The 112,579-nt window shown below is 66.4% G+C and carries 114 protein-coding genes, 2 tRNA genes and 1 pseudogene (2 of these 117 only partly in view); 36 read left to right on the top strand and 81 right to left on the bottom strand.

Features of this window, described 5'->3' with window-relative positions:
* The 4 genes from lpdA to typA form a co-directional block, all read right to left on the bottom strand.
* A protein-coding gene (gene lpdA, locus BM43_RS32115; RefSeq protein WP_036051756.1) for a dihydrolipoyl dehydrogenase crosses the window boundary here: on the bottom strand, positions 1-538 show its 5' end (the start). The gene continues 893 nt to the left of window position 1, outside the view; the window shows 538 of its 1,431 coding nt (coding positions 1-538); the start codon lies at positions 536-538; its stop codon lies off the left edge, out of view.
* Positions 539-625: 87 nt separating this feature from the next.
* Positions 626-1,906, bottom strand: coding sequence for a 2-oxoglutarate dehydrogenase complex dihydrolipoyllysine-residue succinyltransferase (gene odhB / locus BM43_RS32110; RefSeq protein ID WP_036051757.1), 1,281 nt, complete (start codon positions 1,904-1,906; stop codon positions 626-628).
* A gap of 127 nt (positions 1,907-2,033) precedes the next feature.
* A complete protein-coding gene (locus BM43_RS32105; protein ID WP_036051758.1) occupies positions 2,034-4,904 on the bottom strand; it encodes a 2-oxoglutarate dehydrogenase E1 component in 2,871 nt (956 codons plus the stop codon).
* Between the two features lie 332 nt (positions 4,905-5,236).
* A complete protein-coding gene (gene typA, locus BM43_RS32100) occupies positions 5,237-7,057 on the bottom strand; it encodes a translational GTPase TypA (RefSeq protein ID WP_013697785.1) in 1,821 nt (606 codons plus the stop codon).
* Positions 7,058-7,383: 326 nt separating this feature from the next.
* Here typA and BM43_RS32095 point away from each other — a divergent pair, with 326 nt between their 5' ends.
* The 4 genes from BM43_RS32095 (at position 7,384) to BM43_RS32080 (ending at position 12,396) form a co-directional block, all read left to right on the top strand.
* Positions 7,384-7,893 (top strand): MarR family winged helix-turn-helix transcriptional regulator, encoded by a 510-nt coding sequence (locus tag BM43_RS32095; RefSeq protein ID WP_013697784.1) that lies wholly within the window; start codon positions 7,384-7,386, stop codon positions 7,891-7,893.
* A 51-nt stretch (positions 7,894-7,944) separates the two neighbouring features.
* Entirely contained in the window at positions 7,945-9,507 is a 1,563-nt protein-coding gene (locus BM43_RS32090; RefSeq protein WP_036051759.1) for an efflux transporter outer membrane subunit, read from the top strand.
* Between the two features lie 71 nt (positions 9,508-9,578).
* A complete protein-coding gene (locus BM43_RS32085; RefSeq protein ID WP_036051761.1) occupies positions 9,579-10,811 on the top strand; it encodes an HlyD/EmrA/EmrK family protein in 1,233 nt (410 codons plus the stop codon).
* A gap of 13 nt (positions 10,812-10,824) precedes the next feature.
* The gene (locus tag BM43_RS32080) at positions 10,825-12,396 is read left to right on the top strand and encodes a DHA2 family efflux MFS transporter permease subunit (RefSeq protein ID WP_017919159.1); all 1,572 of its coding nucleotides are present in this window, start codon (positions 10,825-10,827) and stop codon (positions 12,394-12,396) included.
* A 97-nt stretch (positions 12,397-12,493) separates the two neighbouring features.
* On the opposite strand, the gene truB is transcribed toward BM43_RS32080, so the two are convergent.
* The 9 genes from truB to BM43_RS32035 form a co-directional block, all read right to left on the bottom strand.
* Positions 12,494-13,432: a tRNA pseudouridine(55) synthase TruB gene (truB, locus tag BM43_RS32075; RefSeq protein WP_036051763.1), complete on the bottom strand. Its 939-nt coding sequence runs from the start codon at positions 13,430-13,432 to the stop codon at positions 12,494-12,496.
* A 26-nt stretch (positions 13,433-13,458) separates the two neighbouring features.
* Positions 13,459-13,827: a 30S ribosome-binding factor RbfA gene (gene rbfA / locus BM43_RS32070; RefSeq protein ID WP_013697779.1), complete on the bottom strand. Its 369-nt coding sequence runs from the start codon at positions 13,825-13,827 to the stop codon at positions 13,459-13,461.
* Between the two features lie 111 nt (positions 13,828-13,938).
* Positions 13,939-16,905: a translation initiation factor IF-2 gene (infB, locus tag BM43_RS32065; protein WP_036041284.1), complete on the bottom strand. Its 2,967-nt coding sequence runs from the start codon at positions 16,903-16,905 to the stop codon at positions 13,939-13,941.
* A 93-nt stretch (positions 16,906-16,998) separates the two neighbouring features.
* On the bottom strand, positions 16,999-18,474 hold the full coding sequence (gene nusA / locus BM43_RS32060) for a transcription termination factor NusA (protein WP_013697777.1): 1,476 nt from the start codon (positions 18,472-18,474) through the stop codon (positions 16,999-17,001).
* Positions 18,471-18,932, bottom strand: a complete 462-nt coding sequence (gene rimP / locus BM43_RS32055) for a ribosome maturation factor RimP (RefSeq protein WP_013697776.1) — start codon at positions 18,930-18,932, stop codon at positions 18,471-18,473. Before rimP ends, nusA begins: the two co-directional genes overlap by 4 nt.
* A 291-nt stretch (positions 18,933-19,223) precedes the next feature.
* Positions 19,224-20,933 (bottom strand): 23S rRNA pseudouridine(2605) synthase RluB, encoded by a 1,710-nt coding sequence (gene rluB / locus BM43_RS32050; protein ID WP_036051764.1) that lies wholly within the window; start codon positions 20,931-20,933, stop codon positions 19,224-19,226.
* A 63-nt stretch (positions 20,934-20,996) separates the two neighbouring features.
* Entirely contained in the window at positions 20,997-22,097 is a 1,101-nt protein-coding gene (scpB, locus tag BM43_RS32045) for an SMC-Scp complex subunit ScpB (protein WP_036051765.1), read from the bottom strand.
* 304 nt (positions 22,098-22,401) lie between these two features.
* Positions 22,402-23,607 carry a pyridoxal phosphate-dependent aminotransferase gene (locus BM43_RS32040; RefSeq protein WP_036051766.1) on the bottom strand — a complete coding sequence of 402 codons (1,206 nt, stop codon included), beginning with the start codon at positions 23,605-23,607 and terminating at the stop codon, positions 22,402-22,404.
* A gap of 64 nt (positions 23,608-23,671) precedes the next feature.
* A complete protein-coding gene (locus BM43_RS32035) occupies positions 23,672-24,574 on the bottom strand; it encodes a LysR family transcriptional regulator (RefSeq protein ID WP_025098688.1) in 903 nt (300 codons plus the stop codon).
* 418 nt (positions 24,575-24,992) lie between these two features.
* On the opposite strand from BM43_RS32035, the pseudogene BM43_RS32030 reads away from it, so the two are divergent.
* Positions 24,993-25,388 (top strand): annotated as a pseudogene (locus BM43_RS32030) (transposase); the annotation flags it as partial.
* A 590-nt stretch (positions 25,389-25,978) separates the two neighbouring features.
* Here BM43_RS32030 and BM43_RS32025 read toward each other — a convergent pair.
* Positions 25,979-26,296 (bottom strand): hypothetical protein, encoded by a 318-nt coding sequence (locus BM43_RS32025; protein WP_013697770.1) that lies wholly within the window; start codon positions 26,294-26,296, stop codon positions 25,979-25,981.
* Positions 26,297-26,496: 200 nt separating this feature from the next.
* Between BM43_RS32025 and BM43_RS32020 the strand changes: the two genes are divergently transcribed.
* The 3 genes from BM43_RS32020 (at position 26,497) to BM43_RS32010 (ending at position 28,116) form a co-directional block, all read left to right on the top strand.
* A complete protein-coding gene (locus BM43_RS32020) occupies positions 26,497-27,213 on the top strand; it encodes a YdcF family protein (RefSeq protein ID WP_036051768.1) in 717 nt (238 codons plus the stop codon).
* Between the two features lie 228 nt (positions 27,214-27,441).
* Complete coding sequence (locus tag BM43_RS32015; RefSeq protein ID WP_013697768.1) at positions 27,442-27,702, top strand: hypothetical protein; 261 nt, start codon at positions 27,442-27,444, stop codon at positions 27,700-27,702.
* Positions 27,703-27,861: 159 nt separating this feature from the next.
* Complete coding sequence (locus tag BM43_RS32010; protein ID WP_013697767.1) at positions 27,862-28,116, top strand: hypothetical protein; 255 nt, start codon at positions 27,862-27,864, stop codon at positions 28,114-28,116.
* A gap of 51 nt (positions 28,117-28,167) precedes the next feature.
* Here the strand turns inward: BM43_RS32010 and BM43_RS32005 are convergent, their stop codons facing one another.
* The 10 genes from BM43_RS32005 to BM43_RS31955 form a co-directional block, all read right to left on the bottom strand.
* The gene (locus BM43_RS32005; RefSeq protein ID WP_013697766.1) at positions 28,168-28,458 is read right to left on the bottom strand and encodes a putative quinol monooxygenase; all 291 of its coding nucleotides are present in this window, start codon (positions 28,456-28,458) and stop codon (positions 28,168-28,170) included.
* A gap of 493 nt (positions 28,459-28,951) precedes the next feature.
* The gene (gene bamC / locus BM43_RS32000; RefSeq protein WP_036051770.1) at positions 28,952-30,175 is read right to left on the bottom strand and encodes an outer membrane protein assembly factor BamC; all 1,224 of its coding nucleotides are present in this window, start codon (positions 30,173-30,175) and stop codon (positions 28,952-28,954) included.
* Between the two features lie 389 nt (positions 30,176-30,564).
* The gene (locus BM43_RS31990; protein WP_036051771.1) at positions 30,565-30,969 is read right to left on the bottom strand and encodes a hypothetical protein; all 405 of its coding nucleotides are present in this window, start codon (positions 30,967-30,969) and stop codon (positions 30,565-30,567) included.
* A gap of 12 nt (positions 30,970-30,981) precedes the next feature.
* Positions 30,982-31,221 carry a hypothetical protein gene (locus tag BM43_RS31985; RefSeq protein ID WP_036051772.1) on the bottom strand — a complete coding sequence of 80 codons (240 nt, stop codon included), beginning with the start codon at positions 31,219-31,221 and terminating at the stop codon, positions 30,982-30,984.
* Positions 31,193-31,498 carry a hypothetical protein gene (locus BM43_RS31980; RefSeq protein WP_042283636.1) on the bottom strand — a complete coding sequence of 102 codons (306 nt, stop codon included), beginning with the start codon at positions 31,496-31,498 and terminating at the stop codon, positions 31,193-31,195. Before BM43_RS31980 ends, BM43_RS31985 begins: the two co-directional genes overlap by 29 nt.
* Positions 31,495-31,719 carry a hypothetical protein gene (locus BM43_RS31975; protein WP_036051773.1) on the bottom strand — a complete coding sequence of 75 codons (225 nt, stop codon included), beginning with the start codon at positions 31,717-31,719 and terminating at the stop codon, positions 31,495-31,497. Before BM43_RS31975 ends, BM43_RS31980 begins: the two co-directional genes overlap by 4 nt.
* A gap of 1 nt (position 31,720) precedes the next feature.
* Entirely contained in the window at positions 31,721-32,548 is an 828-nt protein-coding gene (locus BM43_RS31970; protein WP_036051775.1) for a lysozyme, read from the bottom strand.
* Complete coding sequence (locus BM43_RS31965; protein WP_230676282.1) at positions 32,538-32,795, bottom strand: DUF7940 domain-containing protein; 258 nt, start codon at positions 32,793-32,795, stop codon at positions 32,538-32,540. The genes BM43_RS31970 and BM43_RS31965 overlap by 11 nt, the downstream gene beginning before the upstream one ends.
* Complete coding sequence (locus BM43_RS31960; protein ID WP_124083820.1) at positions 32,783-33,100, bottom strand: hypothetical protein; 318 nt, start codon at positions 33,098-33,100, stop codon at positions 32,783-32,785. Before BM43_RS31960 ends, BM43_RS31965 begins: the two co-directional genes overlap by 13 nt.
* A 9-nt stretch (positions 33,101-33,109) precedes the next feature.
* Positions 33,110-35,041, bottom strand: a complete 1,932-nt coding sequence (locus tag BM43_RS31955; protein ID WP_144417711.1) for a transporter — start codon at positions 35,039-35,041, stop codon at positions 33,110-33,112.
* A gap of 80 nt (positions 35,042-35,121) precedes the next feature.
* Here BM43_RS31955 and BM43_RS40955 point away from each other — a divergent pair, with 80 nt between their 5' ends.
* Positions 35,122-35,301: a hypothetical protein gene (locus tag BM43_RS40955; RefSeq protein ID WP_124083818.1), complete on the top strand. Its 180-nt coding sequence runs from the start codon at positions 35,122-35,124 to the stop codon at positions 35,299-35,301.
* Here BM43_RS40955 and BM43_RS37690 read toward each other — a convergent pair.
* The 29 genes from BM43_RS37690 to BM43_RS31810 all read right to left on the bottom strand — a co-directional run bounded on the left by BM43_RS37690 (position 35,270) and on the right by BM43_RS31810 (position 57,138).
* On the bottom strand, positions 35,270-38,314 hold the full coding sequence (locus tag BM43_RS37690) for a glucosaminidase domain-containing protein (protein ID WP_052409081.1): 3,045 nt from the start codon (positions 38,312-38,314) through the stop codon (positions 35,270-35,272). The two genes, BM43_RS40955 and BM43_RS37690, sit on opposite strands and share 32 nt — an antisense overlap.
* Positions 38,314-39,759: a hypothetical protein gene (locus BM43_RS37685; protein ID WP_036051778.1), complete on the bottom strand. Its 1,446-nt coding sequence runs from the start codon at positions 39,757-39,759 to the stop codon at positions 38,314-38,316. Before BM43_RS37685 ends, BM43_RS37690 begins: the two co-directional genes overlap by 1 nt.
* Before the next feature lie 11 nt (positions 39,760-39,770).
* Complete coding sequence (locus BM43_RS31935; RefSeq protein ID WP_144417710.1) at positions 39,771-40,619, bottom strand: hypothetical protein; 849 nt, start codon at positions 40,617-40,619, stop codon at positions 39,771-39,773.
* A 10-nt stretch (positions 40,620-40,629) separates the two neighbouring features.
* Positions 40,630-41,082, bottom strand: a complete 453-nt coding sequence (locus tag BM43_RS31930) for a GNAT family N-acetyltransferase (protein WP_036051780.1) — start codon at positions 41,080-41,082, stop codon at positions 40,630-40,632.
* Positions 41,079-41,657: an aspartyl/asparaginyl beta-hydroxylase domain-containing protein gene (locus tag BM43_RS31925; RefSeq protein ID WP_036051781.1), complete on the bottom strand. Its 579-nt coding sequence runs from the start codon at positions 41,655-41,657 to the stop codon at positions 41,079-41,081. The genes BM43_RS31930 and BM43_RS31925 overlap by 4 nt, the downstream gene beginning before the upstream one ends.
* Before the next feature lies 1 nt (position 41,658).
* On the bottom strand, positions 41,659-42,000 hold the full coding sequence (locus BM43_RS31920) for a hypothetical protein (RefSeq protein ID WP_036051782.1): 342 nt from the start codon (positions 41,998-42,000) through the stop codon (positions 41,659-41,661).
* Positions 42,001-42,002: 2 nt separating this feature from the next.
* Complete coding sequence (locus tag BM43_RS31915; protein WP_036051783.1) at positions 42,003-42,296, bottom strand: hypothetical protein; 294 nt, start codon at positions 42,294-42,296, stop codon at positions 42,003-42,005.
* A complete protein-coding gene (locus BM43_RS31910; protein ID WP_036051784.1) occupies positions 42,296-42,697 on the bottom strand; it encodes a hypothetical protein in 402 nt (133 codons plus the stop codon). The genes BM43_RS31915 and BM43_RS31910 overlap by 1 nt, the downstream gene beginning before the upstream one ends.
* A complete protein-coding gene (locus BM43_RS31905; RefSeq protein ID WP_036051785.1) occupies positions 42,694-44,118 on the bottom strand; it encodes a hypothetical protein in 1,425 nt (474 codons plus the stop codon). Before BM43_RS31905 ends, BM43_RS31910 begins: the two co-directional genes overlap by 4 nt.
* A complete protein-coding gene (locus tag BM43_RS31900) occupies positions 44,118-44,831 on the bottom strand; it encodes a packaged DNA stabilization gp4 family protein (protein WP_036051786.1) in 714 nt (237 codons plus the stop codon). Before BM43_RS31900 ends, BM43_RS31905 begins: the two co-directional genes overlap by 1 nt.
* On the bottom strand, positions 44,828-45,277 hold the full coding sequence (locus BM43_RS31895; protein WP_144417709.1) for a hypothetical protein: 450 nt from the start codon (positions 45,275-45,277) through the stop codon (positions 44,828-44,830). The genes BM43_RS31900 and BM43_RS31895 overlap by 4 nt, the downstream gene beginning before the upstream one ends.
* On the bottom strand, positions 45,277-46,485 hold the full coding sequence (locus BM43_RS31890; RefSeq protein ID WP_036051788.1) for a P22 phage major capsid protein family protein: 1,209 nt from the start codon (positions 46,483-46,485) through the stop codon (positions 45,277-45,279). The genes BM43_RS31895 and BM43_RS31890 overlap by 1 nt, the downstream gene beginning before the upstream one ends.
* 8 nt (positions 46,486-46,493) lie before the next feature.
* Positions 46,494-47,243 (bottom strand): hypothetical protein, encoded by a 750-nt coding sequence (locus tag BM43_RS31885; RefSeq protein WP_036051789.1) that lies wholly within the window; start codon positions 47,241-47,243, stop codon positions 46,494-46,496.
* Between the two features lie 103 nt (positions 47,244-47,346).
* Complete coding sequence (locus BM43_RS31880; RefSeq protein WP_036051790.1) at positions 47,347-47,652, bottom strand: hypothetical protein; 306 nt, start codon at positions 47,650-47,652, stop codon at positions 47,347-47,349.
* Between the two features lies 1 nt (position 47,653).
* Complete coding sequence (locus tag BM43_RS31875) at positions 47,654-49,792, bottom strand: portal protein (RefSeq protein WP_080741957.1); 2,139 nt, start codon at positions 49,790-49,792, stop codon at positions 47,654-47,656.
* Positions 49,773-51,035, bottom strand: coding sequence for a PBSX family phage terminase large subunit (locus BM43_RS31870; RefSeq protein WP_052409082.1), 1,263 nt, complete (start codon positions 51,033-51,035; stop codon positions 49,773-49,775). Before BM43_RS31870 ends, BM43_RS31875 begins: the two co-directional genes overlap by 20 nt.
* The gene (locus BM43_RS31865; protein WP_042283651.1) at positions 51,032-51,802 is read right to left on the bottom strand and encodes a terminase small subunit; all 771 of its coding nucleotides are present in this window, start codon (positions 51,800-51,802) and stop codon (positions 51,032-51,034) included. Before BM43_RS31865 ends, BM43_RS31870 begins: the two co-directional genes overlap by 4 nt.
* A 7-nt stretch (positions 51,803-51,809) precedes the next feature.
* A complete protein-coding gene (locus tag BM43_RS31860) occupies positions 51,810-52,589 on the bottom strand; it encodes a hypothetical protein (protein ID WP_036051792.1) in 780 nt (259 codons plus the stop codon).
* A gap of 105 nt (positions 52,590-52,694) precedes the next feature.
* Positions 52,695-53,111: a hypothetical protein gene (locus BM43_RS31855; protein WP_124083800.1), complete on the bottom strand. Its 417-nt coding sequence runs from the start codon at positions 53,109-53,111 to the stop codon at positions 52,695-52,697.
* Between the two features lie 115 nt (positions 53,112-53,226).
* On the bottom strand, positions 53,227-53,583 hold the full coding sequence (locus BM43_RS31850) for a Gp49 family protein (RefSeq protein WP_036051794.1): 357 nt from the start codon (positions 53,581-53,583) through the stop codon (positions 53,227-53,229).
* Positions 53,584-53,814: 231 nt separating this feature from the next.
* Positions 53,815-54,048 carry a hypothetical protein gene (locus tag BM43_RS40950; RefSeq protein WP_036051795.1) on the bottom strand — a complete coding sequence of 78 codons (234 nt, stop codon included), beginning with the start codon at positions 54,046-54,048 and terminating at the stop codon, positions 53,815-53,817.
* Entirely contained in the window at positions 54,045-54,353 is a 309-nt protein-coding gene (locus tag BM43_RS31845; RefSeq protein ID WP_036051796.1) for a hypothetical protein, read from the bottom strand. Before BM43_RS31845 ends, BM43_RS40950 begins: the two co-directional genes overlap by 4 nt.
* A complete protein-coding gene (locus BM43_RS31840) occupies positions 54,350-54,643 on the bottom strand; it encodes a hypothetical protein (RefSeq protein ID WP_052409084.1) in 294 nt (97 codons plus the stop codon). The genes BM43_RS31845 and BM43_RS31840 overlap by 4 nt, the downstream gene beginning before the upstream one ends.
* The gene (locus BM43_RS31835) at positions 54,640-54,852 is read right to left on the bottom strand and encodes a hypothetical protein (RefSeq protein ID WP_036051797.1); all 213 of its coding nucleotides are present in this window, start codon (positions 54,850-54,852) and stop codon (positions 54,640-54,642) included. The genes BM43_RS31840 and BM43_RS31835 overlap by 4 nt, the downstream gene beginning before the upstream one ends.
* A complete protein-coding gene (locus BM43_RS31830) occupies positions 54,849-55,199 on the bottom strand; it encodes a hypothetical protein (RefSeq protein ID WP_111946463.1) in 351 nt (116 codons plus the stop codon). Before BM43_RS31830 ends, BM43_RS31835 begins: the two co-directional genes overlap by 4 nt.
* Before the next feature lie 7 nt (positions 55,200-55,206).
* Complete coding sequence (locus tag BM43_RS40945) at positions 55,207-56,289, bottom strand: helix-turn-helix domain-containing protein (RefSeq protein WP_144417708.1); 1,083 nt, start codon at positions 56,287-56,289, stop codon at positions 55,207-55,209.
* Positions 56,290-56,373: 84 nt separating this feature from the next.
* Positions 56,374-56,676 carry a hypothetical protein gene (locus tag BM43_RS31820; RefSeq protein WP_042283656.1) on the bottom strand — a complete coding sequence of 101 codons (303 nt, stop codon included), beginning with the start codon at positions 56,674-56,676 and terminating at the stop codon, positions 56,374-56,376.
* Between the two features lie 64 nt (positions 56,677-56,740).
* On the bottom strand, positions 56,741-56,923 hold the full coding sequence (locus BM43_RS31815) for a hypothetical protein (protein ID WP_036051801.1): 183 nt from the start codon (positions 56,921-56,923) through the stop codon (positions 56,741-56,743).
* A complete protein-coding gene (locus BM43_RS31810) occupies positions 56,920-57,138 on the bottom strand; it encodes a Cro/CI family transcriptional regulator (RefSeq protein ID WP_036053514.1) in 219 nt (72 codons plus the stop codon). Before BM43_RS31810 ends, BM43_RS31815 begins: the two co-directional genes overlap by 4 nt.
* 92 nt (positions 57,139-57,230) lie before the next feature.
* On the opposite strand from BM43_RS31810, the gene BM43_RS31805 reads away from it, so the two are divergent.
* From BM43_RS31805 to BM43_RS31755, 13 genes are all read left to right on the top strand, one after another.
* Entirely contained in the window at positions 57,231-57,893 is a 663-nt protein-coding gene (locus BM43_RS31805) for a LexA family protein (RefSeq protein ID WP_036051802.1), read from the top strand.
* Positions 57,894-58,452: 559 nt separating this feature from the next.
* On the top strand, positions 58,453-58,719 hold the full coding sequence (locus BM43_RS31800) for a hypothetical protein (RefSeq protein WP_036051803.1): 267 nt from the start codon (positions 58,453-58,455) through the stop codon (positions 58,717-58,719).
* 2 nt (positions 58,720-58,721) lie between these two features.
* On the top strand, positions 58,722-58,895 hold the full coding sequence (locus BM43_RS41440) for a hypothetical protein (RefSeq protein WP_155296501.1): 174 nt from the start codon (positions 58,722-58,724) through the stop codon (positions 58,893-58,895).
* Between the two features lie 100 nt (positions 58,896-58,995).
* Positions 58,996-59,127: a hypothetical protein gene (locus BM43_RS42520; protein WP_255222465.1), complete on the top strand. Its 132-nt coding sequence runs from the start codon at positions 58,996-58,998 to the stop codon at positions 59,125-59,127.
* Between the two features lies 1 nt (position 59,128).
* Positions 59,129-59,335 carry a hypothetical protein gene (locus BM43_RS31795; RefSeq protein WP_036051812.1) on the top strand — a complete coding sequence of 69 codons (207 nt, stop codon included), beginning with the start codon at positions 59,129-59,131 and terminating at the stop codon, positions 59,333-59,335.
* 84 nt (positions 59,336-59,419) lie between these two features.
* On the top strand, positions 59,420-59,836 hold the full coding sequence (locus BM43_RS31790; RefSeq protein WP_036051804.1) for a MarR family transcriptional regulator: 417 nt from the start codon (positions 59,420-59,422) through the stop codon (positions 59,834-59,836).
* Between the two features lie 32 nt (positions 59,837-59,868).
* Positions 59,869-61,941 (top strand): ParB/RepB/Spo0J family partition protein, encoded by a 2,073-nt coding sequence (locus tag BM43_RS31785; protein WP_080741958.1) that lies wholly within the window; start codon positions 59,869-59,871, stop codon positions 61,939-61,941.
* A gap of 57 nt (positions 61,942-61,998) precedes the next feature.
* On the top strand, positions 61,999-62,250 hold the full coding sequence (locus tag BM43_RS31780; protein WP_036051805.1) for a hypothetical protein: 252 nt from the start codon (positions 61,999-62,001) through the stop codon (positions 62,248-62,250).
* 280 nt (positions 62,251-62,530) lie between these two features.
* Positions 62,531-64,600, top strand: a complete 2,070-nt coding sequence (locus tag BM43_RS42045) for a hypothetical protein (RefSeq protein WP_036051807.1) — start codon at positions 62,531-62,533, stop codon at positions 64,598-64,600.
* Positions 64,597-65,034 carry a hypothetical protein gene (locus BM43_RS31770; protein WP_036051808.1) on the top strand — a complete coding sequence of 146 codons (438 nt, stop codon included), beginning with the start codon at positions 64,597-64,599 and terminating at the stop codon, positions 65,032-65,034. Before BM43_RS42045 ends, BM43_RS31770 begins: the two co-directional genes overlap by 4 nt.
* Entirely contained in the window at positions 65,031-66,083 is a 1,053-nt protein-coding gene (locus tag BM43_RS31765) for a phage Gp37/Gp68 family protein (protein ID WP_036051809.1), read from the top strand. The genes BM43_RS31770 and BM43_RS31765 overlap by 4 nt, the downstream gene beginning before the upstream one ends.
* Positions 66,080-66,322 carry a DUF4224 domain-containing protein gene (locus BM43_RS31760; RefSeq protein ID WP_063769131.1) on the top strand — a complete coding sequence of 81 codons (243 nt, stop codon included), beginning with the start codon at positions 66,080-66,082 and terminating at the stop codon, positions 66,320-66,322. Before BM43_RS31765 ends, BM43_RS31760 begins: the two co-directional genes overlap by 4 nt.
* A 26-nt stretch (positions 66,323-66,348) precedes the next feature.
* Complete coding sequence (locus tag BM43_RS31755; protein WP_230676283.1) at positions 66,349-67,458, top strand: tyrosine-type recombinase/integrase; 1,110 nt, start codon at positions 66,349-66,351, stop codon at positions 67,456-67,458.
* Between the two features lie 89 nt (positions 67,459-67,547).
* Here BM43_RS31755 and BM43_RS31750 read toward each other — a convergent pair.
* Positions 67,548-67,624, bottom strand: a tRNA-Pro gene (locus BM43_RS31750).
* An 85-nt stretch (positions 67,625-67,709) separates the two neighbouring features.
* Positions 67,710-68,954, bottom strand: coding sequence for an MFS transporter (locus tag BM43_RS31745; RefSeq protein ID WP_036051813.1), 1,245 nt, complete (start codon positions 68,952-68,954; stop codon positions 67,710-67,712).
* A gap of 232 nt (positions 68,955-69,186) precedes the next feature.
* Here BM43_RS31745 and BM43_RS31740 point away from each other — a divergent pair, with 232 nt between their 5' ends.
* Positions 69,187-70,635, top strand: coding sequence for an aminotransferase-like domain-containing protein (locus BM43_RS31740; protein WP_036051814.1), 1,449 nt, complete (start codon positions 69,187-69,189; stop codon positions 70,633-70,635).
* 51 nt (positions 70,636-70,686) lie between these two features.
* On the opposite strand, the gene BM43_RS31735 is transcribed toward BM43_RS31740, so the two are convergent.
* Entirely contained in the window at positions 70,687-70,857 is a 171-nt protein-coding gene (locus BM43_RS31735; RefSeq protein WP_013697762.1) for a Flp family type IVb pilin, read from the bottom strand.
* A gap of 361 nt (positions 70,858-71,218) precedes the next feature.
* Between BM43_RS31735 and BM43_RS31730 the strand changes: the two genes are divergently transcribed.
* Positions 71,219-73,393: a lipoprotein gene (locus BM43_RS31730; protein WP_036051815.1), complete on the top strand. Its 2,175-nt coding sequence runs from the start codon at positions 71,219-71,221 to the stop codon at positions 73,391-73,393.
* Positions 73,394-73,496: 103 nt separating this feature from the next.
* On the opposite strand, the gene BM43_RS31725 is transcribed toward BM43_RS31730, so the two are convergent.
* From BM43_RS31725 to BM43_RS31660, 14 genes are all read right to left on the bottom strand, one after another.
* Positions 73,497-73,907 carry a MerR family transcriptional regulator gene (locus BM43_RS31725; protein WP_036051816.1) on the bottom strand — a complete coding sequence of 137 codons (411 nt, stop codon included), beginning with the start codon at positions 73,905-73,907 and terminating at the stop codon, positions 73,497-73,499.
* Between the two features lie 56 nt (positions 73,908-73,963).
* The gene (locus BM43_RS31720; protein ID WP_013697759.1) at positions 73,964-74,365 is read right to left on the bottom strand and encodes an integration host factor subunit alpha; all 402 of its coding nucleotides are present in this window, start codon (positions 74,363-74,365) and stop codon (positions 73,964-73,966) included.
* Between the two features lie 73 nt (positions 74,366-74,438).
* Positions 74,439-76,868, bottom strand: coding sequence for a phenylalanine--tRNA ligase subunit beta (gene pheT / locus BM43_RS31715; RefSeq protein WP_036051817.1), 2,430 nt, complete (start codon positions 76,866-76,868; stop codon positions 74,439-74,441).
* Between the two features lie 79 nt (positions 76,869-76,947).
* The gene (pheS, locus tag BM43_RS31710; protein ID WP_013697757.1) at positions 76,948-77,961 is read right to left on the bottom strand and encodes a phenylalanine--tRNA ligase subunit alpha; all 1,014 of its coding nucleotides are present in this window, start codon (positions 77,959-77,961) and stop codon (positions 76,948-76,950) included.
* 148 nt (positions 77,962-78,109) lie between these two features.
* Positions 78,110-78,469: a 50S ribosomal protein L20 gene (gene rplT / locus BM43_RS31705; RefSeq protein ID WP_004192938.1), complete on the bottom strand. Its 360-nt coding sequence runs from the start codon at positions 78,467-78,469 to the stop codon at positions 78,110-78,112.
* A gap of 29 nt (positions 78,470-78,498) precedes the next feature.
* A complete protein-coding gene (rpmI, locus tag BM43_RS31700; RefSeq protein WP_004191477.1) occupies positions 78,499-78,696 on the bottom strand; it encodes a 50S ribosomal protein L35 in 198 nt (65 codons plus the stop codon).
* Positions 78,697-78,884: 188 nt separating this feature from the next.
* Positions 78,885-79,409 (bottom strand): translation initiation factor IF-3, encoded by a 525-nt coding sequence (gene infC / locus BM43_RS31695; protein ID WP_080562332.1) that lies wholly within the window; start codon positions 79,407-79,409, stop codon positions 78,885-78,887.
* A gap of 49 nt (positions 79,410-79,458) precedes the next feature.
* The gene (gene thrS / locus BM43_RS31690; RefSeq protein ID WP_013697755.1) at positions 79,459-81,366 is read right to left on the bottom strand and encodes a threonine--tRNA ligase; all 1,908 of its coding nucleotides are present in this window, start codon (positions 81,364-81,366) and stop codon (positions 79,459-79,461) included.
* A 250-nt stretch (positions 81,367-81,616) separates the two neighbouring features.
* A tRNA-Val gene (locus BM43_RS31685) sits at positions 81,617-81,693 on the bottom strand.
* A 93-nt stretch (positions 81,694-81,786) separates the two neighbouring features.
* A complete protein-coding gene (locus tag BM43_RS31680; protein WP_036051818.1) occupies positions 81,787-84,021 on the bottom strand; it encodes a RelA/SpoT family protein in 2,235 nt (744 codons plus the stop codon).
* 31 nt (positions 84,022-84,052) lie between these two features.
* Positions 84,053-84,406 carry a RidA family protein gene (locus tag BM43_RS31675; protein ID WP_036051819.1) on the bottom strand — a complete coding sequence of 118 codons (354 nt, stop codon included), beginning with the start codon at positions 84,404-84,406 and terminating at the stop codon, positions 84,053-84,055.
* Between the two features lie 81 nt (positions 84,407-84,487).
* Entirely contained in the window at positions 84,488-85,387 is a 900-nt protein-coding gene (locus BM43_RS31670; protein WP_036051820.1) for an alpha/beta fold hydrolase, read from the bottom strand.
* A gap of 262 nt (positions 85,388-85,649) precedes the next feature.
* A complete protein-coding gene (locus BM43_RS31665; RefSeq protein WP_036041320.1) occupies positions 85,650-86,291 on the bottom strand; it encodes a CoA transferase subunit B in 642 nt (213 codons plus the stop codon).
* 1 nt (position 86,292) lies between these two features.
* Entirely contained in the window at positions 86,293-86,997 is a 705-nt protein-coding gene (locus BM43_RS31660) for a CoA transferase subunit A (protein WP_036051821.1), read from the bottom strand.
* Positions 86,998-87,219: 222 nt separating this feature from the next.
* On the opposite strand from BM43_RS31660, the gene BM43_RS31655 reads away from it, so the two are divergent.
* Positions 87,220-87,765 carry a LuxR C-terminal-related transcriptional regulator gene (locus BM43_RS31655; protein ID WP_036041323.1) on the top strand — a complete coding sequence of 182 codons (546 nt, stop codon included), beginning with the start codon at positions 87,220-87,222 and terminating at the stop codon, positions 87,763-87,765.
* A 60-nt stretch (positions 87,766-87,825) separates the two neighbouring features.
* Here BM43_RS31655 and BM43_RS31650 read toward each other — a convergent pair whose 3' ends face one another.
* Together BM43_RS31650 and BM43_RS31645 are read right to left on the bottom strand one after the other, a co-directional pair.
* A complete protein-coding gene (locus BM43_RS31650) occupies positions 87,826-88,257 on the bottom strand; it encodes an acyl-CoA thioesterase (RefSeq protein ID WP_013697748.1) in 432 nt (143 codons plus the stop codon).
* Between the two features lie 33 nt (positions 88,258-88,290).
* Positions 88,291-89,067 carry an SDR family oxidoreductase gene (locus BM43_RS31645; RefSeq protein ID WP_025098705.1) on the bottom strand — a complete coding sequence of 259 codons (777 nt, stop codon included), beginning with the start codon at positions 89,065-89,067 and terminating at the stop codon, positions 88,291-88,293.
* Positions 89,068-89,236: 169 nt separating this feature from the next.
* On the opposite strand from BM43_RS31645, the gene BM43_RS31640 reads away from it, so the two are divergent.
* Positions 89,237-90,910 carry an electron transfer flavoprotein-ubiquinone oxidoreductase gene (locus tag BM43_RS31640; RefSeq protein WP_013697746.1) on the top strand — a complete coding sequence of 558 codons (1,674 nt, stop codon included), beginning with the start codon at positions 89,237-89,239 and terminating at the stop codon, positions 90,908-90,910.
* Positions 90,911-91,037: 127 nt separating this feature from the next.
* Here BM43_RS31640 and aroC read toward each other — a convergent pair whose 3' ends face one another.
* The 3 genes from aroC to BM43_RS31625 all read right to left on the bottom strand — a co-directional run bounded on the left by aroC (position 91,038) and on the right by BM43_RS31625 (position 94,890).
* Positions 91,038-92,138, bottom strand: a complete 1,101-nt coding sequence (gene aroC, locus BM43_RS31635; RefSeq protein WP_036051822.1) for a chorismate synthase — start codon at positions 92,136-92,138, stop codon at positions 91,038-91,040.
* A 163-nt stretch (positions 92,139-92,301) separates the two neighbouring features.
* Positions 92,302-94,236 (bottom strand): MFS transporter, encoded by a 1,935-nt coding sequence (locus BM43_RS31630; protein ID WP_036051823.1) that lies wholly within the window; start codon positions 94,234-94,236, stop codon positions 92,302-92,304.
* A 183-nt stretch (positions 94,237-94,419) separates the two neighbouring features.
* Positions 94,420-94,890, bottom strand: coding sequence for a CBS domain-containing protein (locus BM43_RS31625; protein WP_013697743.1), 471 nt, complete (start codon positions 94,888-94,890; stop codon positions 94,420-94,422).
* A gap of 229 nt (positions 94,891-95,119) precedes the next feature.
* Between BM43_RS31625 and BM43_RS31620 the strand changes: the two genes are divergently transcribed.
* Positions 95,120-95,440 (top strand): Mpo1-like protein, encoded by a 321-nt coding sequence (locus BM43_RS31620; protein ID WP_025098709.1) that lies wholly within the window; start codon positions 95,120-95,122, stop codon positions 95,438-95,440.
* 119 nt (positions 95,441-95,559) lie between these two features.
* Here BM43_RS31620 and BM43_RS31615 read toward each other — a convergent pair whose 3' ends face one another.
* Positions 95,560-96,873: a YihY family inner membrane protein gene (locus BM43_RS31615; RefSeq protein WP_017918462.1), complete on the bottom strand. Its 1,314-nt coding sequence runs from the start codon at positions 96,871-96,873 to the stop codon at positions 95,560-95,562.
* 84 nt (positions 96,874-96,957) lie between these two features.
* Between BM43_RS31615 and wrbA the strand changes: the two genes are divergently transcribed.
* From wrbA to BM43_RS31595, 4 genes are all read left to right on the top strand, one after another.
* Positions 96,958-97,566 (top strand): NAD(P)H:quinone oxidoreductase, encoded by a 609-nt coding sequence (gene wrbA / locus BM43_RS31610; protein WP_025098711.1) that lies wholly within the window; start codon positions 96,958-96,960, stop codon positions 97,564-97,566.
* Positions 97,563-98,042 carry a DUF2069 domain-containing protein gene (locus BM43_RS31605; RefSeq protein WP_036051824.1) on the top strand — a complete coding sequence of 160 codons (480 nt, stop codon included), beginning with the start codon at positions 97,563-97,565 and terminating at the stop codon, positions 98,040-98,042. The genes wrbA and BM43_RS31605 overlap by 4 nt, the downstream gene beginning before the upstream one ends.
* Before the next feature lie 31 nt (positions 98,043-98,073).
* Complete coding sequence (locus BM43_RS31600; protein ID WP_025098713.1) at positions 98,074-99,495, top strand: FAD-binding oxidoreductase; 1,422 nt, start codon at positions 98,074-98,076, stop codon at positions 99,493-99,495.
* A 97-nt stretch (positions 99,496-99,592) separates the two neighbouring features.
* Entirely contained in the window at positions 99,593-100,438 is an 846-nt protein-coding gene (locus tag BM43_RS31595; RefSeq protein WP_036053525.1) for a metallophosphoesterase, read from the top strand.
* A 165-nt stretch (positions 100,439-100,603) separates the two neighbouring features.
* Here the strand turns inward: BM43_RS31595 and BM43_RS41435 are convergent, their stop codons facing one another.
* Together BM43_RS41435 and BM43_RS31590 are read right to left on the bottom strand one after the other, a co-directional pair.
* Positions 100,604-100,768 carry a hypothetical protein gene (locus BM43_RS41435; RefSeq protein ID WP_155296502.1) on the bottom strand — a complete coding sequence of 55 codons (165 nt, stop codon included), beginning with the start codon at positions 100,766-100,768 and terminating at the stop codon, positions 100,604-100,606.
* A 150-nt stretch (positions 100,769-100,918) separates the two neighbouring features.
* The gene (locus BM43_RS31590) at positions 100,919-101,860 is read right to left on the bottom strand and encodes a LysR family transcriptional regulator (protein ID WP_036051825.1); all 942 of its coding nucleotides are present in this window, start codon (positions 101,858-101,860) and stop codon (positions 100,919-100,921) included.
* 218 nt (positions 101,861-102,078) lie between these two features.
* Here BM43_RS31590 and BM43_RS31585 point away from each other — a divergent pair, with 218 nt between their 5' ends.
* Genes BM43_RS31585 through BM43_RS31570 form a run of 4 tightly spaced genes read left to right on the top strand, consistent with a single transcriptional unit; the run spans position 102,079 to position 107,135 of the window.
* Entirely contained in the window at positions 102,079-103,800 is a 1,722-nt protein-coding gene (locus BM43_RS31585) for an efflux transporter outer membrane subunit (RefSeq protein ID WP_226285209.1), read from the top strand.
* A gap of 11 nt (positions 103,801-103,811) precedes the next feature.
* Positions 103,812-106,022 (top strand): FUSC family protein, encoded by a 2,211-nt coding sequence (locus tag BM43_RS31580; RefSeq protein WP_036051827.1) that lies wholly within the window; start codon positions 103,812-103,814, stop codon positions 106,020-106,022.
* Positions 106,019-106,222: a DUF1656 domain-containing protein gene (locus BM43_RS31575; RefSeq protein ID WP_013697734.1), complete on the top strand. Its 204-nt coding sequence runs from the start codon at positions 106,019-106,021 to the stop codon at positions 106,220-106,222. Before BM43_RS31580 ends, BM43_RS31575 begins: the two co-directional genes overlap by 4 nt.
* Positions 106,223-106,235: 13 nt before the next feature.
* Positions 106,236-107,135, top strand: a complete 900-nt coding sequence (locus tag BM43_RS31570; protein WP_036051828.1) for an efflux RND transporter periplasmic adaptor subunit — start codon at positions 106,236-106,238, stop codon at positions 107,133-107,135.
* Between the two features lie 121 nt (positions 107,136-107,256).
* On the opposite strand, the gene BM43_RS31565 is transcribed toward BM43_RS31570, so the two are convergent.
* Positions 107,257-108,942: a methyl-accepting chemotaxis protein gene (locus BM43_RS31565; RefSeq protein ID WP_036051829.1), complete on the bottom strand. Its 1,686-nt coding sequence runs from the start codon at positions 108,940-108,942 to the stop codon at positions 107,257-107,259.
* Positions 108,943-109,330: 388 nt separating this feature from the next.
* Here BM43_RS31565 and BM43_RS31560 point away from each other — a divergent pair, with 388 nt between their 5' ends.
* Positions 109,331-110,578, top strand: coding sequence for an MFS transporter (locus BM43_RS31560; RefSeq protein ID WP_036051830.1), 1,248 nt, complete (start codon positions 109,331-109,333; stop codon positions 110,576-110,578).
* A gap of 88 nt (positions 110,579-110,666) precedes the next feature.
* On the opposite strand, the gene BM43_RS31555 is transcribed toward BM43_RS31560, so the two are convergent.
* On the bottom strand, positions 110,667-111,497 hold the full coding sequence (locus BM43_RS31555) for a 5'-methylthioadenosine/adenosylhomocysteine nucleosidase (RefSeq protein WP_036051831.1): 831 nt from the start codon (positions 111,495-111,497) through the stop codon (positions 110,667-110,669).
* Positions 111,494-112,579, bottom strand: the 3' end of a protein-coding gene (locus BM43_RS31550) for a UvrD-helicase domain-containing protein (RefSeq protein WP_036051832.1). The gene runs 1,284 nt beyond the window's last position; the window shows 1,086 of its 2,370 coding nt (coding positions 1,285-2,370); the start codon falls outside the window, past its right edge; its stop codon occupies positions 111,494-111,496. The genes BM43_RS31555 and BM43_RS31550 overlap by 4 nt, the downstream gene beginning before the upstream one ends.

Raw genomic sequence — 112,579 nt, 5'->3', positions numbered from 1 at the left:
AGGTCAGCGCGCCCTCGTTGTCGGCGACGATCTTGCCGTCGACCGGCAGGTTCGGCAGGTGGCGTGCCTTCGAACCGGTCGCGATGATCACGTTCCTGGCCGTCACGACTTCGGTCTCGCCTTCGCCGCTGACCTCGATCTGCACGCCGGCGTCGGTCTTGCCGGTGAACTTGCCATGGCCCTTGAGCCAGGTGATCTTGTTCTTCTTGAACAGGTACTCGATGCCGCCCGTCATCTTCTCGACGATGGCGTCCTTGCGGGCCAGCATCTTGGCGGTGTCGATCTTCACGTCGCCCACCGTGATGCCGTGGTCGGCCAGGTGGTGCGAGGTCTTCTCGAACTCTTCCGAGGAGGCCAGCAGCGCCTTCGACGGGATGCAGCCGACGTTCAGGCAGGTACCGCCGAGCTTGAGCGCCCCGGCCGGGTTCTTCCACTTCTCGATACAGGCAACCGTCTTGCCGAGTTGCGCGGCGCGCACCGCGGCGATGTAGCCGCCGGGGCCGGCGCCGATCACGACGACGTCAAATTCCTTGGACATGACTATCCTTCTCTGTTGCCCCGCGCGCGGCGGCACGTCCTGCGTGCGCCGCGCGACCTGGGCGATTCAATGCGGGAAAGGCTGGGCTTACAGGTCGAGCAGCAGGCGCGCCGGATCTTCCAGCGCGTCCTTCATGGCGACCAGCGAAAGCACCGCTTCGCGGCCGTCGATGATCCGGTGGTCATACGACAGCGCGAGGTAGTTGATCGGGCGAATCACGATCTGGCCGTTCTCGACCACCGGGCGCTCCTTGGTGGCGTGCACGCCGAGGATCGCCGACTGCGGCGGGTTGATGATCGGCGTCGACAGCATCGAGCCGAACACGCCGCCGTTCGAGATCGAGAAGGTACCGCCCGTCATTTCCTCGATCGACAGCTTGCCGTCCTTGGCCTTCTGACCGAATTCGGCGATCTTCTTCTCGATGTCGGCCAGGCTCAGCTGATCGGCATTGCGCAGGATCGGCACCACCAGGCCGCGCGGCGAACCGACCGCGATACCGATGTCGAAGTAGCCGTGATAGACGATGTCGTTGCCGTCGATCGACGCGTTCACCAGCGGGAACTTCTTCAGCGCGTGGACCGCCGCCTTGACGAAGAAGGACATGAAGCCGAGCTTCACGCCGTGTTCCTTCTCGAACTTGTCCTTGTACTTCGCGCGCAGGTCCATGACCGGCTGCATGTTGACTTCGTTGAAGGTCGTCAGGATCGCGTTGGTCTGCTGCGACTCGAGCAGACGCTCGGCGATACGCGCGCGCAGGCGCGACATCGGCACGCGTTGTTCCGGACGATCGTTCAGCCAGGTGGTGGCCGAGGCCGGCACCTTGACGTCCGGCAGCGCGGCGGCCTTCTTCGGCGCGGCGGCCGGCGCCGAGGCAGCCTTCACCGGCGTGGCGTTGGCGCCCAGCGCGTCGCCCTTGGTGATGCGGCCGTCGCGGCCGGTGCCCGAGACCTGGCTCGGATCGACGCCCTTCTCGGCCAGCAGCTTGGCTGCGGCCGGCGAAGCCGTGGTGTTGCTCGAGCCCGAGGCGGCAGCCGCTTGCGCGGCCGGCGCGGCTTCCACCGCGACCGGCGCCGGGGCCGGACGCACTTCGGCTTCGCCGGCGGCGGCGGCCACGGCACCGGCCTTCGCCTCGGTGTCGATGGTGGCGATCACCTGGTCGGCGACGACCGTGTCGCCGTCGTTCTGCAGCACTTGCGACAGCACGCCGGCTGCCGGTGCCGGCACTTCCAGCACGACCTTGTCGGTCTCGAGTTCGATCAGGATTTCATCCTGCGCGACCGCCTCGCCGGGCTTCTTCTTCCACTGCAGCATGGTGGCTTCCGAAACCGATTCGGAAAGCTGGGGGACTTTGACTTCTACGATAGCCATGACTTGATTCCTGGATGCTTGATCTGGGTAATGTCGGGATCCTGCGGCCTGGCTCGCGCTCGCGTTGCCGCGCGCGACGAGACAAACCGGGAACGCGCCTGGCGCGCTCCCGGTTCGTGAGGTCCGCTTATTTTGCGATCGACGCGCTCTTCAGGCGGCCGAATGCCCCTTCGATCAGGGCCTTCTGCTGCTCGTAGTGCTTCGCGTAGTAACCGACCGCCGGCGAGGCGGAAGCCGGGCGGCCGCTGTACGCGAGCTTCTGCCCTTCCTTCATGCCTTCCTTCAGGTGGTGTTCGATGTAGAACCACGGGCCCTGATTCTGCGGCTCGTCCTGCACCCAGACCACTTCGGTCGCGTTGTCGTACTTCTTCAGTTCCGCTTCGAACTGCTTGTGCGCGAACGGATAGAGTTGCTCGATCCGGATAATCGCCACGTCGTTCGCCTTCGCTTCGCGGCGATGCGCGACCAGGTCGTAATACACGCGGCCCGAGCAGGCCAGCACGCGCTTGACCTTCTTCGCGTCGATCGACTGGTCGGTTTCGCCGAGTACCGGTTGGAACGAACCCTTGGCCAGTTCCGACAGGTCCGAGACCGCTTCCTTGTGGCGCAGCAGCGACTTCGGCGTGGCGACGATCAGCGGCTTGCGGAACAGGCGGATCATCTGGCGACGCAGCAGGTGGAAGATCTGCGCGGGGGTGGTCGGCTGGACCACCTGCATGTTGTGATCCGCGCACATCTGCAGGAAACGCTCGATACGCGTGGACGAGTGCTCCGGACCCTGGCCTTCGTAGCCGTGCGGCAGCAGCATCGTCAGGCCCGAGACGCGGCCCCACTTCACTTCACCCGAGGAGATGAACTGGTCGATCACCACCTGCGCGCCATTCACGAAGTCGCCGAACTGCGCTTCCCACAGCACCAGCGTGTTCGGTTCGGCGGTCGAGTAGCCGTACTCGAAGCCGAGCACCGCTTCTTCCGACAGCACCGAGTCGATCACCGTGAAGTTCGCCTGGCCTTCCGAGATGTTCTGCAGCGGCACGTAGGTGCCGTCGTTCCAGCGCTCGCGGTTCTGGTCGTGCAGCACCGCGTGGCGGTGCGTGAAGGTGCCCCGGCCCGAATCCTGGCCGGTCAGTCGCACGGCGTAGCCCGATGCGACCAGCGAGGCGAACGCGAGGTGCTCGCCCATGCCCCAGTCGAGCGGTTGATCGCCCTGGGCCATCTTGCGGCGGTCGTTGATCACGCGCTCGACCAGCGGGTGGACCTTGAAGTTCTCCGGCACCGTGGTGATGCGCTCGCCGAGACGCTTCAGCTCGGCCAGCGGCACGGCCGTGTCGGCCGCGTCGGTCCACTTGCGGTTCAGGAACGGCACCCAGTCGACCGCGTACTTGCTCTTGTAGTTCGAGAGCACCGGATCGACCGTGTGGTGGCCGTCGTCCATCGCCTTGCGATAGGCCTTGACGAACTCGTCGCCCTGCTCGGCGGTGATCACGCCCTGCTGCACCAGCTTCTCGGCGTACAGCGCGCGGGTACCCGGGTGCTGCGCGATCTTCTTGTACATCAGCGGCTGCGTGACCGCCGGCGTGTCCTGCTCGTTGTGGCCGAGCTTGCGGAAGCAGACGATGTCGATCACGACATCCTTGTGGAACTGCATGCGATAGTCGATCGCGATCTGCACCGCGAGCACCACCGCTTCCGGATCGTCGCCGTTCACGTGCAGCACCGGCGCCTCGATCATCTTGACCACGTCGGTGCAGTACAGCGTCGAACGCGCGTCGCGCGGGTCCGAGGTGGTGAAGCCGATCTGGTTGTTGATGACGATGTGCAGCGTGCCGTGCGTGCCGTAACCGCGCGTCTGCGCCAGGTTCAGCGTTTCCATCACCACGCCCTGGCCCGCGAAGGCCGCGTCGCCGTGGATCTGCACCGGCAGCACCTGCAGGCCGTCGGCGTCGCCGCGACGGTCCATCCGGGCCTTGGCCGAACCTTCGACCACCGGGTTGACGATTTCCAGGTGCGAGGGGTTGAACGCGAGCGACAGGTGGACCGGGCCGCCTTCGGTGGCGATGTCCGACGAGAAGCCCTTGTGGTACTTCACGTCGCCGGCCGGCAGGTCGTCGACGTGCTTGCCTTCGAATTCGGCGAACAGGTCGGCCGGCATCTTGCCGAGCGTATTGACCAGCACGTTCAGGCGGCCACGGTGGGCCATGCCGATGACGATTTCCTGCACGCCCTTCGAACCCGAATGCTGGACCACTTCGTCCATCGCCGCGATGAAGCTTTCGCCGCCTTCGAGCGAGAAGCGCTTCTGGCCGACGTACTTGGTGTGCAGGTAGCGCTCGAGGCCTTCGGCGGCCGTCAGGCGGTTCAGCACGTGCTTCTTCTTGTCGGCCGTGAAGTTCGGCGTGGCGCGCGTCGACTCGAGACGCTCCTGCCACCAGCGCTTCTGCTCCGGATCGCCGATGTACATGTACTCGGCGCCGATCGTGCCGCAATACGTGTCGCGCAGCGACTTGACGATGTCACGCAGCGAAGCCTGCTCGAAACCGAAATACAGGTTGCTGGCGCTGAACGTCTGGTCGAGGTCGGCCTCGGAGAAGTCGTAGAACGCGGGTTCGAGCTCGGGGATCGCGGGGCGCTCGCGACGCTTCAGGGGATCGAGATTGGCCCATTGCGAGCCGAGGAAGCGATAGGCGCTGATCAGGGTCTGGACGTGCACCTGCTTGCGCGCGGTGGCCAGATTGCCGGCATTGCCGCTGTCGCGCGGGATGAAGGCATTGGCCTTGGCGCGCTGGGCAAAGGATTCGACGATCGGAAAGTGGGCGACGTCGTTCGCGTTCGAACCATCCGTAGCCGGCACGTTCTGCAGCGCGTCGAAATACTCGCGCCAGTTGTCCGGCACCGATGCCGGGTTGTCCAGGTAGGCTTCGTACAGTTCTTCTACATACGAAGCATTGCCGCCGAACAGATAGGAGTTCAGCTGGAACTGCTTCATTACATCTGACATTTTACGCTCACCTTTCTTCGAGCTTCTCGAGAAATAGCGGGTTACTCAACCTTCCGCGACACGGCCTGACCGTTTAGCGGATTGCGCGAATCAAGTCTTGCTTGGAAGGACCTAAAACTTGCGTGCGCGCAGCATATCACAATACGCACCAACGAAGGTCACAATGTCGCACCCTCGAAGCCCGTCGCGGCGGGCTTTCGCGACAAATGGCCCCGATTTTGACAGGACTCGTAATAGTGTTTTACGAGGCGCGGTCGGCAGGACGCAAAAAAGCCGCCCGGAGGCGGCTTTTCTGGATTCTTTCCGAGGCAGGGCCAGGGCTAGAGAAAGGCTTACTCGGCTTCGCGGCTGGCGCGGCGACGCTCGTGCTCCTTCAGGTGGCGCTTGCGCAGGCGGATCGACTGCGGCGTCACTTCGACCAGTTCGTCGTCGTCGATGAATTCGACCGCGTATTCGAGCGACATCTGGATCGGCGGCACCAGGCGCACGGCTTCGTCGGTACCCGAGGCGCGCACGTTGGTCAGTTGCTTGCCCTTGATCGGGTTCACCACCAGGTCGTTGTCGCGGCTGTGGATGCCGATGATCATGCCCTCGTAGAGCGCGTCGCCCGGCTTCACGAACATGCGGCCGCGATCCTGCAGCTTCCAGAGTGCGTAGGCCACGGCCGCGCCGTCGTCCTGCGAGATCAGCACGCCGTTGCGGCGCTCGCCGACCGAGCCTTCCTTGACCGGTGCGTAGGAGTCGAAGATGTGGCTCATCAGGCCCGTGCCGCGCGTGAGCGTCAGGAACTCGCTCTGGAAGCCGATCAGGCCCCGCGCGGAGATCTTGTACTCGAGACGTGTGCGGCCGCGGCCGTCCGAGGCCATGTCGAGCATTTCGCCCTTGCGGCGGCCCAGCTCTTCCATCACGCCGCCCTGGTGCTCGTCCTCGACGTCGATGGTCAGTTGCTCGTACGGCTCCTGCTTGACGCCGTCGACTTCCTGCAGCACCACGCGCGGACGCGACACGGCCAGCTCGTAGCCCTCGCGACGCATGTTCTCGACCAGGATGGTCAGGTGCAGTTCGCCGCGGCCCGAAACCTCGAACACGGTTTCGTCGCCGGTGTCGCGCACGCGCAGCGCCACGTTGTGGTTCAGTTCCTTCATCAGGCGATCGCGGATCTGGCGGCTCGTCACGAACTTGCCTTCACGACCGGCCAGCGGCGAGGAGTTGACCAGGAAGTTCATGGTCAGCGTCGGCTCGTCGACCGTGATCATCGGCAGCGCTTCCGGCGTGTCGACGGCGCAGATCGTCGCGCCGATGCCGACATCCTCGATACCGTTGATCAGCACGATGTCACCGGCCTCGGCCGACTCCACCTGAACGCGCTCCAGGCCCTTGAACGACAGCACCTGGTTGATCTTGCGGCTCAGCACCTCGCCTTCCGGGCCGAAGCGCATCACCACCGGCTGGCCCGGCTTGATGCGGCCGCGCGTGATGCGGCCCACGCCGATCCGGCCGACGTAGGTCGAGTAGTCGAGCGAGGTGATCTGCAGTTGCAGCGGCGCGTCCGGGTCGGCCGGGCGCACCGGCACGTGCTGGAGGATCGCCTCGAACAGCGGACGCATGTCGCCGTCGCGCGCCGACGAATCGAGCGAGGCATAACCATTCAGGCCCGACGCGTAGACGATCGGGAAGTCCAGTTGCTCCTCGGTCGCGCCGAGCTTGTCGAACAGGTCGAAGGTCTGGTTGATCACCCAGTCGATCCGCGCGCCCGGGCGGTCGATCTTGTTGACCACCACGATCGGCTTGAGGCCCAGCGCCAGTGCCTTCTTGGTCACGAAGCGGGTCTGCGGCATCGGGCCTTCGACGGCATCCACCAGCAGCAGCACCGAGTCGACCATCGACAGCACGCGCTCGACTTCGCCGCCGAAGTCGGCGTGGCCCGGGGTGTCGACGATGTTGATGTGGGTGCCTTCGTATTCGACCGCGCAGTTCTTCGCGAGAATCGTGATCCCGCGCTCTTTTTCGATGTCGTTCGAGTCCATCACCCGCTCGACCATCTGCTGGTTCTCGCGGAAGGTGCCGGACTGGCGCAGCAGTTGGTCGACGAGCGTGGTCTTGCCGTGGTCGACGTGGGCGATGATGGCGATATTGCGAAGGGCGCGGGTCATAGAAACCTGAAATCGAAACCTGATGATCGGACACGCAAAAACGCGCGTGGATGGTCGTGCCTCACGCGCGCTGCTGCTTATTGCATCCTGGAAAGCCTGGGATTATAGCACGCCGGGATGTCGCGAACCGAGCTTTCGCTGCGGTGCACACTGACTGTCGCGCCGGCGCCATTCCGGCCCCTCGATCGCCGCCCTTCCCCGATTCGCCGGCCGCCCGTCTACGTATCGGCCCCGATTGCCCGCGTCGTCACGGCGGTTCATTATTTGCCGCGGCAATCAAGCACGCCTATACTGCTGCCTAGTCAACTATTGCAGAATCAGAGACTATGCCGGATTCCACCTCTTCCTCCGCCCGCGGCCTGTCGCTGTCGGCCTATCCGATCAACGACAGCGTCGGCTACCTGCTGTCGCGCGTGCGCTCGCTGATGACCAACCTCGTCACGCAGCGCACCCAGACCGAGCTCGGCATCACCGGCACCCAGGCCAGCATGCTGTTCATGCTGGCGGTTGGAAAATGCTCGACGGCCGCCGAGCTGGCGCGTGAATACGCGATCGATGCCAGCGCCGTCACACGGCTGCTCGACCGTGTCGAGAAGCGCGGGCTGCTGTCGCGCGTGCGCAGCCACGAGGACCGCCGGGTGGTGCGGCTCGAATTGACCGACGAAGGGCGCGAGCTGGCCGAGCGGATGCCGGAGATCTTCATCAGCGTGCTCGACCAGTTGCTGAACGGCTTCACGCCGGAGGAAGTCGGCTTCCTGAAAAGCATGCTGCGGCGGATTCTCAGCAATTACTGCGGCGACGGCGGCACCGGCAACCCGGCCGGCTCCGCCCAATAAACCGTGCCATAACAATAATTTTCAATGGATCGACATAAGGAAATCCTTGCAATGTCCACCATTCATCCAGGGTCGGGGGCCGCTGTCCGGCCGATGCGCGGCACGCTGGCGGCGGCCATCGCCGCCATCGCGCTGGCCGGCTGCGCCAACTACATGGGCATCCACAGCGACAAGCGGATCGCGCCCGAATCGCAATTCGACAGCACCCAGAGCCTGCCCGCCGAAGGCGGCCACTGGCCGGCGCTCGACTGGGCGAGCCAGTTCGGCGATCCGCAATTGCCGAAGCTGATCGACGAGGCGCTCGAGGACAATCCGAGCATCGCCCAGGCCCAGGCGCGCCTGGCCAAGGCCTCGGCCTATATCCAGTCCTCGCGCGCCACCCTGTTCCCGAAGGTCGAGGGCAGCTATTCCTGGACCCGCGAACTCTACTCGGGAAACGGACTGTTTCCGCCCCCCTATGGCGGCAGCTGGTTCAGCGAGAACAACGCACTGCTCAGCGCCTCGTGGGAGCTCGACCTCTGGGGCAAGAACCGTGAAAAGCTGAAATCGGCGGTCTCGCAGCAGAAGGCCGCGCAGGCGGAGTTCCAGCAGGCGCGCATCACGCTCGCCACCTCGATCGCGCGCACCTACAACCAGCTCGCCCAACTCTATGCGCTGCGCGATATCGCCCAGCGCGAGATCGGCAATCGCGAGACGGTCGGCAAGATCACCGAGGGCCGCGTCGGCGCCGGGCTCGATACCAATGTCGAACGGCAGACCGCGCGCGGCAACGTGGCGACCAGCCAGTCCTCGCTGTCCGAACTGGACGGCCAGATCACCACGGTGCGCTACCAGCTCGCCGCCCTGCTCGGCAAGGGGCCCGACCGCGGCCTGCAGATCGCCATGCCGGTGCTGAAGCCGGGCGGCGCCATCGACCTGCCCGGCAACATCCCCGCCGACCTGGTCTCGCGCCGCCCCGACATCGTCGCGGCGCGCTGGCAGGTCGAGGCACGCATCGCCGACGTGAAGGAAACCAAGGCCGAGTTCTTCCCCGACGTGAATCTCGCGGCGGGCTTCGGTTTCGATGCCTTCGGCTGGGGCCAGTTCCTGAAGTTCGCGAGTCGCCAGGCGCAGTTCGGCCCGGCCGTGCACCTGCCGATCTTCTACGGCGGCGCCCTGCGCGCGCAGTTGCGCGGCAGCTACGCCGACTACGACCTGAGCGTGGCGAACTACAACCAGACGCTGATCGGCGCGCTCAACGACGTGGCCACCCAGGTCGCCACGATCCGCGCCGTCGACAAGCAGATGGGCGATGCGCAGCGCGCGCTCGACGCGTCGACGCGCGCCTACGAACTCGCCGTGATCCGCTACAAGGCCGGCCTCTCGCCGCAACTGCAGGTGCTCAGTGCCGACATCAACCGCCTGAGCGCCGAGCAGACCGTCACCAACCTGGTGATGCGCCGCCGCGACATGCAGATCGGCCTGATCAAGTCGCTGGGCGGCGGCTTCGACGCGACCGGCACACCGCTCGCGGCCGCCCCGGAGAAACCGGCGGACGCGGCAGCCCGGGACGCGACGACGGCACATGCGCCGCCACCGGCCGCGACCGCCACGCAGCAACAGGCCGCGAACTGATGCCGGCCGCATCGTCCGCACCTGCCTGACACCACTCGCACCACCGACAAGAATCGACGGAGAACCTCGCCATGAGCGACCCTCAGCAAAACGCCGCCGCCCGGCCGAACAACGCGAAACGCAAACGGATGATGACCCTGCTGGCCGTCATCATCCTGATCGCCGCGATCGCCTACGGGCTCTACTACTTCCTGGTCGCGCGCTTCCGGGAGAGCACCGATGACGCCTACGTGAACGGCAACGTGGTGCAGATCACGCCGCAGGTCACCGGCACCGTGATCGCCGTGAACGCCGACGATACGCAGACCGTCACGGCCGGCGCGCCGCTGGTGGTGCTCGACCCGGCCGACGCGCAGGTCGCGCTGCAGCAGGCCGAGGCCAACCTGGCGCAGACCGTGCGCCAGGTGCGTGGCCTGTTCGTCAACGACGACCAGTATCGCGCCCAGGTCGCGCTGCGCGAATCGGATCTGTCGAAGGCGCAGGACGACCTGCGCCGGCGCCTCGCGGTGGCACAGACCGGCGCGGTCTCGCAGGAAGAGATCTCGCACGCGCGTGACGCCGTGAAGGCCGCGCAGGCCTCGGTCGATGCCGCCCAGCAGCAGCTCGCCTCGAACCGCGCGCTGACCGCGAACACCACCATCGCCGATCACCCGAACGTGCTCGCCGCCGCCGCCAAGGTGCGCGACGCCTACCTGAACAACGCGCGCAACACGCTGCCCGCGCCGGTCACGGGCTACGTCGCCAAGCGCTCGGTGCAGGTCGGCCAGCGCGTCGCGCCGGGCTCGCCGCTGATGTCGGTGGTGCCGCTCAACGCGGTGTGGGTCGATGCCAACTTCAAGGAAGTCCAGCTCACGCACATGCGGATCGGCCAGCCGGTCGAGCTGACGGCCGACATCTACGGCTCCTCGGTCAAGTACCACGGCAAGGTGGTCGGCTTCTCGGCCGGCACCGGCTCGGCCTTCTCGCTGCTGCCGGCGCAGAACGCCACCGGCAACTGGATCAAGGTGGTGCAGCGCCTGCCGGTGCGCATCGTGATCGATCCGAAGGAGCTCGAGCAGCATCCGTTGCGCATCGGCCTTTCGATGCAGGTCGACGTCGACATCAAGGACGATCACGGCGGCCAGCTCGGCAACGTGCCGAACACGGTCTACCAGACCGACGTGTTCGCCAAGTACGGCGACGAGGCCGACGCCGAGATCGCCCGCATCATCGCGCAGAATGCCGCCGGCGCCACGTCCTCGCGCGGTGCCGCCTCGCCCGCTTCGGCCAGGCCGGCCGCGCGCCCGGCGCCGAACCTGATGTAAGCGCGGAGCGCTCATGGCCCAGCCCCAACCACCCGCTCCCCACCCGCCGCTGCAAGGCGGCCAGCTCGTGCTCGGCACGATCGCGGTGTCGCTCGCGGTGTTCATGAACGTGCTCGACACCTCGATCGCGAACGTGGCGATCCCGACCATCTCGGGCGACCTCGGCGTGTCCTCGGACCAGGGCACCTGGGTGATCACCTCGTTCGCGGTGGCCAATGCGATCTCGGTGCCGCTGACCGGCTGGCTGACCGACCGGATCGGCCAGGTGCGCCTGTTCCTGGCCTCGATCATCCTGTTCGTGATCTCGTCCTGGCTCTGCGGCCTGGCGCCGAGCCTGCCCTTCCTGCTGGTATCGCGCGTGATCCAGGGCGCGGTAGCCGGCCCGATGATCCCGCTCTCGCAATCGCTGCTGCTGTCGAGCTATCCACGCGCACGCGCGCCGATGGCGCTCGCGCTGTGGTCGATGACAACGCTGATCGCGCCGGTGGCCGGCCCGATTCTCGGCGGCTGGATCTCGGACAACTACTCCTGGCCGTGGATCTTCTACGTCAACATCCCGGTCGGTATCGCCGCCGCGATCGTCACCTGGATGATCTACCGCAGCCGCGAATCGCAGACGCGCCAAGCGCCGATCGACGGCGTCGGCTTGGCCCTGCTGGTGATCTGGGTGGGCTCGCTGCAGGTCATGCTCGACAAGGGCAAGGACCTCGACTGGTTCGCCTCGACCACCATCGTGGTGCTGGCGCTGACCGCCATCATCGCCTTCGCGTTCTTCGTGATCTGGGAGCTGACGGCCGAGCATCCGGTGGTCGACCTGTCGCTGTTCCGGCAACGCAACTTCACCGGCGGCACGATCTCGCTGGCGATCGGCTACGGGCTCTATTTCGGCAACCTGGTGCTGCTGCCGCTGTGGCTGCAGACCCAGATCGGCTACACGGCGACCGACGCCGGGCTGGTGCTGGCGCCGGTCGGCTTCTTCGCGATCCTGCTCTCGCCCCTGACCGGCAAGTTCCTGCCGCGCACCGATCCGCGCTATATCGCGACGGCCGCGTTCCTGGTGTTCGCGCTGTGCTTCTGGATGCGCTCGCGCTATACCACGGGCGTGGACGAATGGTCGTTGATGGCGCCGACCTTCGTGCAGGGCATCGCGATGGCGGGCTTCTTCATCCCGCTGGTGTCGATCACCCTGTCGGGGTTGCCGGGCCACCGGATCCCGGCCGCCTCGGGCCTGTCGAACTTCGTGCGGATCATGTGCGGCGGGATCGGCACCTCGATCTTCCAGACCGCCTGGGACCATCGCAACAACTTCCATCACGCGCAGATCGTCGAGCAGGCCAACGTCTACAACCCGATCTTCAACCAGACCGTCACGCAGATGGGCAACCTGGGCTTGAGCGAGCAGCAGGCCAACGGCCTGATCAACCAGATGGCAACCCAGCAGGCCGCGCAGCTCGGCGTCAACGACCTGTTCTACCTGTCGGCCGCGATCTTCGTGGTGCTGATCGGCCTGATCTGGATCACCAAGCCGGAAAAGGCCAACAGCGGCGGCGGCGATTCGAGCGCCGCGGCTTCGGCGGCACACTGAGGCAAGCGGCTCGCCTCGCTGGTCGCGCAGAAAGGAAAATGCCCGGTCAAACCGATTGACCGGGCATTTTCGTATCCGCCAGCGCTTCAGGCCGGCGTCATTGCGGCTCGCCGCTCACTACCAGGCGCTCCGGGGCCAGCACACCCTCGCTCAGGCGAGCCACGCCGAGCAGGCATTCGGCCTCGTCATACACACGCAGGCGGTCGCCATCCTGGACGCCCAGCTCGGCCACCGAGGCGAGCCGCAAGCGCTGCCCATGACGGAAACGCTTCGCCTCCTCGGCCGTGAGCTGGACACGCACGAAGGTCGACAGCAGTGCGTCGACGGGCTGCAGCCAGCGATCGCGCTCGGCCGCCTCGGCATCGGACAACGCATCGAGCGTGACGGCATGCTCCAGCGTCAGCGCACCGACGCCGGTACGGCGCAACGCAACCAGGTGCGCGCCGCAGCCGAGCGCCTCGCCGATATCCTCGGCCAGGGTGCGCACGTAGGTGCCCTTGCTGCAGGTCACGCGAAAACTCACGTCCGGCAAGGCGCAGTCGAGCAGTTCGAGCAGATGGATGGTCACCTGGCGCCCTTCGCGCTCGACGGTCTGGCCGGCGCGCGCATATTCGTAGAGCGGCTTGCCGTCACGCTTGAGCGCCGAATACATCGGCGGCACCTGCACGATCTCGCCGAGAAAACGCGGCAGCACGGCCTCGATCGCCGCACGATCGGCACGCACCTCGCGCGTCTCGATCGCCTCGCCCTCGGCGTCGCCCGTGGTGGTGCGAATGCCGAGGCGCATGGTGGCCTCGTAGGTCTTGTCGGCTTCGAGCAGATCCTGGGAGAACTTGGTCGCCTCGCCGAAACAGAGCGGCAGCAGGCCCGAGGCGAGTGGATCGAGCGTGCCGGTGTGGCCGGCCTTCTTGGCGAGGTAGAGGCGTTTCGCGCGGATCAGCGCGTCGTTGCTGGACAGGCCGATCGGCTTGTCCAGCAGCAGCACGCCGTCGAGCAGCCGGCGTGGCACGCGCGGGCGTTGAGGAGCAGTCGTCATGGCAAGATCGGGATCGGCGAGGCGGCTCAGTCGTCCTTGGCCCGCGTCGAATTCGCCTGTTCAATCAGGCGCGACATCTCGACAGCCTTCTCGATCGTCTGGTCGTAATGGAAATGCAGCGTCGGCACGGTATGGATATGCAGGCGCTTGAACAGCAGGTTGTGCAGGTGGCCCGCGGCGTGGTTCAGCGCGTCCTGGGTCTGCAGCGGGTCGCCGGTGAGCGCCGTGAAATAGACCTTCGCATGCGCGTAGTCGGGCGTCAGCTCGACGCTCTGGATCGTCACGATGCCGATCCGCGGGTCCTTCACCTCGCGCATGATCAGCTCGGACAGATCGCGCTGGATCTGGTCGGCAATCTGCACGTTGCGATTGGGAGAGGTACGTTTCTTCGTCATGGTATTTCCGTCATTCCGTTCATCGAACGGGCGACGACACATATCGCCGTCGCCATGAAAATGGGCGGGACAGGCCCACGCCTGCCCCGCCCATCAGCGTTCACGCCGGCCTTACAGCGTCCGAGCGACTTCCGTGACCTCGAACACTTCGAACTGATCGCCTTCGACGATATCGTTGAAGTTCTTGATCGACATACCGCACTCGAAGCCTTGCTTCACTTCCTTCACGTCGTCCTTGAAGCGCTTGAGCGAATCGAGCTCGCCCGTGAAGATGACCACGTTGTTGCGCAGCACGCGCACCGACGAGGAGCGCTTGACCACACCGTCCGTGACCATACAACCCGCCACCAGGCCGACCTTCGGTACCTTGATGACCTGGCGCACCTCGACCATGCCGGTGATGATTTCGCGCTTTTCCGGCGCGAGCATGCCCGACATTGCCGCCTTCACCTCATCCACGGCGTCGTAGATGATGTTGTAGTAGCGGATGTCGATGCCGTTCGACTCGGCCAGCTTGCGGGCCTGGGCATCAGCGCGCGTGTTGAAGCCGATGATGACCGCCTTCGAGGCCGTGGCCAGGTTGACGTCGCTTTCGCTGATGCCACCCACCGCGCTATGCACGATCTGCACGCGCACTTCGTCGGTCGACAGCTTGAGCAGCGACTGCACCAGCGCTTCCTGCGAACCCTGCACGTCGGCCTTGATGATGAGCGGCAGGTTCTGCACTTCGCCTTCGCCCATCTGTTCGAGCATGCTTTCGAGCTTGGCCGCCTGTTGCTTGGCCAGCTTGACATCGCGGAACTTGCCCTGGCGGAACAGCGCGATTTCGCGCGCCTTGCGCTCGTCCGGCAGCACGATCACTTCCTCGCCGGCGCCCGGCACTTCCGACAGGCCCTGGATTTCCACCGGGATCGACGGGCCGGCCGACTTGGTCGGCTTGCCGTTCTCGTCGAGCATCGCCCGCACGCGGCCATAGGCCGTGCCGGCCAGCACCACGTCGCCGCGCGACAGCGTGCCGGATTGCACCAGCACCGTCGCCACCGGGCCCTTGCCCTTGTCGAGCTTCGCTTCGATCACGATGCCCTTGGCCGGCGCCTCGACCGGTGCCTTCAGTTCCAGCACTTCGGCCTGCAGCAGCACGTTCTCGAGCAGGTCGTCGATGCCCGAACCGGTCTTGGCCGACACCGCCACGAACGGCGAATCACCGCCGTACTCTTCCGGCACCACGCCTTCGGCAACCAGTTCCTGCTTGACGCGATCCGGATTCGCATCCGGCTTGTCGATCTTGTTGATCGCGACCACGATCGGCACCCCGCCCGCCTTGGCGTGCGAGATGGCTTCCTTGGTCTGCGGCATCACGCCGTCATCGGCGGCCACCACCAGCACCACGATGTCGGTCGCCTTCGCGCCGCGTGCACGCATGGCCGTGAAGGCCTCGTGACCCGGCGTATCGAGGAAGGTGACGACGCCGCGCGGCGTCTCGACGTGGTAAGCGCCGATATGCTGCGTAATGCCGCCCGCTTCGCCCGCCGCCACCTTGGCGCGACGAATGTAGTCCAGCAGCGAGGTCTTGCCGTGGTCGACGTGACCCATCACCGTAACGACCGGCGGACGCGGCAGTTGCTCCGCATCGACGCCGACCTCGCCCTCGACCAGCAGCGCTTCCGGATCGTCGAGCTTGGCGGCCACGGCGCGATGACCCAGTTCCTCGACGATGATCATCGCCGTTTCCTGGTCCAGCACCTGGTTGATGGTGACCATCTGGCCGAGCTTCATCATGATCTTGATGACTTCGGACGCCTTCACCGACATCTTGTGCGCGAGATCGGCGACGGAAATCGTCTCCGGCACGTGCACTTCGCGCACGATCGGCTCGCTCGGCGCCTGGAACGACGAAGCGCTGTCCTGGTGACGGCCGCGCCCCTTCGGGCCGCCGCGCCAGCCGCGATCGACGCCGCCGCTGGAATCGCCGCGCGTCTTGATGCCACGACGCTTCGATGCGTCGTCCTGCCAACCACCCTTGCCGGCCGGCTTCTTGTTGCGATCGGCCGCGCCCGGTGCGCTGGTATTGGCATTGGCGTTCGCCGGCGCCGCGGTGGCGGGCTTCTTCGCCGCTGCCGCATTGGCCGGACGCGCGCCCGCTTCACCCGCCGGCTTGGCCGGCTTGTGCAGCGTGCCCTTGGCCTCGGCCGCCTTGGGCGGCTCGGCCGGCTTCGGCGGCTCGACAGCCTTGACCTGCGCACGGCGCGGGGTCGCCATCATTTCGCGGATCGCACGCGCCTCGGCCTCGGCCTTCTCGCGACGCTTGCGGATTTCCTCCTGCTCGGCACGCGCCTTGTCGGCCGCCTCGCGGGCAGCGTCCTCGGCCTTCTTGGCCGCTTCGCGCTGGGCGGCACGTTCGGCCGCCGCACGCTCTTCGTCCTGGGCCGACTGCTGCGCGTTCTGGGTTTCCTGCGCACGCGCGGCTTCCTGCTCGGCCGCGGCCTGCTGCGCGGCAGCCTGCTGCTGGGCCTGGGCTTGCGCCTGGGCCGCCGCCGCGCGCTTGCTGGCCGCTTCTTCCTCGGCGCGGCGACGCTCGGCCTCGGCCGCTTCCTCACGAGCCCGACGATCGGCTTCCTCGCGTTCGAGACGCTCCTGGCGCTCGCGCAGCTCCTGCGCCTGCTTCTCGAGCAGCTCGGCCTCGTGGCGCGCTTCTTCCTCGCGACGCTTCAGATCGGCCTCGGCCGCCGCATCGTCCGCCTGGTCCTGGCCCACATCGGCGCCGTTCTCCGCGACATCGTCGCGTTTCACGAACGTCCGCTTCTTGCGCACCTCGACCTGAATGGTGCGAGCCTTACCCGTTGCATCGGATTGCTTGATTTCCGACGTGTGCCGGCGGGTCAGCGTGATCTTGCGCTTGTCGGCGTCGGACGAGCCGTGCGATTTACGCAAATGATCGAGCAGACGCGCCTTGTCGGTTTCCGACAGCGCATCGTCTTCACTCGCTTTCTGGACGCCCGCTGCCTGCAGCTGTTCGAGCAGCACACCAGCAGGCATTTTCAGTTCCGCGGCAAATTGGGCTACGTTGTTACTCGCCATTCATTCCTCTTAGTGCAAGGACCGATTCCTTGCGGTTAGCATCGGGTCATGCGGCCTTCCGGCCGCCAAATATCAGTGCGCCATGGTCATTTCTCACTGGAACCAGTGTTCACGTGCTTTCATGATCAGCGCTTTCGCGGCTTCCTCTTCCACTCCGGTCATCTCGACCAGTTCGTCGACAGCCAGCTCGGCGAGATCGTCGCGCGTCGCCACGCTATGTTCCGCCAGCTTCGCGAGCAACTCCGGCGTGATGCCGTCGAGGCTCTTCAGGTCGAGCGCAGCATTTTCCACCTTTTCCTCGTTGGCGATCGCCATCGTCAACAGGGCATCGCGCGCGCGGTTGCGCAGCTCGTGCACGGTCTCCTCGTCGAACGCCTCGATCTCGAGCATTTCGTTCAGCGGGACATAGGCGATTTCTTCGAGGCTGGTGAAACCTTCGTCGATCAGGATGTCAGCCACTTCCTCGTCGACATCGAGGCGCGCCATGAACAGGCTGCGCAGACGGTCACGCTCTTCACCTTGCTTCAGGGCGGATTCGTCCGGCGTCATGATGTTGATCTGCCAGCCGGTCAGTTCGCTGGCAAGGCGCACGTTCTGGCCGCTCCGGCCGATCGCGACAGCCAGCTCGCTTTCATCGACGACGACGTCCATCGAGTGCTTTTCTTCATCGACGACGATCGATTGCACGGCTGCCGGCGCGAGCGCGCCGATCACGAACTGGGCGGGATCGTCGGACCATAGCACGATGTCGATGTTTTCGCCACCGAGCTCGTTGCGCACGGCCTGCACGCGCGAACCGCGGATGCCGACGCAGGTGCCGATCGGATCGATCCGCTTGTCGTAGGCGACCACGCCGATCTTCGCACGAACGCCGGGATCGCGCGCTGCCGCCTTGATCTCGAGCAGGCCCTGCTCGATTTCCGGCACTTCCATCTCGAACAGCTTCATCAGGAATTCGGGCGCCGTGCGCGACAGCTCGATCTGCGGACCGCGCGCGGTGCGATCGACCTTGGCGATATAGGCGCGCACGCGGTCGCCCACGCGCAGGTTTTCCTTCGGAATCAGCTGATCACGGCGCAGCAGCGCCTCGACACGGCCCGACTCGACGATGAAGTTGCCCTTGTCGAGACGCTTGACCGTGCCGGTCATGATCTTCTCGCCGCGCTCGAGGTAGTCGTTCAGGATCTGCTCGCGCTCCGCGTCGCGAACCTTCTGCAGAATCACCTGCTTGGCGGCCTGCGCGCCGATCCGGCCGAACTCGATCGACGGCACCGATTCCTCGATGTAGTCGCCGACCTCGATCTCGGCCTTCTGTTCGCGCGCCTCGAACAACAGGATCTCGCGATCCGGCTCCTGGAGGCCGGCTTCGTCCGGCACCACCAGCCAGCGCCGGTAGGTTTCGTGCTCGCCGCTTTCACGATCGATATGGACACGGATTTCGGCGCCTTCGTCGAACAGCTTCTTGGAGGCCGAGGCGAGCGCGGCTTCGAGCGCGCCCAGCACGATATCCTTGTCGACGTTTTTCTCGCGTGCCAGCGCATCCACCAGCATCAACACTTCGCGACTCATTGTTTGCGGCTCCTAAAGTCAACTTGCGGAATCAGGCGGGCTTTGTCGATGTCGGCCAGCGTGAAATCCAGCATGGCCGCCTCGCCCTTCTTCCTCTCGAATTCCAAACCGATCGTTTCGCCGTTCGGCGCATGCAGAATGCCGCGGTAGGTCTTGCGGCCTTCCAGCGGCTTTTTCAGGGTGACGGAGATTTCGTTTCCGGCGAACCGTTCAAAGTCGGCCAGCTTCTTCAGCGGACGGTCCAGGCCGGGCGACGAAACCTCGAGCCGTTCGTAATCGATGTTTTCGACCGTCAATACGTGCTGGAGCTGACGCGTGACCTTTTCGCAATCGTCGATCGAGATGCCCGCCGGCTGATCGATGTAGACGCAGAGCATGCCGCGCCCGGTGCGCTCGAGATCGACCAGCTCGTAACCGAGCCCGGTGACCGTGGTTTCTATCAGTTCCGTCAGTTGCACAGTGTCCTCTCAGGTGTTCGCGCCCGCCGTTCGCGATTCACCCGCAGACGCGCGCCTTGCCGGCGCAGGAAGCGCTACCCGAGATGCCCAACCGTTTCAGCAAAAAAAAATGGGCGAAACGCCCATCTTCTTACTCTGGTGGTCGCATCTAGGCCGCACATTAAACCCGTACGCCCAGCGACTTTGCGATTATAGCGTTTTTTAACCCAAACGCAAAGCATCGCCCATGAAACCGGCCTGAAAGGCCGGTTTCCCCATCGTTTTCCGATTGATCGGTGCAGCGACCGAGGTTCAGCGGCCGCGAGCGCGGTTGCGCTGCTGCTGCGGGCGCTGGCCGCCGCGCGCGTTGCCGCCGGCATTGCCGCCGCCGTCCGCGCGATTGCCGCTGGCACCGCGCGGGCCCTGGCTCTTGCCGCCGCCGCGCTTGTTGCCGTTGTTCGCGCCATACGACAAGCGATTACCGTCGACATCGCCACCGCCGCGACGGTTGCCGTTGGCGTTACCGCCAAAGCCGCCGGCCGCCGCGCCGCCACCGCCAAAGCCGGCACCGAAACCGCCGCCCTGAGCGCCGCGACGGCCGCCGCGACGCGGTTGGTCGAGCTGGCCATGGGTGGTCAGCACCGGTTCGCGATTGAGGAAGCCCATCGAGGTCTGCATCGGATCGGGCTGGCGGCGCTCGGCCTGGCCGGCCCCGCCGCGCTTGCCTTTCTCGTCGGCGGCGACCTTCAGGCCGACGGTCGCCATCAGCTTGCGGACCTGCGCCTCGTCGAGTTCTTCCCAGCGGCCGCGCTTGAGGCCGCGCGGCAGCGGGATCGAGCCGTGACGCGTGCGGATCAGCCGGCTCACCATCAGGCCGACCGCCTCGAACATGCGACGCACCTCGCGGTTGCGGCCTTCGGCCAGCGCCACGTGGTACCAGTGATTGGTGCCTTCGCCGCCGCCGTCGCGGATCCGCAGGAAGTTCGCCGGGCCGTCCTCGAGTTCGACGCCGTGCAGCAGCTTCTGGCGCGAGGCCTCGTTGAGCTCGCCGACCACGCGCACCGCGTATTCGCGCTCCACGCTATAGCGCGGGTGCATGAAGCGGTTCGCCAGGTCGCCCGAGGTGGTCAGCATCAGCAGACCTTCGGTATTGAAGTCGAGCCGGCCGACCGCGAGCCATTTCGCCGTCTTCATCGGCGGCAGGCGATCGAACACCGAGGCGCGGCCTTCCGGATCGGCATGACTGACGATTTCGCCGGTCGGCTTGTGATACAGCAGCACGCGCGGCGGCTTGTTCGCCAGCTTGCGCTTGACCGGCTTGCCGTTGATCCGGACCTGGTCGGTCGGCAGGATACGCTGGCCAATGTGAGCCGGCTCGCCGTTCACCGACACGCGGCCGGCGACGATCAGCTCTTCCATCTCGCGACGCGAACCCATGCCGGCTTCGGCCAGCACCTTGTGCAGCTTCGGCGCGTCGTCTTCCGGTGCAAGCACGCGCTTGGGCGCCTGGCGGCCACGGCGCAGCATCGGGGCGCGCACGCCATTGCCGCCGCCGGAGTTGTCGGCATCGAAGGCCGGCGAGGTCACGTAGGAGAAGATGTCGTCCTGCCCGGCGCTGCCGCCGCCTGAGGGAGCCTCCGCGGCCGGCGCAGCGGCTGCCGCGCCGCGCTTGCCCTGCCGCGGTTGCGCTGCCGCGCCTTCGCGCTTGGCGGCCGTCTTGCGCGGCGCCTTCGCGGCGCCGTCCTTGCTGCGCGCAGCGCGCGGCGCGGGGGCCTCGGCCGGCGCACCCTCTTCGGCTGCCTCGGCCGGCGCGGCTTCCGCGCCTTCTGCCGCCGGATCGGCATTCTTCGATTTCGCCGCCGCGCGACGACGCGCGATCAGGCTGCGCGGGCCGCGACGCAGACCGCGGCGCGGACGGTCTTCGCCGCCCGCGTCCTGGCCGGTCTGCTCGGGAGCGTCCTCGGCGCGCGAAGCCTGGGCGTGCGCGGATTCGGACGAATCAGTGTCGTGGGTATCAGTCAAAACAACCTCGAAATGTCAGGTCTCGCGCCCGTCGCGGGCGCGGCAATCTCTATATGGCCGCAATCAAGCGCGGCGTTGCGCGGGCTCGTCCTCGTCGGGCGAGGCATCGCCCGAGCCGGTGTCTTCCGCTGAACCGGTTGCGTCGCCGTGCCGGTAGGCCGGGGCCGCGTCGATATCGTGTGGTACTGCGTCCGCCGGGTTGCGGCTGGCTTGCGCATCGTGGTGGCGGGCCGACTCGTCGTCGATCTCGGCACCAGGCACGGGGCCTTGTCCTGCTTCATGCTCGACCGCGAGCGGCCGGGCGGGTTCCGTCTCCGCCGGCTCGGCGCTCGCCTCGACAGGCTGCGATTCCTGCTGTTCGATGACAGTTTCGGCGGCCGGCTCGACTTGCTCCGAGGCATCCTTTGCTTCGACCGGCTCGACCGAGCCGGCCAAATCCAAGCCGATGGGACCGCGCACCTCGCCACCTGCGGCCTGGCTCTCCCCCAGCGACAGGTCGGCAGCATCGCCGCTCGCGCCCGGCACCGGCTCGCCCCCGGCATTCGCCTGGAGCGACTCGCTCGATGCCGCGGGATCAGCCACGTCGAGACCGGCCTCGCCTTCGTTGAATTCCATCGATGCCTGCGCCAGCAGGCTCGCCTCGAGATGCGCGGCGGGCTCTTCGAGCGCCGGCAGATCGTCGAGCGCCTTCAGCCCGAGATCGTCGAGAAACTGTTTCGTCGTCGCATAGAGCGCCGGACGGCCCGGCACGTCACGATGGCCGATCACCTCGATCCAGCCGCGATCCTCGAGTTGCTTCACGACCTGCGTATTCACCGTGACGCCGCGAATCTCCTCGATATCGCCGCGCGTGACCGGCTGGCGATAAGCGATGATCGCCAGCGTCTCGAGCACCGCGCGCGAATATTTCGGCGGCTTTTCCGGATGCAGCCGATCCAGATAGACGCGCATCGCCGGCTTGCTCTGAAAGCGCCAGCCCGTCGCCAGCGCGACAAGCTCCACGCCGCGGCCGGACCACGCTTCCTTCAATTCTTCGAGCAACGTTCGGACTGTATCCGCCGACACGGTGTCGGCAAAGAGCTGCCGCAGATCGCCCAATTTGAGCGGTTCCTGCGCGCAGATCAAGGCAGTCTCGAGGACGATCTTCGCCTCTTGGGTATTCATGCAGCTAGGCCAGACCCTCTGGTCAAACGAACCGGATCAATATACGAAACAGACGATAAGGAACAGAAGACGCGCTCGCCCGATTCTGATCGGTCATATTGATGGGAGCACGAACCGGGGGTGGCGAAACCAGCGTATTGCCTGACCCTGACCGGACGGAACAGCACGAAACCATGATGGAATCGCGTGACTGGACGCCATCTTACGCACATTCCGACGACGCGTAAAGCCGGCCATTAGATCGATGCCACGCTTTTTCGGGCAATGGTTTTCAATCGCCATGCCGACCAGCCCGCCTTCGCCCTCAACCGCCCGCTCCCTGCAAAAAGGCTTTCAGGCGCTCGACGCCTGCGTCGAGCCGGGCCACGTCACAGGCATAACACCAGCGCACGAAACCCTCTCCCTCGTCACCGAAGGCGCGTCCCGGTGCCAGCCCTAGCCCCGCCTCGCGCACCAGGCGCTTGCAGAACGTCAGGCTGTCGGCCGCGCCCGGCAGGCGCAGGAACAGGTACATGGCGCCGTCCGGCGCCTCGACATGCACACCGGGCAAGCCGTTGAGCGCGGCCACCAGGTGATCGCGGGCGGCGCGCAGCGACGCGACAAACTCGGCGACGAACGGTTCGCCCTCGCGCACCGCCGCCACGCCCGCGGCCTGCACGAAGCCCGGCGCGCACGAGGTGTTGTACTCGACCAGCTTGGACAGGGCGTCCATGGTGCGCTCGGGCGCCACCAGCCAGCCGAGCCGCCAGCCCGTCATCGCCCAGGCCTTCGAGAAGGAATTGACCACGATCACGCGCTCGTCGCGGCTGGCCAGATCGAGGAACGAGGGCGCGCCGCCCTCGCCAAAACCGAGCCGTTCGTAGACTTCGTCGGCCACGATCCAGATGCCGTGTCGCCGACAATGCGCGAGGATAGCGGCCTGCTCGGCCGTCGAAAGAGTCCAGCCGGTGGGATTGTTGGGCGAATTGACAAACAGCATGCGCGTGTCCGGCGTCAGCGCCGCCAGCAGCCGTTCGAGATCGAGCCGCCAACCCGCCTCGTCGAACGCCAGCGGCACGCATTCGACCCGCGCGCCGAGAATCTTGGGAATCTCGACCAGGTTGGGCCACAGCGGCGTGATCGCCACCACGCGGTCGCCTGCGCCGACCAGCAACTGCGCGGCCAGCATCAGCGCGCTGACGCCGGCGCTGGTGACGGCGATCTGGGCGGCCCGCGTCGGGCCGTGGCGGGACGAAACGTAGTCGGCCAACGCCTCGCGCAGCGGCGCCGCGCCGAGATTGTGGGTGTAGAAGGTCTCGCCGTGGGCGAGCGCCGCGCTGGCCGCATCGCGGATGAAGGCCGGCGTGACCCGGTCCGATTCGCCGAACCAGAACGGCAGTACGCCGTCGAGGCCGAATCCGGCATTGGCGACTTCGCGGATCAGCGAAGGCCGCAGCGATTCGACCGCCACGCGCACATCCGGTGCAGGTCCCGAGGTGTTGACGAAAGCATCCAAGCCCGACTCTCCCATGATGATCGTCGCCAGTGTAGCGGGCCGCGCCCGATTCTGGTGCCAGGCGTCGCGGCGCCCGCCTTCAGGCGAGATCCTCGGCCCGCGCCGGCATGTCCCTCACCAGTCCCCAGATCGCCTCGGCGGCCGGCGACAGCGAACGGTCGCGCCGTCGCACCAGCTCCACGGTGCGCTCGGTGCGCGGCGACAGGGGGCGCGCCACCAGCGAGGACCCCGCCGGCAAGGGCAGGGACAGCCAGGGCAGCACGCTCACGCCGACCCCTGCCTCGATCAGGCCGAACACCGTCGCCGAATGGCCGAGCTCCTGCACCACCGACGCGCCGACGCGATGCAGGCTCAGTGCCGCGTCGATCAGCGGCCGGCTGCCCGAGGCGTAGTCGAGCAGCACCAGCCGCTCGCCGTCCAGGGCGCTCCAGGGCACGCTCTCGGCCGCCGCGAGCCGATGATCGGCGCGCGCGACCAGGCAGAACGAATCGGTCATGAGCGGTTCGCAGACCAGGTCGACCACCGCCAGCGGCCCGATCACCACGCCGAAATCGACCTCGCCCGACTTCACCTTGCGCAGCACGTCGCTCTGCACATCGTCGCGCAGCCCGAGCGTGACGAACGGGAACTGCCGTTCGGCGGCCGCCACCACGCGAGGCATCAAACGGCAGGCGATGGTCGGGCTGGCCGCCACCACCACGCGGCCGCGCCGCTGTTCGCCGATCTCGCGAATCTCGCGCAGGGCATCGTCGAGGTCCACCAGGAGGCGCGACACGCTGGAGATCAGATTCGACCCCGCATCGGTCAACTGCACGTCGCGCGTGGTGCGATCGATCAGCTTGAGGCCGATCTCGCCCTCGAGTTCGCGCACGCAGCGGCTGACGGCGGACTGCGTGAGCCCGATCTCGTCGCCGGCCCGGCTGAAGCTGCGCAGCCGGGAGACTTCGATAAACACCCTCAGTTGGCGCAGGGTGATATTCATTGAATGCCCTCATCAATCTCACGCTTCGATGCGCGATTGTAGGGCCTTCGCCGAGGAACGGCTCGCGATGAGTCGGTGCGGTGCAGCAGGGCCCGCGGCGCACGCCGCGCGGGCTCGATTGCACAAGATTGGTGATTGTCCCGATTTGCCGCGGGGTCATTTTGGCGTCTTATACGCCCCTAGCTGACTTGGCCGTCGGCCCGGTGCGATGCGGCTTTCACGGGGATTGCCGCCGACATGGCACGCTTCGTGCATCAAGTCGCGTACAGGGTCGCGGGAACCTTCGGATGCACGGCGATACGTTCGGCGGAAGAAGGAATACGGCACCCCCACCCGGCACCCGACGTGGATCGGGTGCTTGAAGAGTGCGCGGCGCAGGGCAGCGCACCGGAGTTAGCTTCGCTGAGGTGAGGACATGATGCTGTTCGACGATTTGAAGGATAACGAATGGGCGCTGGTCGAAGGACTTTTCTGCGCGGAACCCACACGCAGTGAGCGTCGTGGCCGTCCCCGCGTGGAAGCACGTTCGGTCGTGAACGCCGTTCTTTGGGTACTGTCGACGGGCGAGGGTTGGTCGAAGCTGCCCGGGCGCTATCCGTCGCCGCCGACCTGCCGTCGGCGCTTCGACGAGTGGCAGGCCGACGGCACCCTCGCCGAAGTCGTGAAACGCCTCGGCACCAGCGGCCGCCAGGTTTCGCTGCGCGGCCGGATCGGTGCCAGCGCCGTGAAGCCGCCGGCGCCGCCGAGCCGCGATCGCCTGCGGGGTGCATTCTGGACCAATCCGGAATCCTGGCGCGCCCCTGTGAAGATGGCCTGATCCGACCAACGACGCCGGGCAGATCGCTCCGCCCGCGCGGCCGATTCGCCGCCGCCCGCCATCGCCCGATGGCGGCGTGCGCGAAACATCTCTTTACCATTGCTTACAGCGTGCAGGCGCTCCCACCCCTACCGTAAGGTCAGGTAAAACAGGCCGCGATGACGGCTTGAAGGGAGCCCGAACCATGCCAAGCCACTTACTGCTCGCTACCGCGAGCATGGTGCTTGCCCTGGCGCTCGCCCCGCGTGCACTGGCCGACCAGCCAGCGAGAACGCCGCCCGGCCAGGCGGGGCATGCCGGTCATGCACATCCGCCACCGGCGCCGCCGTCAGACCGGCCCGCCGTGGTACCGCGCGGCGACCTGCGCGGCGATATCGCCAGCAATGCCCGGATCCACGGCGCTCCGCCGCCGTGCTCGTCCGGCGTGCTGCCACGACGCTAGGCCCCGCGGCAAATATCCAGAAAACCGGGAACTGCGGGCGAGGCCGGCAGTCACAACGAATGCCATGAGCACAGCCTGGCAGCAGCAATGTACCCGGTACCGCCCGTATCTCGCGATACGGGCGTTTTTTTGACTAGTCCCTATGCTAGAGGCGGCTCTCCAGGATCGACACCGCGCTCGCGTCGCTCAGCACGTAGTCGTCGATACGACGATCGGTCCAGCTCAGTTGCTTTTCGTCATGTTCCAGCCTGGCGAATTCGGCGCGGCCGGTATCGGTCAGCACGGCGATGTCGACGGGAGCATGGAAGCCCGGGGCCGGCGCGACCGTCTTCTGGCGCACCGTATCCATCAGTCCCAGGCTGCGAAGGTATCCGAAGACGTTAGGGCGCCGCGCCCAGGGGACTTGCCGGTATTGCACGCGCCTCAAGGCATCAAGCACTGCTTCGTTGGAATACGTGGCCATCTGGACTCTTTCTCAAAGTACAGCGATCCTGCTGGCGGCCTCGCCGGCCCGGGGCTGCTCCGGCCGACACCGCCACGCAACGACAGGCGGACGCTACCCATGATCCACCTGCGCCTTCCCTACCGGTTCCGCGCCACATTTCGCAGCACCCGGAACCGGTCGAACCCGAGCGGGCAAAAAGTTACCTTACCCCATTCAAATTGATTCTGTTCGATTCATTTGTGCTGCTCTTCGTAGCAGCCGCCCTCTGGCGCAAGCGCCGTTTCGCGATCGCCGCCACCGGCCTCGCCCTGCTGCTGGCGATCGGCACCGGCTGGCTGGCCGCGCCGCTGGTCGCCCTGGCCGAATCCGGGGTCGAACCGGTCGAAGCGCCTGCGATGCGCGGGCACACTGCCATCATCCTGCTCGGCGGCGGCATCGAGCACCGCCACGGGGAACTGGTGCCGCCCGACGACGCGCTTTCGCGCATCGTCCGCGCCGCCGAACTCCATTCGGTATGCCAAGCAATCGCATCGCAATGCGACATCGTCGTGACAGGCGGCGATCCGCATCACCATGGTATCAGCGAGGCCCAACTCTACGCGCCGCTGCTGCGCGAGCGTGGCGTCGCCGAGCGCGACCTGATTCTCGAGACGCGCAGCCGCACGACCTACGAAAACGCGAAGTACACGGCACCCATCCTACTCGCCCAACATTACGACGCGACAATTCTCGTGACATCCTCATACCAGATGCGCCGCGCCCTGCTCGATTTCGCGCGCTTCGATATCGAGCCGCAGCCCGTCTACGCGAACCAGTTGCGGCCGATTCTCGGCTGGCGCCCGGTCTGGCACAATTTCGTCGCGGCCTCGCGCGCCCTGCACGAGATCGCCGGAATCGTGCAATTTTACGCGTATCGGCGGCTCGGCTGGTTCTGATGTCACGGCGCCGCCACATCATCAAGCCACAGGCATCAATCGGCCCGTCCATAGGTCCGTGGCGCGCGCATGTCGGCACGCGCCACTGTCGCGACCGCGACACGCCGGATCGTTCAGGATGCCCGAAAGTGCATTGATCCGTCACTTTTGCTACACTCGGCTCACTCGGTTGCAGTGCCGGACGGATCGGCAAACTCGGGTCCATCACCACTTAGCGGAGGTAGAGCAATGAAGAAAATGTCCCTGGCTATTCTGGTTTCGATGTCGGCTCTGGCTGGCGCGGCCTATGCGCAAGAAAGCACGACGATCACGACGATCACCGACCCGGCCAAGATCGCCGAAATCGAGCAGCGGGCTCAAGCTCTGCAACAGCAGCAGGACGCCCAGCGTGCCGCGCGTGAAGAGCAGCCGATGCACGAGAAGCACCATATGGGCAAGAAGCATCATGCCGGCAAGAAGGCCGCCAAGGCAGAGGCGGCCAGCCAGTAAGCGCCTACCCCGCACAGCCTGTCGGGCAGCGCGGCCGCCACGAGCCGAATCCGGTCGATCCGGGTTCGGCTTTTTTCATGGCACGGCACATCGCGCACGCTGTGCTAAAGTCGCGCACCCGACTTTTCCACCCGTGCGCACTCCGGTGCGGAGGACAGAATGAGCAATATCCAGCTAGACATCGAATGGACCGAAGCGGCAACGCACAAGATCAAGCAACTGATGCCGCGCGGCTCCGACGAGGCGTATCTCGCCCTGCCGCCGATCGAGTGCCTGCCGATGGAAGGCGATGTGCTGTTCCTGGGGCCGCAAGGCAAGCAGCAGCCGTTCATCGTGGTCGAACGGCAGTATCACCATGACGGCGACGCCGACTGGACCATCATCCTGATCCTCGACGTGCCGAACGCGCACTGAGGCATCACATTGAAAGCGGGCGGCATCGCGCCGCCCCGCTATTGCCCGCCTTCAGGCGATCCGCTGCATCACGCGGATCTCCGCGCTGTCGATGAAGTCCGCCGCGGCCTTCCGGTAGGCCAGGATATGCGCAGACTGGGCGTGCGCCGCCAGCGCCGCCTCGCTTTCCCAACGCTCGAAGAACACGAAGCGCCGCGGATCGTCGCGATCGCGGTGCAGATCGTATTGCAGCGCCCCGGCCTCGAGGCGCGTCGGCCCGACGATGGTCCCGACCTGTTCCAGCAGCTTGTCCTCCATCCCCGGCTTGGCGATGATCGTGGCCACCACTGCGATTTCCGACATCTCTGAACTCCCGTCAAGAAAATGGGCAGCGTACACGAATCCTCGCGGCTCGGCCGTGACGCGAGGATTCCAGCCCCACAAAAAAAATTGCCCGCGCTTCCTTCGAAGCGCGGGCAAAACCGTCGCCCTACGAGGATAGGCGACGGGGCCAACGAGGCCCATGCTCGCGCACGGGCCATCAAGCCGGGCCGATGCTCAAGGCGCATCGGGCCATCGAACGATTCGCGACGGCGGATCCGGCGCCATGCCGTTCCGCCTCGCGAATGATGTGTCGGGGCAACATCATTCCGATAGATAACAGCAGCTTCCGTGCCAGGCGAAAATTTCATCCTAACTCGTTGATTTAATTGAATTCACAATCATGCACATCGAAATTAAACGGGCGTTGACCGGTTTCGTTACCGGGTAACGTTACGTAACGTCGTATCGTTTCGCGCGCATCAAAGAAAAAGCCCGCCGAATGGCGGGCTTTCGAGAGCGGCGGAGAACCGGATCAGCGCAACTGGTTCGCCAGCAAGGCCATGATCTGGCGGGCCGGGCCGGTCGAGTCGATGTTGCCGCTGGCGTCGACGATGGCGATGCGCGTCTGGTCCTGCGTCAGCGCCTTGACGTTGACGAGGTACTGTTTCGCGGTCTTTTCCTTCTTGCCGTGGAACAGCTGGCTCCAGAAGCCCTGCTCGGCCGCGGTCAGGTCCTTCGGATCGACGTAGCTGACGTAATAGAGCCCCTTGGTGCGATCGCGATCGTCGACCGTGAAATTGGCGCGATCGAGCGCGAGCCCGACACGCAGCCAGGAACGGTCATAGGGCTCGCCGAGCGTGAGCTCCGACGGCACGTCGGGCACGTCGCCGCTGACGACGCGGCCGGAGGAGCGAGCCGGCGCCGCCGAGTTGGCGACGTTCTGTGCGGCCACCGCCGCTGCCGCTGCATCGCCGCCCTTCTTCGCATCGGCAGGCGCGGCGGCCGGTGCCGCCACGGCTGCAGCCGTGGTACCGCCGGCCTTGGCCCGCGCGTCGTTCTGCGCCAGCACGGCCATCAGGCGCTTCAGGTATTCGGTCTCGAGCGCCGGATCGTTCGGCCGGGTTTCCCACTTGCTCGAATCGTTGTTCGTACCGGTCAGGGCCTCGCGCATGCCCTTCTGGCTGATGAACACGTAGGTGCCGCCATTGGGCGCGGCGTCGAGCCGCGTGCGGTACTTGTTGCGCTCGGCCGTCACGTAGGAATTGCCCATCGCCTTGGTGATCACGCCGCGGATCAGGCCCTGGTTGACCGACGGATGCGTCTCGTTCCAGTCGGTTTCCATCACGCCCTTGTCGCGCTGGTCGATCACGAGCAGGAAACCCTGCTCCTGCCAGAAACGGCGGATCTGCGGCCAGACCGCGGCGGGCGCCTGGTCGTCGATGACGAGCCAGCTCTCGGTGCCGTCGCGTTGCAGGTGCATGCCCGGCGTGACGGGGACCACGGCCGTATCGGACTGCGGCGCGACCTGCTGCGTCTGCTGCAGGCTCGACAGCGAGGTTTCGCCGTTGACCGGCGGCAGCGAACGCTGGTCGGCCGTTTCATCCATCATGTTCGGCGGCACCGCGAGCGACGCCTCCTTGACCCGGGAATCGCTCTTGTAGTCGATTTTCGTGGGCGACGGCGAGCTGCACCCTGCCACGAACGCGCCGGTTGCCAGCACAACCGCAAACCGCTTGGTAAGACGAAGATCAGACATGTTCAGGGAATCCTTCCGGCTTAGAGGCCACGGGCACTTTTCCGTGGATCAACCGCGCATTTTACCGGGCTCGCGCCGTCAAGTGCAAAAAGCAGGCTGTCGTTTATACCGGGGACGACCCGGATAAAGGGAAATCGCGCAGATAGGGCCGAGTTGAGCTGCAGCGCATAACGAAAAAACCCGCATCGGCTTTCACCGATGCGGGTTTTATTCTGGTCGGGGCGAGAGGATTTGAACCTCCGACCACCTGCACCCCATGCAGGGTGAGATTCGGCCCCAATGGCACGGCCGGCGTCGAATTGCCGCGCTCCCTTCCAAAATTATGAGTAATTTTTAGGCATCAATTGGCGCCGGTTTGCCGGCAGCACAGCCTATCTTTTTGGAAGAAATCAGGTCGCGGAAGGGGGTGTCGGCGTGAAGTAGACCATCAACGTGATCGACCCGGCGGCGAACGCGGCCGGCGCCTTGGTCACGGTGAGCGACACCGGACCGGACATCCGCGTCGGACCGAACCCGACGTTCGACGCCATCACATAGCCGACTTGCCCGGCCGAAATCACCGGAAGACCGTCGCAGGTCAACGCATATTCGAATGCTGGCTCCCTCGACCCGTCGATGCCCCCGATGGATACCGTCACGTTCTCCAGCGCGGCACCATCCGGAATCGTCGGGCCTATGAAGATGTCTCCGGCCTGTGGTGCATTCGCAACACTGATCGAAGTACCGAGGGAGCGCGCTCCGGTGGAAGAGCCGGGATCTTGCATGTCGATCGCCGGCATATTGGTGGTGGTCATCAGGAGCTCCGGTTATTTCGACGGCGCCAAGGGCTTCCAGCCGCAATTCTTCGCGCCCGTCTGGTTGTGCTCGAGGATGGCGCGCGCCGTGGCATCGGTCAGCACGTCCGCCTTGTCGAGGTAGATCGGTTTCGTCCAACTGCAGGCCGTGTCGATCACCTTGGTACGAGTTTCCACCTGCACGGGCTGTTGCACCGGCGCCGGGCATCCAGCCAGCACCAGGCTACTTGCGAGTCCAAGAATCCAGCGCATCTTTCACCTCCTCGGTTGTCATGCCGGATACGGCGCTATCGGTTGCGGTGCGCGCCGCCGCGGCGTCACTCCCGGCCTGCGCCGCGGTGGAGTTGGCCTGTGCGTCAGCCGTCTGCTGCTGCACCACCTGCGCGTGCGCCTCGGCCACCTTCTGATCGGCCGCGGCTGTCGTCGCTTTGGCCTGCTGGTGGCGGAACAGGCCGAAGATGATGCCGGCCGCGCCGGCGATCAAACCAATCAGCGCGCCAGCATGCGCGGCAAGGAAGGCGGCGATCATTTACGGCCTCCCTTCGCGGCCAGGTTCCTGAGGCGCTGCCGCTCCGCAATGCGCTTGGCGGGGCTGGCACGCTTCTTTTGGGGCTTAATGCCGCGCTTGCGCTTTTCGCTCTCGTCGTATTCGATCTCGACACGCCTACGTTCGCGCGCGAAGAAGCGTTCGGCGTTGCGGTTGGCGGACATCACGGCAGCGATCGGATGGTCGTCTGCAAGGGTTCGCATATCAGCTCCATTCACCAGTCAGGAAAAGTTCTCTCTCCGCCGCGCGCCGGCGCTTCAGGCCATCGCTCACCACGCCGCCGGCGCGGTTCCAGACGAGGAACTGGTCAGCTGCCGCCGGGCGCGCGCCGGCGTTGAGCATGCGCAGCAGCGTCGACGGCGCGCCGCTCGTCAGCACCACGATGCCGTCCCGACCGGGATCGCCGGCGCGCCGCGCCCGGCCCGGTCCGACGTTGTTCATGATGCTGACCATGGCAGCCTTTTCGTGCGGCGCCAGCACCACGGTGACGGCGCGGTCGACCAGCTCTGCCGCCTGCTCAAGGTTCGCATCGTGGCGCGCGTCGGCGGTGGCCTGCGTCCACGTGGTGCCTTCGCGCACGTCAGGCCCGGTCGAACCCCAGCCGCACGTCCACGGCGCGCCGGAGAGCGCTCGCAGCGCCGGGTCGGCGGGGATCGGCATGCCGCCCAGCACCTGATACCAGATGCCGCGCGCCTGCAGGGCCTTGCCAAGCGGCGAGGCCGGATCCGGATATGCGGTCAGGTAGCAGCTCTCGAAGTGCTGAGACAGCGGGCGGCAGAGGGCGAGCCAATCGAGCCCCGGCCCGCCCGGCGAGGCTTGCTGGATGGGCGTTTCCGGCTGCGATACTTGCATGGGTGTCGCGGGCGGCAAGAGGTCCGGCGGCACCTGGCGCACCGGCGGTTGCGCGAGCTGCACGGCATCCGGATGCGCCGGGGCGCCCGGGGCTACTTGGGGGCTCGCCTCGGGCAATGTGGGCCGCGCCGCCGGGCGCCGGAATAGCGCGAGCACTGCGGCGATCAGATCATTGATCATGACGGCTCACCTCGAGCACGCGGGCAATCATCGTGATCACCAGGCCGATCACCGGGACGATCGTGGCCGGCGCCTTTGGGAAGTAGGTCATCACCCAAGGCGCGATCGACGGCCAGTTGTCCGAGAGGAGGGAGAACAAGTGCGGCATGGCGGCCAAGACAGCGGCGCCGATCGCCAGCAGCCGCATCTCGCTCCACTTCCACGCCTCTTTCCAATCTTCGACGAGACGAATTTTCACTTCGACCACCTCCGGGTATCCTCGCGGCCGCCGGCCGCATTGTTGAGCAAGTAATTGCGGATGTAGCTGACGTCGCTGCTGATATCGCGCAGCTGCTGGTTCGTGTCCGACTTCTGCTGAATCTGCGTCTGCTCGATACGCGTCATCCGATCGTCCTGGGCCTGCGCATGTGCCTCGACCTTGTCGACGCGCGAGATCACCGCGAAATAGGCCAACACGATCGAGATGACGCCGCCCAAGATCGCCATCACGAGCGACTGAACGTTGACCGTCATATCCAGGAACCGCTTACCGCCGCTGGGGGATGTGCTCATGTACAGACCTCAACCGATGAAGACAACGGAATACCGCGGCGAGGCCGAATTCGCGCCAGGCGAGAACACGGACTGGACGCTGATCTGATCGCCCGCAAGAACAGCCGTCGGCGGGCTCGGTTCGATCGTCACGCCGAACTGACCGGCCGGCACAATCGCGCCTGCTACGGCGACGCCGTTCTTGCGAAGGTTGAACGTGAAGGTCTGGCCCGACGCCGGCGCGTTGTCGAAGAACACGACAAGTCGGCGAATGAATCCATCGAGCGGCGCGCACCATCCCTCATTCGTCAGGCCGCCGACACCGCCATTCGCGCCGTAATCGAGCGCAGTGTTTGGCGCCTGCGCGGCCCTCGCTACGCCAGCCAACGGATAGACCGTGTCGAACTTGCCGTAGAACTCGCAGCCCTTCGCAATGCTGTTGCTGCCGGTGAGATTGACCAGTGCAGTCCAGTGAGCGGGATCGTCGATCTGCCACACGACGAGCTTGTTCCCATCCGACCCGTTGAGCTCCTGGAAGCACGTGTTCGCGACGCCGAACGGAGACTCGAACTTGATGTTCGTGAAGTTGTTGTTGAACGAGTGGTCGAGGATGACGGCGCACCAGCCCACGTTGGTGCTCTGGAAATAGCAGTTCGAAAACTGCCCGTTCACCGAGTTGAGCTGATAGAACGTGTGCTGCAACGCGTTGTCGAAGGTGACGTTCGTCCAGCGGAAGTGCGTGTTGTTGCCATCGAGACGAACAACGTTGATCTTCGCGTTGTAGGGATGCGAATTCGAGATATAGGTGGTCTGGGCGTTGATCTCGGCAAACAAGCAGTAGTTGACCTGGAACTGCCCGTCCATCTGGAAGTTGTCGATAGACGAGTCGGAATGCCATGCGCCAAGCGCGATCCCGGCATTTCCAGCCGTCGTCGAGTAGATCCGGATATTCATCACGCGCACGTCGTGCGCATAGGTGCTCGAGGTCGGGTTACCGTCGAGCTTCAGCGAGCTGAGAGTAGCCGGCGTGTTGTTGAACGATACGTCGAGGATATCCAGCGTCTGGCAATAGGTCGTGTCGAGCGTGTTGGCCGTGCCAGCCGTTCCATCGAAATTCAGATTGCGAATCGTGCCGTGCGAATTGAAGCAGTTCTCCGCCATGCTCGGGTAATGCAATCCGCCACCCGTCTGCACGAAAGTGCTCGCCGGTCCCGAGCCGAACAGCACGTGATTCGTCACCTGGGGAATCACGAGGTCGCTATGGACGAACCGTCCCTCGGGAACTTCCCATATCGCGAGGCCGCAGTTCAAGCACGCCTGGATGCGCGCGGTGTTGTCGCCCACGTCGATCCCATCGGCCACTTCGCCGCGGCGCGCGCCGAACTGCATGATCGATACCGTGTCGATCAGCTGCAGTTTCCATCGGCCGCCGTCGTTGGCGACGATGACGGTGCCACCGTTGTCGAGACTCGAAGTGTCGTTCGGATCGAGCTGATATGGGCCGCCTCCGCCGTCGTGCGATCCGTAGTAGCCGGTCGCAAACGCCATCGTGAAGATCAACGACGAGAGCGTGCGCAGCATCGCGATCGAGGTGACGTTCTTGTTCAGACCGGATTTAACGGCCTGAGCCAACGTGGTGCCGTCTGGCAGCCCGATCATGCCCGCGCCGTCCGTGCCAGCCAGGTCATCCGAAGACGCTGACGAGGAGACGACCTGGTCCCAGATCGTCACGTCGAACACGTCCTGCACGACCTGGCGATAAGTCCCGCTACCCCAGATCGTTGCTTGCCCGCGAGAGTCGAGCACAACCGGGTTCGTATTGGGCTCGGTCATGGCCGAGTCCTGATACGTGTCTTTTTTGGTAGTGGTCCCCGGTTCGTAGAATGTGACGGATCCGCCCACCAGAGGCTTTCCGTTCTGATCGATGAACTGGACCCGTCCGTTCGGAAGGATGGATGCCATTGCCGCTCCAAAACAAAAAGGCCGCCCGGAGGCGGCCTATAATCGAAAAACCCCGCACTGGGCGGGGTTCGGGGTACTTCATGAAAACCGTTAAATGGCTATTGAAAGTCGCAGCGCTCGTTCTGGTGATCGTTACCGGCGCCTGGTTTCCCTTGAGCATCTACACCATCGTGTGCGACGGCGACGAAACAAATTGGGTATGGCGCTGGCTCTACGAAATCGTCAAACCTATCGACCTTTTTTTGAGTTCGCGCGCATAGCATCAAGCAATCGGTTTGCATCGCCCTGAAGGCGAGTGGCAGCCGCGCCCTGGGCCAGCTTGTTGCCTGCCCAGCTGCCAGCCGAGCCGCCGAGCGTTGCGCCCGCCGGGCCGCCCACCGCTCCTCCAATCCCACCGCCGATAGACGTTGCAACTTTCTGCGCATGGCGCTCGAACAGGCTACCTTTCGCAAGGCGCTGCGTCTGAAGCCCGGCCCCCTCGTAGGAATGCACGCCCGGCATGATCTGGCCGGCATAGTTGAGAGCGTGAAAGCGCTGGATCTCATCCGGCGGAAACGTCTCGAGGATCTTCTGCCCCACCACCGAATTGAGCGTCTTGTTCGCGCTGTTCTGGTTCCACACGCCCGACTTCCCCGCGCCCTGCTCGTACACCTCGCGCGCGAGCGCTCCGGACATTTCGTCGCGCGCCGCCGCGGCCTGCTGCTGCAGCTCGACAGGAACGGCGGGAATGCCTTCTGGGGCACCACTGATGCGGCCGCGCGATAGATCGTCGAGCGTGTTGTAGATATGCCGCCACTGATCCAAGGGCATGTTGTTCAGGCGCGCGGGAATCTGCTCGAGCGCCGCTCCGGTTTTCACCCCGTTCGGATCGGCATCCCCGAACGCCTGTCGAAAACCGCGCGCGCCGGTGATCGTCTGCTGTGCCTGGTGGAGCGCGTCACCCATTTTGTAGGCATCCGAGCCAGCGGCCGCGGCAATGTCCTGATCGATCGCTCGGTTGATCGCGCCGAGCGTCCTGGCGTTTCCGTCGTTCCAGTCTGCGTTGTTGGACTTGCGCACCGCATCCCACGCCGCGACACTGCCAGGCGCCGTTGTTTCGCCGGTGATCGGATCGCGGAATCCTGTCGAGCGCGCGAGATCGATCAGTCGCGAGATCCCGGAAATCACCCGGCTGTTACCACTTCGTTCCGCTTCAGCAAGAAACTGGGGATCGGACAGCAGGTCATCGACATGCGTTGATCGGATCGGGTTGCCGCCAGACTCGATCCGCGCCTGGTCGTAGATCTGGTTCTTCGCCTGCTGGAAATAGTCGTTCAGGCTGTCGGGCCCGAAGAAGGCGTCGTTGATGACCTGGCCGCGTTGCTCGTTATTGATCAGGTTCGGGTTCGCTCCCGTCGCAGCAATGCGGTCCTGCGCATAGTTCGACAGCGCCTGTTGCTCGCGCGCGATCTGCGCGCGCAGTGCGACCTGCTCGGGCGTATTGTCGGAGCTGCGCGAAAGCGTGTATTCGCTGCGCAGTGCGTCCTCGTTGCCGGTGATCACGCCGGTGCGCACCGCGTCGTTCTCCGGACCCAGCACCTCGTTGGCGATCTGTGCGCGAACCGCCTGCTCAGCCGGAGACACGTCTCCGGAACCTTTGACCACCTTCACCTGCGGGAATGCCGAACTCCCGCCGCGGGCAGCTTCTTCGCCCGTCAGCTGGCCGGCATACGGGTTGAGATCGGTCTGTGCCGCGCCAACGCCGCGGAGCGAGGAGGCCTGAGTATTCGCGGTGGCGCCTGTCGGCGCCGCCGTCGAGGTGTTGCCCTGCGAGTCCGTATAGAAGATCGACCCGGGCTGCGCCTCGGGCGCGGCCGAGGCAGCGCCGCCGCCGGGCGCGGCGCCAGGCTGCGGCATGCTCGGCTCGACGCGTGCCGCGGCCGGAGTCTCGGCCGCCGGCGCGCCGGCAGCCAGCGCGCGATCGATGCCTGCAGCCGCACCACGGGCGCCCGCGAAACCCGCGCCGCCCCCCACAGCGCCGGCCAGCATCTGCACGAGCGGGTTCGCACCGGCCTGCGCCGCCGCTTGGCTGGACATCGCGCCCGTCGCGCCACCGATGATCTGAGAGCCAGGCGCCGCGGCCAATTCGGTGCCGATCGCCCGGATGATCGGGTTCGCCACATCGGCAACAAGGGTGCCAGCTTTCGCGAGCGGCCCGGCGCCGGCCATGCCGGCCGCACCGGCATTGATGACGCGCTCGAGGGCGTTCTGCGGCGCCGGCGTGATGGCATCGGTGGCGCCCCGGATCGCGTCGCCGGGATTGTGGAGGTGTGCACCGAACAGCGTATTGATCGTCGCGTTCAGCGGCGCGCCGAACAGATCTACCGCATCGGCAATCCCGTGCCCGGCCGCGCGCGCCGTCAGGCCAAGTTGACGGCCGAGCTCGCCGCCAGGCCAGGATGCGGCGGCCGCTGGCGGTGCCGAAGAATCCGGCGCAGACGCGGCAGCCGCCGGCGCCGCGGCGGCTGCCTTCGACGACATCACGCTGTTTGCCATGGCGAGCAGCGGATCATCACCCGGTGCTGCGGCCGGCCCGGGCGCCGTCGGCGAGCTGGTCTGCGGCGTGGCCCCCGTAGCTGCCGGTTGAGCTGGCGCCGCGGCTGCAACCGGCTTGCCCGACATCACGCCGCTCGCCATGTCCAGAAGCGGATCACCACTCGAACCGGACGATGCGGGTGCACCGGAAAATCCCGGGGATGCTGGGGCCGCGCCTGGGGATGCCGGGTTGATCTGCTGCCCCGTCGGCGAGATAACCGGCGCCGCGCCCTGCTGGGCCGGCGTCAGTTCCGAAGCGCTCGCGCTGCCGGACAGCGCGGATGCGATCGCGCTCCCGAACTTCCTCACCATATCGACAGCGCCGGACAGCTTGCTCGCATACTTCGAATCCTCGGCGTAGCCGCCGGACTGGAGCGCCTTGCCATAGGCCGCCGCATCCGAGCCGGTGCCGAGCGCATCCTGGTAGCGGCCGGTGATCAGGTTCGCGAAGTCGCTCCCGAAGGCGGCCGGCGTGGCATACGCTCGATACTGGTCCGTGCTGCCCGTCTGGTTGTCGGTCGCCGCGACCCCGGCGCCCTTGATGTTGCCGAGGTTGTTGGTGCCGGGGACCAGCGACTTCCCCCACCCCGTTTCGAGGCCCCACTGGCCGAGCAGCACGTCCGGCGAGACCCCGATGCGCTGGCCGACGGCGGCGGCCACCGGTGCGTATTGCTGGACGAAACCGAGAATGTCGGCCATCAGAATGCCCCCAGCGCTTTCATGGCCTGATAGTCCTGCACCCAAGACTGCAGCTTGCCCTCGGCCTGCAGCTTCTGCATGGCTGCCTGCTGGGCTTGCGGATCAGGCAGCGAGCGGATGTAGGACACATCCGGATTGAACGCCTGGTTCCACTTTGCCTCGAACTGCGGCAGCTGGCTGGTGTTGTTACCGTTCTGGCCGAGGAAGGTGGTGGCCGCCTGCTGGCGGTCGAGCAGCGCCTGTTGCAGGCCGCGCGCGTGCGCGATCGACTCCTGCAGGGCCGGCAGGTTCATGTTGCTCGGGTCGGGCTGACCAGCCTTGGCCGCGGCCACGCGCGCATCGCTGCCCGACAGGCCGAGCGACTGCGCCGCCTGGTCTGCCGCGCTGTTCAGGTAGCTCGTCAGCAACTGGTAGTCCTTCACGCTGTCGCCCGTCACCTTGCTGCCGAGCCCGACGGCGTTCGCCAGCGTCTGCACGACGCCGCCGGCGCTCGCGATCGGGGCGGCACCCTTCCCTGCCGTGATGGCGCCATTCAGAGCTTGGCTCGCGAGATCGTAGGTCTGCATCATCGGCTTGGCCTGCGCCGCGGCCGTCTGCAGCGTGTTGTAGCGGGTCGCCGCGCCCGAGGCGATGTCGCCGGCGCCGAGCGGCGCGCCGGTGGCGTAGCCGCCGCCCGGCTGCTGCGGAACCTGGCCGCCCGCCATCTGCCCTTTCGTGTACGTCGTAGGCTGGCCGTTCTGGTTGATCGTGATGCCTTGCGAAAGCGCGTCGCTCGGCGAGAGTCCGTTCTGCACGGTGTATCCGACCGTGCCGACGCCGCCGCCGGCCGCGAGCGGGTTCTGGTTGACGGCCACCGTGGCCGGGCCGGTGTTGATCTGCGCGTACTTCGGCATCATTGCATTGAGCTGCGTCTCGCCATTCAGCGCGGACATGTAATGCTGCTGCACCCACCCGCGCAACGCTTGCGGATCCTGCGGCATGGACTGCAATTCCGCCTGATACACCTGCGGCGTGATCGCGCCGGCCTGCAGCTGCGTGCCAGCGAAGTTGATGACGTCGTTCGGCGAAAGATCCGGCTTCGCGAGCAGGCTGCCCAAGCCCTGCCGCAAACCCGACTGCGCTTTGATCGATTGCTCGAGCTGTCCGGTCTGAAGCGTGGTCTGCGCCTGCTGGTTGTCGATCAGGCTTTTCGTCAGCGCCGGGAGGTTGTACGCGCCAGCCGGATTCGCTGCAAGGTCACCTTTCACGGCGTTCCAGTCGGTCGCTCCTTGGGGGTCCGTATGTGCCTGGATCGCTTGCGACACAGCCTGGTTCGCGCCGATCTGCTGCTGCAGCGCATTGCCTTGCGCGTTCGCCATCCGAAACTGCGCAGCCTGGAGAGCCGTCTGCAGCGGGTTGCTGGCTGGCGCCTTCGCTTGGAGCGGGATCGAGGTATCGAGTGCCATTCGTATCTCCCTTAACTACCCGCCGGGGTCCAGCCCGGAATGCCGATAGCGCCGGTCGAGCCATTGCCGCCGGCATTGTTGGTGAGCAGTCCATAGGTCAGCGCGTTGCTTCCGATACCGCTGAGCGCATTGGTCAGTGCGTTCGACGAGCCGACCGTCCCCGAGGCGATCGCATTGGCCCCGCTCGTCAGCGTGTTGCCGATATTGCCCGCCGTCGCCGCGCCCAGCGACCCGTTCGTCGCAGCCGCGTTCTGGCCGCTGTTGACGAGTCCCGTCAGGCGATTGACGTTGTTCGCCGCCGTGTTGTAGTTCGTGTTGAACACCCCCTGCGCCGTGCCGAAATTGGCGTTGTAGGCGCTCAGCGCGCGATTGAACACGTCGTTATAGGTCGAGTCGGCCAGGCCGGTCGCATAGTTCGAGGCACCCTTGAGCGCCGCGCCGGAGGTGCCGAGGCCACGCGCCGCGGCACTGTTCTGGACCGACTTCAGGCCCTGCCCCAACGTGAACTGATAGCCCGGCGTGGCCTGAGCCTGCGCCGCCGTCGGCGCCGTGAAGGCTCCGTAGCTGAACGTCTGCTGCAGCGGATTGTTGGGGTTCGTGCCGTTGAACGAATAGGAGCCGTCCCCGTTCTGCGTGACGTTGTAGCCCATCGCGGCCAGCAGCGGACTGATGGCCGACGTGCCCAGCTGCAGATACGGCTTGAGATTGGCCTGGGTCTGCTGCCATTGCTGGTTCTGGAGATCGGCCGCCCGGTTCGCGGCGTCCGCTTGCGTGTCTGCCGCGCTGCTCGCCGCGCTGGAACTCACCGCGGCACCGGCAAGCCCGGTTGCCGCGCCTACACCGATTGCTGCTGCGACCATATCGATCCCCTCACAGCCATTTTTCGAACGTCATTTCGACCGGCTCGAAGTCGAGATGGCGAAACAGCGCGCTGGCATCGTGCGCCACCTTGCAGCCCACTGCCCAGCGCTTCACGCCACGTCGACGCAGCGCCTGCTCCACGAATCGGAACATCTGCGCACCGATCATCGCGCCGCGACGCGTCTGCTCCACGAAGAAGATGTCGGGAGTGCAGGTCAAGCATGAGCGGTAATGGAGCGCCGGCGCAACGAAACCGACGAAGTAGGCGACGATCGCGCCCTCGCTGCGGCCGATCACCATCAGCAGCGTGCCGTCGGCCTCGCGCGCGCGATACGCCTCGACCTGCGGCTCGAGCGGCACGCCATGGTCCTTGTGCGTGGAGATCTCGCCGTAATGCTCATGCAGCAGCGGCAGCATTTCCCCATAGACCTCGGAAAAGCGCTCGATGTTGAACGTGATCATGCGAACCTCAGATCCATGATGAGGTGGATTCGATCGTCGGCGCTGTTGTTCGTCACCTCGTGCTCGATCGCGTTCTGGAACCACCAAATCTCGCCCTGGCGCATCCACACCTGTTCGTCGCCGCACCTGAACACGTTCCCGGGCTCGGACTGGAGCACCAGGTGATAGCGGTCCCAATAGGAGGCATGCCAGTGCGAGTCGGCATGCGGGAAAATGCGGCCGCCAGCCTTCACGCGGTTGATCATGCAACGGCCGAGCCGCGTCGCGCCCAGCGCCGTAACGAGCGCCATGATGTGCGCGCGCGCCTCTGGCAACGCGTCGATCTCCGGCCGCCACGGGCATTCATGCAGATCGTGGCCAGCGAGGCGGTTCTGCTGGTACAGCTCGAGATCCGCCTCGGTCTCGACCGGCACATGATCCTGAAAGCGCAGGTAGACGGTGTCCGTTTCCCCGAACGGCCCCTGTGGGAACTTCCGGAGAAAGTCATCGGCCAGCCAGAGTTCAGGCTTGCGATACAGAGCGTTGAGCAGCGGCACGACGTTCGCGCCTTCGGCAATCTTCTGGAAGTTGCGCATGTCAGCTCCCCGAAGTCTCGTAGACGCCGCCGGCGGCCGTCACCGCCGTTGCGGTGCCAGCAAGGGCCTGGAGCGACGAGCCCGGCGCGAGCTGCAGGCCAATAGTCTGCGGCGGCACATAGGACTGACCGGCCGAAAGCGAGAAGGCGGACAGGATCGTATTCGCCGCGCCAGCAACGCCGCCGCTCGGCACCACGTAGAGCGTCACCGGAACCGGGCTGCCCGTCGTGTTGGTCAGCGAGAAATTATTGACGGTGGCCGTAGTGCTCGACGGCGCGGTGTAGAGCGGCGCCGCGGCCGTTCCCAACTGCGCGGGCGGGATAGCCTTCGGAATTCGTTGCATGGTTACCTCGGGATGATGGTGAGGGTGGGCGCCGTGGCATATGTGATCGTCACGGCGTCGCCGGTGTTCATTTCGATGAGCTGGCCCCCCGTGGCGACCGCGAGGGCGAGCAGCAGCGATCCGCGCGCATAGGACACGGTATTGATCACTCCGCCCGTGATATGTAAGGCCTGGCGCGACGTCGCCACGTACTTGAACGGTGAAGCGGTCGGCGTCAGCGATGCGGCTGACTGCGCGCCGCCCGAATCGCCAGCCGGCGGGAAAACCATCTCGGCGAGGGCATCGGTGATCGGCATCACACCCTCGCAAAGGTCATGTCGGCCATCGAGTCGATGCCGGATGGAGTCGCGAAAATCTGCTCAGCGAGGCCGCTCGGCGCCGTCTGCGCGAACACCTCGCCGAAGCCAGGAATCGACTGCTGCAACACCGCGATCGCGGCGAATGCCTGCCCAAGGGCCGTGCTCAACTGCGCGACCTGAGCGCCGATATCCACTGGCACGGGGATGTCGGTTTCCAGGCTCAGGATGTCGCCGATCGTGATCTGCCCATCACCACCCGATTGGTCGCCGGTGCGACGGAACAACTGCAGCAAGAACATCCACCACACGGGATTGACGCGCCCGGTACCATCGATGAACGGCACGTTCGGCGGCGGGATATTGGCGTTGAGCGATGGAGAGTTGTTCGGCGTGCTCATGTGCGTGCCCTCGAAACATCGATCCAGGCTCCATTCAAGGCGGTCGCGATCGGCTCGGACCATGACAGTTCGAACACGCGATCACGCGCGTAGCCGAGCCGCTGATACTGGATCGAAGTGCGGAATTCACCGCGGCGTCCCATCGAGGCCGTGACGCGATTGCCCCACGTCGCACCGCGGTCATCGGACCATCGCAGGCTCAGCAGCGGATCCCTGGTGCCGTCCGGCATGCCGGAGCCGACCTGCATGTCCGCGATGAACTGCCGGAACAGCACGCGGTTGCCGTCCGAGCCAGCGAGGTGCGGGAAAGACCGGATGCGCTGGATCGGCTGCCCGTTGTCGGTATATGCGTTCGGATCGAGCGCATAGACGGCGCCCGTCTGCCAGTCGCCCACCAGGTTCCTGCCGGCATTGACGGAATGGCAGTTCATGCGGTGTCGCGCGAGCGTACCGTCCGGCATCAAGAACGCGCGCTGGTGCCACTGCTCGGTGGTGATGTCGTAGCCCCACGTCTTGTTGGCCGTCGGGAACGTCAGCATGTAGAAGGCGTGGCCGTTCTGCATGTAGGAGAAGCCGATCGCGTCGTTGATCGCCGCGTAGCCGCTCATCTCCTGCTCGAGCGCGTGAGTCGAGATGCGCACGGCCTCGTAATTCCGGCCGGCGAACACCACGGCCTGCCCCTGCAGGTCTTTGCCGAGCCAGAACAGCGCCAGGTCGATCTTCGCGACCGAGTGCTTTGCAGCGCATCCATGCTCGATATAGACGCCAGGCAGGCGGCCGAACGTGAAATCCGAGGCGCCGGTGTTGTACCAGACCTCGGTGGTCACCTCTCCGAACAGCCAGATCTCGCGATGCATGACGGCGTGCGTCACCAGGTTGTCCGAGTATGTCGACTTCGATGCGATATCGAGCGAGTCGAACGTGATATCGGCATAACGCGAGATATAGAACTGCTGCGTGCCGGGCTTGTTGAACACGAAATACCCGTCGACGTAATCGACCTTGTCGGCGCCGTAGAACGCTGGATCCGTGCACTGTGCAAGCGTATTCGTCGACATGTCGATCGTGAAGCCCGTAGGCGTCCCGTCCACGATGAAGACGTGGAACGTGTTGTCGACCATCGACACCGGGCCGCTGATGGAATTCAGTGTCCCGAGCTTTTTGTAAGTGTTCCCGGCGTCCACGTAGTAGACCGTCGAGCCCGCCACCTCGTAGCGCTTGCCGGTTGTCGCGGTATAGATCCCACGCGACTCGCCCGGCACCGGCGGCCTCGAAACAAGCGTGAGGCCCGGCGTCGGGTAGTAGGTGAACGGAACCGGTGCGTCCTTCGGGTTCTGCTCGCCGAACAGATTGACGCATCGCTGCGCCTCGGCGATCAGGCTCTTCGTGGCGTAGGCGCCAAGGGTGAGAGGCACACGCATCAGTAGGGCCGATCCGAGTAGATGTTGTAGCGCTGCTTCGACATCAGGCCCCGCGGCATGCGCATCGACTGGATCTGCACATTCATGCGCTTCACCACCCGTTTCGCGTTCATCGCGAGACGCACAAGCGCCGCCGTCGGTTCGAGCTGGTACGACGGCGCGGCATAGCAGGCGAGACCGTAGCGGATCGCGGCCATGTACTCGGGCGGCAGATTAACGTCATCCGCCGGAGTCGCGAACTGCGGCAGCTGCTGCAGCGTCACGATGTGCAGTTCGAACGTGTTGTTCGGGACCGGATACATGATCAGGTTGCCGAGCGGCCACGCTGAGTCGTAGAACGCGAACGACGGGAAGGAGGCGAGCTGCTTGAGCGCAATGCGCGCATATTCCTCACGCGCCTTGATGATGGTGAGGTCGTAGTCGATCGGATTGGCGGTGCCGTTGCTCAGGCGCGCGTAGGCAGCGTTGATCGTGTAGACCCAAGGCACGTTGAAATCGCCGCCCACGCCCACCGTGTACGACTGCGCGCCCGTCGACTGGATGGCCGTGTCGACCAGGTGGTAGACGCTCAGGCGCTCGCCCTGCCACTGGCCGAGCATCATGTTGAGCGTCGCCAGCGCATCCATCGTATCCTCGGGCGAGATCGGTTGCCCCACCCCGAGCGCGCCGATATCCTTCAGCGCGAGCGTGATCAGGTCCACCGCGGTGGTCACGCCGCCTCCAACGCGTTCCGGATCTTCGCGTTCGACCAGCGCTTGTCGACCTTCAGGCCTTTCTCGCCGGCGATCTGGAGCAGCGCTGCGCGCTCGTCGACTTCGCTCGAATCAGGCCGTGAATCCGGAAGCGAGTCACGAATCGCCACGCACATCTGCTCGAGCGTGGGCTCGAGCGCGGCCTCTTCTTCGGCCGAATGGACGATCTGGCCGCCCACCCACTTCGGATAGTCGAGGAAGCCGGCTTGCTTCTCGCGCGGCACGGGCTTCGCGCGCTCCGGCTTCTTCCAGCCCTTGCCGAGCGCGATGAATGCGTCGTCGGTTTCGACCAGGCGCGATTCGCCAGCGTCGTTCGTCACCCACATCGGGAATTCTTGGAACATGGTCCCTCCAGAAAGAAAAACCCCCGCCGAAGCGGGGGTCGATTGCGACAGCAGCGCGCCCATCAGCGCAGAATCCGGCACGCAAGCTCCGGATAGATCGCCGACCAGCCATACAGCACGTCGATCCGGCAAGGCACGGTGTCCGAGCCGATCGCATACTGGCGCGCGATGCGCATGGAGATGCCCTTGTGGACGCGGCGAGCGCCCCACGCACCGAACTTGTTGACATCCTCCAGGTCGGCCGTAGCCAGCGTGAAGGCGTTGCGGTGGTAGGCCAGATTGGCGCTGTACTGCGTCGACGCGGCGACATCCCACGTCAACGGCGCCGCGTTCGCCGGGCCGGCCGTGACGGTCTGGTACTGCTGGTTCGACGCGGCGGTGTTGATGGGCGGGAAGATCGACAGCGTGGCGTTGCCCGAGCCGTCGGCCGTGGCCGCCGCCAGCACGGTGAACTGCCGGAGGTAGCCGACCGACTGGCGGTTCTGCGGGTTCACCGCGAAGACGCCGCCGAGCGTGAAGGTGTCGCCCTTCGCGACCGTCCCGCCAGCGCCCAGGCCCGTCACCACCAGGCTATTGCCGGTCTGGCCGGCACCCGACACCGTGGCGTTCGTGCGCGTGCCCGTGGTGAACACGTTGACGTTCTGGTCCATGCCGATATCCAGACCCAGGCTTGCGGGCCTGAAGATGCCGCTTTCATACTGCTCGCCGATCGCCGGGCCCGGGTTGAACAGGCCGGCCGCCGACTTGACCATCGACGCATTGGTGGTGGGATCCCACACCGCCTGACGCATGCCGTCGCGCGGTGCGGCCTCGTTGTCGAGCTTCGCACCGGCGTTGAGCAGCACCGAGATATCGTTCGGCACGGTGCCGGCCGTCCCGACATTGTTCGCCACGTTCGCGGCCAGGCCGAGACCGTCGAAGTCGATCTTGTTGGCGATGGTCGCCATGGCCGGCTTGAGATAGCGGTCCGCGAACTCGTCCACGATCAGCGTGAGCTCCTGCGAGCTGAAAGTGAAGTCGACGTGGAACTGCGTCGTCAGGGTGACCGGCACCGAGTTTTCGTTCACGCCCTCGATGTTCAGGTTCGGGCCGGTGGTACCGACGAACCGATTCGGCTTGCGCGCGTTGACCGTTGCGCCGACCTTCGCGCCGGACTGAGCGAACTCGTCCGAGTAGTCGCGATTCGAGCGCGACGTGAACGCCAGGTTGTTCTCGAGAATCATCAGCGACTCGTCGAGGATCTTCACCGGAGTGAGAAGATTGTTTGCCATTTACGACCTCATGAGCGGTTATTACGGGCCCGCTTGCGCGCCGCAATGTAGTCCGCCGTCGTCGCGTATTCATCGGGTTCGACGGGGGCGGACCTGCCACCAACAGGGTTGATCGGCGCGGGCGCTTGCGAGACAGGAGCGGGTTTCGCCTGGCCGACCGTCGTTTCCAGACGGGCCAGCTCAAGCGCCATGCGAAGCGGAGACAGGGACAGCACGCGCTCGGCGACGTCGGGGTTCTGGCCCAGGTGCTGGAGCACCTTGTGGCCGCCATCCATCGCCGTCACCGCCTCGAGGAATTCTTGCGACGCGCCCCCGAGCAGCTGGAAGGTGCGAAGCGACGAATCCCACGCGGCGCCGAATTCGGCCTTGCCGGCATCGAACACGCGATTGCAGGCGTCGTTGAACTTGTCCTGCTCGACCAGGCGCCGCGCTTCTTCGCGAATCTGGTCGGGCGTGAGGTTCGATGACGCGCTGCCTGCCGGCGCCGAGGCTGCGGGCTGTCCACCGTCGGGCTGACGGCCGCGCGCTTCTGCGGCTTCGGCTCGGCGGATGGCCTCATGCTTCTCCCGCGTCAACTGGTCGATACGCCGCTGCACCCAGTCGTTCTTGGGTGCAGCCGGTGCTTCGGGTGCAGCTGCCGCGGGGGTTTGCTCGGTGCCCGGTACCGTGCTCGTTTCTGCGGGCTGATGCGCCGTTTCGGGTTGGCTCGCCGGCGTGGCGTTGGTGCCTTCGGGTGCTGCGTTTTCAGCGGTTTGCATGGACGTATCCAAGAATGTTTGCCCGGTGATGCCGCGCCGGTACGGAATGCAAAAGGCCCTCTCCTCTCGGATGCGGGCCTGCGGGAAGCGTGACGGCCAGGCGTTAGCGCTGGCCGCCGATGATGTATTGCTCGGCCGCCGGCGTGATCGGGCTCGCCGTCGTGTTCACGTATTGGATCGCCAGCGTGTTCGCCGCGGAGACGCGCACATTGCCGATCGACAAACCAACCTGGTGCGACGGCTTGTTCACGTCGATCGAGTCGCCGACCTGCAGCCCGGGCACCGTGAATGTCTGCTCGGCGCTCGTGTTCGCTGCGACCTGGGCCGGCGCGAGCGTCTGCGTGATGCGGTAGATGCCCTGGATCGGGGCCGTGGACCCAAGGTCCTGGAGAATGCCGAGGTAGCTCATGTCACTGTCCTTGCGGTGCGGGCGTAAAAAAACCCGCACTCGGCGGGTTCGGTTGGGATTGCGGGGCGGCAGCGGGATCAGGTGGTGGCGTGTCAGCCCCGGCCGGCATGCCCTGCCGCATCATCTGCATGACGACCTGGGTTGCGACGTGCGCGACGACCTGCGGATCGAGCGGCTGGCCGAGAGCCTGCAGGCGCTTCGTCTCGGCGTCGTAAGCCTTGATCTCGACCTCCTGCTGCTCGCGGCCCTGGCGAGCCTGCTGGAGCAGCGTCGTCAGGTGCTCGATCATCTGCCCCATCTGCGCCATCTTCTGCTGCATGTCCTGCTCTTGCGGCGACGGCCCCTCGCCGAGGATCTGCGGCGGAATCGTCCGGTGCAGGCGTTCGGCCACCTCGTCGGCCATCGGGAAGTCGGCCGCCTTGAACAGCAGATCTCCGGCCACCTTCATCAACTGCTGGTCCTGGCCCATGATCTGTGTCAGCGCGTTGAATGCCTCCTGACGGCGCGTCTCGTAGTTCGGGCCCACCTCGACCGTCACGTCATAGCGGCCGATGCCCGGGTTGAAGATCAGTTGCACCTCGTCGGCGATCGTCGGGTGCGGCTGCTGCGTGAGCGGCTGCTGCTGGTTCGGATCGATCTTCGCGAACGTCTCGGTGCCGTCCTCGCCGACGATGCGCACCACGCGCGCCGTGTCGTAGATCTTCGGGATCAGGTCGATCAGCACGCGGCCGGTGTAGCGGATCGCGCGCGCAACGTTGTCGATGAAGTGGTACGTGGCGCGGTCGCCCTGACGCTGACGCGCCTGGATCGCGACACCGGCCTGCGCGTTCGACGGCTGGCCAAACTGCTCCTGATACTGGCCGCTCGCCATCATCAATTCCTGCTGGGCGGTCTGCATGCCGGTCAGGTATGCGCTGGCGCCGACAGGCGGCTGCTCACGCTGCGGGCGAGGGATCTGCGAGCCATCCTCGCGCAGGCTGTTGTAGGGCAGATACGGCAGGTTGTCGTCGTTCGCACGCTGCCATTCATCCTCATACTCCTCGATGGCCTCGGCCGGCGCCACGTAGGGCGTCTTGGTCTGCAGCGCGATGAACTCGACGTTCGCCGAGGTCATGTAGTTGTACATGCGCTGGGCATCCTTCATTGAGCGCGTATGGCCCTTGCGCTCGACCTTGCCATTGATGACCATTTCCTCGCCGACGACACGCACGATCGGAATGTAGCGGCCCGCCCATGGGCGCTCGTCGATGACCTTGTCACCAGCGATCAGATACCAGGTGATTTCGGGCTCGCTGATCTCGCGCTTCTGCACGGTCTTGTCGCGCTCGATCACCGCGCGCTCTTCGGGGTCCTCGATCGACGACAGGCGCACCGGGCCGCGCTCCGGATGGTTCACGAGCATGTCGGTGGTCTTCATGGTCTTGCGGAAGTACTCGCAGACCCGAATGCGGTCCTTGCTGATCCAACCGCCATGCGTCGAAGTGTCGTCTCCGAACACCACGCTGCGCGCTTCTTCGCTCGGGTATTTCGCCTCGAATTCGGTCTTGCTCATCTCCTCGAACACGAAGCCGAACTTCGCATCGGCGCCGTCGGCCGATTCGATATCGCAATCGAGGTAGATGGTGAGCGGGTCTTTCACCCGCCGTAGGAAGATCTCCTGGTCGAACGAGCCATCATGCGCGTATTCGCAGACGATGCGCCAATACCCGAGGCCGCCTTGCACCTGAAATTCGGTGCCCGTGTCGTAGACGATCTCGGCGTGCGAGTTGTATTCGATGTGCCGGACCATGCCGTCGAGGATCTTCGCGATCTCGATATCGGCCTCCCCGTCAACGGGCAACGTCTTCACGCTCGGCTTGTTCTGCTTCGCGTCGTTGACGATCTGGAGATTGTGTTGACGGACCTTGTTGACGGTCAAAGCCGGGCGATCGCCACGTGCGTTCAGGATCGTATCCGGCCACTGCCAGTTGTTGTCGGAATCGCCGTTCGCAAAGCGCAGGTCCTCGACGAACAGCTTGCGGAAGTCCGACTCGTACTCCTCGCACCGGGCGAAACGCTCCTTCGCCTCGGCGACGATCTTGTCGTGCGGATTCGATTCTTCTTTCGGCTTGCGTGCCATATCACTTTCCCATCCAGCCATGCGCCGTCGACACGACACGGCGCACAACAGGTTTCGCTTTGGGCTTGGAGGCCTTCATGGCCCGGCGGGCGCCCTCGCATGCGTAGCGCAGGGCGTCGATGACGTGGTTGTGCTTGTCTTCGAGGATCGGCAGCACGAGGCCCGTGAGCGGGTCCTCCTTGTACTTGTAGAGCGTCAGCTCATCGATCACGTGGATGCAGCGCGGATGCACCACGATGTCGAACGACTGCAGGAACTCGACGCCCTCTTCCAGCGACCGCGCGCCCTTGATGGCCGCCCGGATCTTCGGGAAGCCGTGGTTGCGCATGTGGCTGATCGTCTCCGGTCGAGCCGAGTCAGCCGTGATCGGCCAGTTCTCGGCATCCGGCACGCCCATGAACAGCTCGGGCAGGTTCACGATCTCGCAGCCGACCTGGTATGCCTCATAGTCGACATACAGGCGGTTGCCTTCGATGTCGCAGCGGACCAGCACCGAGGGATCACTCGCGAAGCCCCAGTCAGCACCCAGGCGATGGATCGTGCCGGCCGGCCGCTCGAACTCCTCGATCGCCCAGTTCTTGAAGACGCGCGCCTCGCTGCGCTGCTGGTACTTGCCGAGCCACACGTGCGCATACTTGTCGGGGTCGCGCCGTTTGTCGTACTCCATTTCGACCTGCAGCACGTCCGGCAGCCACGGGTTGTCCATGTAGTTCGCCTCGACGACGATCGAATCGGGCGGGGGGTGATCACCGCGCATCAGATCGTCGACGGGGTCGGTGGCCTTGTTCGGGTTCCAATCGAACCAGATCTGCGAGCGGTCCTTGCGGATCGTCGGGCGCAGGATCTTGAGGCTGTTCGCGGTCGCGTTCTGCGCCTCGGCGAACCAGGCTCGATCGAACCCCTCCAGCGACTTGATCGACTCGGCCGTGTGGTTCTGCATCCCCTCGAAAATCGTCGTGCCACCGTTGCGCGACAGGATGCGGCGATCCTGCACGTCGAAGTAATCGCCAGCGTTGAACACCTCGATCTTCGATTCCAGCAGCTTCTTCACCGAGAACTCCAGCGACTTCAGCGTCTGGCGCAGGCACACGAAGTCATACTTGTCGCTGACGTTCTCCTCGAGCCAGAGGTCGCCGAAGAAGTGCGACTTGCCCGAGCCGCGGCCGCCGTGCGCTCCCTTGTAGCGCACCGGCCGGCCGTCCGGCATCTCGTTCGCCAGCAGCGGCGCGAATGCGCGCGGCGTCTCGATCACCAGGTCGCTCATGACTTGCGCTCCTTCGGCGCGGGGGCGGCGGCCGGTGCGGCTGGGTCGACGATGCGACGCGTGATGCGCTGATACTGGATCGGGCCGCCATCCTTGCCCGTGTGCTCCACCGTCTCTTTCAGCATCCCGAGGTGGCGCATGAGCAACTGGGCGAAACCCTGCTTGTCGTGCATCTTCACCTCGATCCCATCCTTGGTGCGCTTCACGCCGGCATAGAGGCTGCGCAGCTCGGGGGAAAGGTCGCGCGTGTCCTTCAAGAACACGTCGGCGACTCCCTCGCCAAAGCAATCGGGGCAATCAGCCACGGGCGATCGCCGAGGATCGAAACCGAAACCACCAGACGGATCGGGCGCGGACGGGCGCGCGGCAACCGGCGTGCGCGCCTTCTTCGCGAGAGCGAGGGCACGCTGATGGCTCCTCATCGCGAGAGCGAATTCGCGCTCGCTCACCCACTGATAGGCGTGATCGATCCCGTAGCAGTGACGGCAGCACGTCCGCCGGAACTCGATCAGGCCGTTCGCATCGGCCGTGACTACGTTCCAGAGCTCCTGAACGATCCGGTCCTGGTCGATCTTCGTCCGTTCGCTGCGCGCGGCCATGGCGGCGGCGATCGCTGACTGAACGCTAACATTTGCTAACAGACGGACCGCCTGTTCGTTGGCGGTCCGTTCGCTATAACCCGCGCGGCGAGCAGCAGCCGAGCCGTTCAGGTCGAGCAAATACTCCTCGACGAACCGCTGCTGCTTCGGCGTGAGCTGCTTGGACATCGCGCAGTCAGATCAGCGACTTGACCTGATCACGGATCGCAGCGACTTCATGGGCGAACACGTGGATCCCGAGCTCGATCTTGCGCTCGAGCGCTTCGAGATCGGCATGCAGCCGCGCAAGCAGCGTTTCGGGCGGCACGGCGGCCGGCGACGCCGCCGGAATGCCTCCGGCATCCGCGAGCGTCGCGTCAGCACGGGAGGAAAGCTGATCCACCGTTGTCGGGAACAACGGGAAGCGCGTCGAGCCAGTATCCTCCGCAGCCGTCGAAAAGGGCGCCGTCGCCGGCAAGGAAGAATCCGGAGCAAGGGCGCCAGTGCCCGAGCCCGACGTATTCACGGTGCCGTCGCCCGAGATCGCCGAGGGCGCGACCGCGACCGGCTCGCCCACCGGTGGGACCGCCGGCGCATCACCACCATGGCCCGGGTCGCTCGGTTGGCTCGTCGCGGATGCAGTCGCATCCGCCGTCGCATTCGCTGCCGTCGCCGCAGGCGGGACAGTCGACGAGCTCGGCGTGGCAAAATCAGCCGTAGAAGTCGAGATCGATGCTGCATCGGTCGCACCGGTTTGCTCCAGTGCGGCCAATCCAACCTCCCTCGACACCGCCGGCGCCTCCTGCGCCGAGCTCACGCTGGTGCTGAGCGGCACGGTGTCCGCCGAAGCGGAAACCGCGCCGGCATTGGCCTCGGGGCCGCTGATCGAGGTGGAAAGCGACGCGACGGCCGCTGCGTTGGAATCGGCCACGGCCTGCGTGATTTCGGCCGAGGGGGCTTGGTTCGGTTCGTCCATGACGTTCTCCAGGTTGGAAATGCAAAAAGCCCGCGAGGCTTGCGCCTGCGGGCTTCGGTCGGCTGAGAGCGAACTGGCCCCTGCCTGCGGGCCAATTCACTCGGACTATGCCGGAATCAGTAATCTGGGCGGATTATAGGTGCAATTTTCAGCGTCAACAAGTACGTTAGTTTTCCCCAATCGCCGCCAAATCGCCTCCTGGGCATGAAACAGCGCGAAATCCCAGATATGGCCGTGTTGCCGGCCTTGCTTCAGCTTCAGGCGCCGGCAGATAAACGAGGAATGGGCACGCCAGACGTAGTGCAACAGGAGCACATCCTTATCGAGCGGCATCAGCCGCTTCCAGGCCTCGTTGACCTTGCGGGCGTCCTGCAGGTCGCGCGCGATCGGGCCATCGCACGACACGCGATAGCCCGATCGGTGCATGCCCTCGGCCGATCCAGCCGTTCCAGGGGAATATCCGGAGGAGCGCTGAACCGCTCCCCAATTGTCGAGCCGAGGCTCCAATTCATGCAAATCCATGTCCATCCCCGTGGCATCACGCCCGAATCGCAGGAGCAAGCGGCCGAGTGCGCATCGGCGTAGCGTGGCTCAGGCGAGCCGTACAGCGAATTGCGAAATTTCGCAAACTGGCGGTTCAGCGTCCCTCGTAGAGACGTTGCTTGAGCAAATAGCCCTCGAGGCGCCAGATTTTTGCGACGGCGTTCTGCCGCGCGATCTTGCGGCCGATCTCAGCGTCGAAGTTTTCGGGACTCGCGCAGGCCGACTCGCCGGTCACGGTGAAGCCGTTGCGCAAAACGAGCACGCAGAAGGTCAGCAGCGCCAAGGAAGGCGGAGAAATCCAAGACGGCTTCCCGATGGACTCACCTGCTACGCCCTCCGCCGCCGTGAAATAGACCTCGTGCTCAATCGACGCCTCGATGTCCGTCGGTGTCACGCGCGCCGCCGTCTTTCCCTTGGCCCTGATCTCGCGTTCGATATCGTTGTCGTTCATGGTCCTACTCCTGGTTGCGCGGCCGACGGCCGCTGGTGGTGAATCCTTTTCGTCGCAAGCCATCGCGAGCATTTGTCTATGGATCTCGGCGCTGAGCCGATCGATTCGACGGCTATAAAACGGCGAGCGCCGACGCCGCTGCAGCTTCCCACCGTCGCGTTTGAACGCCGACCATTTGAAGCGCGGTCTCAGGTTACGGGCGAGTGCATTGACCTTCATCCCTCTCCTCCATCACGGCAAAACTCGGTAAGGAATACCGAAGTATTCGAACCATTCGAAAAGCTCGCGGCGCGCGGTCCAGTCGCGCGGAACGACAAATTCGAGCTCGTCATCGGTGTGCGGCCGCGCGGTGAACCGACAGACGCTGAAAGACCACACGGGCTCTTCAATTGATTCGCAATACCTGACGGCCCGCGAAACCGCCGACGGCACGTCTTCTCGCAGGATGTATGCGTGCGCCGTCACGGCTCGTCTCCCACATACAGCTCGAGCGCGCCGCTGGCAATGAAGCCAGCAAGCGACTTTCGGTTCTCGGACAAATATGCGTCGACTCGATAAGTGCCATCCCGGTTGAACTGGCGGCGCGCCGCCAGACCGCTCAAACGCTCGGGAAGCTCAACGTCGACGACGATGTAGGGCTCGAACTTCCCGGTGCGGCCGCGGCCCTGGAGCACGGGTCCATGCAGCCGCACGACTCGGCTCTCGAAGATCTCAGACGACGAGCCGCGTGCGGCGCCAAGCGGTACGATCATGTGAACCAGCAGTCTCATCCGTACAGCCTCTCAAGCGTGGCGTTCAGAAGGTCGATCTGCGTCATCTTCAGGATGTGAAGGTAATGCTGGTCGCCGTGGACACCGTTGCGCCCCTGGTGGCAATCGTCATGACACAGCGGCACCGTGCAGAAGTCGCCGGCGCGCTGCGCGCCGCCATGCCCGACGCGTACGTGGTGCACATCGGTCTTTGAAAGCTGCGTCCGGCCGAGCAGCGTGCAGCAAATACAAGCCATCTTCGCGACGCGGCCCATGTGCTCGCGCTCGCGCTTGTTCGCACGGTGGCTCACGCAGACGCCTCCGACCCTGGGAGCACGGCGGTAGCAATGCACCACTCGAGCGCCATCGCAAGTGCTTCGTCGAGCGAGGGATCCACGAAACGCATGTTCGCACCGATGAAGCGCACCATCCATGCAGGCTCGGCCGCGATCGCGCCGCCCTCATCGATGCGGAACGTCGTGACCCGTCGCACGCGCGGCTTCAAAGACCGGGCGATCATGCGGCGGCCCTCCCCATCGCGCACATTGCATGGAACGCCGGCACGACAAGCCGAACGGTATCGACAAGCTCACGCTCGAGCCGCGCGGCGCGCTCGGCCTCCGGCGTCGCGATGAAATCGGCCGACCTGGGAAACTCCTTCCCGGTTAGCGTCATCGCGTGGCCGCCCGGGCCGCGGTGGCCACGAGCAACGTATCCGTCAAGGACAAGGCGCAGCGACGCATGCTTGACCGAATCGAGCTTTGCATCGAGCCGCACCGCGACCTGCGTGGCCGTCAGCCCGGGTGCCTCGGCCAGGCATTCGCAGACGCGGCGCGCAAGCAAACTCATTTGCTTTTCTTTCATCATGCATTCCTCACGATGGGAAATCGTCAACAGGCATCAGCGCGTCCCCGAACGTGGTCCGCGCGAATTGGTAGAGGTCACTGGCGTTGAAGCGCTGGGCGTCTTTCAGTACCGCCTCGATGGCGGCCGGCTCTCGAGCGGCGCGCGCGACCAGGACGCGGTAGTAGCGCCAGTCCTCGTCGGCTTTCCGGATCCGCACGCCGAGCTCGAAGCCCTTCGCGTCGACGCCGGCGGGGGAGTCGAACCAGCGCGCATCGGCCACGCCCGCGCCGCCACGCGCCGCCGGCGCCGCGCCAAGGAAGGTGTCGACAAAGGCAACGTAGGTCGGTCTGGCGTCGCTGTCGCGATCGCGGGCCTTCACGGCGGCCGCGTGCGCCTCGCGCAGCTGCTCGACCGTCACGCCCTTGCCGATCCAGGTCAGCACCACGGCGCGGTCGGTGCCGCGGTTCACCTGCAGCGCCTTACCGCGTTCGCGCTCCAGCTCGATCAGGAGATCGGTGAGCGTCGCCTCGGCGTCGGGTTGAGGGATGCTTATTTTTTGAGCAGCAGCTGCAGCCGGATCGGCGGCGCGCGCGTTGCTGCTGTTTACTGCAGGGTTAACTGCAGTATTAGACTGAACCTCCTTCAGTGCCTTCGTGTCGTTAGGTTCAGTGCCTTCCGGAACGACGTTCAGTGCCTCGGGTGAAGGCACTGAACGTCCTTCAGTGCCGTTATCCACAAGCTGCTGAACGTAGTTCAGTGCCTCGATTTTCCGCCCCGTTTTCCGAGGCACTGAAGCACGTTCAGTACGTTTCGCATCGCGGTCAGGAAGTTGGAAGTTCTCAGGGATGAGCGGATGGTATTGATTGCGCGCCCACTTCTGGCCGCCGTAACCGTGTTTCTCAGTGACGAGCCAGCCGGCCTTCGCGGCGGCGCGCAGATGCGTGATCACGGCCCGTTCCGACAGGCCCGTCTCATCTGCGAGCAGCAGCGTCGACGGATAGACAGGCTCACCCGCATCGTTCACATGGCACGACAGCGTAAGCAGAACGTGCCGCGTCGTAGGCGGCAGCGTCGAATTGATGATGGCATGGCGCCAAGTCCATGGCTTCATAGGCGACCCTTTAGTGCCCATACAAGGCCACCGCAAATACAGCCGAAGCCGGCGACGTAGAGCAAGATCACGATACCCATCTGGCTACCCGCCGATACCGCAGTCGCCGTATCCCTCGCGCGCGCAGGCGCAGTTCAGGCCCGTTTGCGCGAGCGTCGCGTGCGCCTCGAGGTAGCGCCGCGACACCACGCGGAGATCCAGCTGCTGGATCGCGGTGTCGATGCGATCGATCGTGATACCCAGGCTCCCGCCCAGGAAGCGACTCACCTGCGTGTCGTCCCACTTGAGTGCCGTCTGCACCGGGCCGCGCTTGTCCGGGTCGGTCAGTGCCTCGCGAAACGCCTGCTGCATCGAGGGCTTTTTCCTGACGAATTCAACTGTGCTCATGGTCGTTCAACCCGTAGCAAAAACTTCTGAATGATGTTGAGGAGAAGGATGGGTAAGGTGTGGGTCACCTGAAGGGAATCCACGGAAACGAGCTCAGTTGCGGATGTCCGATGACAGGGAAATCCCCTCTCAGACGATGAGCGAGCTCGGCCTCCGCGGCCTCCTTCATCAGCTCGCGAAAATTGCGGGCGGCGGCGCGCTCGCGGCGCCGGGCCTGGACCTGCTCGAATGTCGGGCGGCGCGTCATGCGGCCGCCGGAGTGTCGGATTCGTCGACCGGAACGATGAAACCAGGAGGAAGCGCACGGCCGCTCTGCACGGCAGCACCGATGACCATTGCGGTGCGCTGCTGATCCAGCTTGTCGGGCCACTGCGAAACGGCGCCCCTGGTGATGCCCAATGCACGGGCGAGCGCAGCACCGCTGCCAAAGATGGCGGTGGCCTGCTGTTTGGTGAGGTTCATGCGTCGGCTCCGAAGGGATTCGCCGACAGTATAGAACCCTATACTGACTTTGGAAAGCATACTAAACCGTGCTTCGTTTAGATTTCTAACCCATGAAAGCTCTCGAAGACCGGATCCGGACGATCCTTCACGAAACGCAGGCCGAGCAGATCGAGCTTGCGGAAGCTGCTGGGGTGACGAAAGGCACGGTGACACAGTGGCTCGACGGCAAGATCAAGTCGATCAAACTGGAATATGCCGTCGGCATCCAGAAGCGCTGGGGCTATAACCCCGTCTGGATCGTGATGGGCCAAGGCAAGAAGAAGTCGTCGGGCTTTTCCAACGTGCGCGGAGCAGAGATCGGTTCTCGGCGCGTTCCGCTGATCAGCTACGTCCAGGCCGGCAAAATGAGCGAGGCCGTCAATCCCTTTCCGCCTGGGGCTGCGTTCGAGTATTTGCTCACTGACCTTGATCTGTCCGATGGCGCGTTCGCGCTCGAGATCGATGGCCTATCGATGGCTCCCGAATTCAATCCAGGCGATCGCGTTATCGTGGAACCGGCCCTTACGCCGCGCCCGGGAGACTGTGTAGTCGCGAAAAATGGGCATGAAGAAGCCACGTTCAAGCGGTACCGCGTGCGCGGCATAAATGCAGCTGGCCAGGAGGTATTCGAGCTCGTGCCGCTGAATCCCGACTATCCAACAATCAACAGTGAACACGAGCCCGTGACGATCATTGCGGTGATGGTCGAGCACCGGCGATATCGGAAAAAATGACAACGGGCGAACGCCCACTTTCGGGGATATCAATGAAGCATCTGTTTATCGGAGCGCTCGCGGCTACCGTTTTATGTGGATGCGCCACATATGACCTCTCGCTGATGCCGCGCGGCCCGGGCAAGCTGGCGCACGGAGAAGCGAAGCAGATCGATAAATCGGTTTCAATCACGATTGACGGTCGCACATATGCTGGGCGCTACGTCTACGTGCAAGGTGGCTCCTTCACCCTCGCAACGGCTTTCGCCGGCGCCTATACCGCGACGGGCAACTCGATAAGCACAAGCGTCGTCGGTAACGGAAATGTTTTGGCGAGCTCCCCGGACGGCCACAATCTCCGGTGCGTGTTCACTTTCAGCGGTTGGTCCCAGTCGGGGACCGGGGCATGCCTCACAGACGACGGCCAGACATACGATCTGCAAATTTCGAGATAGGGCTCACCTGGGCCAGAGGATCCCGCCACGCGCGGGATTTTTTTCGGCCAGTCGGTTTAGAACGCTTGACCTATACAGGATAGTTTTCTAAACTCGCCTCACTGTCACCCGACACCGAGGCAACCGTGCCCGAGTTCATCACCCAATACACCCCCGAAGAAATGGCGGCCACGCTGGCAGCCCTGAGCGACCTGGAGCTCTTTGGTTCGTACTGCGCCGCGTGCGGCGCGCGCGATGTCCTGCGCGAGTTCGCAGCGCGCGGCGGCCATGCGATCGCCTTCGGCCAGCTGCTCTATGAGCTGGACCTCGGCATCAAAACGATGCAGGTGCAGGCGGCGGCGCGCGGCCAGGACCTCCCGGACATCACCATCGCACGCCGGACGGCGCACTGATCATGGTGACGCACCACTTCGCCCAAGGGATCCCCTCCCTGCACATGGCAGGCGTGGTGATCGATGATTTCGGAACGGAGATTCACCTCCTTCCTCTCGACGCACCCCGTTGGCTGCTGAACTGGCCGACGATCTTCGCCGCGCTGGATTTCCTCGATTCCGAGGAGGTCCACTGATGCGCCGCCGCGACTGGTTCCCCCTCGTCGTGCTGTTCGCGCTCTGGCTCGCCGCCAGCGCGATCGCGCCGCCCGTCGAGTTCCTGCTCGGGATCGCGAAATGAAAGCGCTCCTGGTCCTCTGGCTCAAAGCTATCGCCCTCCTGCTGGCAGCGGCACTCGTCGTCGCGTCGCTCGAGCAGCTGGCCGGCGACGCTCCGCCCGCCGCGGCGGCTTTCATGCGCGGGGTCTGACATGCCACTGCCTCCAGTTTCCGAATTCGATATCGCTCGCGAGTTTCGCCTCCAGCACCGGCCGGGCTCGGCCGTCGACGCGATCACGAATCCCGCGGTGCGCCGCGCACTGGAGGCCGGCGCCCGGGCACGGGCCGCGCGCGAGGCGAACGAGTCGCCGCGCCGCGTGGTGGACGCGAAATCCCGCGCCGCCAACGATTTCGACTGAATCACTATCCCCTGCCGCGCCTGACCGCGCGGTTTCCGCAGGAGTCCTCCCGATCCTGCTTTTTTTACAACCTGGAGCTGCCGCATGGCCTCTACCGAAAGCATCCTGAAACTGATCGTGGATCGGCCTGGCCTGACGGCGGCCGAAATCGCCGATGAACTGGAAACCGCCGCGACGGACGTTCAGTCCCGCCTCGGGAAATACATCACCAGCGAGCACGTGAAGCGTGAGAAGAAGAAGCTCGAGAACCGCGACGTGTGGATCTACTTCCCCTCGCAGTCGCTCGTCAATGAGGGCGGCGGCCTGAACCCGGACGCAATGAAGCGTGCTCCCCGCACGCCGGCCGCGGCGCCCGGCGATTTCACGTTCGGCTTTTTCTCCGATGGCGCGCTATCGATCGCGAAGGGCTCGAAGGAAATCAGGCTCACGCACGACGAAGCGGAGCGGCTGATCAAGTTCCTCGACGCGATCAACATCGACCGCATCACCGCCGGCGCGTGAGCGCCGGTCCCTCCCTCCTCCCCGGATCCGACATGGCTAAATCGTCCCCGGTGGGCCGCATCATCGCGGTCCCGCTGAACCAGCTTCGCATTTCCCCGCACAACGCGCGGCCGAACGACACCTCCGACGTGACCGAGCTCGCCGCGCTCCTGCGCTCGCAAAATCAGCTGCAGAACCTGGTCGTGCACGAGTACGGCGAGGGCTATGCCGTTGCCGAGGGCGGCCGGCGCCTGCGCGCGTTCAATCTGAACGTCCAGCTCGGCCACACGAAGCCCGACCTGCCGGTCTGGTGCCTGGTCATCGACAGCACGGCCAGCGCGCTCGCGGCCAGCGTGGCTGCCAACTCGGGCCGCGAGCCGATGCACCCGGCCGACGAGTTCGACGCGTTCAAGGGACTGGTCGACGGCGGCAAGCCGATCGAGGATGTCGCCGCGCAGTTCGGCGTGACGCCGCTGGTGGTGCGCCGACGGCTGCTGCTCGCGAAAGTCTCGCCCAAGCTGATCGCGCTATACCGCGCCGGCGAAATGAACCTCGAGCAGCTGCAGGCGTTCACGCTCACCGACAAACACGCCCTGCAGGAGAAGGTCTGGAACAACGCACCCTCCTACCAGCGGCACCCGGCCAGCCTGCGCGCTGCGCTGACGAAGGGCGCGAAATCCACCAGCAATGATCGCGCCGCGCGCTTCGTCGGGCTCGACGCCTACGAGGCGGCCGGGGGCACCGTCGTGCGCGACCTGTTCGGCGGTCCGGATAGCGGCTATATCGCCGACGACGAGCTGATGCAGCGCCTGGCCGTCGAAAAGCTCGAGGCGATCGCGCAGCAGCTGCGCGACGAAGGCTGGGCGTTCGTGAAGGTCGTGCCCGAGATCGGCTGGAGCGACACGCATCCGTATGGCCGCAGCAAGCCGACGCGCCGCGAGCTCACCGAGGACGAACAGCAGGAAATCGATCGCCTCGAAACCGAGTGCGCGGCGAATCAGGAGCGCGTCGACGAAGACGACGATCTGACCGACGGCGACACCGAGCAGCTTGAGCATGCGATCGCCACGGCGCAGGCGCGCATCGAGGCAATCCGCTCGTCCGTCGAGACGTACAGCGATCGCCAGAAGAAGAAGGCCGGCGCACTGGTAGGGATCGGCCAGAACGGCCTCGTCGAGATCCACCGCGGCATGATCGCGCCGCCCGACCCCAAGGTGCAAAAGGCGAAGGAGAAAGAGGCCGCGCGCGCCGCCGCCGTCGAGCGCGGCGAGCCGGAGCCGGCCGGCTTCAGCGAAGCCCTCATGCGCAAGCTGACGGCGAACCGCACTGCCGCCCTCGCCGCGCACCTGCTCGAATGCCCGCGCGTCGCGCTCGATCTGCTCTGCACGCAGCTCGCGATGCAGACGCTCTACCGTGGCGGCTACTACGGCGCGGCCGGCGTGCAGATCCAGTTGCATGACCAGCAAGGCGCCCTGCGCAACGCCGGAGGCGCGCCGATCGAGAACAGCAAAGCGTGGATCACGATCGAGCAGAAGCGCGCCGAGATCCAGGCGCGCATTCCCGAGCACCCGGGCGAACTGTTCGCGTGGCTCGGCCAGCAGACCCCGATCGACGTCATGGAGATCCTTTGCTTCTGCACGTCGACGGCGCTGAATGCGATCACCAGCAGCGAAGCGGCGAGCCGGCCGCTCGCGGCTGTCGAAAACGCGATCGGCCTGGATGTCTCCGATTGGTGGCAACCGACGCGCGAGACGTTCCTCGACCAGGTGCCGAAGGCGATCATCCAGACCGCCCTCGAGGAAGCCGGCGCGAGCGACGCAGCGCGCAAAGCCGTCGGCGCCGCGAAGAAGGCCCAGGCGGCCGAGCTCGCCGAGGACGAACTGCGCGACAGCGGCTGGCTTCCGGGACCGCTGCGCGGGCCGCACTACTCCATGAACGCCGCCGCGCGCGCGGCCCCGCCAGCGGCCAAGGCGACCGAGGCGGCCGAGCCGAAGAAGCGCAGCCGCCGCCGGCCCGCGAAGCCGGCCGAGCAGGCTGAACCCCCTTCTGACAGCACTCCCGCGCCGCTCAAGCCCGGTCTCGATCCCCGGGCCGCGTGGCCCTTCCCGAAATCCGACCGCCCGTAGCACCGGTGCGCGCCGACGGGCGCGCACGAATCCTTCCATCCCACTCTCGAGGTTCCCATGGACAAAGAACAGATATACGACGAAGAAATCAGGCCGCTGATGAACGAGATCATCGCGATCGCCCAGGAACACAAAATCGACTTCGTGGCCTCGTTCGCAATCCCGACCGAGGCCGATCCGACTCTCAACTGCACCACCGGGATCGTCGCGCCCGAAGGTCGTGCCGAGCTTCGGTTCGCGTTGCGCGTCCTGGTCGACGGCTTGCCGGCGATATCGGGCTTCGCGATCACCACGCGTCGCGAGCAGTAGCAGCGATGCCCTGCACGCCCTTCCGCCTGCCTGGCGGCGGCTCAGGATTCATCTGCACCCGCGGGCGCGGCCGCGCGCCGCGCTGCTCGGTACCGGACTGCTCCGCGCCCAGCGCTTTCCAGTGCGATTTCAACACGAAGTCGGGGAAGACCTGCGATCGACACCTCTGCGCGGTCCACGCGCACCAGGTCGGCCCGGACGTGCATTTCTGCCCTACCCACCTTGCTGCCTCGAGCGGCGGCAAGCCGGCGCAGGGCGAACTCTTCTGACCGAGAATTCCATGACCACGCCACTGACCGACGAGCGCCGCGCGGCGCTCAGTTCCCTGATCACCAACTGGTTCAGCACGCTGGATGCCGATGGCGCCCTGATCCGCGAGTTCGACTACTTCGACGTGTCGAAAATCGACGAACTGATCGAGCAGGCCATCGCGCCGACCATCGCCGACGCGGTGGAATGTGCGCTCGCCGCCTCGAGCGCCGCCGGCGCCGAGCTTCCCCCGTTCCCCACCATGCTGCGGAAGATGTGGAGCGGCGGCGACGTGCAGCGCTGGATCGACCAGAACATCGCGCCACTTGTGCGCAACGCTGTGCCGCCAGCTGCAGGCGTACCGCCCCACGTGCGCTTTTCGATGGAATCGACTGCGCGATGGCTGGAAGGCGGCTGCGATCCGCATGCCGCTGCGAAAGAAATCCGCGCGTGCCTCGGGAAGCTCGACGCCGCTCCCACCACCCCGGTCGCAGCGGCCGAGTCGCCGTCGCTCGCGAATGCGTGCGAAGTACTCCGCGACGCGGTGGCCGCGAAAAGCATCCTGGCGCTCGGCATGGTCCATGGCTTGGCCTCGTTCGCCAAGGTGGAAGCCGCGCCTTCCACGCTGGTCGCCGCTGGCGTGGCGCAGGGCGCCTGCAAAGGCAAGAACTGCGGCGCGACGGATGGCATCAGCCACTCGCCGGAATGCCTCGCCGAGTACGAAGCGGCGGTTAACGGGGCTGTCGCCGCTGATGCGTCACGACAGGACGAGCCGCGCCTCGACAACCCGGCTCAAGTCGGTGGAACGCGCTTCGGGAAAGGCGTGAAGTGGTCGACGGTCATCGGCGCCGCGCAGCGGCATTTCGACTTCATGCAGACGCCCGATAACGAGGCTCGGCGCATTGCTCGTGCGGCCGAACTCATGGCGGCAGTGCGCGACGGCGCAGCAGTATCGCCGGCCGACGACAACGCCACGCAGCTCGCCGAAGCGCGCCAGTTGCTCGCCCACGCCAGCGAATTCGCAATGATGCAGCTCGACGAAGACTGGCACGAGCGCGCCGCCGCCCTGCTCGCCCTGCCGGCCCCGGCTGTCTCGACCAGCGCGCCACCGGCGCACTGTCAGTGCCCGGCCTGCAGCGGTGGCGCCGCGCATGCTAGCGACTGCGCAGTCCACAATGAGCCGGCCATGCCACGGGGACCGTGTGACTGCGCCGCCGGGCGCGGGCTGTACCGCAAATTCGACGTGCGCAGGCTCGACGGCAGCAGCGCGCCCGGCGGAAAGCATCACGGCTGTGAATACTTCGTGCTCGATCTGCAGCATGACGCCCACGCGGGCGCGTCGCTGGCAGCCTATGCGCGCTCCTGCTCGACCACGCACCCGGCGCTGTCGGCGGATCTGCTCGCGCGCGCCGCCGCGCTCGGCGCGCCGGTGGCCGTTGACGAGTGGGTGTCGAAAGTCGATGCACTTCCCGCCGCGCCCGGCTGGTATCTCGTCATGCTCGCGCCCGACAACGATTGGGAGCTCATGAGCGACACGCCCATCCAGGTTGAATTCGGCGCGTACAAGCACATGCCGCAGGCCTTCACGCACTTCTACGACGGCTGCCCGGGCGAGGACATCACGGAAGCGGTTACCCACTGGACCCGGCTTCCCGCGCCGCCGCGCCAGGCCGCGCCGGCGGCCATCGAATTCAGCTATGCGCTCAGCCAGCATGCCGAGAGGTGGAGCGGATCATTCGACTCCATCGTGGGAGCGCTTGCGGAAGCCCTCTCCGATCTGGACGACGCCGGCGAGCGCGGCCGCGTCATCTGGGTCGGCCAGAACCAGCCGATCGATATCGATTATGACTCGCTCGCTGAAGAGGTGATCGAGCGGATCCAGGAGCAGGCATTCGACCAGGTCGGGGAGGTGGCCGACGTGATCGGACCATATGAGGAAACGGAGACAAAGCTGCTGTCTCTTGCGATCAAGCGGTGGATCGACGAACACGGCCAGATCGGCTGCTATCGCATCGATCACTCGATTGCGTATGGGCCCGGCGCGCCGGAATACAAGGCAGCGGTTGTGCGGCTGCGCGAACGAGATGGGAGTGAGACGTGAGCCTCGATCCAATCTCAACATCCCCACGCGTCGACAAGCTGATCACGGACGTGATGAAGCGATTCCCCGGCGAAAGCCGGGCCGCGCAAGCTCGCTACTACGAAGAGGTCCACCAGCACCTCGCGCCTCTCGCCCGCGAGCTCGAGGCCGAGGTCGCACGACTGCGCGTCGCGCTGTACTCGACCGTGCCCGGCGAGCGGTCAGCCCGCGACGATGGGTTCTTCGCGGGCGTTTGCGTCGCACTGCAGGTTCTCACTGCGCATGACCAAGGTGTGATCTGGAAAGACATCGTGAAAGCGTGCGGCGTGGATGAGCTGCTGCAGTACGCAGCGAACATCGAGCCCGAGGAGTGGGAGCTTGCAGGGTTCAAGCACTTCGCGCGCGGCGAGCTTGGACGAAGAAAGCCGGCCACACGCGGGGGAGCGAAATCTTGAGCGAGAACAGCAAGATCGAATGGACGGACCATACGTTCAACCCCTGGGAGGGATGCCAGAAGGTCGGACCTGGCTGTGACCACTGCTACGCGGAGGCGCGCAACGCGCGCTTCGCCGGCGGCACGGCGGTCAACTGGGGGCCCGGCGCGGCGCGCCGGCGCACGTCGGCCGCGAACTGGCGCGAGCCGGTGCGCTGGAACGTGCGGCATGAAGAGTTCTTCGCCGCACATGGTCGACGCCAGCGAGTCTTCTGCGCATCGCTGGCCGACGTGTTCGACAACGCGGTGCCGGCGGCATGGCGCCGCGAACTGGCGGCGCTGATCGAGGCGACGCCGGCGCTCGACTGGCTGCTGCTGACGAAGCGCATCGGCAACGCGGCCGCGATGCTGGTCGACATGTTCCCGGCCGGCACGCCGGATCACGTCTGGCTCGGCGCCACGGTCGTCAACCAGGCCGAGGCAGATCGCGACGTCCCGAAGCTGCTCGCCACGCCGGCGGCTGTCCGGTTCCTGTCGATCGAGCCAATGCTCGGCCCGGTCGATCTGAGAATCATTGCTTGCAAAGCGTGCCCGAACTCGGTGGACGGCCTATTGATGGATCCTGAAACAGGGGCTCACGAGTGCTGCAGCCGCTGCGACTTCACGGGCATCGACACCGATTGGGGAATCGATTGGATCATTGCCGGCGGCGAAAGCGGCACCCGCGCGCGGGCCGCGCACCCCGACTGGCTCCGCTCGCTACGCGACCAATGCTCCGAGGCCGGCGTACCGTTCCTGTTCAAGCAATGGGGCGAGTACTTGCCGTGGACGCACTTCCGTAGCGCGTGCATCGACGATCGCCCCGAGCAAACCCGCTTCCAAACCATGGAATGGATTGGCGACCGGTGGGCCGACATCGGCTACCCGCTGGCGGCCGACTCCGCTGACGGCGACATCGACGGCCGGCAGTGCGTCGGCCGCGTCGGCAAGCGCGCCGCCGGCCGGCTGCTCGACGGCGTCGAGCACAACGGATTCCCATTGGGATGCACCCGTGCGGAGGACGTGAAATGAACGAACGCCTCATGTCCGAAGAGGATCTGCAGCACGTCACAGGCAAGAAGCGCCACAGCGCGCAGGCCGCTTGGTTCCAGCGGCATTTCGGCCTCACGCCCGTGCAGAGCGCCGACGGCCGCATCATCATCACCTGGGCGGCGTTCGAAGGCCTTCAGGCCAAGCGCGCCGGCATCGGCGAGGCGCGGGCGGCCGCGGGCCCGCGGCCGAGCCTCACCCCCATCCGGAGGATCGCTTGAACGCAGCGCGGCGAAGAAAAAAGGACGTGCCATGGCCGCGCCGGGTATATCTGCGCTCGAACACGTTCTGGTGGGTGCGGCCCACCGACGAGCAGTGGGTCAAGCTCTGCCGGCTGGAAGATGGCGAAACCCGCATGCTCGAGCGGCTCGCGGAAGAGAAGCGCAAGATCGAGATCGACCCGAACGCCGGCAACATCCCGCGCCTGGTCGACGTCTATATGGAGACGCACGAGAAGAAATACGCCGAATCCTTCCGTGACGAGTGGCGCCGCCGCGGCGAGACAGTGAAGACGGGGTTCTCGAAGTTCGACATCCAGCAGGTCGACGCCGGCGCGATCTACGACTTCCTGCACGACAACTGGGGCGACAAGCTGCCGACATTCCAGGCGATGCACGCCTGGCTGTCGAAATTCTTCGCCTGGGCGACCGTGAAGCGCTACGCGAGCGGAAATCCGTGCCGCGAGATCCAGGTCAAGAAGCCGAAGAAGCGCACCGTCTACATCCCGAACGATCACTTCCTGGCGATCCGCACGGCGCTGGCCGTGTACAGCTACGAGAAGAAGATCAAGGGGCAGAAGCGGACGATCGAGGCGAAGGTGCCCACCGGGCCGATGATGCAGGTGTTCGTGGACCTCTGCTATCTGACGATCCAGCGCGCGACCGAGATCCGCGAGCTGCAGTGGAAGCAGGATCCGGCCGACCCGTTCGGCTGCAGCTGGGTGGACGAGAACGCCGGCGTTATCCACTTCGTCCCGTCGAAGACCGAGGACTCCAGCGGCGAGGTGGTGGACTGGCCGATCACCCCGGAGATCCAGGCCGTGTTGGCCCGCGCCCGCGCGCTCGAGCCGAGATTCGGGCAGCGATATGTGGTGCGCGACGAGAACGGCGCGCAGAAGACCATGGCGGCCTGTCGCGACGCCTGGCGCGATGCGAAGCGACGCGCGGGACTGAGCAAAGCGCCTTACACCGTGAAAGATATCCGCGCGAAGGCCATGACCGACGCCCGGCGCGCCGGCTACGATATCGACGCCCTGCAGGTGGCCGCGGCGCACTCGGATCGCAACACCACCGAGATCTACATCAAGTCGCGCGACGTGCCGGTGTCCACGGTCAGGATGGCGCTGCCGGCCGCATGATTTTGGAAGTCTTCCAAAATGGCCGTTTTCCGCGCCGAGGACGGCAATGAAAAAGCCCGCACAACCGATTGATTGTGCGGGCTTTATTCTGGTCGGGGCGAGAGGATTTGAACCTCCGACCACCTGCACCCCATGCAGGTACGCTACCAGGCTGCGCTACGCCCCGAAAGAAAAAGAGTATATCAGACAGTTTGCCAGGATAGAACCACCATCGTGCACTTTTTCATCGGGGGCTTCCGCACCTCTCCTTCTCATGCCTTCGGCGCCCGTGATTCACGTCCCGACAAGCTCGCTCCGCGCCACAACACCAAGCCCCCCAGCAGCACCAGACAAGCCAGCGCGCTCCACGCCGCGCCGTAATGAAAGCGGTCGACAAGCACGCCGAACAGCGGCGGCAGGATGCTGATCGCGAGCATGTTGAGCGTCATCGAGAAACTGAGCGTCGAGGCCACCACGCTGCTCGGCGCCATCTCGGCGACCTGCAGCAGATAGAGCGGATACCAGCCGACACCGACCAGCCCGACGACACCGAAGATCACGGCCAGCACCAGCTTCGGCGTCTCGGCCGGCAACAGCGGCAGGCCGAGCGCGACGGCGATGCAGATCGCCATGCACATGCCCAGCGAACGCAGCCGGCGCCCCGGCCACCAGCGGTCGCTGAGCCAGGCGAGCCCGACGCGCCCCAGGATCCCGAACCATTGCGACAGCGAGAACAGCAAGGCCGCGGCCACCAGCGGGTAATGGAAACGCGCGGCGACGAACGGGATCGCATGCGTCGCGAAGGTGTACTGGAACGCGACCATCGCGGCGCCCGCCGCCATCACCGGCCAGAGCACGGTGTGGCCGGCCACCAGCCGGATCGATGTCAGCAGCCCCGGCGGCGCGGCCGACGGCAGGCCCGGCGCCTTGCGTTCGTCGCGATGCAGCAGCGCGAACAGCGCGCCGCCGGCCAGGCCGATCGCCCCCTGCACGACCAGCGCGAGGCGCCAGCCCTGGGTCGCTGCCAGCAGCGGCAGCGCCATGGCCGCCAGCGCGGTGCCGAGCGGCAAGCCGGCCTGCCTGACGCCCGTCGCCATGCCGCGCTCCCACGGCGGGAACCAGCGGACGATGGCGCGCGTGCCGCCGGGCTGCACCGAGGCGTAGGTGGCGCCGATCATCGCGATGAACACCAGCAGTACCGGAAAGGACGGCGCCATCCAGGCGCCGAGCATGGCGGCCAGGCCCATCATGCTCATCGTCGATGCAACCACGCGGCGTTCGCCGAAGCGGTCGATCAGCCAACCGAGCATCAGCATGGTCACGACCTGGCCGCCGTTCAAGGCGCTGATCGCCAGCGCGCCGGCCGCCTCCGACAGGTGAAACGCCACCTGCAGCGAAGGCATCAGCGTATAGAGGCCCTGCGCCGTGATCGACGCGGTGGTCTGTGCCAGGGCGGCGACGCCGAGCACGGTCCAGCGATAGCTGTCGGTCGACTCCCCGGGCAAGACGCGGGACATGGGCAGGCTGGGTTTCAAGGCGGATTTCCGTCGATCGCGGCGTGCGCCGCAGTGGCTGGGGCTCGGCGCCACGGAACCAGGCCATGGGCGACACGAGTCGAAGCCCATCTTCGCGCATGCCCGCCGCGCGCGACACATACAGAAAAACGGAAAATCGACCGGTATAGCGAGCCGCTCGAAACACGGCCGCGTTGCTACAATTTCCGCCCGCACCCGGCTTCCCGCCCGAGACATGACCCACAAATACCGCACCATCGCCGCGCACTACAGCCGGGCGATCGAGACCGGCCTGCTGCCCGTCGGAGAGCGCCTGCCCTCGCTGCGCGAATTGGCCGACCTGCATCGCGTCTCGCTCGCGACCACGGTCGAAGCCTGCCGCCTGCTGGAGCGGCAGGGTTATGTCGAGGCCCGGCCCAGGGCCGGCTACTTCGTTCGTCATCCCAAGCGATCCGCGGCGCGTCACGCAGGCCAACCCGGCCGCGCAGCGGAACCCGACGAGCCGCGTATCGATGCGGCCGATTACGTGGGCGTCCACGAGCGCATTTCGGTGATGCTCGCGCGCGCCATGCAACGCGCGCCCGAGGTCGACCTGGCGCGGGCGGTCTGCGCGCCGGCGATGTATCCGGGCGCGGCCCTGAAGAATCATGCGCTGCGCATCCTGCGCGCCCGCCCGAGTCTCTACGATGCCAGCCCCGATCCCGGCGGCGTCTCCCGCTTGAAGGAGGCGATCGCGCGCGTCTCGATCACGCGCGGGCTGGCCCTCGACCCCGGCGCCGTGCTCGTCACCCACGGCTGCAGCGAGGCGCTGTCGCTCGCCTTGCGGGCCGTCACCTCGCCGGGCGACGTCGTCGCGATCGAATCGCCCTGTTACTTCGGCATCCTGCAGATCCTCGAATCGCTGGGGCTACGCGCGCTGGAACTGCCGACCGATCCGCAACGCGGCCTCTCGCCGGAAGCCATCGAGATCGCCCTGCGCCGCCCGGGCGGCGTGCAGGCCGTGATCTGCACGCCGGCCCTGCACAATCCGCTCGGCAGCATCATGCCGGACGATGCCAAGGCGCGGCTGGTCGAATCCTGCGAGCGAAGCGGCGTCCCGCTCGTCGAGGACGACAGCTACGGCGCGCTGCTGCCCAATCCCGCGCATGCGCGCCCGCTCAAGTCCTGGGATCGCACCGGCAACGTGATCCACTGCAGTTCGCTGAACAAGACCGTGTCGCCCGGCGCGCGCATCGGCTGGCTGACGGGCGGCAAATGGCAGAACCGGATCGAGATGCTGATGTACGCCGTGTCGCGCCACCGCGAGGAGATCCCGCAACTGGCCGTGGCCGACTACCTGACGAGCGGCGCCTTCCATCGCCAGATGCGGCGCATGCAGACGCAGCTCGCGCGCCAACGCGCCCTGCTCGCCCAAGCGATCGCCGAGCATTTCCCCGCCGGCACCGAGCTCACGCGCCCGACGGCGGGCCTGCTGCTATGGGTGACGCTGCCCGGGCGAACCGATACCGACCGGCTGTTCGATCGTGCCCTGCACGAAGGCATCCGCATCAGCCCCGGCTCGATGTTCTCGAATACCGACCGCTTTGGTCACTGCCTGCGGCTAAGCGCGGGCATGCCGTTCGATTCGCGCATCGAGGCGGCGGTCGAACGGCTCGGGCAACTGGTTCGGGAACTGCCATCCTGAGGCGGATGGCGCGGCAGGCCCGGGAAGGCCGGCAGGAGAAAGCGCCGCGGGTCAGAATCTGTTGAAAAAGCTCGTGACGAACGAAAACAGGCTTTCCACGCTATTGCTCAAGGCGGTTGCGCCCAGCGCCGCGGCCCCGACCACGAAACCGCCGATCAATCCATACTCGACCGCGGTCACACCCGTCTCGTCGGCCAGAAAACGCTTCCACACTGCCTTCATTTCATTCCCCACGTGCATCGTTGAAATCTTGTTTGATCGTTATTGCGGCGATGATACGCCTCGCACGTGACGTCGCAATGGCGATCTACCACGAAATTCGTGGCGATTTCCACCTTCACTTCCGCCCTATTTTTAACGCCAACTCATACGTTCGTTTGAATTCGCGCGTTTGAATTCGATCCGCGCGATCGCCGCCTTTCGCGCCGGAACGTCATCCGCCGCGCCGCAACACGCCGACCGTTTGTTTGGTAACGCTTCTCTAGGCCCCTCGTGCCAGACTTCCCGGCAGTCGGAATCGCACCGACACCACGGCCGGACGGCTCGACGCCATCACGGACCGATCGACAGGGAGACGAACATCATGCGAACACCGGCATCGCGTGCCTGGCTCACGCGTTTCGCGCCAGCGCGTCGCGCGAGCCGCGGCCAGGGCCTGACGCGCGTGCTCGCCGCGCTCGCGCTCGCGGCCTCGCTGCTCGCCACCGGCTGCGCCGAACCTTCGGCGAATCCGGCCACGACCGCGGGCGGCAGCCTGCCGAAAATCGATCGCGACAAGGCCGAGCAACTGCGGCGCGAGCAGCAGATCGCGAGCAGCCTGCCCTCGCTCGGCTCGATTCCCGTCACGCGATCGCGGCCGCTCAGCCTGCGCGATTCGGGCCAGGACGGCGCGATCACGATGCTGCGCGATGTCGATTTCCGCATCGTCGGCGAGCTCGGCTTCTACGTCCACCAGTTGTCGGCCACGCTGCGCCCGACCCGCCCCGGCGCCCCGATCGTCTTCGACGATCCCTCGAGCTTCGGCATCGACGTGCATCGCGGCATCGTCACGCTCGACGACAGCAAGCTCACCGCGGTCTTCAATACCTACCTGTTCGGCTATCGCGGCGCGCCGCTGCGCAAGCTGCAGGTCTCGGCCGGCGACGGCGTGATCCATCTGCAGGGCGAGATGCAGCGCGGCGGCTGGGTGCCGTTCTCGCTGACCGGCAAGCTCTCGGTGCGCGACGGCACCGCGCTGGTATTCCATCCCACCGAGGTCCGCGTGCAGGGGCTGGACGCGAACCCCGTGATGCGCGCGGCCAACGTGAAGATGGCGGACCTGCTGAAGATCGACACGCCGGTGGCGAAGCTGTCCGGCGACGACCTGGTGATGCAGGTCGACAAGCTGATGCCGCCGCCGCAATTGAAGCTGAAGGTGGTCGCGTTGCGCATCACGCCAGACGGGCTCGACCTCGCCTTCGACGACGGCACCGGGGCCGGTTTCGCGATGCCCGAGGGCGCGCCGCAGCAGGCCATGCTGATCCGCGGCGGCGACGTGAAGTTCATGCGCTCGATGCCGATGAACGCCGACATCCTGATCGGCCCGGCCCGGCCCGCGACGAAGGCCGAGCCCTTCGTGTTCGATCTCTACCACTATCGCGACCAGGTCTCGACCGGTTACTTCAGCTTCGCGCCGAGCGGCGCGATGACCATCCACATCCCGTCCTATGCCGGCGCGAAACCGCCCGCGGATGCGATCGGCTCGGCCGGCGCGCGCCTGAACGACAGCTTCGTCAAGACCCAGCAGGCGGCCTTGCGCGACGCGCGCCAGCGCTGGTTCTCCGAAGCCCTGCCCGGCGGCGGCGCCTCGCTGGCCGTGAACGCGGCCACCGGCGCGTCGGCCGACGAGCGGCACGTCTCGAGCCGCACCACCGCGATCCAGCTGCGCAACGTGGATTTCAGCATCGCCGGCCAGATCGGCTTCCACGTCGACCAGCTCGACGCGCAGATGGTGCCGCGCCGCCCCGGGGAACCGGTCGATCTCGACGATCCGAACCAGTACGAAATCCGCATCCTCGGCGGCTCGGTGCTCGAGACCTGGCCGGCCATGAATGCGCTGTTCAACGACTACCTGCTCGACTACACGCCGCGCGCGCTCAACGACCTGAAGCTCACGCCCGACGGCGACAAGCTGCACGTGACCGGCGGCATCCGGCTGTGGAATCACGTCCCGCCCGGCGTCTGGCTGCCGACCTCGATGACGGGCACGCTCTCGGTGCTCGACGGGCGCCATATCGCCTACACGCCCTCGCAGGTCTCGGTGCTCGGCGTGCCGCAGGCGACGCTGCTGCGTGCGCTCGGCATCGAGCTGGCCTCGCTGACGCCGCTGCGCCGGCGCGGCGCGGAACTGCGCGGCGACGCGCTGGTGCTCGACCAGTACACGGTGTTCCCGCCGCCCGTGCTGAAGGGCCAGCTCGCGCAGGTGCGCGTCGAGCCGGCTGGCCTGCGGCTCAGCTTCCATCGCGCACCCGACGCGCCGCCGCTGCCGAAACCCGGCACCAACGCGAGCAGCTACATCTGGATGGAGGGCGGCGACATGAAGATGTTCAACGTGCTGGAGACCAACCTGCGCGCGCTGATCGAGAACACCGCGCAGCCAGGGGCGATGCGTTTCGATCTCTACGGCTATCGCGAACAGGTCTCGAAGGGCTCGGTGCGCATGGCGGCCGACGGCACCCTGCTGGTCGATCTCGGGCGCGCGAATCCGCTGGCACCCTGAGCACGCCGCTGCTTATCGGCTTCGCGACGATGAAAAAAGCCCGCCAGGCAACAAGCCTGGCGGGCTTTTTCACAAGATCCTGCATGCACGGCGACGATGCCGCCTACTTGCGCTCCAGCACGTCGATCACGTCGAGCAAAGCGCGCCGCAGTTGGTCGACATCCATCGCTTGCCCGGCCGACGCAGCCTCGGCCTGCGCGGCCGGAAACATCTCTTCCTGCTCGGTCGGCATGCCGCGATCGGAACCATGCGAATCGAGCCGGTTGCGCGCGCCATTGATGGTGAAGCCCTGCTCGTACAGCAGTTCGCGAATTCGCCGGATCAACAGCACCTCGTGGTGCTGGTAATAACGCCGGTTGCCGCGACGCTTGACCGGACGCAGCTGCGTAAACTCCTGTTCCCAGTAGCGCAGCACATGAGGCTTCACGCCGCACAACTCGCTGACCTCACCGATCGTGAAGTAGCGCTTCGCGGGAATCGGGGGCAACACGACTTTCTCAACCGTCGATGTCATCGTCAGTCAACCGTCGGTAAGCGCGGGCAAACCGCGCGGCGGCACGAATGTGCCGGTCAGCGTGTGATCGGCGTGTCCGAGCCGTTCTCGACGAGCGCCTTCAGCTTCTGGCTCGCATGGAAGGTGACGACACGACGCGCAGCAATCGGAATCGCCTCGCCCGTCTTCGGGTTGCGGCCCGGCCGTTGCGGCTTGTCGCGCAACTGGAAGTTGCCGAAGCCGGACAGCTTCACGCTCTCGCCATTCTCGAGCGCGTCGCGGATCACCTCGAAGAAGGCTTCGACCATGTCCTTGGCTTCCCGCTTGTTGAGCCCGACGCTGTCGAACAGCAGTTCCGCGAGTTCGGCCTTCGTCAGCGTCGGCGTCTCGCCGGACGGCGCCGCTGCCACGTCGCGGTTCAGGGCGCTGCGCTGCGCCGTCAGAAGGGCTTCGAATTCACTCGAGTTCATGTCATTCATATCTGCAAAACTTGCGCATTATCCCTGGTCAAAACCGGCCGGAACCTGCTGCATCCCGGCCGGCTTCCGCGTATCAGCCGCGCAGTCGCGCGCCGTGGACCCGCATGCTCTCGACGAGGGCCTGGATCGCGAGATCGACCGTCTCGTCCTGCAGCGTCCCGGCCGGATCCTGCAGGGTGACGCGGAATGCCAGGCTTTTCTCGTGCGCCGCCAATCCACCGGAAGTGTTTGATTTTGCACGAAATTCGTCAAAGAGTACAACCTTCTGGACGAACTTGCATGCCTCGCCCGACAACGCCCCCTTGATCGCGTCGAACAAGGCTTGCACCTCGACCTGCTGGTCGACCACCACGGCGATATCGCGACGCACCGGCGGGAACTTCGACACCTCGGTCGGCGCCGGCAGCGCACGCGCGATCAAGGCCTCGGCGTCGATCTCGAACATCACCGGCGCATGAGGCAGTTCGTACTGCTGCATCAGGCGCGGATGCAGTTCGCCGATCCAGCCCACCGCGCGACCATCGAGTTCGATGCGCGCGCTGCGGCCCGGGTGCAGCGCCGGATGCTCGGCCTTCACGAAACGCGCGACGGCCGGCGCGAGCAGCGCCTCAAGGTCGCCCTTCACATCGAAGAAGTCGACCTGCCGCGTCGGCGCGCCCCATTGCTCGTCGAGCAGCGGGCCATAGGCCAGCGCGCCGACCCGCTTGGGCTGCCGGTAGCCCTCCACGCTCAGTTCGCCCGCCGCCACCTCGGCATCGGCCAGATAAACGCGGCCGGTCTCGAACACGCGCACGCGATCGGCGCGGCGGTTCAAGTTGTGGCGCAGCACGCTGACCAGGCTGCCGAACAGCGTGGTGCGCATCACCGAGAGCTGGCTGGCGATCGGATTGAGCAGGCGCACCGGATTGGTGTTGCCAGCGAAATCGCGTTCCCAGTCCGCATCGACGAAGCTGAAGTTGACCGTTTCCGCATAGTCGCGCGCGGCCAGCGCATGACGGATCGTGTGGATCGAGCGCTGCGTCTCGTTGGTCGCGCGCATCTCGCTGGTCGCCACCGGCGGGCGCGCCGGGATCCGCTCGAAGCCGTAGATCCGCGCGACTTCCTCGATCAGGTCTTCCTCGATCTCGATGTCGAAGCGATGCGGCGGCGGCGTCACCGCGAAGCTGTCACCGTCCTGCGTGAAGCTCAGGCCCAGGCGCGTGAAGATGCTGGCGATCTCCTCGGCCGCCACCGCCACGCCGATGATGCGATTGGCGCGCGACACGCGCATCGTCACCGGCGCGCGCGACGGCAGGTTCACCGCCTGGTCGTCGACCGGGCCAGCCTGGCCGCCGCAGATATCGAGGATCAGCTGGGTGATCCGCTCGATGTGCTCGACGGTGGTCGAATAGTCGACGCCGCGCTCGAAGCGATGCGCGGCATCGGTCGAGAAGTTGTACCTGCGCGCGCGGCCGCGGATGCTGTCGGGCCACCAGAAGGCGGCCTCGAGATAGATATTCGTGGTGTCGAGCGTGACGGCCGTGCTGTCGCCGCCCATGATGCCGGCCAGGCTCTCGACCTGGCTCTGGTCGGCGATCACGCCCACCTGCTCGTCGAGCTCGACCGTGTTGCCGTTCAGCAGCTTGAGCGTCTCGCCGCGCTTGCCCCAGCGCACGTCGATGCCGCCGTGGATCTTGTCCAGGTCGAACACGTGCGAGGGCCGGCCCAGCTCGAACATCACGTAGTTCGAGATGTCGACCAGGGCCGAGACGCTGCGCTGGCCCGCGCGCTCGAGGCGCTCGACCATCCACAGCGGCGTCTTCGCGCGCGCGTTCACGCCGCGGATCACCCGGCCCGAGAAGCGGCCGCACAGATCCGGCGCGGAGATGCGCACCGGCAGCGTCTCATCGAGCTCGACCTTGGCCGGCGGGAAGGCGACGGGCTTGAGCGGCGCGCCGGTGATCGCGGCGGTTTCGCGCGCGATGCCGTACACCGACAGGCAGTCCGCCTTGTTCGGCGTCAGCTTGATCTCGAAGATCGTGTCGTTCAGGTTCAGCGTGTCGCGGATGTCCTGGCCGATCGGCGTGTCCTCGGGCAGCACCAGCAGGCCGCTGTGATCCTCGGACAGCTTCAGCTCGCGAGCCGAGCAGAGCATGCCCTGGCTTTCGACGCCGCGCAGCTTCGAGAGCTTGATCAGGAAAGGCTTGCCGCCCTCTTCGGCGGGCGGCAGCTCCGCGCCGACCAGCGCGACCGGCACCTTGATGCCGGGCGCCACGTTCGGAGCGCCGCAGACGATGTTCAGCGTCGTGCCGGTGCCGGCATCGACCTGGCAGACGTTCAGCTTGTCCGCGTCCGGGTGCTTGACCACCTCGAGCACGCGGCCGACGACGATCCGCGAGGTCGGCGGCGCGGCGGCGCGCAGCGACTCGACCTCGAGGCCGGCCATCGTCAGCGCATGCGACAGCTCGTCGGTCGTCAGTTGCGGATCAACAAAGGTTCTCAACCAGGATTCAGGGAATTGCATGGGTGTCTACGTTCGAAACAGGTTAGATCGATACAGCGCGGCGCGGCTCGCGTCGACCGACGCGCGCCACGCGCCGGGCTCACGCGAACTGGCGAAGGAAGCGCAGATCGTTCTCGAAGAACAGGCGCAGGTCCTGCACGCCGTAGCGCAGCATCGTGAGACGCTCGAGGCCGCTGCCGAACGCGAAGCCGATATAGCGCTCCGGGTCCAGACCCATGTTGCGGATCACCGTCGGGTGCACCTGGCCGGAGCCCGAGATCTCGAGCCACCTGCCCGCGTTCTTGCCGTGCTCGAACATCATGTCGATCTCGGCCGAGGGCTCGGTGAACGGGAAATACGAGGGGCGGAAACGCACCAGGATGTCGTCGCGCTCGAAGAATTTCTTCAGGAAGTCGGTGTAGACGCCCTTGAGATCGGCGAAGCTGACGTTCTCCTCGATCCACAGGCCTTCGACCTGGTTGAACATCGGCGAATGGGTCGCATCGCTGTCGACGCGATAGGTGCGGCCCGGGGCGATCACCTTGATGGGCGGCTTGTTCATGCGCGCGTAGCGCACCTGCATCGGGCTGGTGTGGGTGCGCAGCAGCAACTGGCGCCCCTGCGCATCCTTGCCGTCGACGTAGAAGGTGTCCTGCATCGAACGCGCCGGATGATTCTCGGGGCTGTTCAGTGCGGTGAAGTTGTACCAGTCGGTTTCGATCTCGGGACCATCGGCGACATCGAAGCCGATCGAGCGGAAAATCTGTTCGACGCGTTCCCAGGTGCGCATCACCGGGTGCAGGCTGCCCGCACCGGCGCCGCGGCCCGGCAGCGTGACGTCGATCGCCTCGGAGGCGAGGCGCTGGTTGAGCAGCGCGTCGGCAAGCGCCTGGCGTCGCGCGGTGAGCGCGCCTTCCACTTGCTGCTTGGCGACATTGATGCGCGCGCCCTCGGTCTTGCGCGCTTCGGGATCGAGCTTGCCGAGCCCTTTCAACAGCTCGGTCAGCGCGCCCGACTTGCCGAGAAAGCGTGCCTTCTCGTTTTCGAGCGTGGTGATATCGGCAGCCTGCTCGAAGGCCTGCTTCGCGTCAGCGACAATCTGGTCCAGATCCATTGATCCCATCATTTCCAACGTCAATCGTTCTCGGCGAGCGAATCGCTCGATCCAACAAAAACGGGGCTCGGATGAGCCCCGTTTTCGCTGCAGCGGCCGTGACTACCGGATCCTCGCTGCAACTGACCACGCAGTGCTAATTTCGCAATTAGGCTGCAACGGCGGCTTTCACCTGCTTGACGATCGCGGCAAAAGCAGCCTTGTCGAACACCGCCATATCGGCCAGCACCTTACGGTCGAGTTCGATCGAAGCCTTCTTCAGGCCGTTGATGAACACGCTGTAGGTCATGTCGTGCTGACGGACTGCCGCATTGATACGCGTGATCCACAGTGCGCGGAACACACGCTTCTTGTTGCGACGGTCGCGATAAGCGTACTGACCGGCACGCATCACCGCCTGCTTGGCGATGCGGTAGACGTTATTGCGGCGACCGCGATAACCCTTGGCCAGGTTGATGATCTTCTTGTGACGGGCCCGCGCGGTTACCCCACGTTTGACTCGAGGCATGTTTCTCTCCTTGGAGTATCAGTTAGGGGTTACGCGAACGGGAGCATCGCGCGGACGGAGTTCAGATCGGAATCATGAACTGCCGTTGCGCCGCGCAGGTGACGCTTGTTCTTCGTGGTTTTCTTGGTCAGGATGTGACGCTTGAAGGCTTGACCGCGCTTGACGGTACCGCCCGGACGCACCACGAAGCGCTTCGCAGCGCTCTTCTTGGTCTTCATCTTAGGCATAACAACTCCAGTTTATTAGATGGAGGTGGGTGTGCGGCTGGCTTGCGCCCTGGCTCCGCCCTTTGAAACCCAGTCCACTTGTGTACGACGCGCACACTGCCCGCGCGCCGTCATGTTGGCGAGCCGCCCTGCCGGGCCACCCGCCGAACTTCGTGCTGGCCGCCGTGCCGGGCACGGCAGCCTCGCGATCACTTCTTCTTCTTCGGAGCGAGCACCATGATCATCTGGCGCCCTTCCATCTTCGGCATCTGCTCGACCTGGCCGAACTCGTCGAGATCGGTGCGCAGGCGCTCAAGCATGCGCATGCCGATTTCCTGGTGAGCCATTTCGCGGCCGCGGAAACGCAACGTGATCTTCGTCTTGTCGCCTTCCTCGAGGAAGCGCGTCAGGTTGCGAAGCTTGACGTTGTAGTCACCGTCGTCGGTACCCGGGCGGAACTTGACTTCCTTGACCTGGATGACCTTCTGTTTCAGCTTCGCCTCGTGCTGCTTCTTCGATTCCTGGTACTTGAACTTGCCGTAATCCATCAGACGGCAAACGGGGGGGACGGCCTGCGGCGCGATCTCCACCAGATCAACATCCAGCTCTTCCGACTTGCGGAAGGCATCGGCGAGTTTCACGATGCCGATGGGTTCCCCATCGACTCCGACCAGACGCACTTCCGGCGCATTGATTTCACCGTTGATGCGATGCGACGACTTATCAGTAGCGATGTTACGTTTCCTCTAAAAATTAAAAAAACGAGCCGCGCTGCCAGGGCGGTTACTTGAACGCCCGCAGATCCTGCTGCAGACGCTCAACGAAGGCTTCGACCGGCATTACGCCAAGATCGACGCCGCCACGGGCACGCACGGCTACCGTTTGTGCTTCACGCTCCTTGTCGCCTGCCACCAGCAGGTACGGCACTTTTTCGAGCGTGTGCTCGCGTATTTTATAGCTAATCTTCTCGTTGCGCAAATCGGCCTCAACCCTAAGCCCTTGTTTTTGCAACGATTGGCTCAGCGACCGTACATATTCGGCTTGATTTTCCGCAATATTCATCACCACGACCTGCACCGGAGCCAGCCAGGACGGCATCGCGCCGGCATGGTGCTCGATCAGGATCCCGAGGAAACGCTCCATCGAGCCGACGATCGCGCGGTGCAGCATGACAGGCCGGCGGCGGCTGTTGTCCTCGGCGACATACTCGGCGCCGAGCCGCTCCGGCAGAACCATGTCCAGCTGCAGCGTGCCGCACTGCCAGGAGCGACCGAGCGCGTCCTTGATGTGGTACTCGATCTTCGGGCCGTAGAAAGCGCCCTCGCCCGGCAATTCTTCCCATTCCAGGCCGCAGGCGGTCAGCGCGTCGCGCAGGCCCTGCTCGGCACGGTCCCAGGTCTCGTCCGTGCCGGCGCGCTGGTCAGGGCGCAGCGACAGCTTGATCGAGATCTGATCGAACCCGAAGTCCTTGTAGACGCTCATCGCGAGTTCGTTGAACGCGATCGACTCGGAGATGAACTGGTCCTCGGTACAGAAGATGTGCGCATCGTCCTGCACGAAGCCGCGCACACGCATCAGGCCATGCAGCGCACCCGAGGCTTCGTTGCGGTGGCACGAGCCGAACTCGGCATAGCGCAGCGGCAGGTCGCGGTACGAGCGCAGGCCGTGGTTGAACACCTGGACGTGGCCCGGGCAGTTCATCGGCTTGATCGCGTAGTCGCGCTTCTCCGATTCGGTGGTGAACATGTTCTCGCGATAGTTCTGCCAGTGGCCCGAGGCCTCCCACAGCGAGCGATCCATGATCATCGGCGTCTTGATCTCGAGATAACCGGCCTCGTTCACGCGACGGCGCATGTACTGCTCGACCTGCTGCCAGAGCGTCCAGCCCTTCGGGTGCCAGAACACCATGCCCGGCGACTCCTCCTGCATGTGGAACAGGTCGAGCTGCTTGGCGAGCTTGCGATGGTCGCGCTTTTCCGCTTCCTCGAGCATGTGCAGGTAGGCTTCCTGATCTTCCTTCTTCGCCCAGGCCGTGCCGTAGATGCGCTGCAGCTGCTCGTTCTTCGAGTCGCCGCGCCAGTAGGCGCCCGCCACCTTCATCAGCTTGAACACCTTGAGCTTGCCGGTGGACGGCACGTGCGGGCCGCGGCAGAGGTCGGTGAAGCCGCCATGCGAATAGAGCTTGATCTCGTCGCTCGACGGGATCGACTCGATGATCTCGGCCTTGTACTTCTCGCCGATGCCGCGGAAATACTCGGCCGCCTCCTCGCGCGACACCACGCGGCGCGACACCGGCTCGTCCTTCTTGGCGAGTTCCTGCATGCGCTTCTCGATCTTCTCGAGATCCTCGGGCGTAAACGGCCGGCTGTAGGAGAAGTCGTAGTAGAAGCCGTTGTCGATCACCGGCCCGATCGTGACCTGCGCCTCAGGGAACAGCTCCTTGACGGCGTAGGCCAGCAGGTGGGCGGTCGAGTGACGGATGATCTCGAGGCCGTCGGCGTCCTTGTCGGTCACGATCGCCAGCGACGCGTCGCGATCGATCAGCGCCGAGGTATCGACCAGTTCGCCGTCGAGCTTGCCTCCGAGCGCGGCCTTCGCGAGGCCGGGGCCGATCGATGCGGCCACTTCGGCGACTGTCACCGGATGCTCGTATTGTCGAACTGAGCCGTCGGGCAGGCGTATCGAAACCATGGCTATCTCCGTGTGATGCCGGTAGGGTGCGGCAGCAATGAGTTAAAAATCGACCAAAAAAAATGCGGCCCCGCTTTCGAGGGGCCGCATTCCGGTGCATCCAAACCACAGGCGAAAACGTTCCTCGACTAGCGCCGCTCCGAAATGCCTTCGGTCAACGTTCGCGGTGTCATAACCGTATTCGCCTTGTGCGTAGAGAAGTGTCTACCGCCACCCCAGCGCATGAAACTTCGCTGGAGCCGATTGTCGTTGGTAGGCTCGATTGGATTCGAACCAACGACCCCCACCATGTCAAGGTGGCGCTCTAACCAACTGAGCTACGAGCCTGGAGAAACGAGATTATATGGACCTTTTTCCGGGCAGGCAAGCTTTTTGTGCAAAGCGGCAGACCAGCCACGCCGCCCCGCCTTCATGCCGCCCTCAAGTCTTGCGCGAGGCCCGCACCACGCCCGGCACCTCGCCGAGCAGCGTGCAGGCACGCTGCACCTGCGCCGAATTCGAAACCTCGACGGTGAACTGCATGACCGCCGCATTGCGCCGGCTCTGCGTCTTCACGCCGATCACGTTCATCTTCTCGCGCGCGAACACTTCCGAAATGTCGCGCAGCAACCCCTGCCGATCGCTCGCGTCGATCATCAGATCGACCGGGTAGACCGAGGCGCCGCGCCCGCCCAACACATCGGCCGACCAGGTGGTCTGCAACACGCGTTCGGGCGCGCGCTCAGACATGCGGCGAAACGTCGCACAATCGCTGCGATGGATCGACATGCCCTTGCCGCGCGTGACGAAGCCGCTGATCGGATCGGGCGGCGCCGGCCGGCAGCAGCGCGCGAGCTGGGTCAGCAGCGCGTCGACGCCGACCACCAGCACGCCCGTCGAGGCACCATGCGCCACGCTGGCGCCGCTGCTGCGCTTCTCGAACTGCTCGGGCACCTCGATCTCGGGCTCGGGCGGCGGCGCATCGGACAGCGCCTGCTCGATATTGCGCAGGCTGAACTCTTCCTTGCCGACCGCCGCGAACAGCTCCTCGGGCGCCTTGAACCCAAGCCGCGCGGCCAGGCTGTCGAGGCTCACCGAGGTCTTGCCCTCGCGCTGCAAGGTCTTTTCCACCTGCGCGCGGCCGCGCGTGATGATTTCCTGCTGGTCGATCAGGTTGAACCAGGCACGCACCTTCTGCCGCGCCCGGCCGCTCTGCAGGTAGCCGAGCTGCGGGTTCAACCAGTCGCGCGAGGGCCCGCCCTCCTTGACCGCGACGATCTCCACCGTCTGCCCGTTCGCCAGCGGCGTGTTGAGCGGCACCATCGCGCCGTCGACGCGCGCGCCGCGGCAGCGGTGCCCCAGCTCGCTGTGCAGGTGATAGGCGAAATCGACGGCCGTCGCGCCGTGCGGCAGCGCGATCACGCGCGCCTGCGGCGTCAGCACGTAGATGTGGTCGTCGTCGAGCGAGGTCTCGCGCAATTGCGCCCAGGCCTCGTTGCCGGCGCTCTCGGGTGAGCCGTCGGCGATCTCGTCCTTCCAGGCCAGCAACTGCCGCAGCCAGGCGATCTTCTCGTCGTACTTGTCGCTGGCCGAGAACTGGCCGCCGTAACCGCGCGTGCCGGCCTCCTTGTAGCGCCAGTGCGCGGCCACGCCGTACTCGGCGAAGCGGTGCATCTCCTGGGTGCGGATCTGCACCTCGAAGGCACGGCCGTCGTCGCCGATCACCACCGTATGTAGCGACTTGTAGCCGTTCGGCTTGGGGCGCGAGATGTAGTCGTCGAACTCGCGCGGCACCGGTTGCCACAGGTGATGGACGATGCCCAGCACCGCATAGCAATCCTTGATGTCGGGGACGATCACGCGAAACGCGCGCACGTCGTAGAGCTCGGAGAAATCGAGCTCCTTGCCGCGCATCTTGCGCCAGATGCTGTAGATGTGTTTCGGCCGGCCGCTGACTTCGGCCGGGATCTGCGCGGCGGCGAGCTCCTGCTCGAGCCGCGCGATCGCCTGCGTGACATAGGCTTCGCGCTCGACGCGCTTCTCGTCGAGCAGCTTGGCGATGCGCTTGTAGGTCACCGGATCCTCGAAGCGGAACGCGAGATCCTCGAGCTCCCACTTCAGTTGCCAGATGCCGAGCCGGTTGGCCAGCGGCGCGTAGATCTCGAGCGTCTCGCGCGCCACGTCGGGCGGCGGCTCGATCTTGGCGGCCGCGTAATAGCGCAGCGACTGCAGGCGCGAGGCGAGCCGGATCACCACCACCCGGATGTCCTGGGCGAAGGCCAGCAGCATCTTGCGCAGCGCCTCGATCTGCGCGCGGCGCTCGGCCTGCGCGTCGCGGTTGCCCTCGGGCACCTGCTTGGCGGCCATCAGGCTGACCGTGCCGAGTCGCAGCAGCTTGCGCACGTCGGTCACCAGCCGGGCGACCTCCTCGCCGAAACGCTGCGCGATCTCGGTTTCGGGATCGCTCAGGTGCGGCGTCAGCGCGAACAGCGCGGCGGCGCGCACCGCCTGCGGATCGACGTTGAGGGTGCGCATCAGCGCCACCGTGCCGGCCGCGTGATCGACGAGCCGCTCGCCCGAGGACAGGCAGGCCTCGCCCGCGTGCTCGCGCACGAAGGCGAGCACGTCCTCGAACTCGGGCGACGCGGTGGCCGCGGAAACGGAATCGAGATTCATCGACGGACCGGCAGGGAAATCACGAAACGGCTCAGCTCTTCTGCGCGGCGACCACCACCACCTCGACCAGGCAGGCCGGGTTCGCGAGCTTGGCCTCGACGGTCGCGCGCGGCGGCGTGGCGCCCTGCACCACCCAGCCTTCCCAGACTTCGTTCATGGCCGGGAAATTGGCCATGTCGGTGATGTAGATCTGCACCGACAGCAGGTTGGCCTTGTCGCTGTTCACTTCGGCCAGCAGGCGGTCGATATGGCCCAGCACTTCCTGCGTCTGGCCCTTGATGTCCTGGCTCGTGTCCTCGGCGATCTGGCCGGCGAGGTAGACGGTGCCGTTGTAGACCGCGGTTTCGGAAAGACGGGGACCGACGTGGTGACGGATGACTGCCATGGGAATTCCCGGAAAGTGGTAAAGGAAGGCGGCCGGCGCCTCGGGCGGGATTCGCCCGGGGCGCTGCGGCCGAACTGCATATTATGACGCGTCCTGGTCGAAAAAACGGCAGGCGATCGTAATCTGTGCCGGATCGAGGAAGGCCGGCGCGTGGCCGACGCCGGGAATCTCGACGCTCGACACGGCCTGGCCGCGCGCCTTCATGTCCTCGACGGTCCGTGCCGAGAGCAGGTCCGATTCGGCACCGCGCACCACCAGCACCGGCCCGGCGAAGGCCTCGAACGAGCGCCACAGCACCGCCTCGCCGGCCGCCGCCTGCTCGGGCGTGGTGGCGCGGAACGGCTCGGCGATGCGCGGATCGTAGCGCACGCGCCAGCCGCCCTGCTCGGCATCCGGGCGCAGCAGCGGCGCATTGATCTCGCGCCATTGCTCGCCCGACAGCGGCCCGAACGAGGCCGCCAGCGAAGCCAGATGGTCGATGCCGGCCTGCTCCGATTCGAAATGGACGTCCTTGCCCAGGTACTCGCCGATCCGCGTCAGCGAGTCGGGCTCGATGCGCGGGCCGACGTCGTTGATCAGCATGCGCGCGATCGGCGTGCCGGGCAGCCCGCCGAGCAGCATGCCGATCAGGCCGCCCATCGAGGTACCGAACCAGTCCACCCGCTCGACGTCGAGCCGCGCGATCAGGGTGACCATGTCGGCCACGTATTGCGGCAGGCCATAGAGGCGCGGATCGGCCAGCCAGCCCGAGCGCCCGCGGCCCGCCACGTCGGGGCAGACCACGCGATAGCGATCCGCGAGCGCCAGCGCCAGCCGGTCGAAATCGCGGCCGGAACGCGTCAGTCCATGCACGCAGACCAGCACGCGCGGGTTGTCGGGATCGCCCCATTCGGTATAGGCGAGCCGGTGCAGGCCTGCCGGGCTCGCGCATTGCAGATGGCGCTCGCGCGGCGTGGCGGAAGGCGGAAGGGAATCGGGCATCGACGCGTCCTCGCGTTGGGCCGGCCGAGCCGGCGGACCGGCGGGCCCGGAACGGCCCGCGCGCAGACCGGGTCGATTCTAAACCGCTTCGATCGCGGCTTGCGCCCGGAACCGGGCGCGGCCTCGGTGGCGGCGGCGAGCACATACGGCACGCAACACACAAGGCCAACCCAAACAAAACGCCCCGCGTCGAACCGATCGCGGGGCGTTGCTCACCGGCATGCGTCGCCGGGCGGCGACACCGGAGCGACCTTGATTTCGCTCAGGACACCGCGCTGACGTCCAGCGGCGCGCCCGTCTTGGCCTTGATCTCGTCGACGCTCACGCCCTCGGCCAGTTCGACCAGCTTGAGGCCGGCCTCGGTCACCTCGATCACGCCGAGATCGGTGATGATGATGTCCACCACGCCCACGCCCGTGAGCGGCAGGTTGCATTCCTCGAGGATCTTGTGCTGGTCGCCCTTCGCGACATGCTCCATCAGCACCACCACGCGCTTGACGCCGGCCACCAGGTCCATCGCGCCGCCCATGCCCTTGATCATCTTGCCGGGGATCATCCAGTTCGCCAGGTCGCCGTGCTTGCTGACCTGCATCGCGCCGAGGATCGCCAGGTTGATGTGGCCGCCGCGGATCATCGCGAACGAATCGGCCGAGGAGAAGATCGAGGAGCCCGGCAGGGTCGTCACGGTCTGCTTGCCGGCATTGATCAGGTCCGCGTCGATTTCCTCCTCGGTCGGCGAGGGGCCGATGCCGAGCAGGCCGTTCTCCGATTGCAGCCAGACCTCGACGCCGGCCGGCACGTGGTTGGCCACCAGGGTCGGCAGGCCGATGCCGAGGTTCACGTAGAAGCCGTCCTGCAGTTCCTTCGCCGCGCGCGCGGCCATCTGGTCACGATTCCAAGCCATGTCAGTCTCCTTTTGCGCGCACCACGCGTTGTTCGATGCGTTTTTCCGGCGTCGCGTTCAGCACCAGGCGCTGCACGAAGATCCCCGGCGTATGGATGTGATCCGGATCGAGCTCGCCGTTCTCGACGATCTCCTCGACTTCCGCCACCGTGATGCGCCCCGCCATCGCGCACATCGGGTTGAAATTGCGCGCGGTGCGGCGATAGATCAGGTTGCCGGACTTGTCGGCCTTCCAGGCCTTGACCAGGGCGATGTCGGCCGTCAGCGAGGGCTCCAGCACGTAGTGCTTGTCGCCGAACTGGCGCGTTTCCTTGCCTTCGGCGATCACGGTGCCGAAGCCGGTATTGGTGAAGAACGCCGGGATCCCGGCGCCGCCGGCGCGCAGCTTCTCGGCCAGGGTGCCCTGCGGCGTGAATTCCAGCTCGAGTTCGCCGGCCAGGTACTGGCGCTCGAACTCCTTGTTCTCGCCCACGTAGGACGAGATCATCTTGCGGATCTGCCGCGTCTCGAGCAGCAGGCCGAGGCCGAAGCCGTCGACGCCGGCATTGTTGCTGATGCAGGTGATGCCGTTCACGCCGCTGTCACGCAACGCGGCGATCAGCGCCTCGGGGATGCCGCACAGGCCGAAGCCGCCGACCGCGAAGGTCTGGCCGTCCGCGACGATGCCCTCGAGCGCGGCAGCCGCGCCTGGGTAGATCTTGTTCATGTTTCTGTCCCTTCCTCTATGGAAACCAGCCGAACCGGTTCGCGATGCGCGACGAACCCGCCGCATCATTCTAGACAGGCCTCGATGACCCTGCCTTGAAGGCCGGCCACCGGGGGCGTCACTGCTGGAAAGGGTACGATGGCCGGCCGATGCGGCACAATACGCAAAAATACATAAGCGTTCGCCGCAGGCGCGGGGAACGCGCCCGACCACTTCCGCCCGATGCCCGAACTCGACTACCAGACCGCCTTCCATCTCGCCCCGATCGGGCTCGTGCTGTCGCGCGACCGCGTGATCGAGGACTGCAACGACGCGCTGGCCGCCATGTTCCGCTGCCAGCGCGCCGACCTGATCGGCCAGTCGTATCGCGTGCTCTACCCCTCGCCGGACGAATTCCAGCGCATCGGCGAGCGGATCACCAAGGTGATGGGCGCGACCGGCAGCTACGCCGACGAGCGCATCATGAAGCGCGCCGACGGCGACCTGTTCTGGTGCCACGTGACCGGGCGCGCGCTCGACCGCGCCGCGCCGCTGGCCGACGGCATCTGGACCTTCGAGGATCTGAGCGCGACGCGCCGCGTGTCCGTCGAGCTGACGCCGCGCGAGCGCGAGATCGCCGCGCAGCTGGCCACCGGCAAGACCAGCAAGCAGATCGGCCGGGTGCTGGAGATCAGCTCGCGCACGGTCGACATCTACCGGGCGCGGCTGATGCGCAAGTACGGAACGGGAAACACCGCCGAGCTGATGCAGCGCCTGCTCGGCCAGTGAGGCCGCGGCCGGCGTGCCGCATCGGGCACGCCGTCACGGCGGGAAGGAAGGAACGCCGGCTTACGCGACGCGCTGGCGCAGCGCCGATTCGATGGTCTCGCGCAGCAGCTCCGGCAGCGGCGTGGACTTGCCCAGCGCGTAGTCGACCCACACGCAGCGCGCGTTGCCGCGCGCGTAGAGCTGGCTGGGATCGTCGGCGCGGCTCAGCTCGAAGCCGGTGTCGAAGCTGCTGCGGCCGGGCTTGGCGGCCGTCATCCGCGCGATCACGTCGCCCGGGTAGTGCAGCTGCTTGAGGAACTCCATCGAGGCGGTGACGATCACCGGCCCCTGCCCCTCGCCATTGCCGCCTGCGATGCCCAACTGCTCGAACCAGGAGATCCGGGCCTGCTCCATGTAGCGGAAATAGACCGTGTTGTTGACATGGCCGAACGCGTCCATGTCACCCCAGCGGATCGGCATCGACATTTCGAAAACGGGTACGTACTCGCTCATCTCACTGCTTCCCACGACAGACAAACAACCGCTTCATGCGAGCCCGAATCCGTCGTCGGCCGAGATGATCGAGCCGTTGACGAACTGCGACTCGTCGGCCGCCAGCAGCAAAAGCAGGCCGTCGAGATCCTGCGGTTTGCCGACCCGGCGCCGCGGCAGCATCGACTGCAGCTTCTGGCCCTGCTCGGTATCCCACAGGTAATGATTGATTTCGGTATCGATGTAGCCCGGGCAGATGGCGTTCACGTTGATGCCGTGGCGCCCCCATTCGTTGGCCATGGCGCGCGTCATGTGCACCACCGCGGCCTTGCTCATCGAGTACAGGCCAATCTGCGGCAGCACCCGCAGGCCCGCCACCGAGGCGATGTTGATGATCCGGTACGGCGGCTTGCCGTGGCCATTGCCGCGCATCATCATGCGCTTGGCCACTTCCTGGGCCACGAAGAACGCGCCGCGCGTGTTGGTATCGAACACGTAGCCGAAATCCTCGGGCGTCACGTCGACCAGCTTCTGCATGGTCGAGACGCCGGAATTGTTGACCAGGATGTCGATCGTGCCGGCTTCCGTCTCGGCATGCGCGACCGCCGCGCGAATGCTCTGATGATCGGTCACGTCGAGCGAGACCACATGCGCCGCGCCGCCCGCCGCCTCGATCTGGGCGCGTAATTCCTTCAAGCGCTCGACCCGGCGGCTGGCGAGCACGATCTTCGCCCCCGCTTCCGACAATACCTGCGCGAAACGCTGGCCCAGGCCGCTGGACGCGCCCGTCACCATCGCCACCTTGCCTTCCAGATTGATCGAACGACCCATCACTGCTCCTTGCTGGATGGCCCGGCACGCAGCTTGCTGCCGGGCGTGAACCTTATCATATAAATAGAACGATCGTGCTAATCTAGCCGCATTCTGTTGCGGCAATCGTTTTATTTGGCCGACAATACGCTCCCAATTAAAAAGCATTCTAACGGTTAGAGGAACGCCAATGACCCCCGCAAGCCTCATCGAGCAATACGGTCCACGAGAATCGATGGAATACGACGTCGTGATCGTCGGCGGCGGCCCGGCCGGGCTGTCGGCGGCGATCCGCCTGAAGCAGCTGGCGGCCGGGAAAGGCGGCGAGATCAACGTCTGCGTGCTCGAGAAGGGCTCGGAAATCGGCGCTCATATCCTGTCAGGTGCCGTGATGGACCCGCGCGCGATCGGCGAACTGTTCCCCGACTGGAAGGAAAAAGGCGCGCCGCTCAACGTCGAGGTGAGCGAGGATCGCTTCCTGTTCCTCTCGGAGACCGGCGCCAAGTCGGTGCCGAACTGGGCCCTGCCCGACAATTTCAAGAACCACGGCAACTACGTGATCAGCCTGGGCAACGTCACGCGCTGGCTCGGCCAGCAGGCCGAGGCGCTGGGCGTCGAGATCTTCCCAGGCTTCCCCGCCGCGGAAATCCTCTATCACGAGGACGGCTCGGTGAAGGGCGTGGCGACCGGCAATCTCGGCATCGGCAAGGACGGCGAGCCGACCGAGAACTTCCAGCTCGGCATGGAACTGCATGCCAAGTACACGCTGTTCGCCGAGGGCTGCCGCGGCCACCTGGGCCGCCAGTTGATCGACCGGTTCCGGCTCGACGCGAACAGCGACCCGCAAGCCTACGGGATCGGCATCAAGGAGCTGTGGGAGATCGACCCGGCCAAGCACAAGCCGGGCCTGGTGATCCACACCGCCGGCTGGCCGCTCGCCTCGGACACCTATGGCGGCTCCTTCCTGTATCACATGGACAACAACCAGGTGGTGGTCGGTTTCGTGGTCGGGCTCGGCTACAGCAACCCCTACCTGTCGCCGTTCGAGGAATTCCAGCGCTACAAGACGCACCCGGAAATCCGCAAGTTCCTGGAAGGCGGCAAGCGCGTGTCCTACGGCGCGCGCGCGATCACCGCGGGCGGGCTGGTGTCGCTGCCCAAGACGGTGTTCCCGGGCGGCGCGCTGATCGGCGACGACGCGGGCTTCCTGAACGCCTCGCGCATCAAGGGCAGCCACGCGGCGATCAAGACCGGCATGCTGGCCGCCGACGCGGCCTTCGAGGCGGTCCAGGCCGGCCGCGAGCGCGACGAACTGGTGGCCTACCCGGAAGCCTTCAAGCAATCCTGGCTGCACACCGAGCTCTACAAGGCGCGCAACTTCAAGCAATGGATGGCCAAGGGGCTCTACCTGGGCACGCTGATGGTCGGCCTCGAGCAGAAGGTGCTGGGCGGCAACGTGCCCTGGACCCTGCATCACCAGCACGCCGACCACGAGATGCTGAAACCTGCCTCGCAGTGCACGCCGATCAGCTATCCGAAGCCCGACGGCAAGCTGACCTTCGACCGGCTCTCCTCGGTGTTCATCTCGAACACCAACCACGAGGAGAACCAGCCGGCCCACCTGACGCTGAAGGACGCGAGCGTGCCGGTCAACGTGAACCTGCACACCTATGCCGGGCCCGAGGCGCGCTTCTGCCCGGCCGCCGTCTACGAGTTCACGAAGAACGACGACGGCAGCGACCGCCTGGTGATCAACGCGCAGAACTGCGTGCACTGCAAGACCTGCGACATCAAGGACCCGACGCAGAACATCGTGTGGGTCACGCCGGAAGGCGGCGGCGGCCCGAACTACCCGAACATGTAAGCGGATCGGCCGGCCTCGGCGCCGGCCGCAAGCGAAAAGGGCATCGCGAAGCGAATCGCGATGCCCTTTTTTCATTGTCGCCGGTGCCAGGCGCCCTGCCCGGCGCGAGCCCCGGTGTATTGTGCCGTTACGGCGCTTCCGGCGCGATCCTCGGCGTCTCGGTGACGACGTCGCCGCATTGCGCACGATGGCGCAGCGCGTGATCGATCAGCACCAGCGCCAGCATCGATTCGGCGATCGGCGTGGCGCGAATGCCCACGCAGGGGTCGTGCCGGCCGAAGGTCTCGACCACGGCCGGCTCGCCGGCCTTGGTGATCGAGCGGCGCGGCGTGCGAATGCTGGAAGTCGGCTTGATGGCGATCGACACGGTCAGGTCCTGGCCGGTCGAGATGCCGCCGAGAATGCCGCCCGCGTGATTGCCGACGAAACCCTGCGGGGTCAGCTCGTCGCCGTGCTCCGAGCCGCGCTGGGCGACGCTGGCGAAGCCGGCGCCGATCTCCACGCCCTTCACCGCGTTGATGGCCATCATGGCGTGCGCGATATCGGCGTCGAGGCGGTCGTAGAGCGGCTCGCCCCAGCCCACCGGCACGCCCGAGGCGACCACGTCGATGCGCGCGCCGATCGAGTCGCCATCCTTGCGCAGCGCGTCCATGTAGTCCTCGAGCTGCGGGACGATCTCGGCGTTCGGCGCGAAGAACGGGTTCTCGCGCACATGCGACCAGTCGACGAACGGCACCTCGATCGCGCCGAGCGCGCTCATGTAGCCGCGCACCTCGATGCCGAAGCGCTCGCGCAGCCACTTCTTCGCCACCGCTCCGGCGCCGACGATCGGCGCGGTCAGGCGCGCCGAGGAACGGCCGCCGCCGCGATAGTCGCGGATGCCGTATTTCTGCCAGTAGGTGTAGTCGGCATGGCCGGGGCGGAAGGTCTCGACGATATTGCCGTAGTCCTTGCTGCGCTGGTCGGTGTTGCGGATCAGCAGCGCGATCGGGGTGCCGGTGGTGCGCCCCTCGAACACGCCCGAGAGGATCTCGACCGCATCCGGCTCCTGGCGCTGCGTGACGTGGCGCGAGGTGCCCGGCTTGCGGCGATCGAGTTCGAGCTGGATGTCGGCTTCCGTCAGTTCCATTCCCGGCGGGCAGCCGTCGATCACGCAGCCGATCGCGGGACCGTGCGATTCGCCGAAGGTCGTGACAGTGAAAAGCTTGCCGAGGGTATTGCCGGACATGGGTAGCCGTTCCAGAGAAAAAGTCGGGGAAACCGCTATTATGCCAGCCGCCCCGGCCATCGCGGGAGGCGCGCCGCGCCGGGGACGGCCGCGCGACCGACCCAGCTTTCATGAAGCCTTCACCCGCGGCGACTCGGGCCGGCACGCAAGGCCCTGCCCCGCCTTACTTGCGCGCGCCGCGCAGCTCGCTCACCGCCTGCTGCAGCATGTCGGGCGTGGCCGCCGAGGCCGCGATCGGCTCGCCGACCGCCAGCGTCAGCCGGCTCATCGCGCCCTTGCGCATCGGCCGCGGCCAGCGCGCATCGCCATGGCGCGAGAACCAGCTGCCCCACAGCCCGCGCAATGCCATCGGCACCACGGGCGCCTCGACGCGGCGCAGGATCTCGCTCACGCCGTGATGGAAGGTGTTGATGTCGCCGGTCTTGGTCAGCTTGCCCTCGGGGAAGATGCAGACCAGCTCGCCCTCCTTCAGCGCGGCCTCGCAAGCCGCGTAGGCGCGCTCCAGCATGGCCGGGTCCTCGTGGCGCGGCGCGATCGGGATCGCCTTGGCGTGGCGGAACGCCCAGCTCGCGAAGCGCGCGCGGAAGATCCGGTGATCCATCACGAAGCGGATCGGCCGCGGGCTGGCCGCGGCGATCACCAGCGCGTCGACATAGCTGACGTGGTTGCAGACCAGCACCGCCCCGGTGGTTTCGGGAATCCGCTCGGCATGCACCAGCCGGATCCGGTAGAAGGTATGCACCAGCACCCAGGCCACGAAGCGCAGCAGGAATTCAGGCACCAGCGAGTAGATATAGGTGGCGACCAGCACGTTGAGCAGGCCGGTGACCAGGAACAGGCCCGGGATGCCGACGCCGGCGTGGGTCAGCGCCATCGCCATCAGCGCCGAGACCACCATGAACAGCGAATTGAGGATGTTGTTGGCGGCGATGATCCGCGCGCGGTGGGTCGGCGCGCTGCGGCTCTGGATCAGCGCATAGAGCGGCACGCTGTAGAAGCCGCCGAACATCGCGAGCAGGAACAGGTCGGCCAGCACGCGCCAGTGGGCGGCCTGGCCGAGGAATTCGCCGACGCTGAGCAGGTGCGTCTGGGCCGGCAGCGCGTGGCTGGCGAAATAGAGATCGATCGCGAACACGCTGATGCCGATCGAGCCGAGCGGCACCAGGCCGATCTCGACGCGCCGCCGCGAGAGCCGCTCGCAGAGGATCGAGCCCAGGCCGATGCCGATCGAGAAGGTGGCCAGCAGCACCGTCACCACGTCGGGATTGGCCGACAGCACGTCCTTGGCGAAGCCGAAGAACGAGGTCAGGAAGGTCGCGCCGACGAACCACAGCCAGGAGATGCCCAGCAGGCTCAGGAACACGGTGCGGTTCTGCCCCGCCAGCTTCAGATTGCGCCAGGTTTCGGAAACCGGGTTCCAGTTGATCTTCAGCTCGGGCTGCGGCGCCGGCGTGTGCGGCACGCCCGAGGCCACGCCCCGCCCGATCACCGCGATCAGCACGCAGCTCACCGCCAGCAGCAGCTCGCCGCGCCCGTCGATGCCGGCCGCCGCGCCGCCGATGATGGTGCCGATCAGGATCGCGATGAAGGTGCCCATCTCGACCAGCCCGTTGCCGCCCACCAGCTCCTGGTCGCTCAGGTGCTGCGGCAGGTAGGAATACTTGACCGGGCCGAACAGCGTCGAATGCATGCCCATCATGAAGGTGCAGAGATAGAGCAGCGCCGCGGTATGGGTCACGAAGCCGGCCGCGCCCACCAGCATCAGCGCGATCTCGAAGCTCTTCACGAAGCGCGTGAGCCGCGCCTTGTCGTACTTGTCGGCGATCTGGCCCGAGGTGGCCGAGAACAGCATGAAGGGCAGGATGAACACCGCCGAGATCAGGAAGGCCGCCGTCTTCGGGTCGACGCCGCTGAATTTCGCGCTCTGGTAGGTGATCAGGGAGGTGAAGCCGATCTTGAAGACGTTGTCGTTCAGCGCGCCGAAGAACTGCGTGGCGAAGAATGGCGCGAAGCGCCGCTGACGAAGCAGATCGAACTGCGAGGTGTGGGCGTGGCGTTCGTTGCGCCGTTCGGTATTGGTGTGTGTTGAATCGCTCATGCGCTCGGGGCGCGCGGCTGCGACGCCGCACGCGCGGTCAGTGTCGGATCGAAAACGGCCGGCACGCTCGCGCATACCGGCCGTGAAAGGATGCGCGGCTCGCCAGCGCACCGGGAATGTCGGCGCCGCGCGGTTCGCCGCTGCGGCTTGCGGCGAACGCCATCGCGCCGCCGATGATTCAGTTCAGCTCGCCACCGGCTTGTGGTGAACCTCGCCGTCCGGCTCGGGCGGCCAGTCGCGGATATAGGCCTTGAGCATACGATTCTCGAAGCTCTGCGCTTCCACCACCGTCTTGGCGACGTCGTAGAACGAGATCACGCCCATCAGCACGCGCTTCTCGAGCACCGGCATGTAGCGCGCGTGACGCTCGAGCATCATCCGGCGCACCTCGTTGACGTCCGTTTCCGGCGTGCAGGTGAGCGGATCGTCCATGACCTTGCGGACCTGCACGTCGCCGATCGCGCCGCCGTTTTCCTTCAGCCGCAGGATGATCTCGCGGAAGGTCAGGATGCCGACCAGGTCGCCATACTCCATCACGACCAGCGAGCCGATATCGCGCTCGGCCATCGTGTCGACTGCCTCGCGCAGCGGCATATCGGGCGTCACCGTGTACAGCGTGTTGCCCTTGACTTTCAGAATATCGCTGACGCGCATTCTCGCCCCCAAAAACTGGATGGTACTTAACCGGCTTCCGATGCTAGCGGAAAGCCCATCAAAAGGAAAGCGCGCGGCCCGCCGCACAAGCCGCCGCGGGCGATGCGCCGGGTCGAGGATCTCGCGCGGCGAGGGGTTCGGGCGATGCGGCGGCCGGTTGCGGACCGGCGGCCCTCGCCGCACAATGAAGCCTGCGTCGCGACGGGCATGCCGCCCGCGGGAGACAGCCATGAGCCAGACCGCCCAGGGCGAACATTTCGCCAATTTCGCGCAGTTCTACCCGTTCTACCTCAACGAACACCGCAACCTGGTTTCCCGCCGCCTGCATTTCGTCGGCTCGCTGGGCGTGATCGGCTGCCTCGCGATGGCCGTCGCGACCGGCCACTGGGGCTGGCTGCCCGCCGCCGTCGTCTGCGGCTACGGCTTTGCCTGGGTCGGCCACTTCTTCTTCGAGAAGAATCGCCCGGCCACCTTCCGGCACCCGATCTACAGCCTGATGGGCGACTGGGTGATGTTCAAGGACATCTGCCTGGGTCGAATCTCCTTGTAAGGTCCGCGCCTCGGTCGGGTGCGGCACCGGCAGTCGATCGCGGGCCGTATGCATTTCCCGCGGCTCCCAACAGCCGCGACGGCCGCCAGCCGCAAACCGGGACAGTTTTCAGGCCGCGCTCAGGCCGTTTTCGGCGGCGCCGCGGCAGCGGCGCCGGCCTGCTCGCCGCGCTCCTCAGCCAGCGCCTCGCCGCGCTTCACCAGCAACTGCGCCAGCGTCGCCCCCAGCCGCTCGCCCGTGAGCGCCGCCACCAGCCGCTCGCCGTCGATCGAGGGCCGGCCGCGCTGCACCTGGTACAGCAGCTCGTCGCGATCCACCACGAAGGCATCGAACAGTTGCGACACCGTCAAACGCTCGGGATTGGCCAGCAGCACGTAGCGCGACACGGCGATGTCGCCGCCCTCCAGCCGCGCCACCCACTCTCGATCCTCCATCGCCGCCAGCAAGCGCTGCGCGGTTTCCATGCCGCAGCGCACCATCACGGCCAGGCGCGCCGCCGAATGGCCCGGCTTGCCGGCCTCCTGCGCGTCGGCCAGGCGCGCCAGCAGGGCCAGCGCGTCGAGCAGGTCGCTGCCCGGATAGGCGACCCGGTGGAACTGCCCGATCCGGATCACCGGCAGCGCCGAGGCCACCATCGCCCCCGCCAGCGTGATCAGCCAGCTCAGGTACATCCACAGCAGGAACAGCGGCACCGCCGCGAAGGCGCCATAGACGGCCGTGTAGGTCGGGATGCGCCGCACGTAATAACCGAAGCCGCGCTTGGCCAGCTCGAAGGCGATCGCCGCGCAGATCCCGCCCACCACGGCATCGCGCCAGGCCACCGTGCAATTCGGCAGATAGACATACAGCAGGGTGAAGGCCAGCACCGTCAGCGGCAGCGAGGCGGCCGTCAGCAGCCATTCGACCGAGGTGGTCGCGCCCGGTGCGCCGGCGATCGCCAGCGACTTGGTGAACAGGTAGGAGGAGATCGACAGGCTGATGCCGAACAGCAATGGCGCCAGCGTGATGAAGGCCCAGTAGGCCAGCACGCGCTGCGCGAAGGGCCGCGACTTCCTCACGCGCCAGATCACGTTGAAGGCCGACTCGATGGTCATCATCGTCATCACCGAGGTGACCACCAGCACGATCAGGCCGGCCGTCGTCAGGCCCTTGGCCTTGGCCGAGAACTGGTTCAGGTACTTGAAGATCTGGTTGTTGATCTGGGCCGGCATCAGGTGGTCGGCCAGGAAGCCCTGCAGCGAGGACTGGAACGAGGAGAACATCGGGAAGGCCGTGAACAGCGCGAACGCGACCGTCACCAGCGGCACCACCGCGAGGATCGTGGTGAAGGTCAGGCTGCCCGCGACCTGCGGAATACGGTCCTCGGCGCCGCGCTTCGCGGCGAATCGGGCAAGACGCCGGATCGTGACCAGATCAACACTCAGCTTCGGCAACGGCTTTCTCCTTCGGGCTGCAGGCGTGCCGCCACGCGTCGCGGCGGTCGCACCCCCTATAATAGCCGCTCACTCAAGAGGCTTATGAAAGACATCCTGGTGCTCTACTACAGCCGCCACGGCGCGACGCGCGAGCTGGCCCTGGCGATCGCCGCCGGCATCGACGCGGTGCCCGGCGCGCAGGCGCGGATCCGCACCGTGCCGCCCGTGTCCACCGTCTGCGAGGCAACGTCGCCCGAGATTCCGTCCGACGGCCCGCCCTACGCGGAGCTGCGCGACCTGGAGGAATGCGCGGGCCTGGCACTCGGCTCGCCGACCCGCTTCGGCAACATGGCCGCGCCGCTCAAGTATTTCCTCGACGGCACCACCCCGCAATGGCTGTCGGGCGCGCTGGCCGGCAAGCCCGGTTGCGTGTTCACCTCCACCGGCAGCCTGCACGGCGGCCAGGAATCGACCTTGCTGTCGATGATGCTGCCGCTGCTGCACCACGGCATGCTGATCGTCGGCATCCCCTATACCGAAAGCGCACTGACCACCACCGACGGCGGCGGCACGCCCTACGGCGCCTCGCATCACGCGCGCAGCGGCGCGCCGGCCTCGCGCCAGGGCATCTCGGTCGACGAAAAGACGCTGGCCGTCGCGCTCGGCAACCGGCTGGCACGCGCCGCGCTGCGCCTGGCCGATCCGCAATGAGCGCCCCGGCCGCCGCCCGCCCCGCCTTCGCGCTGGCCGCGGCCGGCTGCCTGGTCGCGCTGATCGCGCTGTCGATCGCCTGGGAGCTGTGGCTCGCGCCGCTGCGTCCCGGCGGCTCGGCCCTGATGCTCAAGGCGGTGCCGCTCGCGCTGATGCTGCCGGGCGTGTGGCGGCGCAGCGTGTACACGCTGCAATGGGCGTCGATGCTGATCCTGCTCTATGTCGCCGAGGGCGTCGTGCGCGGCATGACCGACGGCGGACTGTCGGCGCGGCTCGGCTGGCTGGAGCTGCTGCTGGCGGCCGGCTTCTTCGCGGCCGCGCTGGCCTATGTGGCGCCCTTCAAGCGAGCGGCGAAGCAAGCGGCCAGACAGGGCACGACACCCGCCGAAGCGCCGGCTGGCGCCGCCCGCCCCAAGGCCGGCGCAAGGCCTGCCCAGGCAGGCGACAATACCAAATCCGCGCGGCGCCGCCCCTGATGCCGCGCCCCTCCCCTTCGAGACTCCCGCGATGACCACCTCCTCCGCCTTCCTCGATGCCTGCCGCGCCGCGATCGGCGCGGACCACGTGCTGAGCGACGCGCACGACACGGCGCCGTTCCTGACCGACTGGCGCAAGCGCTACCGCGGCACGGCCTGCGCGGTGCTGCGCCCCGGCAGCACCGACGAGGTGGCGGCGATCGTGAAACTGGCCGCCGAGCACCGCGTCGCGATCGTGCCGCAGGGCGGCAACACCGGCCTGGCCGGCGGCGCCACGCCCGACGACAGCGGCACCCAGGCGGTGCTGAGCCTGGCGCGCCTGAATCGCGTGCGCGAGCTCGATGCGCACAACAACACCATCACGGTGGAGGCCGGCGTGATCCTCGCCGAGGTGCAGGCGCGCGCGCAGGAAGCCGGGCGCCTGTTCGCGCTGAGCCTGGCCGCCGAAGGCAGCTGCACGATCGGCGGCAATCTCTCGACCAATGCCGGCGGCACCGCCGTGCTGCGCTACGGCAACACGCGCGAGCTGTGCCTGGGCCTGGAAGTGGTCACGCCGCAGGGCGAGATCTGGCACGGCCTGCGCGGCCTGCGCAAGGACAACACCGGCTACGACCTGCGCGATCTCTACATCGGCGCCGAGGGCACGCTGGGCATCATCACCGCCGCCGTGATGAAGCTGCATCCGCGCCCGGCCGCCCAGGTCACGGCGCTCGCCGCGCTCGAATCGCCGCATGCCGCGCTCGACTTCCTGGCACTGGCCCAGCGTTGCGCCGGCCCGCTGCTGACCGGCTTCGAGCTGATGTCCGATTTCTGCATGCGCCTGGTCGGCAAGCATTATCCGCAGTTGCGCTACCCGTTCTCGACCACCCATGCACAGACGGTCCTGCTCGAGCTGTCCGACAACGAGAGCGAGGAACACGCGCGCGCGCTGTTCGAATCGATGATGGCCGAGGCCTTCGACGCGGGGCTGGTGGTCGATGCGGTGGTGGCGGAAAACCTGGCGCAGTCGCGCGCGTTCTGGGACCTGCGCGAGCACATCCCGCTCGCGCAGGCCGACGAGGGGCTCAACATCAAGCACGACATCGCCGTGCCGATCTCCTCGATCGCGCGCTTCATCGACGAAACCGACGCGGCGATCCAGCAGGTCGCCCCGGGCGCGCGGATGGTCACCTTCGGCCACCTCGGCGACGGCAACCTGCACTACAACGTGCAGACGCCCGAGGGAGGCGACCCGAAGGCCTTCCTGGCCGAGTTCCAGAAGCCGATCAATCGCGTCGTCTACGACAACGTGCATCGTCACCACGGCACGATCAGCGCCGAGCACGGCATCGGGCAGTTGAAGATCGACGACGCGCAGCGCTACAAGTCGCCGGTCGAGATCGAGCTGATGAAGACGCTCAAGCGCGCGCTCGATCCGCACCAGTTGCTGAACCCGGGCAAGGTACTGCGCTGACCCGGCAGGCGGCGGCGCGGCGCGCGCAGCCGGACGCGCCCCGCCCTGCCCCCCCTCCCCCTCGATACCGCGACCGTCCCCAGGAGCCCCCATGTCGATCCGCGTGCGCGTGCTGTCCGACCTCCATCTCGAAGGCAATACCCCCGAGGCGATCCCGGGCGCGGCGGCCGACCTGGTGGTGCTGGCCGGCGATATCCACAATCACGCGGAAGGCCTGCGCTGGGCCGCCGAAACCTTCGACGCCGAGGTGCCGGTGATCTACGTGCCCGGCAACCACGAGTATTACGACGGCGATTTCGGCGCGCTCGAAGCCGCGATGCGCGACACGGCGCGCACGCTCGACCAGGTCCATTACCTCAATCGCGGCGTCTACCACGCGCCGGATGGACGCTTTCGCGTGCTCGGCACCACGCTCTGGACCGATTTCGAGCTATATGGCAGCGACCAGGCGCGCCGCGCCGAGGCGATGACCGCCTGCTCCCGCGCGATGTTCGACTTCAACGGCGCGATCCAGGTGGACTGGGCACCGGGCAGCGGCGCCGGCGAAGCAGGCGCCGCCCTCGCGACGCAAGCCTCGCGGGCGCTGACGCCCGCCGATACGCTGGACCTGCATCGCGCCTCGCGCGCCTGGCTGGCGGCGGAACTGGCCCGGCCCTGGGCCGGCGCGACCATCGTCGTCACCCATCACGCGCCCCATCGCGCCAGCCTGGCCGAGCGCTACGCGAACGAAATCGTTTCGGCCGGCTTCATTTCCGATCTGGAAAGCCTGGTCGCGCCGCCCGTCGATCTGTGGATCCACGGCCACACGCATACGTCCTTCGACTACACGGCGGCGAGCGGCACGCGCGTGGTCTGCAATCCGCGCGGCTATATCCGGCGCAGGACGGGCGAGCGCGAGAATCCGGCCTTTGCCTGGGACAAGGTGGTGACGCTGGAAGCCTGAGGGACGAAGCCGCGCCGTAAACGACAAACGGGCGTGCGAGAAGCACGCCCGTCTTTCCAATCCGGCAGGACCCTGCCGCCGCGACGCCGCTCAGGCCGACCGATTTTCCAGGCCGCCCGCCGCCGTCACAGCCTGAAACATCTTCGAACCGGTATCGCGCCCGGCTCAGTCGCGCGACGACCGACGCGCATCGAAGCGCTGCGCATCACGACGCACCCGAATCGGCACCAACTGGCGCTGCACCCGTTCGCGCAGCAGACCGCGCGCCGCGACGATACCTGCCCAGCCGATCACGGCCGCGAGACCCAACATCACCCAGTGCGCGTTCATTGCCTTTCTCCGTCAGTCAGTGCGTCGATTCGATGACTCAACAGTAGCAAACCCCGCGCGTTTCAAGCGTAAAAAAATGTTGCGTCACTGCAAAGAAACGTCAGGCCGACGTTCAGGCGCGCCCGCTCGGTTGTCGATGCTCCTCTCTATTCAGGTTTCGTGGGTGAATTGCTCGAGCGCGGTGATGTCGGCCTCGAGCGTGGCAGGCAGCGATTCGCGCATGAAATCGACCCAGGTGCGGATCTTGGCGTCGAGATACTGGCGCGAGGGATAAAGCGCGTAGATATTCATCACGTGCGAGCGGTATTCGGGCATCACGCGCACGAAATCGCCGTTGCGCAGGCCGGTGATCGCCGTATAGAGCGGCAGCACGCCAATGCCCATGCCCTCGCGGATCGCCACCGCCAGCGCCTCGGCGACATTCACGCTGAACGGCGGCGAGGCCACCGACAGGGTTTCGTTGCCGTCGGGCCCGAGCAGGGTCCATTCGTCCCACTGGAAACCCGGCGCCACCATGCCCATGCAGGTATGGGCGTCGAGATCGCTCGGCCGGCGCGGCACGCCGTGCCGCTCCAGGTAGTCGCGCGAGGCGCAGACCACGCTGAAGGTCTCGCCGAGCCGCTGCGACACCAGCCCCGAATCGGGCAACTCGCGGCCGAGCACGATCGACACGTCGAAACCCTCGTCGAGCAGGTCGGGCAGCCGCTGCGCCAGCGTCAGGTCCACCTGCACCTCCGGGTAGCGCTGCCGGTAGCGCGCCGCGAGCGGCACCGTGTAGTGCTGGCCCATGCTGGTCATGCAGTGCACCTTGAGCTTGCCCGAAGGCCGCGCATGCGCGTCGCTCGCCTCGGCCTCGGCCTGGTCGACATAGGCCAGGATCTGCTCGCAGCGCTGCAGGTAGCGCTCGCCGGCCTCGGTCAGCGCGATGCGCCGCGTGGTGCGATTCAGGAGGCGCGTGCGCAGGTGCGCTTCCAGGTCCGATACCGCCCGCGAGGCGTAGGCGGTCGTCGAATTGAGCTGCTGGGCGGCCGCGGTGAAACTGCCCGCATCGACCACGCGCATGAACACACGCATGTTCTGAAGCGTATCCATACTGATTCCCCCTTCAATGCGGGCAGATTGTTGCACAGAGCCGCGGCAATATTATCTCAAGATACGTAAAGATTCCTTGCACCCTTACCGGCTTATCCATCAATAAGCGAAAAAATATAATCGCTTCCGAATCATCTTTATCCGAACGGGAGAAAATCGTGCAGTCTCCGGCAACAAAAGGGACGCTCGCACTTGCGGTTCTTGCAATCTCATTAACAATGGCCGGATGCGCGAGCATGGGCAATGTTGCACCGCAAGCAACGCGCGTCGACCCCGCCACGCTGGACGCGGGCGCCGCGATCCGCGCAGCCAACCGCGACGCGGGCTGGCCCAGCGCCGACTGGTGGCGCGCCTATGGTGACCCGCAGCTCGACGGCTGGATCGCGGCCGCCCAGGCCGGCAATCCGTCGCTGGCCGCCGCGCAGGCGCGCGTGCGCCAGGCGCAGGCGGTGGCGCGCATCGCGCACGCCGACGAACTCCCGCAGCTCGACGGCGAATTGGCCCTGCAGCGCAAGCACTGGCCCGACGACTATTTCTACGGCCCCGGCACGCTCGCCAACACCAATAGCTGGAACAACAGCGGCACGCTGAACCTGTCCTACCACCTCGATCTCTGGGGCAAGGACAAGAACAACGCCGAGCGCGCGCTCGATTCGGCCCGCGCCCAGGCCGCCGACGAGCGCGCGGCGCGCCTCGAGCTGGAGGTCAACGTGGTGCGCGCCTATATCGACTTCGCGAAGAATTTCGCCCTGCTCGACATCGCGCAGCAGACCTACGACCGCCAGAACGAGCTGATCCAGCTCGCGCAGAAGCGCCTGCGCGCCGGCATCGGCACCCAGCTTGAACTGAGCCAGGCCGAATCGCCGCTGCCCGACTATTCGCGCCAGATCGACAGCTATCAGGAGGCGGTGCAGCTCGGCCGCCACCAGCTCGCTGCCCTGGCCGGCAAGGGCCCCGGCGCGGGCGATACCCTGACGCGCCCCAAGCTCGCGCTCGATACCCCGGCCAGCCTGCCCTCCGCGTTGCCCGCCGAACTGATCGGCCGGCGCCCCGACGTGGTGGCCGCGCGCTGGCTGGTCGACGCGCAGGCGCGCGGCATCGACGTGGCCAAGGCGCAGTTCTACCCGAATGTCGACCTGCTTGCCTCGCTGGGCGGCTTCGGCGTCGGCTCGGCCTTCGCCGGCTTCCTGCGCTCGATGAACGGCGGCTGGTCGGCGGGGCCCGCCATCACGCTGCCGATCTTCGAGGGCGGGCGCCTGCGCGCGCAGCTGGGCGCCGCCTCGGCCGGCTACGACGAGGCCGTGGACCAGTACAACCAGACGCTGGTCTCGGCGCTCAAGGATATCGCCGACGACGTGGTGCGGATCCGCTCGCTCGACACGCAGCGCGAGGACGCCGCCCGCTCGGTGGCGCTCACGCGCCGCACCTTCGATCTCTCGCACCAGGGTTTCAAGCGCGGGCTGACCGACTACGTGAATGTGCTGGTGGCGCAGTCGCAACTGCTGCGCGCACAGGAAAGCCAGACCCGCGTCGAGGCCGAGCGGCTCGCCGCGCATGCCTCGCTGATGGCCGCGCTCGGCGGCGGGCTCGAAGCCCCCGAGGACGCGCCGCGGGACGGCGCGGCCGCGCCCGGCAAGGCCGGCACACCGGCGGCCGGCGCTTCTCCGAACGGAGCGACGCAGCCGGCGCCGGCCAAGGCCGCTGCGTCGGCATCGGCGGCACCGATCTCGCTCCTGCCCCGGACCGCCAGCGATGCCCTAGCCTCGCCGGCCCCCTCCGCGGCCGCCCGACCTTCGGCCGCCTCGCCCGCGCCAGCCCCGGCCGTCAAGCTCACCCGCGCCGCGACCAGCGAATCGGGCCGCCCGACGCGCCGCCGGCAAGTCGCCGCGGGCGCCGCCCTGGCCGACACCGACCGCGCCGCCGTGCCGGCCGCCGAGTGAGGAAAGCCGCGATGTCCGCCCCCTCGTCCACTCCCGCCGCGGCGCCGCCGCCGGCCCGCTCGCCGTTAGCCGCGCTTGCCGCGACCTGCGCCGACTGGGCGCGCACCGACGGCAATGCCTGGCTCTACCTGTTCAAGGCACTGACGGCGGCCTTCCTGGCGATCGGCGTGTCGATGGTGCTCGACCTGCCCGCGCCGAAGACCGCGATGACCACCGTGTTCATCGTGATGCAGCCGCAAAGCGGCGCGGTGCTGGCCAAGAGCTTCTACCGCCTGACCGGCACCTTCGTCGGCCTGGCCGCCACCCTGACCTTCGTCGGCCTGTTCCCGCAGCAGCCCTGGCTGTTCCTGATCGCGGTCGCGCTGTGGGTGGCGATCTGCAACGCCGGCGCCGCGCGCAACCGCAACTTCCGCAGCTACGGCTTCCTGCTGGCCGGCTACACCGCCGCGCTGATCGGCCTGCCCGCCTCGCAGCAGCCCGACGGCGCCTTCATGTCGGCGCTCACGCGGGTGGCCGAGATCTGCGTCGGCATCGTCTCGGCGGGCCTGGTCAGCGCCCTGCTGTTCCCGCGCTACACCGGCGAGCAGATGCGCACCACAGTGCGCCGGCGCTTCTCGTCCTTCGTCGACTACGTGGCCTCGGCGCTGTCGGGCAAGCTCGACCGTGCCCACATCGAGAGTGTGCACACGCGCTTCGTGGCCGACGTGATCGGCTTCGAATCGGCGCGCAGCATGGCGGTGTTCGAGAACCACGAGTCGCGCATGCGCAACGGGCGCCTGGCGCGCCTGAACAGCGAGTTCATGACCGCCTCGAGCCGCTTCCACGCGCTGCACCAGCTGATGAACCGGCTGCGCGCGGCGCACGACACGGTGGTGATCGCGGCGCTGGAGCCCTACTACCGCGAGATCGCCCCGCTGCTCGAGCCCGAGGGCCAGCCGGTGCGCACCGCGGCCGACGCGGCGCGCATCGCCGAGCCGCTGCTGGCCTATCGCGACGCGCTGCCGCGCCGGATCCGCGCCACCCGCGCCGAGCTGGAGACGCGCCCCGATTTCCCGCTGCTCGACTTCGACACCGCCGCCGAGCTGCTCTACCGCTTCATCAGCGACGTGCACGCCTACGCCGCCACCTACGGGTCGCTGGCCAGCGAGACGCACGAGCGCGAGCGCTGGATCGAGCAGTTCGAGCCGAAGACCAACCTGACCGCCTCGCTGATCGCCGGCCTGCGCACCGCCGTGGTGATGCTGCTGCTGGGCTGGTTCTGGATCCACAGCGCCTGGCCCAGCGGCGTGATGCTGGTGCTCAACGCGGCGGCCGTGTGCGCGCTGGCCTCGGCCTCGCCGCGGCCGAGCGCGACCGCCATGCAGATGGGCATGGGCGCCTCGCTGGGGGTGGTGATGGGGACCCTGCTGATGTTCTTCGTCTACCCGCGCATCGACGGCTTCCCGATGCTGTGCGTGGCGCTGGCCCCGCTTCTGTCGATCGGCATCTGGCTGACGCTGCGACCGAAGACGGGCGCGCACGGCATGGGCTACCTGATCTTCTTCAGCTTCCTGGCGGGCCCCGACAACGTCACGCACTACGACCCGACCGACTTCCTCAACAACGGCCTGGCGATCGTGCTGTCGATGCTGGTCTCGGCGCTCGCCTTCGCGGTGCTGGTGCCGCCCAGCTCGCCCTGGCTCAAGCGCCGCCTGTTCGCCGACCTGCGCCGGCAGGTGGTGATGGCCTGCCAGGACCGCCTGGGCGGGCTGCGCACGCGCTTCGAGAGCGGCGCGCGCGACCTGATGTTCCAGGCCCACACGCTGTCGGCCGACCAGCCCGGCGTGCAGCGCGACGCGCTGCGCTGGATGTTCGCGGTGCTGGAGGTCGGCAACGCGATCATCGACCTGCGCCACGAGCTGGCGGCGCTGCCGAAGGACCCGCGCTACGCCGCCTCGATGCCCTGGCGCCAGGCGATCCGCGCGATGCGGCGCAGCGTCACCGCGCTGTTCGCGCGTCCCCGCCCGGCCCGCTTCGATGCCGCGCTGGCCGCCACCATCGACGCGATCGTCGCGACCCGGCAGGCGCTGGAGACCTTCGCGCCGCCCGCCGAGGAACGCCACCAGCTGCAACGCATCCTCAGTCACCTGCATTTCGTGCGCACCGCGCTGCTCGATCGCGAATCGCCGCTGGCGTCGCTCGACGGCGGCACGGCGCGCCCCACCCCGGGAAACCCGTCATGATGCCGCGTGAAATCGCCGTCTTCGACGCCTACATGCCGACCGTCGTGCTGATGTTCGTGCTAGGCGCCCTGCTCACCTGGATGGTCGACCGGCTGCTGGCCGCCACCGGCCTGTACCGCCTCGTCTGGCATCCCTCGCTGTTCCGCGCCAGCCTGCTGGTGTGCATCTGCGGCGGCCTGGGCCTTGCCGTCTATCGTTGAAATGAATCGAACCATGCTCCTCAGAAAACTCTTCGGCTTCGTCGCGACGGCCGTCATCCTCGTGATCGCGATCCTGATCGGCCACCGGCTGTGGGTCCACTACATGGACGAGCCCTGGACCCGCGACGGCCGGGTGCGCGCCGAGATCGTCAACGTCGCGCCCGACGTGTCGGGCGCGGTGGTCGAACTGCCGGTGCGCGACAACCAGTTCGTCCACAAGGGCGACCTGATCATGCAGATCGATCCTTCCCACTACGCGATCGCGGTCGAGCAGGCCAAGGCCGCGGTGGCCGCGCGCGCCGCCGAGCTGGCGATGCGCCGCGCCGATGCCGCGCGTCGCGCCGACCTGGACGCCGCCGTGGTCTCGCGCGAGAACCGCGAGAACGCCTCGCAGACCGCCTCGGGCGCCGCCGCCCAGTACCAGCAGGCGCTGGCCGCGCTGGACGCCGCCCAGTTGAACCTGGCGCGCACCCGGGTGGTCGCGCCGGTGGACGGCTACATCACCAACCTGAACGTGTTCCGCGGCGACTACGCCACCGCCGGCAACGCCAAGCTGGCGATCATCGACAGCCATTCGTTCTGGGTCTACGGCTACTTCGAGGAAACCAAGCTGCCGCGCGTGAAGCTGGGCGCGCCGGCCGAGATGCGGCTGATGAGCGGCGGCGTGCTGAAAGGCCACGTCGACAGCATCTCGCGCGGCATCTACGACCGCGACAACCCGCAGAGCCGCGACCTGGTGGCCGACGTCAACCCGACCTTCAACTGGGTACGGCTGGCCCAGCGCGTGCCGGTGCGCATCCATATCGACGAGGTGCCCGAGGGCCTGGTGCTGTCGGCCGGCACCACCTGCACGGTGATCGTCGACGAGGGCAAGGAGCGCACGGCCGCGACGCCGGCACCCGCCAAGTCCTGATCGCGTCGGTCGCCCGAACGGCGAGCGGCCGGCGCCCCAGAACGAAATCGGCCCGCGATGCGCCCTGCATCGCGGGCCGATCTTCATGGCGGAGACGACGCGCGCGGCGCCGCCCTCACGCTCAAGCCTGCGCGTTCACCCGGAAGTGCCCGACCAGCGCCTTGAGCGCCTGGGCCTGCTCGTCGAGCGAGCGCGCAGCGGCCGCGGCCTGCTCGACCAGGGCCGCGTTCTGCTGCGTGCCGTCGTCCATCTGCTCGACCGCGCGGCCGATCTCGTCGATGCCAGCGCTCTGCTCGGTGGAGGCCGCCGAGATCTCGCCGATGATGTCGGTCACGCGACGCACCGCGCGCACCACCTCCTCCATGGTGCGTCCCGCGTCGCTGGCGAGCTGCGCGCCGTTGGCGACGCGCTCGACCGAGGCGCCGATCAGCTGGCGGATCTCCTTGGCCGCGGTAGCCGAGCGCTGCGCCAGGGTGCGCACCTCGCTGGCCACCACCGAGAAGCCGCGCCCGTTCTCGCCCGCGCGGGCCGCCTCGACCGCCGCGTTGAGCGCCAGGATATTGGTCTGGAAGGCGATGCCCTCGATCGTGCCGATGATGTCGCGGATGCTCTTGGCGCTCTCGTCGATCTGGTTCATGGTCGCCACCACGCGGCCCACCACCTCGCCGCCCTGCTCGGCCACGTCCGAGGCGTTCTGCGCCAGCGCGCTGGCCTGCCGCGCGTTCTCGGCGTTCTGGTGGACCGTCGAGGTCAGCTGCGACATGCTCGACGAGGTGCGCTCCAGCGCCACCGCCTGCTGCTCGGTGCGCTGCGAGAGGTCGAGGTTGCCGGTCGAGATCTCGCCCGAGGCCGAGGCGATCGCCTCGGCACTGGCCGCGATCTCGCGCACCGTGCCGGCGAGCTGGCGCTGCATCTCGTCGAGCGCGTAGAGCACGCTGCCGCGGTCGCGCCTGGCCAGCCTGACCGGCTGGGTCAGGTCGCCGCTGGCGATGCCCGCGGCGATCGTCTTCGCGGTGGCGGGCTCGCCGCCGAGCTGCGCGCCGATCCGGCGCACCACCCAGGAGGCGATCAGGATCGCCAGCACGATCAGCGCGGCGGTCATCACGGCGATCATCGCCAGCGAGGCGTGGAAGCGCGCCGTCGAGGCATCTCGCGTCTGCCTGGCCGCCTCGCCGCGCGAGGCCACCAGCGCGTCGACCTGCTTCTCGAGCTTGCCGGTTTCCACCAGCAAGCCGACGTCCTGGGTGCCGACCTGCCAGTTCATCTGCGACAGGTCCAGCGGCTGCTGCTTGATCAGCGCCACGAAGTCGCGCAGGTGCGCGCTCCAGCCGGCGACCGACTTGGTGAAGGCATCGAGCATGGCGCGATCGCCGGCGTCGCTGTAGCCGTCGAGCGTCTTGAGGTCGCTGGTGATGCCGTTGAGGTCGCTCTCGATATCGCTGCCGAGGTCGTCGCGCTCCTTGGCGGTGGTCGCCGTGAGCAGCATCTTCTGCGCGCGGCTTGCGCGCAGCACGTGGCCGCGCACCGATTCGGCCGCATGGCTGGCCACGTGGCCCTGCTCGTAGACCGAGCGGATCGACTCGTCGAGCCGGCTGATCTGCCAGAGCGAGAACAGGCCGATCGCGAGCGTGCCGATCAACAGCACGGCGAAGGCGGCATACAGCGTCGCGCGCACCGACCATGCTCGCGACGGCTTGCCGCCGGCACGGCGCGTGGCGCGTCCGGCGCCGCCCGAGGCGGCCGGCAGCGCGGCGGCCGCCACCATGCCCTCGGTTGCCGGCCTGGCCCGCAGCGAAATTCCCATCATCGATTCCCCCGTACTTCTTTTGCTGCCGGAAACGTCGGCTCCGGCACTCACCGTACGGCCGCCCGCCGCGGATCTGCGGCACGGCCCACTCCGCGCGTGTGGTCACGGATAAGGGCTTGTCGGCAGCAATGATTTTTTTCTTGAGTCGGGATCGCACCCAGTTGTGCGCACGCGACGATCGTGCCCCGTAGGCCAATCGTCAGGAAACTCGCGACTTGTCCGAAGCCTCGATCGGTCTCGACCAAAACCTGGCCATTCATAGCCCAGTCGTGACCGAATCACGACAAAAGTTGGCCTGACAATTCGAGTGAGCCACTTTACACTCCGGTGACGCTATCCCGAATTCCAATGACGCTGCGGTCCCAGCACCGCCCCAACGCCGCTCACCATGCAAACCAGCCTCGACAACCGCCAGACGATATCCGCCGCGGCCGCCCCCGCGACGGCGCCGGCCCGCACCAACTACCCGGTGCTCGGCGCGATCAGCTTCTCGCACCTGCTCAACGACATGATCCAGTCGTTGATCCTCGCCATCTATCCGATGCTGAAGGCCAATTTCGCGCTGTCCTTCGCGCAGATCGGCCTGATCACGCTGACCTACCAGATCACCGCCTCGCTGCTGCAGCCGCTGATCGGCCTCTACACCGACAAGCGGCCGCTGCCGTTCTCGCTGCCGGTCGGGATGGGCTTCACGCTGTCGGGGCTGCTGCTGATGTCGGCCGCGCCCAGTTTCGGCGTGCTGCTGGTGGCCGCCGCGCTGGTCGGCTGCGGCTCCTCGGTGTTCCACCCGGAATCCTCGCGGGTGGCGCGCATGGCCTCGGGCGGCCGCCACGGTCTGGCCCAGTCGCTGTTCCAGGTGGGCGGCAATGCCGGTTCCTCGCTCGGGCCACTGCTGGCCGCGCTGGTGATCATCCCCCATGGCCAGCACAGCATCGCCTGGGTGTCGGTGGCCGCGCTGGTGGCGATCGTGGTGCTGGCCCAGATCGGCCGCTGGTACCAGCGCCAGCCCGCGCCGAGGAAGAAGTCGGCCGGCGAGCGCCATGCCACGCTGAGCCGCCGCCAGGTCTGGCTCGCGCTCGGCGTGCTGATGCTGCTGGTGTTCTCGAAGTACTTCTACCTGGCCAGCATCACCAGCTACTTCACCTTCTACCTGATCGACAAGTTCCACCTCGGCGTGCAGGCCGCGCAGCTGCACCTGTTCATCTTCCTCGCCGCGGTGGCGGCCGGCACCGTGATCGGCGGGCCGATCGGCGACCGCATCGGCCGCAAGTGGGTGATCTGGGTGTCGATCCTCGGCGTGGCGCCCTTCACGCTGGCCCTGCCGCACGCGAACCTGTTCTGGACCAGCGTGCTTAGCGTGATCATCGGCGTGGTGCTGGCCTCGGCCTTCTCGGCGATCATCGTCTATGCCCAGGAGCTGATCCCCGGCAAGGTGGGGATGGTGGCCGGCCTGTTCTTCGGCCTCGCCTTCGGCATGGGCGGCGTGGGCGCGGCCGTGCTCGGCGATATCGCCGATGCCACCAGCGTGGCCTTCGTCTACCAGATCTGCGCCTTCCTGCCGCTGATCGGCGTGCTGACGGTGTTCCTGCCCGACGTCGAGGGCAAGAAGGCAGCCAAGCAGCGCGCCGCCGCCTGAGCGCGCGGCGGGCGATGCCTCGCCCAAGACAAAACGCCCGGATCGTGACGATCCGGGCGTTTTTTCATGCCGTCGGCAAACGCGTCGCTCAGGCCGGCACGCCGTCCGCCGCGCTCGCGCTGCCCGCCGTGCTCGGCGCCGCCGCGCCGGCCAGCGCCAGCAGGAAGCGCTGCAGGATCCCCGAGGAATAGCTGCTGGCGATCTCGGTCAGGAAATTGGTGAACGAGGCGGTGGCGTGATCGTCGGCCGTGTCCGACACGGTGCGCACCACCGCGCAGGGCACGCCGTATTCGTGGCAGACCTGGGCCAGCGCCGCGCCCTCCATCTCGACGGCCAGCGCGTCGGGCAGCATCTCGCGCAAGGCGACCACTTCCGGCTCGCTCGACACGAAACGGTCGCCGCTGATGATTAGCCCCGCGTGCACGCGCGCCCCGCGCAGCCGGAAGCGTTCCTTGAGCGCCTCCCCCTGCTCGGCCACGAAGGCCTCGCAAGCCGCCTGTAGCGCGGCCGACAAGGCCGCGTCGGCCGCGAAGCGCGTGATGCCGAGCAGCGGCACCTCGTGGCGCGGGAAGATCGGCGAGGCATCGAGATCGTGCTGCATCAGCGCGCGCGCCACCACGATGTCGCCCACCGCGATCTCGCGCGCCACGCCGCCGGCCACGCCCGCGAACACCACGGCCCGCACGTTGAAGCGGTGGATCAGCGCGGTGGTGGTGGTGGCCGCCGCCACCTTGCCCACCCGCGCCAGCGTGACCACGCAGGGCACGCCGTGGGCGGTGCCGAGATGGTACTCGCGCTGGCCGAGCGTGACCGTCTCGACGGCGCCCTCGGCCTGCATCGCGGCGAGCAGGTCGCCGAGTTCCTGGGGCAGCGCGGCGAGGATGCCGAGCGGCCTTTTTCTATCGAATTGCATGATCATTCCACCGCCTGGAGTTTTGCCACCGCCAGCGCCAGCCATTTCTCGCCGTGCCGCTTGAAACGGACCTGGGCCTTCGCGTCCGCGCCTTCCCCCTCGAGGGCCGTCACCGTGCCCTCGCCGAACTTGGTATGGAACACCGGCTGGCCGACCTTGAAACCGCTGCCGCTCGCGCGCTGCGCGTTGGCGAAGGCCGGCAGCGGCGCCGACACGGCCGCGTCGACCACGCTCTCGCGCAAGCCGCCGCCATTGCCGCCGCCGGGCCGCGAGAACCAGTTGCGCCCCCAGCCGGCGTTGTCGGCGCGGCCGCCCCAGCGGCTGCCGGCCTCGACCTGCGGCGTCAGCCACTTCAGCACCTGCTGCGGCAGCTCGTCGAAGAAGCGCGAGCGGATGTTGTAGCGCGTCTGGCCATGCAGCATCCGGCTCTGCGCGAAGGACAGGTAGAGCCGCTCCTTGGCGCGCGTGATCGCCACGTACATCAGCCGGCGCTCCTCCTCCAGGCCGTCCGATTCGAGCGCGCTGTTCTCGTGCGGGAACAGGCCCTCTTCCAGCCCGGTAATGAACACCGCCGCGAATTCGAGCCCCTTGGCGGCGTGCACCGTCATCAGCTGCACGGCATCCTGGCCGGCCTGGGCCTGGTTGTCGCCGGCCTCCAGCGAGGCATGCGAGAGGAAGCCGGCCAGCGGCGTCATGGTGTCGGGGTTCTGGGCCGGGTCGCCCAGCTCGGCCGGCGCCAGCACCTCATCGGCGCCGCCGTCCAGCGTGATCTCGGGCGCCGCGATCGCGCCGGGGCGCAGCGGGATCGAGCGCGCCGGCGTATCGAGCCCGTAGCCTTCCTCGCTGACGAAGGCGGTGGCCGCGTTGACCAGTTCCTGCAGGTTCTCCAGGCGGTCCTGCCCTTCGCGCTCGCCCTGGTAGAAATCGGCCAGGCCGCTGGCGCGCACCACGTATTCGACGGTTTCCGGCAGGCTCATCTGCGCGGTCTCGGCGCGCATCTTCGCGATCAGGTTGGCGAAGGTGCCCAGGCTGGTGCCGGCCTTGCCCGTCACGTAGGGAATCGCCGCCGCCATCGCGCAGTTGTAGAG

This window comes from Burkholderia gladioli (assembly GCF_000959725.1).
Lineage (GTDB): Bacteria > Pseudomonadota > Gammaproteobacteria > Burkholderiales > Burkholderiaceae > Burkholderia > Burkholderia gladioli.
This window is presented reverse-complemented; position numbering and strand designations above follow the sequence as displayed.

Bases quoted from the DNA above. Each gene is read 5' to 3' on its own strand.
- odhB (WP_036051757.1), bottom strand. From the start codon at position 1,906: ATGGCTATCGTAGAAGTCAAAGTCCCCCAGCTTTCCGAATCGGTTTCG.
- BM43_RS32105 (WP_036051758.1), bottom strand. From the start codon at position 4,904: ATGTCAGATGTAATGAAGCAGTTCCAGCTGAACTCCTATCTGTTCGGC.
- typA (WP_013697785.1), bottom strand. From the start codon at position 7,057: ATGACCCGCGCCCTTCGCAATATCGCCATCATCGCCCACGTCGACCAC.
- BM43_RS32095 (WP_013697784.1), top strand. From the start codon at position 7,384: ATGCCGGATTCCACCTCTTCCTCCGCCCGCGGCCTGTCGCTGTCGGCC.
- BM43_RS32090 (WP_036051759.1), top strand. From the start codon at position 7,945: ATGTCCACCATTCATCCAGGGTCGGGGGCCGCTGTCCGGCCGATGCGC.
- BM43_RS32085 (WP_036051761.1), top strand. From the start codon at position 9,579: ATGAGCGACCCTCAGCAAAACGCCGCCGCCCGGCCGAACAACGCGAAA.
- BM43_RS32080 (WP_017919159.1), top strand. From the start codon at position 10,825: ATGGCCCAGCCCCAACCACCCGCTCCCCACCCGCCGCTGCAAGGCGGC.
- truB (WP_036051763.1), bottom strand. From the start codon at position 13,432: ATGACGACTGCTCCTCAACGCCCGCGCGTGCCACGCCGGCTGCTCGAC.
- rbfA (WP_013697779.1), bottom strand. From the start codon at position 13,827: ATGACGAAGAAACGTACCTCTCCCAATCGCAACGTGCAGATTGCCGAC.
- infB (WP_036041284.1), bottom strand. From the start codon at position 16,905: ATGGCGAGTAACAACGTAGCCCAATTTGCCGCGGAACTGAAAATGCCT.
- nusA (WP_013697777.1), bottom strand. From the start codon at position 18,474: ATGAGTCGCGAAGTGTTGATGCTGGTGGATGCGCTGGCACGCGAGAAA.
- scpB (WP_036051765.1), bottom strand. From the start codon at position 22,097: ATGAATACCCAAGAGGCGAAGATCGTCCTCGAGACTGCCTTGATCTGC.
- BM43_RS32040 (WP_036051766.1), bottom strand. From the start codon at position 23,607: ATGGGAGAGTCGGGCTTGGATGCTTTCGTCAACACCTCGGGACCTGCA.
- BM43_RS32035 (WP_025098688.1), bottom strand. From the start codon at position 24,574: ATGAATATCACCCTGCGCCAACTGAGGGTGTTTATCGAAGTCTCCCGG.
- BM43_RS32025 (WP_013697770.1), bottom strand. From the start codon at position 26,296: ATGGCCACGTATTCCAACGAAGCAGTGCTTGATGCCTTGAGGCGCGTG.
- BM43_RS32015 (WP_013697768.1), top strand. From the start codon at position 27,442: ATGAAGAAAATGTCCCTGGCTATTCTGGTTTCGATGTCGGCTCTGGCT.
- BM43_RS32010 (WP_013697767.1), top strand. From the start codon at position 27,862: ATGAGCAATATCCAGCTAGACATCGAATGGACCGAAGCGGCAACGCAC.
- BM43_RS32005 (WP_013697766.1), bottom strand. From the start codon at position 28,458: ATGTCGGAAATCGCAGTGGTGGCCACGATCATCGCCAAGCCGGGGATG.
- bamC (WP_036051770.1), bottom strand. From the start codon at position 30,175: ATGTCTGATCTTCGTCTTACCAAGCGGTTTGCGGTTGTGCTGGCAACC.
- BM43_RS31990 (WP_036051771.1), bottom strand. From the start codon at position 30,969: ATGACCACCACCAATATGCCGGCGATCGACATGCAAGATCCCGGCTCT.
- BM43_RS31985 (WP_036051772.1), bottom strand. From the start codon at position 31,221: ATGCGCTGGATTCTTGGACTCGCAAGTAGCCTGGTGCTGGCTGGATGC.
- BM43_RS31980 (WP_042283636.1), bottom strand. From the start codon at position 31,498: ATGATCGCCGCCTTCCTTGCCGCGCATGCTGGCGCGCTGATTGGTTTG.
- BM43_RS31975 (WP_036051773.1), bottom strand. From the start codon at position 31,719: ATGCGAACCCTTGCAGACGACCATCCGATCGCTGCCGTGATGTCCGCC.
- BM43_RS31970 (WP_036051775.1), bottom strand. From the start codon at position 32,548: ATGATCAATGATCTGATCGCCGCAGTGCTCGCGCTATTCCGGCGCCCG.
- BM43_RS31960 (WP_124083820.1), bottom strand. From the start codon at position 33,100: ATGAGCACATCCCCCAGCGGCGGTAAGCGGTTCCTGGATATGACGGTC.
- BM43_RS31955 (WP_144417711.1), bottom strand. From the start codon at position 35,041: ATGGCATCCATCCTTCCGAACGGACGGGTCCAGTTCATCGATCAGAAC.
- BM43_RS40955 (WP_124083818.1), top strand. From the start codon at position 35,122: ATGAAAACCGTTAAATGGCTATTGAAAGTCGCAGCGCTCGTTCTGGTG.
- BM43_RS37690 (WP_052409081.1), bottom strand. From the start codon at position 38,314: ATGGCCGACATTCTCGGTTTCGTCCAGCAATACGCACCGGTGGCCGCC.
- BM43_RS37685 (WP_036051778.1), bottom strand. From the start codon at position 39,759: ATGGCACTCGATACCTCGATCCCGCTCCAAGCGAAGGCGCCAGCCAGC.
- BM43_RS31935 (WP_144417710.1), bottom strand. From the start codon at position 40,619: ATGGTCGCAGCAGCAATCGGTGTAGGCGCGGCAACCGGGCTTGCCGGT.
- BM43_RS31930 (WP_036051780.1), bottom strand. From the start codon at position 41,082: ATGATCACGTTCAACATCGAGCGCTTTTCCGAGGTCTATGGGGAAATG.
- BM43_RS31925 (WP_036051781.1), bottom strand. From the start codon at position 41,657: ATGCGCAACTTCCAGAAGATTGCCGAAGGCGCGAACGTCGTGCCGCTG.
- BM43_RS31920 (WP_036051782.1), bottom strand. From the start codon at position 42,000: ATGCAACGAATTCCGAAGGCTATCCCGCCCGCGCAGTTGGGAACGGCC.
- BM43_RS31915 (WP_036051783.1), bottom strand. From the start codon at position 42,296: ATGCCGATCACCGATGCCCTCGCCGAGATGGTTTTCCCGCCGGCTGGC.
- BM43_RS31910 (WP_036051784.1), bottom strand. From the start codon at position 42,697: ATGAGCACGCCGAACAACTCTCCATCGCTCAACGCCAATATCCCGCCG.
- BM43_RS31905 (WP_036051785.1), bottom strand. From the start codon at position 44,118: ATGCGTGTGCCTCTCACCCTTGGCGCCTACGCCACGAAGAGCCTGATC.
- BM43_RS31895 (WP_144417709.1), bottom strand. From the start codon at position 45,277: ATGGGCGCGCTGCTGTCGCAATCGACCCCCGCTTCGGCGGGGGTTTTT.
- BM43_RS31890 (WP_036051788.1), bottom strand. From the start codon at position 46,485: ATGGCAAACAATCTTCTCACTCCGGTGAAGATCCTCGACGAGTCGCTG.
- BM43_RS31885 (WP_036051789.1), bottom strand. From the start codon at position 47,243: ATGCAAACCGCTGAAAACGCAGCACCCGAAGGCACCAACGCCACGCCG.
- BM43_RS31880 (WP_036051790.1), bottom strand. From the start codon at position 47,652: ATGAGCTACCTCGGCATTCTCCAGGACCTTGGGTCCACGGCCCCGATC.
- BM43_RS31875 (WP_080741957.1), bottom strand. From the start codon at position 49,792: ATGGCTGGATGGGAAAGTGATATGGCACGCAAGCCGAAAGAAGAATCG.
- BM43_RS31870 (WP_052409082.1), bottom strand. From the start codon at position 51,035: ATGAGCGACCTGGTGATCGAGACGCCGCGCGCATTCGCGCCGCTGCTG.
- BM43_RS31865 (WP_042283651.1), bottom strand. From the start codon at position 51,802: ATGTCCAAGCAGCTCACGCCGAAGCAGCAGCGGTTCGTCGAGGAGTAT.
- BM43_RS31860 (WP_036051792.1), bottom strand. From the start codon at position 52,589: ATGGACGAACCGAACCAAGCCCCCTCGGCCGAAATCACGCAGGCCGTG.
- BM43_RS31855 (WP_124083800.1), bottom strand. From the start codon at position 53,111: ATGGATTTGCATGAATTGGAGCCTCGGCTCGACAATTGGGGAGCGGTT.
- BM43_RS31850 (WP_036051794.1), bottom strand. From the start codon at position 53,583: ATGAACGACAACGATATCGAACGCGAGATCAGGGCCAAGGGAAAGACG.
- BM43_RS31845 (WP_036051796.1), bottom strand. From the start codon at position 54,353: ATGAGACTGCTGGTTCACATGATCGTACCGCTTGGCGCCGCACGCGGC.
- BM43_RS31835 (WP_036051797.1), bottom strand. From the start codon at position 54,852: ATGATCGCCCGGTCTTTGAAGCCGCGCGTGCGACGGGTCACGACGTTC.
- BM43_RS31830 (WP_111946463.1), bottom strand. From the start codon at position 55,199: ATGATGAAAGAAAAGCAAATGAGTTTGCTTGCGCGCCGCGTCTGCGAA.
- BM43_RS40945 (WP_144417708.1), bottom strand. From the start codon at position 56,289: ATGAAGCCATGGACTTGGCGCCATGCCATCATCAATTCGACGCTGCCG.
- BM43_RS31820 (WP_042283656.1), bottom strand. From the start codon at position 56,676: ATGAGCACAGTTGAATTCGTCAGGAAAAAGCCCTCGATGCAGCAGGCG.
- BM43_RS31815 (WP_036051801.1), bottom strand. From the start codon at position 56,923: ATGACGCGCCGCCCGACATTCGAGCAGGTCCAGGCCCGGCGCCGCGAG.
- BM43_RS31810 (WP_036053514.1), bottom strand. From the start codon at position 57,138: ATGAACCTCACCAAACAGCAGGCCACCGCCATCTTTGGCAGCGGTGCT.
- BM43_RS31805 (WP_036051802.1), top strand. From the start codon at position 57,231: ATGAAAGCTCTCGAAGACCGGATCCGGACGATCCTTCACGAAACGCAG.
- BM43_RS41440 (WP_155296501.1), top strand. From the start codon at position 58,722: ATGGTGACGCACCACTTCGCCCAAGGGATCCCCTCCCTGCACATGGCA.
- BM43_RS42520 (WP_255222465.1), top strand. From the start codon at position 58,996: ATGAAAGCGCTCCTGGTCCTCTGGCTCAAAGCTATCGCCCTCCTGCTG.
- BM43_RS31795 (WP_036051812.1), top strand. From the start codon at position 59,129: ATGCCACTGCCTCCAGTTTCCGAATTCGATATCGCTCGCGAGTTTCGC.
- BM43_RS31790 (WP_036051804.1), top strand. From the start codon at position 59,420: ATGGCCTCTACCGAAAGCATCCTGAAACTGATCGTGGATCGGCCTGGC.
- BM43_RS31785 (WP_080741958.1), top strand. From the start codon at position 59,869: ATGGCTAAATCGTCCCCGGTGGGCCGCATCATCGCGGTCCCGCTGAAC.
- BM43_RS31780 (WP_036051805.1), top strand. From the start codon at position 61,999: ATGGACAAAGAACAGATATACGACGAAGAAATCAGGCCGCTGATGAAC.
- BM43_RS42045 (WP_036051807.1), top strand. From the start codon at position 62,531: ATGACCACGCCACTGACCGACGAGCGCCGCGCGGCGCTCAGTTCCCTG.
- BM43_RS31760 (WP_063769131.1), top strand. From the start codon at position 66,080: ATGAACGAACGCCTCATGTCCGAAGAGGATCTGCAGCACGTCACAGGC.
- BM43_RS31745 (WP_036051813.1), bottom strand. From the start codon at position 68,954: ATGTCCCGCGTCTTGCCCGGGGAGTCGACCGACAGCTATCGCTGGACC.
- BM43_RS31740 (WP_036051814.1), top strand. From the start codon at position 69,187: ATGACCCACAAATACCGCACCATCGCCGCGCACTACAGCCGGGCGATC.
- BM43_RS31735 (WP_013697762.1), bottom strand. From the start codon at position 70,857: ATGAAGGCAGTGTGGAAGCGTTTTCTGGCCGACGAGACGGGTGTGACC.
- BM43_RS31730 (WP_036051815.1), top strand. From the start codon at position 71,219: ATGCGAACACCGGCATCGCGTGCCTGGCTCACGCGTTTCGCGCCAGCG.
- BM43_RS31725 (WP_036051816.1), bottom strand. From the start codon at position 73,907: ATGACATCGACGGTTGAGAAAGTCGTGTTGCCCCCGATTCCCGCGAAG.
- BM43_RS31720 (WP_013697759.1), bottom strand. From the start codon at position 74,365: ATGAATGACATGAACTCGAGTGAATTCGAAGCCCTTCTGACGGCGCAG.
- pheT (WP_036051817.1), bottom strand. From the start codon at position 76,868: ATGCAATTCCCTGAATCCTGGTTGAGAACCTTTGTTGATCCGCAACTG.
- pheS (WP_013697757.1), bottom strand. From the start codon at position 77,961: ATGGATCTGGACCAGATTGTCGCTGACGCGAAGCAGGCCTTCGAGCAG.
- rplT (WP_004192938.1), bottom strand. From the start codon at position 78,469: ATGCCTCGAGTCAAACGTGGGGTAACCGCGCGGGCCCGTCACAAGAAG.
- rpmI (WP_004191477.1), bottom strand. From the start codon at position 78,696: ATGCCTAAGATGAAGACCAAGAAGAGCGCTGCGAAGCGCTTCGTGGTG.
- thrS (WP_013697755.1), bottom strand. From the start codon at position 81,366: ATGGTTTCGATACGCCTGCCCGACGGCTCAGTTCGACAATACGAGCAT.
- BM43_RS31680 (WP_036051818.1), bottom strand. From the start codon at position 84,021: ATGAATCTCGATTCCGTTTCCGCGGCCACCGCGTCGCCCGAGTTCGAG.
- BM43_RS31675 (WP_036051819.1), bottom strand. From the start codon at position 84,406: ATGGCAGTCATCCGTCACCACGTCGGTCCCCGTCTTTCCGAAACCGCG.
- BM43_RS31670 (WP_036051820.1), bottom strand. From the start codon at position 85,387: ATGCCCGATTCCCTTCCGCCTTCCGCCACGCCGCGCGAGCGCCATCTG.
- BM43_RS31665 (WP_036041320.1), bottom strand. From the start codon at position 86,291: ATGGCTTGGAATCGTGACCAGATGGCCGCGCGCGCGGCGAAGGAACTG.
- BM43_RS31660 (WP_036051821.1), bottom strand. From the start codon at position 86,997: ATGAACAAGATCTACCCAGGCGCGGCTGCCGCGCTCGAGGGCATCGTC.
- BM43_RS31655 (WP_036041323.1), top strand. From the start codon at position 87,220: ATGCCCGAACTCGACTACCAGACCGCCTTCCATCTCGCCCCGATCGGG.
- BM43_RS31650 (WP_013697748.1), bottom strand. From the start codon at position 88,257: ATGAGCGAGTACGTACCCGTTTTCGAAATGTCGATGCCGATCCGCTGG.
- BM43_RS31645 (WP_025098705.1), bottom strand. From the start codon at position 89,067: ATGGGTCGTTCGATCAATCTGGAAGGCAAGGTGGCGATGGTGACGGGC.
- BM43_RS31640 (WP_013697746.1), top strand. From the start codon at position 89,237: ATGACCCCCGCAAGCCTCATCGAGCAATACGGTCCACGAGAATCGATG.
- aroC (WP_036051822.1), bottom strand. From the start codon at position 92,138: ATGTCCGGCAATACCCTCGGCAAGCTTTTCACTGTCACGACCTTCGGC.
- BM43_RS31630 (WP_036051823.1), bottom strand. From the start codon at position 94,236: ATGAGCGATTCAACACACACCAATACCGAACGGCGCAACGAACGCCAC.
- BM43_RS31625 (WP_013697743.1), bottom strand. From the start codon at position 94,890: ATGCGCGTCAGCGATATTCTGAAAGTCAAGGGCAACACGCTGTACACG.
- BM43_RS31620 (WP_025098709.1), top strand. From the start codon at position 95,120: ATGAGCCAGACCGCCCAGGGCGAACATTTCGCCAATTTCGCGCAGTTC.
- wrbA (WP_025098711.1), top strand. From the start codon at position 96,958: ATGAAAGACATCCTGGTGCTCTACTACAGCCGCCACGGCGCGACGCGC.
- BM43_RS31605 (WP_036051824.1), top strand. From the start codon at position 97,563: ATGAGCGCCCCGGCCGCCGCCCGCCCCGCCTTCGCGCTGGCCGCGGCC.
- BM43_RS31600 (WP_025098713.1), top strand. From the start codon at position 98,074: ATGACCACCTCCTCCGCCTTCCTCGATGCCTGCCGCGCCGCGATCGGC.
- BM43_RS41435 (WP_155296502.1), bottom strand. From the start codon at position 100,768: ATGAACGCGCACTGGGTGATGTTGGGTCTCGCGGCCGTGATCGGCTGG.
- BM43_RS31590 (WP_036051825.1), bottom strand. From the start codon at position 101,860: ATGGATACGCTTCAGAACATGCGTGTGTTCATGCGCGTGGTCGATGCG.
- BM43_RS31585 (WP_226285209.1), top strand. From the start codon at position 102,079: ATGGCCGGATGCGCGAGCATGGGCAATGTTGCACCGCAAGCAACGCGC.
- BM43_RS31580 (WP_036051827.1), top strand. From the start codon at position 103,812: ATGTCCGCCCCCTCGTCCACTCCCGCCGCGGCGCCGCCGCCGGCCCGC.
- BM43_RS31575 (WP_013697734.1), top strand. From the start codon at position 106,019: ATGATGCCGCGTGAAATCGCCGTCTTCGACGCCTACATGCCGACCGTC.
- BM43_RS31570 (WP_036051828.1), top strand. From the start codon at position 106,236: ATGCTCCTCAGAAAACTCTTCGGCTTCGTCGCGACGGCCGTCATCCTC.
- BM43_RS31565 (WP_036051829.1), bottom strand. From the start codon at position 108,942: ATGATGGGAATTTCGCTGCGGGCCAGGCCGGCAACCGAGGGCATGGTG.
- BM43_RS31560 (WP_036051830.1), top strand. From the start codon at position 109,331: ATGCAAACCAGCCTCGACAACCGCCAGACGATATCCGCCGCGGCCGCC.
- BM43_RS31555 (WP_036051831.1), bottom strand. From the start codon at position 111,497: ATGATCATGCAATTCGATAGAAAAAGGCCGCTCGGCATCCTCGCCGCG.